This is a genomic window from Bradyrhizobium denitrificans (assembly GCF_013179005.1).
Taxonomy (GTDB): Bacteria; Pseudomonadota; Alphaproteobacteria; order Rhizobiales; family Xanthobacteraceae; genus Bradyrhizobium; species Bradyrhizobium denitrificans.
Genome location: NZ_JABFDP010000037.1, coordinates 1 through 87,146 on the forward strand (window position 1 = coordinate 1; position 87,146 = coordinate 87,146).

The 87,146-nt window shown below is 65.4% G+C and carries 85 protein-coding genes, 1 pseudogene and 1 riboswitch; of the genes and pseudogenes, 55 read left to right on the top strand and 31 right to left on the bottom strand.

Going from position 1 to position 87,146, the window contains the following annotated elements:
• Nucleotides 1-45 precede the first annotated feature (45 nt).
• Nucleotides 46-660 (top strand): annotated as a pseudogene (locus HL671_RS32320) (methyltransferase domain-containing protein); the annotation flags it as partial.
• 75 nt (nt 661-735) lie between these two features.
• Here HL671_RS32320 and HL671_RS32325 read toward each other — a convergent pair.
• Both HL671_RS32325 and HL671_RS32330 read right to left on the bottom strand, forming a co-directional pair.
• Nucleotides 736-1,113 (bottom strand): HAD family hydrolase, encoded by a 378-nt coding sequence (locus HL671_RS32325; protein WP_172242151.1) that lies wholly within the window; start codon nt 1,111-1,113, stop codon nt 736-738.
• Between the two features lie 158 nt (nt 1,114-1,271).
• Nucleotides 1,272-2,051 (bottom strand): class I SAM-dependent methyltransferase, encoded by a 780-nt coding sequence (locus HL671_RS32330; RefSeq protein ID WP_172242154.1) that lies wholly within the window; start codon nt 2,049-2,051, stop codon nt 1,272-1,274.
• A gap of 291 nt (nt 2,052-2,342) precedes the next feature.
• On the opposite strand from HL671_RS32330, the gene HL671_RS32335 reads away from it, so the two are divergent.
• Both HL671_RS32335 and HL671_RS32340 read left to right on the top strand, forming a co-directional pair.
• The gene (locus HL671_RS32335) at nt 2,343-2,765 is read left to right on the top strand and encodes a tyrosine-type recombinase/integrase (protein ID WP_210264186.1); all 423 of its coding nucleotides are present in this window, start codon (nt 2,343-2,345) and stop codon (nt 2,763-2,765) included.
• A 282-nt stretch (nt 2,766-3,047) separates the two neighbouring features.
• Nucleotides 3,048-3,437 (top strand): DUF1236 domain-containing protein, encoded by a 390-nt coding sequence (locus tag HL671_RS32340; protein ID WP_012043258.1) that lies wholly within the window; start codon nt 3,048-3,050, stop codon nt 3,435-3,437.
• Between the two features lie 71 nt (nt 3,438-3,508).
• Here HL671_RS32340 and HL671_RS32345 read toward each other — a convergent pair whose 3' ends face one another.
• The 3 genes from HL671_RS32345 to HL671_RS32355 are packed head-to-tail and all read right to left on the bottom strand — an operon-like array spanning nt 3,509 to nt 5,102.
• Complete coding sequence (locus HL671_RS32345) at nt 3,509-3,862, bottom strand: VanZ family protein (RefSeq protein WP_172242157.1); 354 nt, start codon at nt 3,860-3,862, stop codon at nt 3,509-3,511.
• Between the two features lie 53 nt (nt 3,863-3,915).
• The gene (locus HL671_RS32350) at nt 3,916-4,557 is read right to left on the bottom strand and encodes a thiamine pyrophosphate-dependent enzyme (protein ID WP_012043260.1); all 642 of its coding nucleotides are present in this window, start codon (nt 4,555-4,557) and stop codon (nt 3,916-3,918) included.
• Nucleotides 4,554-5,102 carry a thiamine pyrophosphate-binding protein gene (locus tag HL671_RS32355; protein WP_012043261.1) on the bottom strand — a complete coding sequence of 183 codons (549 nt, stop codon included), beginning with the start codon at nt 5,100-5,102 and terminating at the stop codon, nt 4,554-4,556. The genes HL671_RS32350 and HL671_RS32355 overlap by 4 nt, the downstream gene beginning before the upstream one ends.
• Before the next feature lie 148 nt (nt 5,103-5,250).
• Between HL671_RS32355 and HL671_RS32360 the strand changes: the two genes are divergently transcribed.
• Nucleotides 5,251-6,300, top strand: coding sequence for a hydroxyacid dehydrogenase (locus tag HL671_RS32360; RefSeq protein ID WP_012043262.1), 1,050 nt, complete (start codon nt 5,251-5,253; stop codon nt 6,298-6,300).
• 427 nt (nt 6,301-6,727) lie between these two features.
• A complete protein-coding gene (locus HL671_RS32365; protein ID WP_012043263.1) occupies nt 6,728-6,940 on the top strand; it encodes a hypothetical protein in 213 nt (70 codons plus the stop codon).
• 9 nt (nt 6,941-6,949) lie between these two features.
• On the opposite strand, the gene HL671_RS32370 is transcribed toward HL671_RS32365, so the two are convergent.
• Together HL671_RS32370 and HL671_RS32375 are read right to left on the bottom strand one after the other, a co-directional pair.
• On the bottom strand, nt 6,950-7,522 hold the full coding sequence (locus HL671_RS32370) for a GNAT family N-acetyltransferase (protein ID WP_172242160.1): 573 nt from the start codon (nt 7,520-7,522) through the stop codon (nt 6,950-6,952).
• 8 nt (nt 7,523-7,530) lie between these two features.
• Nucleotides 7,531-9,888, bottom strand: coding sequence for an Orn/Lys/Arg family decarboxylase (locus tag HL671_RS32375; protein WP_012043265.1), 2,358 nt, complete (start codon nt 9,886-9,888; stop codon nt 7,531-7,533).
• A gap of 207 nt (nt 9,889-10,095) precedes the next feature.
• Between HL671_RS32375 and cobT the strand changes: the two genes are divergently transcribed.
• From cobT to HL671_RS32390, 3 genes are read left to right on the top strand one after another with little or no spacing between them, the layout of a single operon-like run.
• Entirely contained in the window at nt 10,096-11,151 is a 1,056-nt protein-coding gene (cobT, locus tag HL671_RS32380; protein WP_172242163.1) for a nicotinate-nucleotide--dimethylbenzimidazole phosphoribosyltransferase, read from the top strand.
• Nucleotides 11,151-11,744, top strand: coding sequence for a histidine phosphatase family protein (locus tag HL671_RS32385; RefSeq protein ID WP_172242286.1), 594 nt, complete (start codon nt 11,151-11,153; stop codon nt 11,742-11,744). The genes cobT and HL671_RS32385 overlap by 1 nt, the downstream gene beginning before the upstream one ends.
• On the top strand, nt 11,741-12,460 hold the full coding sequence (locus HL671_RS32390; RefSeq protein ID WP_012043268.1) for an adenosylcobinamide-GDP ribazoletransferase: 720 nt from the start codon (nt 11,741-11,743) through the stop codon (nt 12,458-12,460). The genes HL671_RS32385 and HL671_RS32390 overlap by 4 nt, the downstream gene beginning before the upstream one ends.
• Here HL671_RS32390 and cobD read toward each other — a convergent pair.
• Nucleotides 12,457-13,488: a threonine-phosphate decarboxylase CobD gene (gene cobD / locus HL671_RS32395; RefSeq protein ID WP_172242166.1), complete on the bottom strand. Its 1,032-nt coding sequence runs from the start codon at nt 13,486-13,488 to the stop codon at nt 12,457-12,459. The genes HL671_RS32390 and cobD overlap by 4 nt on opposite strands.
• A 22-nt stretch (nt 13,489-13,510) precedes the next feature.
• On the opposite strand from cobD, the gene cbiB reads away from it, so the two are divergent.
• Nucleotides 13,511-14,482: an adenosylcobinamide-phosphate synthase CbiB gene (gene cbiB / locus HL671_RS32400; RefSeq protein ID WP_012043270.1), complete on the top strand. Its 972-nt coding sequence runs from the start codon at nt 13,511-13,513 to the stop codon at nt 14,480-14,482.
• On the opposite strand, the gene HL671_RS32405 is transcribed toward cbiB, so the two are convergent.
• The 3 genes from HL671_RS32405 to cobU are packed head-to-tail and all read right to left on the bottom strand — an operon-like array spanning nt 14,475 to nt 17,143.
• On the bottom strand, nt 14,475-15,953 hold the full coding sequence (locus HL671_RS32405; RefSeq protein ID WP_172242169.1) for a cobyric acid synthase: 1,479 nt from the start codon (nt 15,951-15,953) through the stop codon (nt 14,475-14,477). The two genes, cbiB and HL671_RS32405, sit on opposite strands and share 8 nt — an antisense overlap.
• A gap of 3 nt (nt 15,954-15,956) precedes the next feature.
• Entirely contained in the window at nt 15,957-16,565 is a 609-nt protein-coding gene (gene cobO, locus HL671_RS32410) for a cob(I)yrinic acid a,c-diamide adenosyltransferase (RefSeq protein ID WP_012043272.1), read from the bottom strand.
• A 41-nt stretch (nt 16,566-16,606) separates the two neighbouring features.
• A complete protein-coding gene (gene cobU, locus HL671_RS32415) occupies nt 16,607-17,143 on the bottom strand; it encodes a bifunctional adenosylcobinamide kinase/adenosylcobinamide-phosphate guanylyltransferase (RefSeq protein WP_172242172.1) in 537 nt (178 codons plus the stop codon).
• 35 nt (nt 17,144-17,178) lie between these two features.
• A riboswitch (cobalamin riboswitch) is annotated at nt 17,179-17,371 on the top strand.
• A gap of 118 nt (nt 17,372-17,489) precedes the next feature.
• Here cobU and HL671_RS32420 point away from each other — a divergent pair.
• The 8 genes from HL671_RS32420 to cobJ are packed head-to-tail and all read left to right on the top strand — an operon-like array spanning nt 17,490 to nt 26,423.
• Nucleotides 17,490-18,122, top strand: coding sequence for a HupE/UreJ family protein (locus tag HL671_RS32420; RefSeq protein ID WP_172242175.1), 633 nt, complete (start codon nt 17,490-17,492; stop codon nt 18,120-18,122).
• Between the two features lie 3 nt (nt 18,123-18,125).
• Nucleotides 18,126-18,521 carry a DUF1636 domain-containing protein gene (locus HL671_RS32425; protein WP_172242178.1) on the top strand — a complete coding sequence of 132 codons (396 nt, stop codon included), beginning with the start codon at nt 18,126-18,128 and terminating at the stop codon, nt 18,519-18,521.
• Between the two features lie 17 nt (nt 18,522-18,538).
• Entirely contained in the window at nt 18,539-19,576 is a 1,038-nt protein-coding gene (cobW, locus tag HL671_RS32430) for a cobalamin biosynthesis protein CobW (protein WP_012043276.1), read from the top strand.
• A 9-nt stretch (nt 19,577-19,585) separates the two neighbouring features.
• A complete protein-coding gene (gene cobN / locus HL671_RS32435) occupies nt 19,586-23,008 on the top strand; it encodes a cobaltochelatase subunit CobN (RefSeq protein ID WP_172242181.1) in 3,423 nt (1,140 codons plus the stop codon).
• Entirely contained in the window at nt 23,005-24,279 is a 1,275-nt protein-coding gene (gene cobG, locus HL671_RS32440) for a precorrin-3B synthase (RefSeq protein WP_172242184.1), read from the top strand. Before cobN ends, cobG begins: the two co-directional genes overlap by 4 nt.
• Nucleotides 24,272-24,904 carry a precorrin-8X methylmutase gene (locus tag HL671_RS32445; RefSeq protein WP_012043279.1) on the top strand — a complete coding sequence of 211 codons (633 nt, stop codon included), beginning with the start codon at nt 24,272-24,274 and terminating at the stop codon, nt 24,902-24,904. The genes cobG and HL671_RS32445 overlap by 8 nt, the downstream gene beginning before the upstream one ends.
• Entirely contained in the window at nt 24,901-25,659 is a 759-nt protein-coding gene (locus HL671_RS32450) for a precorrin-2 C(20)-methyltransferase (RefSeq protein WP_012043280.1), read from the top strand. The genes HL671_RS32445 and HL671_RS32450 overlap by 4 nt, the downstream gene beginning before the upstream one ends.
• Nucleotides 25,656-26,423, top strand: a complete 768-nt coding sequence (gene cobJ / locus HL671_RS32455) for a precorrin-3B C(17)-methyltransferase (protein ID WP_172242187.1) — start codon at nt 25,656-25,658, stop codon at nt 26,421-26,423. Before HL671_RS32450 ends, cobJ begins: the two co-directional genes overlap by 4 nt.
• On the opposite strand, the gene HL671_RS32460 is transcribed toward cobJ, so the two are convergent.
• On the bottom strand, nt 26,387-27,160 hold the full coding sequence (locus HL671_RS32460) for a cobalt-precorrin-6A reductase (RefSeq protein WP_172242190.1): 774 nt from the start codon (nt 27,158-27,160) through the stop codon (nt 26,387-26,389). The two genes, cobJ and HL671_RS32460, sit on opposite strands and share 37 nt — an antisense overlap.
• Nucleotides 27,161-27,177: 17 nt before the next feature.
• Between HL671_RS32460 and HL671_RS32465 the strand changes: the two genes are divergently transcribed.
• From HL671_RS32465 to cobM, 3 genes are read left to right on the top strand one after another with little or no spacing between them, the layout of a single operon-like run.
• On the top strand, nt 27,178-28,410 hold the full coding sequence (locus HL671_RS32465) for a bifunctional cobalt-precorrin-7 (C(5))-methyltransferase/cobalt-precorrin-6B (C(15))-methyltransferase (RefSeq protein ID WP_012043283.1): 1,233 nt from the start codon (nt 27,178-27,180) through the stop codon (nt 28,408-28,410).
• On the top strand, nt 28,407-28,811 hold the full coding sequence (locus tag HL671_RS32470) for a cobalamin biosynthesis protein (protein WP_172242193.1): 405 nt from the start codon (nt 28,407-28,409) through the stop codon (nt 28,809-28,811). Before HL671_RS32465 ends, HL671_RS32470 begins: the two co-directional genes overlap by 4 nt.
• Nucleotides 28,808-29,569, top strand: a complete 762-nt coding sequence (gene cobM / locus HL671_RS32475; protein WP_172242196.1) for a precorrin-4 C(11)-methyltransferase — start codon at nt 28,808-28,810, stop codon at nt 29,567-29,569. Before HL671_RS32470 ends, cobM begins: the two co-directional genes overlap by 4 nt.
• Here cobM and HL671_RS32480 read toward each other — a convergent pair.
• On the bottom strand, nt 29,539-30,669 hold the full coding sequence (locus HL671_RS32480) for a cobalt-precorrin-5B (C(1))-methyltransferase (protein ID WP_172242199.1): 1,131 nt from the start codon (nt 30,667-30,669) through the stop codon (nt 29,539-29,541). The genes cobM and HL671_RS32480 overlap by 31 nt on opposite strands.
• A 47-nt stretch (nt 30,670-30,716) precedes the next feature.
• On the opposite strand from HL671_RS32480, the gene HL671_RS32485 reads away from it, so the two are divergent.
• Nucleotides 30,717-32,057, top strand: coding sequence for a cobyrinate a,c-diamide synthase (locus HL671_RS32485; RefSeq protein ID WP_172242202.1), 1,341 nt, complete (start codon nt 30,717-30,719; stop codon nt 32,055-32,057).
• The gene (gene bluB, locus HL671_RS32490; RefSeq protein WP_172242205.1) at nt 32,054-32,707 is read left to right on the top strand and encodes a 5,6-dimethylbenzimidazole synthase; all 654 of its coding nucleotides are present in this window, start codon (nt 32,054-32,056) and stop codon (nt 32,705-32,707) included. Before HL671_RS32485 ends, bluB begins: the two co-directional genes overlap by 4 nt.
• A 63-nt stretch (nt 32,708-32,770) precedes the next feature.
• Here the strand turns inward: bluB and HL671_RS32495 are convergent, their stop codons facing one another.
• Nucleotides 32,771-33,496, bottom strand: a complete 726-nt coding sequence (locus tag HL671_RS32495; RefSeq protein WP_172242208.1) for a formyltransferase family protein — start codon at nt 33,494-33,496, stop codon at nt 32,771-32,773.
• Between the two features lie 18 nt (nt 33,497-33,514).
• Complete coding sequence (locus HL671_RS32500; protein WP_172242211.1) at nt 33,515-34,849, bottom strand: hypothetical protein; 1,335 nt, start codon at nt 34,847-34,849, stop codon at nt 33,515-33,517.
• 911 nt (nt 34,850-35,760) lie between these two features.
• Here HL671_RS32500 and HL671_RS32505 point away from each other — a divergent pair.
• The 5 genes from HL671_RS32505 to HL671_RS32525 all read left to right on the top strand — a co-directional run bounded on the left by HL671_RS32505 (nt 35,761) and on the right by HL671_RS32525 (nt 40,135).
• Entirely contained in the window at nt 35,761-36,462 is a 702-nt protein-coding gene (locus HL671_RS32505; protein WP_012043291.1) for an RNA polymerase sigma factor, read from the top strand.
• Nucleotides 36,463-36,599: 137 nt separating this feature from the next.
• Complete coding sequence (locus HL671_RS32510) at nt 36,600-37,424, top strand: flagellin (RefSeq protein WP_012043292.1); 825 nt, start codon at nt 36,600-36,602, stop codon at nt 37,422-37,424.
• A 61-nt stretch (nt 37,425-37,485) separates the two neighbouring features.
• Nucleotides 37,486-39,204 (top strand): flagellar filament capping protein FliD, encoded by a 1,719-nt coding sequence (gene fliD / locus HL671_RS32515; protein WP_012043293.1) that lies wholly within the window; start codon nt 37,486-37,488, stop codon nt 39,202-39,204.
• Nucleotides 39,204-39,629, top strand: coding sequence for a flagellar export chaperone FliS (locus HL671_RS32520; RefSeq protein ID WP_172242214.1), 426 nt, complete (start codon nt 39,204-39,206; stop codon nt 39,627-39,629). The genes fliD and HL671_RS32520 overlap by 1 nt, the downstream gene beginning before the upstream one ends.
• A 233-nt stretch (nt 39,630-39,862) precedes the next feature.
• Nucleotides 39,863-40,135: a hypothetical protein gene (locus HL671_RS32525; RefSeq protein ID WP_012043295.1), complete on the top strand. Its 273-nt coding sequence runs from the start codon at nt 39,863-39,865 to the stop codon at nt 40,133-40,135.
• Between the two features lie 257 nt (nt 40,136-40,392).
• Here the strand turns inward: HL671_RS32525 and HL671_RS32530 are convergent, their stop codons facing one another.
• A complete protein-coding gene (locus HL671_RS32530; RefSeq protein WP_168167851.1) occupies nt 40,393-40,632 on the bottom strand; it encodes a hypothetical protein in 240 nt (79 codons plus the stop codon).
• Here HL671_RS32530 and HL671_RS32535 point away from each other — a divergent pair.
• From HL671_RS32535 to cyoB, 8 genes are all read left to right on the top strand, one after another.
• Nucleotides 40,595-41,260: a flagellar hook assembly protein FlgD gene (locus tag HL671_RS32535; RefSeq protein WP_012043296.1), complete on the top strand. Its 666-nt coding sequence runs from the start codon at nt 40,595-40,597 to the stop codon at nt 41,258-41,260. The genes HL671_RS32530 and HL671_RS32535 overlap by 38 nt on opposite strands.
• Before the next feature lie 21 nt (nt 41,261-41,281).
• Nucleotides 41,282-42,520: a flagellar hook protein FlgE gene (gene flgE / locus HL671_RS32540; protein ID WP_012043297.1), complete on the top strand. Its 1,239-nt coding sequence runs from the start codon at nt 41,282-41,284 to the stop codon at nt 42,518-42,520.
• Nucleotides 42,521-42,522: 2 nt separating this feature from the next.
• Nucleotides 42,523-42,792 carry a hypothetical protein gene (locus HL671_RS32545; protein WP_012043298.1) on the top strand — a complete coding sequence of 90 codons (270 nt, stop codon included), beginning with the start codon at nt 42,523-42,525 and terminating at the stop codon, nt 42,790-42,792.
• A 15-nt stretch (nt 42,793-42,807) separates the two neighbouring features.
• Entirely contained in the window at nt 42,808-43,260 is a 453-nt protein-coding gene (locus tag HL671_RS32550; RefSeq protein WP_012043299.1) for a hypothetical protein, read from the top strand.
• Between the two features lie 24 nt (nt 43,261-43,284).
• Nucleotides 43,285-45,042: a flagellar hook-associated protein FlgK gene (gene flgK / locus HL671_RS32555; RefSeq protein WP_172242217.1), complete on the top strand. Its 1,758-nt coding sequence runs from the start codon at nt 43,285-43,287 to the stop codon at nt 45,040-45,042.
• A gap of 15 nt (nt 45,043-45,057) precedes the next feature.
• Complete coding sequence (locus HL671_RS32560) at nt 45,058-45,966, top strand: flagellin (protein ID WP_012043301.1); 909 nt, start codon at nt 45,058-45,060, stop codon at nt 45,964-45,966.
• Nucleotides 45,967-46,104: 138 nt separating this feature from the next.
• On the top strand, nt 46,105-47,871 hold the full coding sequence (locus HL671_RS32565; protein ID WP_172242220.1) for an SDR family oxidoreductase: 1,767 nt from the start codon (nt 46,105-46,107) through the stop codon (nt 47,869-47,871).
• Nucleotides 47,872-47,883: 12 nt separating this feature from the next.
• A complete protein-coding gene (cyoB, locus tag HL671_RS32570; protein ID WP_172242223.1) occupies nt 47,884-49,884 on the top strand; it encodes a cytochrome o ubiquinol oxidase subunit I in 2,001 nt (666 codons plus the stop codon).
• A gap of 64 nt (nt 49,885-49,948) precedes the next feature.
• Here the strand turns inward: cyoB and HL671_RS32575 are convergent, their stop codons facing one another.
• From HL671_RS32575 to HL671_RS32600, 6 genes are all read right to left on the bottom strand, one after another.
• On the bottom strand, nt 49,949-50,497 hold the full coding sequence (locus HL671_RS32575; protein WP_172242226.1) for a hypothetical protein: 549 nt from the start codon (nt 50,495-50,497) through the stop codon (nt 49,949-49,951).
• 123 nt (nt 50,498-50,620) lie between these two features.
• Complete coding sequence (locus tag HL671_RS32580; RefSeq protein ID WP_012043305.1) at nt 50,621-51,028, bottom strand: BA14K family protein; 408 nt, start codon at nt 51,026-51,028, stop codon at nt 50,621-50,623.
• A gap of 181 nt (nt 51,029-51,209) precedes the next feature.
• Nucleotides 51,210-51,992, bottom strand: a complete 783-nt coding sequence (locus tag HL671_RS32585; protein ID WP_172242229.1) for an alpha/beta fold hydrolase — start codon at nt 51,990-51,992, stop codon at nt 51,210-51,212.
• 3 nt (nt 51,993-51,995) lie between these two features.
• On the bottom strand, nt 51,996-53,291 hold the full coding sequence (locus tag HL671_RS32590) for an O-acetylhomoserine aminocarboxypropyltransferase (RefSeq protein WP_012043307.1): 1,296 nt from the start codon (nt 53,289-53,291) through the stop codon (nt 51,996-51,998).
• A gap of 268 nt (nt 53,292-53,559) precedes the next feature.
• Complete coding sequence (locus HL671_RS32595; RefSeq protein WP_012043308.1) at nt 53,560-54,174, bottom strand: nitroreductase family protein; 615 nt, start codon at nt 54,172-54,174, stop codon at nt 53,560-53,562.
• Nucleotides 54,175-54,256: 82 nt separating this feature from the next.
• Nucleotides 54,257-55,258, bottom strand: a complete 1,002-nt coding sequence (locus HL671_RS32600) for an aliphatic sulfonate ABC transporter substrate-binding protein (RefSeq protein ID WP_041750648.1) — start codon at nt 55,256-55,258, stop codon at nt 54,257-54,259.
• A 1,050-nt stretch (nt 55,259-56,308) separates the two neighbouring features.
• On the opposite strand from HL671_RS32600, the gene HL671_RS32605 reads away from it, so the two are divergent.
• The gene (locus HL671_RS32605) at nt 56,309-57,877 is read left to right on the top strand and encodes an RNA-directed DNA polymerase (protein WP_041750649.1); all 1,569 of its coding nucleotides are present in this window, start codon (nt 56,309-56,311) and stop codon (nt 57,875-57,877) included.
• A gap of 337 nt (nt 57,878-58,214) precedes the next feature.
• On the opposite strand, the gene HL671_RS32610 is transcribed toward HL671_RS32605, so the two are convergent.
• Nucleotides 58,215-59,078, bottom strand: a complete 864-nt coding sequence (locus HL671_RS32610) for a CPBP family intramembrane glutamic endopeptidase (RefSeq protein ID WP_172242232.1) — start codon at nt 59,076-59,078, stop codon at nt 58,215-58,217.
• A gap of 403 nt (nt 59,079-59,481) precedes the next feature.
• Complete coding sequence (locus tag HL671_RS32615) at nt 59,482-60,132, bottom strand: TetR/AcrR family transcriptional regulator (protein WP_012043312.1); 651 nt, start codon at nt 60,130-60,132, stop codon at nt 59,482-59,484.
• A gap of 89 nt (nt 60,133-60,221) precedes the next feature.
• Between HL671_RS32615 and HL671_RS32620 the strand changes: the two genes are divergently transcribed.
• Nucleotides 60,222-60,884, top strand: coding sequence for an O-methyltransferase (locus tag HL671_RS32620; protein ID WP_172242235.1), 663 nt, complete (start codon nt 60,222-60,224; stop codon nt 60,882-60,884).
• Here HL671_RS32620 and HL671_RS32625 read toward each other — a convergent pair.
• Genes HL671_RS32625 through HL671_RS32645 form a run of 5 tightly spaced genes read right to left on the bottom strand, consistent with a single transcriptional unit; the run spans nt 60,830 to nt 65,672 of the window.
• Nucleotides 60,830-61,813, bottom strand: coding sequence for a polysaccharide deacetylase family protein (locus tag HL671_RS32625; RefSeq protein ID WP_172242238.1), 984 nt, complete (start codon nt 61,811-61,813; stop codon nt 60,830-60,832). The two genes, HL671_RS32620 and HL671_RS32625, sit on opposite strands and share 55 nt — an antisense overlap.
• The gene (locus tag HL671_RS32630; RefSeq protein WP_172242241.1) at nt 61,810-62,625 is read right to left on the bottom strand and encodes an ABC transporter permease; all 816 of its coding nucleotides are present in this window, start codon (nt 62,623-62,625) and stop codon (nt 61,810-61,812) included. The genes HL671_RS32625 and HL671_RS32630 overlap by 4 nt, the downstream gene beginning before the upstream one ends.
• The gene (locus tag HL671_RS32635) at nt 62,615-63,466 is read right to left on the bottom strand and encodes an ABC transporter permease (protein WP_172242244.1); all 852 of its coding nucleotides are present in this window, start codon (nt 63,464-63,466) and stop codon (nt 62,615-62,617) included. Before HL671_RS32635 ends, HL671_RS32630 begins: the two co-directional genes overlap by 11 nt.
• 8 nt (nt 63,467-63,474) lie before the next feature.
• A complete protein-coding gene (locus tag HL671_RS32640) occupies nt 63,475-64,524 on the bottom strand; it encodes an ABC transporter substrate-binding protein (RefSeq protein WP_172242247.1) in 1,050 nt (349 codons plus the stop codon).
• Nucleotides 64,525-64,535: 11 nt separating this feature from the next.
• Nucleotides 64,536-65,672: an ABC transporter ATP-binding protein gene (locus HL671_RS32645; protein ID WP_172242250.1), complete on the bottom strand. Its 1,137-nt coding sequence runs from the start codon at nt 65,670-65,672 to the stop codon at nt 64,536-64,538.
• A gap of 208 nt (nt 65,673-65,880) precedes the next feature.
• Here HL671_RS32645 and HL671_RS32650 point away from each other — a divergent pair, with 208 nt between their 5' ends.
• The 6 genes from HL671_RS32650 to HL671_RS32675 all read left to right on the top strand — a co-directional run bounded on the left by HL671_RS32650 (nt 65,881) and on the right by HL671_RS32675 (nt 72,085).
• Nucleotides 65,881-66,687 (top strand): GntR family transcriptional regulator, encoded by an 807-nt coding sequence (locus HL671_RS32650; protein WP_172242253.1) that lies wholly within the window; start codon nt 65,881-65,883, stop codon nt 66,685-66,687.
• A 19-nt stretch (nt 66,688-66,706) separates the two neighbouring features.
• A complete protein-coding gene (locus tag HL671_RS32655; protein WP_246579586.1) occupies nt 66,707-67,369 on the top strand; it encodes an aspartate/glutamate racemase family protein in 663 nt (220 codons plus the stop codon).
• Between the two features lie 207 nt (nt 67,370-67,576).
• Nucleotides 67,577-69,079: a glutamine synthetase family protein gene (locus tag HL671_RS32660; RefSeq protein WP_172242256.1), complete on the top strand. Its 1,503-nt coding sequence runs from the start codon at nt 67,577-67,579 to the stop codon at nt 69,077-69,079.
• 58 nt (nt 69,080-69,137) lie between these two features.
• A complete protein-coding gene (locus tag HL671_RS32665; RefSeq protein WP_172242259.1) occupies nt 69,138-70,436 on the top strand; it encodes an aromatic ring-hydroxylating oxygenase subunit alpha in 1,299 nt (432 codons plus the stop codon).
• A 17-nt stretch (nt 70,437-70,453) separates the two neighbouring features.
• A complete protein-coding gene (locus HL671_RS32670; RefSeq protein WP_201767759.1) occupies nt 70,454-71,086 on the top strand; it encodes an aromatic-ring-hydroxylating dioxygenase subunit beta in 633 nt (210 codons plus the stop codon).
• An 87-nt stretch (nt 71,087-71,173) separates the two neighbouring features.
• Nucleotides 71,174-72,085, top strand: a complete 912-nt coding sequence (locus HL671_RS32675; protein WP_012043324.1) for a MurR/RpiR family transcriptional regulator — start codon at nt 71,174-71,176, stop codon at nt 72,083-72,085.
• A 251-nt stretch (nt 72,086-72,336) separates the two neighbouring features.
• Here HL671_RS32675 and HL671_RS32680 read toward each other — a convergent pair whose 3' ends face one another.
• Entirely contained in the window at nt 72,337-73,701 is a 1,365-nt protein-coding gene (locus tag HL671_RS32680; RefSeq protein ID WP_172242262.1) for an LLM class flavin-dependent oxidoreductase, read from the bottom strand.
• Nucleotides 73,702-73,891: 190 nt separating this feature from the next.
• Between HL671_RS32680 and HL671_RS32685 the strand changes: the two genes are divergently transcribed.
• Together HL671_RS32685 and HL671_RS32690 are read left to right on the top strand one after the other, a co-directional pair.
• Nucleotides 73,892-75,556, top strand: a complete 1,665-nt coding sequence (locus HL671_RS32685; RefSeq protein WP_172242265.1) for a tannase/feruloyl esterase family alpha/beta hydrolase — start codon at nt 73,892-73,894, stop codon at nt 75,554-75,556.
• Nucleotides 75,557-75,698: 142 nt separating this feature from the next.
• The gene (locus HL671_RS32690; protein ID WP_012043327.1) at nt 75,699-75,908 is read left to right on the top strand and encodes a hypothetical protein; all 210 of its coding nucleotides are present in this window, start codon (nt 75,699-75,701) and stop codon (nt 75,906-75,908) included.
• Nucleotides 75,909-76,201: 293 nt separating this feature from the next.
• On the opposite strand, the gene HL671_RS32695 is transcribed toward HL671_RS32690, so the two are convergent.
• Complete coding sequence (locus HL671_RS32695; RefSeq protein WP_172242268.1) at nt 76,202-76,627, bottom strand: NUDIX hydrolase; 426 nt, start codon at nt 76,625-76,627, stop codon at nt 76,202-76,204.
• Between the two features lie 267 nt (nt 76,628-76,894).
• On the opposite strand from HL671_RS32695, the gene HL671_RS32700 reads away from it, so the two are divergent.
• The 10 genes from HL671_RS32700 to HL671_RS32745 all read left to right on the top strand — a co-directional run bounded on the left by HL671_RS32700 (nt 76,895) and on the right by HL671_RS32745 (nt 86,728).
• The gene (locus HL671_RS32700; protein ID WP_172242271.1) at nt 76,895-77,122 is read left to right on the top strand and encodes a hypothetical protein; all 228 of its coding nucleotides are present in this window, start codon (nt 76,895-76,897) and stop codon (nt 77,120-77,122) included.
• A gap of 287 nt (nt 77,123-77,409) precedes the next feature.
• The gene (locus tag HL671_RS32705) at nt 77,410-78,570 is read left to right on the top strand and encodes a transporter substrate-binding domain-containing protein (protein ID WP_172242274.1); all 1,161 of its coding nucleotides are present in this window, start codon (nt 77,410-77,412) and stop codon (nt 78,568-78,570) included.
• Nucleotides 78,567-79,232, top strand: a complete 666-nt coding sequence (locus HL671_RS32710; RefSeq protein ID WP_012043331.1) for an ANTAR domain-containing response regulator — start codon at nt 78,567-78,569, stop codon at nt 79,230-79,232. The genes HL671_RS32705 and HL671_RS32710 overlap by 4 nt, the downstream gene beginning before the upstream one ends.
• 9 nt (nt 79,233-79,241) lie before the next feature.
• On the top strand, nt 79,242-80,480 hold the full coding sequence (locus tag HL671_RS32715; RefSeq protein WP_172242277.1) for an urea ABC transporter substrate-binding protein: 1,239 nt from the start codon (nt 79,242-79,244) through the stop codon (nt 80,478-80,480).
• A 94-nt stretch (nt 80,481-80,574) separates the two neighbouring features.
• Entirely contained in the window at nt 80,575-81,447 is an 873-nt protein-coding gene (locus HL671_RS32720; protein WP_012043333.1) for an ABC transporter permease subunit, read from the top strand.
• Nucleotides 81,448-81,458: 11 nt separating this feature from the next.
• Complete coding sequence (locus HL671_RS32725; RefSeq protein WP_012043334.1) at nt 81,459-82,523, top strand: branched-chain amino acid ABC transporter permease; 1,065 nt, start codon at nt 81,459-81,461, stop codon at nt 82,521-82,523.
• The gene (locus HL671_RS32730) at nt 82,523-83,239 is read left to right on the top strand and encodes an ABC transporter ATP-binding protein (RefSeq protein ID WP_172242280.1); all 717 of its coding nucleotides are present in this window, start codon (nt 82,523-82,525) and stop codon (nt 83,237-83,239) included. The genes HL671_RS32725 and HL671_RS32730 overlap by 1 nt, the downstream gene beginning before the upstream one ends.
• Complete coding sequence (locus HL671_RS32735) at nt 83,232-83,948, top strand: ABC transporter ATP-binding protein (protein ID WP_012043336.1); 717 nt, start codon at nt 83,232-83,234, stop codon at nt 83,946-83,948. Before HL671_RS32730 ends, HL671_RS32735 begins: the two co-directional genes overlap by 8 nt.
• A gap of 39 nt (nt 83,949-83,987) precedes the next feature.
• Nucleotides 83,988-84,977, top strand: a complete 990-nt coding sequence (locus HL671_RS32740) for an acetamidase/formamidase family protein (protein ID WP_012043337.1) — start codon at nt 83,988-83,990, stop codon at nt 84,975-84,977.
• Nucleotides 84,978-84,988: 11 nt separating this feature from the next.
• Entirely contained in the window at nt 84,989-86,728 is a 1,740-nt protein-coding gene (locus HL671_RS32745; RefSeq protein ID WP_172242283.1) for a nitrilase-related carbon-nitrogen hydrolase, read from the top strand.
• Nucleotides 86,729-87,146: the final 418 nt, after the last annotated feature.

Sequence of the window (87,146 nt, forward strand, 5' to 3'; positions counted from 1 at the left end):
TCGTCAGCTAACGGAATCCATTTATGAGTACAGAACCTAGCGAAATGGTTCTCTCACACCGTTGCGATGGACCCGGACGCAGAGATGCTGGCGATGGCGCAGAGGACGGCGGCGGATGAGCGGATTGGGACAATCACGTTCATGCCTGGTCGTGCTGAGAATATTCCGGATACGATCGGACCGCTACGTATGGCTGCATTCGGAGCCTCTTTTCATTGGACTGACCGCATCGCAGTCGCGCGGCATCTCGATAGGTTGGTCGAGCCCGATGGCGCTATCGTGATTCTGTCCCCGAGCAGCTTTTGGTCCAGTCGCATGTTCGAATGGAAAGCGGTTGTGCTCGATACATTGAAGACCTGGTTGGGCAATGAACGGCGGGCGGGTCCTGGAACCTATTCACCGATGCCAGTCCATCAAGAGTGTTTGGCACAAACACCCTTCTGTGCGTTCACGGAAGCAACCTTCGTTCGGTCTCATGTTTGGACATATGAGAGTATCGTTGGCTATCTGTTTTCAACGTCCTTCGCGTCGCGCGCCGTCCTCGGCGACAATGCAGCGGATTTCGAAGTTGACCTTCGCAGGAGGCTGTCAGGACTGTCTCCTGATGATTCATTTGCAGACGAGATCGAGTATTCCGTGATCTCAGCGCGCCGTGCGTGATTTTGCGTTTTTCCGCATCGGGTCACATGGAGAGACGTCGCGCGCTGCATCAAGCGAAAGAAGTCGAGCAGATCCTTACAGCTGCTGAGAAATCCTAATCCGAACGTCATTCAGACTTGGTAAAACTCCGACGCAAAGACTAGCGATCTCTGGGGTCGGATGTAGGAGATCAGGAATCATAATGGTGGCCATTCCCGCCGCTGCCGCCGCGCGAACTCCACTATGAGAATCCTCAAGTGCCAAGCAGTTGGATGGATCAACTCTGAGCAGAGCAGCCGCCTTCAGGAAGGTTTCAGGATCAGGCTTGCCTGCTTCAACATCGTTCCGCGTGACAAGCACATCGAAGTTGCAGCCCTCAAATTCCCTGCCGCACCAGTCCTGCCCACCATGCGCGGTTTCCTCCCTTGGAGGCTTTCGGACGCCAGCCGCCGAATGTGCCGCGCTGTCGATCATGCGGCCGGCATCCGAAACCCTTCACAAAAGCTGCCCCAAGCCGCTTCGAAGGCTCACTTCCGCTCGGTCTCCCAGAGGGGGGCAGTTCAGCGCCGCTTATGAGCCTCCGGAACGGCCGAAGGCGGAAATCAACGGGACGAACGGGCTTACGCGAAGGGCTAGTTGTCGCCATCAAAACGGTGAGCGATGTAGAGATGCGTTTCGTAATCGATATCCAGGCAGCCTCCTTGATCGTCGATCGCTTTTGCAATTTCATCGAGCAAGTCTTCACGCGTCTCTGCCGCGAGTAACCGAATGTCGGATCGCGTGCTCAGAAAATTCGTGTAGCTGGATGTCGTGTGCTGCCATTTCCACGGATAGCACTTGTGCTCAACAGGCCTGAACAACTGCGACCCGTCAAACCAGTCCTTAAACGGGCCATTCGGTAGATACCAGGCTTCGGGCGGCGGTTCCCACGAGCCCGTGTGACGTAGCCAAATTTCCTTAAACGGTTCCAGTAAATGTGAGGGGAGTCCTCCAGGCACGTGCCCGAAGACGGCAAGGGTTCCGTTAGTCGAAAGCAGTTGGGCGGCTTTTACGAACCGGACTTCGGGGAATACCCAATGCCACGCCTGTGCCGCGAAGATTAAAGCGAACACTGAATTGCCCGCTGGCCACGCCTCGAAAGTCGCCTCGGCCAGTTTCACGTTGGCAATACCCGCCAAAGTCTCGCGCGCACAGCGGATCATTTCCGATCCGGGATCAATGGCGATGATCTGCAAACCGCGCTTCGCAAAGCTTTTTGTTGCTTGACCCGTTCCACAGCCAATTTCAAGAACGGCATCGGTTGGCTTTAGGTTTGCAAACGAGATGACATCGTCAATCAGAGCCTCTGGGTAGTCGGGGCGCGAGGCCCTGTATACGTTCGCGACCTGATCGAATGTGAAACGCTGCTCCATTGTTTGCCTCGTTTTGTCGGTTAGGGAATATAATCTGAGCAGCGCCTGTTCGTCCAACAGCCCACTTCCGCTTAGGGCCAAAGGACTAAACCGCTCGCGCGGTAGGGCACGACAGCCGGCAGCACGGCTGAGAGGATAGCGCAACGAGGTGTCCTGTCGTGAGATGAGTTGACGCAACCTTCACCCATGACTGGAGCATCCCCATGACCGACGAGGCCATGAGCCCGTTGCGGCGGCGCATGATCGAAGACATGACGATCCGCAAATTCGCGCCAAGACCCAACATGACGAGTGCAGCGGGTCAAGGACTTCGCCTTCGTCAGACGGTCGCCGGATCTGGCGAGCTTCGAGGACGTGCGCCGCTATCAGCTTCATCTGGCATCGCGCGGCGCCGGCGTGCCGACCATCAACAAGACGGTCTCGACCTTGCGGTTCTTCTTCAAGGTCACGCTGTGGCGTCACGAGATCGTCGAGCACACCCACGTCATCCACGAGCCGCGCAAGCTGCCGGTGGTGCTGAGCGTGGAGGACGTGGCGCGGCTGCTCGATGCGGCACCCGGGCTCAAATACAAGGCGGCGCTCAGCGTGGCCTATGGCGCTGGCCTGCGAGCCAACGAGGTCGTCTCGCTCAAGATCTCACACCCCGCTGAACCGCTCAATCTGTCGAGCCGCCGTATACGTACGTACGGTTGTGTGGGAGGGGCGGAGTCGTGAGACTCCCCCTATCCCGATAGGCCTTCACCCGGCGTTCCCTGCGCCTTCTCGATGCCGAGCGGGCCGTCGATCGCAAGCTTCGGTCGCCGTCCGCCACGAGATCGCGCGCGTGTGTGCTGTTTGAAACGTGGATAGGACCTGCACGGGCTCCGCGTTTCCGTCACGCGCAGCCGGCAAGCCATTCGTTCCCCATTGCTGATGAACTTTAGGTCACGCGGAACCGGAACCGCGGGCGATCCTCCGTTGTTGAACGGCGTCTCGAACGCACTGGAGGAGAGAATGATGAGGACCCGTCTTGCCGTTTCGCTTGTTGCCGCGTCGCTGCTGGCGTCGGGCGCGGCCTATGCGCAATCCACCACCGTCGAAGGCGCCGCCAATGGTGCCGCCGCCGGTGGCGCCGTTGCCGGCCCGGTGGGCGCGATGGTCGGTGGCACGGTTGGGGCTGCCGTTGGCGCCGCCGTGGAGATCCCGAATGCCGTGATCACCTCGATCGATGCGGAGCGGGCCCCGTCGGTGGTGGTACGCGAGCGTGTCGTGGTCGGTGAGCCGCTGCCCGATACGGTCGAACTGCGCCCGGTGCCGCGCTACACCGAGTATCGCTATGCCGTCGTCAACGATCGTCGCGTGATCGTCGATCCGCGCACCCGCCGGGTGATCAAGATCATCGAATGATCTGACGCGATCCTTGAATGCGCTCCCTGTCAGACGGGCCTCGCTGCGGCAGCAGCGGGGCCTGTCGTGCGTCAGGTCGTCTGCGGGCGGAATTGGCGGGCGAGCCACTCCAGCAAAGCGGCGATGCCGAAGCCGACGCAGGCCGTCGTGGCGTCTACGACGAAATCCTCCAGACGGGCGTGGCGGCCGGGCGCCAGGAATTGGGCGAGCTCGAGGGCGCCGATCAGGATCACGGCGATGGCCGCCGTTCGCAGCCGATGGCTGCCATAAGCGAGCCCGAAGGCAAGGCCGACCAGGACGAAGGCGAGGGCGTGCTCGCCATCCTGTCCGATCGTGGAATGAGGCCGATAGCTCGGGGGACCCAGCGTTGCGAAGGCGACGGCTGCGGCCAGCAGCCAGGCGGAAACTCGGAGTACGATCTTCATGATTCCTGCTTAGCATGTTCCGGGCCAGCAGCCCGGCTCACACCCGCTTGAGGTTAATGACCATCTGGTAATACCGTGCCCTCGGGCGAGGTCCATCCGATCGGTTGCCGCACGCCAAGGCCCTGCATGAAGCGCTCGCGGATCTGCGCCGGATCGCGCCGGGTGGCGCCGACACCGGGCTTGTCATCGATCCGTGCCGCGATCAGCACCGGGCCGGTGGCCGCCAGGGCGAGATCAACCAGGCGTTCGAAATCCTCCTCGTCGGCGGCCCAATGGCAATTGGCCATGCCGCAGCCCGTCGCGATCGCCACAATATCGGCCTGCCGGGCCGGCGTCGGCTGGCTGCCGGTGATCTGGTAGATGCCATTGTCCATGACGATGATGGCCAAATTTTTGGGCGCCAGAGTCGCGATCGTGGCCAGGCAGCCCAGCTGCATCAGCAATGAGCCGTCGCCTTCGAGCGCAAACACCCGGCGTTGCGGCTGCGCCAGGGCGACGCCGAGTGCGATCGGGCAGGCCAGCCCCATGCTGCCGAGCATGTAGAAATTCTGCGGCCGCTGGCCGGCGGCCCAGAGGTCGAAATTGGTGTTGCCGATGCCGCCGATCACCGCTTCCTCCTGCGTCAGCCTGGCGACCAGCCGGCAGGTGAGATCGAAGCGATTCATGACCTTGATGTTGCGCGCGCGGTCGTTCATGCGAACAGCTTTCCGCCGGTGAGCAAAGGCGACAGGATCAGCGCGACGGCAGCCTGCGTCGCGACCGCCTGCTTGATGGAGCGGTCGACAATGAATTCGAGCTCGTCGAAGCGCGTCATGGTGTGATGCTCCATGGCCAGCGCATCGAGCACAGGGCGCATGGTCCGGCACACCAGCGACTGGCCGTAGTTGAACTCGCCGAGCGTGCCGCGCTCGGACACGACCATGATCAGCGGGATCTGGCAGGGCACGACCAGCGAGGCCAGCACGTTCGGCAGGGTCGCGAAGCCGGAGGTCTGCATCAGCAGCGCGCCGCGCCGCCCGCCCATCCAGGCGCCGGCGAGGATGCCGACCGCTTCCTCCTCGCGCGCGGTGGCAAAGGTCGTGAAGAACGGATCGTCATGCAGGCTCTGGATCAGCGGCGTCAGCACCCGGTCGGGAACGTAAGGGACGAGGTCGATGGCGTTGCGCTTGAAGCCCTGCAGGATGATCTCGTGCCAGCTCGGCGGCGATGCGGATCGCGCCGCATCGGGTGGGGCGGCCATGGTCGTGCCTCTCGGTGTCGTGCCTCTCGGTGGGATGCGCGCCGAGCTTGACGGCCGCGGACCGATTGTCAACATGCCGGCCCGGCCGGTCAGGCAACCGCCGCTCGCGTCCGAAAGCAAGAAGCAGGAACCAGGAGGTCGCTCGACCATGGCTGCGAATTCCAAGCGCGTCTTCTACGTCAAATATCTCGCGCACCCGATCTTCAGCGAGCGGCTCGCGGCCCGTCCGGATGTCCGGCTCGACCGGTTGGACAATGACACTCCGGACCCCGAAGCGGCGCCGATCATGGCGGCGGCTCACGCCTACCAGATCGGCGCGGCCCGTGACGAGCTTGCGCCGCGCTTCCATGTCGATGCCGACCTGCTGCGCCGCGCGCCCAATCTGCTGATCGTGTCCAGCAACGGCGCCGGCTACGATCCGGTGGACGTCGACGCCTGCACCCGGGCGGGCGTGCTGGTCGTGAACCAGTCGGGCGGCAATGCCCATTCAGTCGCCGAGCACACGCTCGGCATGATGCTGACCCTGTCGAAGCGGATCATTCAGTCCGACCGCCGGCTGCGCCGGGAGCGCGACGTCAATCGCAACGACCTGATCGGCAATGAGGTGCAGGGGCGGACGATCGGCATCGTCGGGCTCGGCAATGTCGGCCGCCGGGTCGCGGAGCTGTGCCGGGGTCTGCTGGGCATGACCGTGCTGGCCTACGATCCCTATCTCTCGCCGGAGGAGATCGCCGCCCGCGGCGCGGAGAAGGTCGAGCTCGCCGATCTGATGCGGCGCTCCGATTTCGTCTCGATCAACTGCCCGCTGACGCGGGACAGCCGCGGCATGATCGGCCACCGCGAATTCGCACTGATGCAGCCGCATGCCTATTTCATCACCACCGCCCGCGGCTTCATTCACGACGAGGACGCCTTGCTGGCGGCGCTCCGCGACCAGCGCATTGCCGGCGCAGGCCTCGACGTCTGGGCCAAGGAGCCGCCGCCGCCGGAGCATCCGCTGCTGCAATTCGACAACGTGCTGGCGAGCCCGCACACCGCCGGCGTCACACGGGAGGCGCGGCAGAACATGGGCCAGATCGCCGCCGAACAGCTGCTCGCCGCCCTCGATGGGCGGCGGCCGCCGCGCCTGATCAATCCCGAAGCCTGGCCGCGCTACAGCGACCGGTTCCGCGCGACGTTCGGAGTGACGCCGTCCTAGAAGCGGCAAGCAGGAGACGACGAGAAGATTTTATGCGTCTGAAGCTGCAATGCAGCAATGAACATTCTATCCGGGGCGGCCCTGACGATCTGCCCATTGCTATTTTCCCGGCGGTCTCGACAGGCGGGACCTCGCTGATCATTTTCTCAGAAGCGCCATGAGCTTAAGCCTGGAATTTGGCTCGGCGCCGAAGGGAAATCGGTCCGATGCGCCGCCTGAATTCATTGCTGAAGGCCACTCAAAGCCGCGTCCGGCGCGCCGTCTCGACCTTCGTCGCCATCGCCGCAGCCAGTCTTCCGTCGGCGGGGGCGTGAACGGGGTTCCGCTGTTCCATCAAATATTTGGCCCTGCGGCTTGAGATCCGTCCCCAGCCGCTGTTCAACCGCGCTAACATGGACTCAACCACTGCTGACCAGCGGGGAGAGCCATGTCGCATTACGTCGTTCATTTCATGAAGGATGTGCTCGGCGAGAACGGCCGCCAGAGCGAGATTTGCCAGTGTACGCTGGAAGTTGAGGCCGAAACCGAAGGCCAGGCCGCCGAGATCGCCAAGACGCGATTCTGCGAGCAGCAGGCGCTGCACGACTGGTCGTTGCACGCCGATCGCATCCAGGTGAAGGCTGCCGATTTTCCATCCTGACCCGCAGGGTCAGCGGCTCGCTCCCGCCGGCGCCTCGGTCGTGCCGGGGCCGAGCGAGCGCTGGACCATGACCGTATCGGACCATCGGCCGTAGCGGTAGGCGACCCCGGGCAGCAGGCCGACGCGGACAAAGCCGAACCGTTCGTGGATGCCGAGCGAGGCCGTGTTGTCGGCATCGATATAGCCGATCATCTGCCGATATCCCGCGGCGGCGGACGCGTCGATCAGCGCCTGCATCAACAGCCGGCCGACGCCGCGGCCGAGATGCTCATGATGGACATAGATCGAGTGCTTGACCGCGAAACGGTAAGCAGGCCGCTTCCTGAACTGCACGACATAGGCATAACCCACCACCTCGCCGCGGAACGTCGCGACCAGATGTGGCAGGCGGTGGTTGCGCAGGTTCTTGCGCCGCTGCTTGAGATCGTCAGGTTCGGGCGAGCCGGAATTGGCGGCGCTGTCCTCGACGCCCCGGCGAATGTGCCGCCGGTAGATCGCCAGCATGGCCTCGACATCCTCGTCGCGCGACGGCCGGACCAGCACCGGCGGTTCGGCGTCGAGCACGGTCGCGGGATTGTCCATCGTTCGAATTACTCTGCGCAAACATAGGTATGGAGCCGAATCCGGCCAGCTTCGTCGATCTCCTTGTACAATCCCTGAATCTCGACGTCGAAGCCCGGAAACGTGTTGAAGGCGCGTTCGAACATCTTGAGGTAATCGATCATCGGCCGGGCGCGGTCGGACAGCCGCTCGCCCGGGACGATGGTGGCAATGCCCGGGGGATACACCACGAAGGGCGTCGTCGCGATGCGTCCGTCGATCTGGGCGATTGGCAGATAATCGACCTCGTTGCGCATCAGCGCACGCGCCGCCTCGCGCGGCGACATCGCGATCTCCGGCAGATGCTGCGGCTGGAACTGCCTGGCTTGCAGCGCGCTCACCTCGGCCTCGCGGTAGAACCGGTGCATCTCGCCGCAGAGGTCGCGCAGCCGCACCTTGCCGTAGCGGCCGAAGCGGCGCCGGGTGAACTCGGGAATGGCGTCCTCCAGCAGCACGTTGTCGTCGTGCAGCCGCTTGAAGGCGACGAGCCCGCTGATCAGGGTGCCGGCCTTGCTGGCCTCGACGCCGGGGGTCAACAGGAAGAGCAGCGAGTTGAGGTCATTTTTCTCGGCCACGATGCGGTTCTCGCGCAGATATTGCGCGACGATCGGCGCCGGGATGCCGTGGTCGGCGTAGCCGCCGGTGGTGCGGTCGAAGCCCGGCGTGAGCAGCGTGAGCTTGTTCGGATCGGTCATGGCGAAGCCGGGCGCGAGATCCGGAAAGCCGTGCCATGCTTCGCCCGGCGCGAGCTGCCACAGCGCGGCGTCGGTCGCGAGTTGGTCGGTCGAGATCGCCTCCCAGGCCACGTCATGCCGCCCGCCCGGGCTGGCGGCGTCAGGGATCGACACCCGGTCGGGCACGAACGGCTCGAAGAACCAGCGCCGCGCCGGATCCTTCTCCTTTTCCTCGAATTCCCGGCGCATCGCCCTGATCTTCTTGCGCAATTCGATCCCGAGCCGGATCGTGTCGTCCCACAGGACTTCGCCGGAGCGGCCCTTCATCATCTGCGCGCCGACGTCGAGGGAGGCGAACAGCGGATAGAACGGCGACGTCGAGGCGTGCTGCATGAAGCTTTCGTTGAAGCGGCGATGCTCGACTCGGCGGCGCTGACCCTTGATGTGGCGATCCTTGATGTGGATCTGCGACGCCTGCGAGAAGCTCGCGAGCTGCTTGTGGGTCGATTGCGTGGCGATGATGCCGGGGGCGTCGGGCCCGAGCTCGGCAAGTCCCATGGCGAACCGGCCGGCATAGAGCGGGTGGAATTTCATGAAGCCCGCCCAGGCCTCGTCGAACATAATGTAGTCGCAGAGATGACCGATGCGCTGCAGGATCATCTCGGCGCTGTGGATCGTGCCGTCATAGGTGCACTGCTCGACAATGGCGACGCGGAACGGCCGTTCCTTGCGCCAGGCCTCGGGGTCCTTCACCAGCGGGTTGTTGCGGATCTGCTGCCGCAACTGCTCCTCGTCGAGCAGATCCCAGCGCATCGGCCCGATCAGCCCCCAGGCATTGCGGACGGTGGGAACATAGACCGGAACGCCGCCGGAGATCAGCAGCGCGCCATGATGGGCGGCCTTGTGATTGTTGCGGTCGAACAGCACGAGGTCGCCGTCGGTCACCAGCGCGCCCAGTACCACCTTGTTGGAGGTCGAGGTGCCGTTGAGGACGAAATAGGTCTTCTCGGCGCCGAAGATCTGCGCCGCTTCCTTCTGCGCGCGCAGCGCCGGACCCTCATGGGTCAGCAGGTCGCCGAGATCGAGCACGGAATTGTCGAGATCGTCGCGGAACACGGCTTCGCCGAGATGCTCGACGAAGATCCGGCCGATCGGGCTGCGGCTATAGAACACGCCGCCATTATGGCCGGGGCAGGTCCAGAGCTGGTTGCCTTCCTCGGCATAGTCGACCAGCGTGCCGAAGAACGGCGTCTTCAAGGTCTCGGCATATTGCTTCAGCCGGCTGATCAGGTTCTTGGCGATGAACGCCGGCGTTTCCTCGGACAGGAACACGTAGCCGTCGATGAAGTCGAGCACCTCGACCGGGAGGTCCTCGAACCGCTTGCGGCGAATCAAGAGGATGATCGGGAAGTCCAGGCCGCGCCGCCGCATCAGGTTGATCAGGGCCGCCGTCTTGCCCTCCAGCCCCTTCTTGCCCCAGTCCACCACCATGCAGCCGATCGCGGCATCGGTCTGCACCGCGATCTCGGCATCCTCCAGCTTGCGGGCGCGCACGACCTCGAAGCCCGAGCGCTGGATCTCCTCGATGATCTGGTTGAAGCGCAGGCCGGCGAGATCGTCGGTCTCGAACACGGGCGCGGCGAACAGGAAGGTGAAGCGGCGGAAGTATTCCATGAGAGTCTTTCGGCTGGGTGGGCAGCCACCTGTCGACGGCTTCGATGACAATGGGATGACAATCGGGCCGTCTCCGGGTGACGGTTCTGCCGATGGCCTCGCTTTGTTCGTATTCTGCACCTTGAGGCGCGATGGCGCCCTGGCGCTTGTCTTGACCCTGTCGCAGTGGCAATCGTCCAACGCTTGAGCGACCCGAAAGGACCCATCGTGCTCCCTGACTGGATCTCCCTCGATTGTGCCGCGCCGTCCGAGAGCCATCGGCAGGCGGCCATGGCGCGCCAGGCGCAGCTGACCAAGCCGCTCGGTGCGCTTGGCCGGCTGGAGGAGGTGGCTGTCGAGCTGGCGGCGCTGCAGGCGACGGACTACCCAGGTGCCGACCGGGCGCCCGTCGTGCTGTTCGCCGGCGATCACGGGATCGCGGCGCAGGGGGTCTCGGCCTATCCGCCGGAGGTCACAGTGCAGATGCTTCGCAACTTTGCCGGTGGAGGCGCGGCGATTGCGGTGCTCGCGCGTCATCTCAACTGCCCGCTCGAGGTGGTCGACGTTGGCACGCTGGCGAGCGATGCCGTTCCCGGCGTGGTGGCCGACAAGACGCGCCGCGGCACGCGCGACTTCAGTGTCGCGCAGGCGCTCACGCCGGAGGAGGTGGCCTTCGCCTGCGATGCCGGGCGCCGCGCGCTGGCGCGGCAGGCCGATCATCAGCCGCAGCTCGTCATCTTCGGCGAGATGGGGATCGGCAACACGACATCAGCCGCCGCGATCGCCGCCGCGCTATTGTCCTGCGCGCCGGTCGACATCGTCGGCAGCGGCACGGGTCTCGACGCCGATGGGCGCGCCAAGAAGGCCGCCGTCATTGTCGCAGCCCTGGCGCGGCATGGACTGACATCGGACGCGGCGGTGGCGGATATCCTGGCCGCCGTCGGCGGCTTCGAGATCATCGCAATGGCCGGCGCCATGATCGCTGCCGCGCAGCGGCGTTGGCCAGTGCTGGTCGATGGCTTCATCGTCTCGGTCGCGGCGCTCGCGGCGGTCAGGCTCAATCCGTCGTGCCGTACCTGGCTACTGTTCTCGCACCGCTCGGCCGAGCGCGGTCATGCGCTGGTGCTCGACGCGCTCGGCGCCCATCCTTTGATCGATCTCGACCTCAGGCTCGGGGAGGCCTCCGGCGCCGCCACCGCGCTGCCGATCATCCGGCTCGCCTGCGCGCTGCATAACGGCATGGCCACCTTCGCGGAGGCTGCCGTCTCGGGACGCGACGCGTGATGCGGATCGATCTGCTGCGGCACGGCTCGACCGGGCGCGACGGTTATCTCGACGGCCGCACCGACCCGCCGCTCACGGATGACGGCTGGGATCAGGTCGGGCGGCAGACCGAGAGCCGGATGTGGCGCCGCGTCGTGAGTTCGCCCTTGGCACGCGCGCGTGCGGCCGCCGAGGACTATGCGCGGCGAACCGGCTGTACGCTGGAGATCGATGGCGATTGGCGCGAGCTTCACTTCGGCCGCTGGGACGGACGGAGGCGCAGGGACATTGCCGCCGAGGCCCGCGGAGCCGACTTGCTGGCGGCGTTCTACGCCGATCCCGCAGTTGCGGCGCCCGAGGGCGAGAGCTGGGCCGACCTGCAGGCGCGGGTCGCGCGCGCCGTCGAGCGTGTTCTGACCCATTCAGGGGCGGCACCGGTTCTGGTGGTCAGCCATGGCGGTGCCATCCGTGCCGCGCTATCGCATTTGCTCGGCTGGCCCTTGCCTCAGCTGTGGAGCTTGCGGATTCAGCTTGGCACCCGCATCACGCTCGAAGCCGGGCGGGGGGCGGACGGCGCGCCCTGGGGCGAAATCGTCGAGATCATCCAGCCATGAGTTTGCGTGACTTCTGGATCGCATTGCAGTTCATGACGCGTCTGCCGACGCCGCGCGTCGTCGAGTCCCGGCCGGACGATCTCGCACGGGCATCGCCGTGGTTTCCGGCCGCAGGGCTGGTGATCGGCGCGTGCCTGGCCCTGATCGCCCGGATTTTCCAAAGCGCCGATCCATGGATCGTCGCGCTGGCCGTGGTCGTCGCCTGGATCTGGATCACAGGCGCGCTGCATCTCGACGGTCTCGGCGATGTCGCCGACGCGTTCGGCGCCGCGCATGGCAAGCCCGAGCGCTTCATCGCTGTGCTGGGCGATCCTCATGCCGGCAGCTTCGCGGTGGTGGCCATCAGCCTGCAGATCGCCGCCAAGCTGGTGCTGCTCGCCGAGCTGGCGACGGGGCCGACCGGCTGGGCGCTTCTGCTGATCCCGGCCTGGGCGCGCCTGGGCACGTTGGTCTGGAGCAAGATGCTGGTGTCGTTGAAGCCGGGGCTGGGTGCGAGCGTGTCGAACCGCGCCGGCTGGAATGTCATTGCTGGATGGAGCGTCGTCCTGGCGATCGGCGCGCTTGCCGGCGCCGTCCCGAGCTTGCTTGCCATCGCACTCATCCCGGCCGTCGCAGTCTATTGGCAATGGCGGCTCGGCGGCATCACCGGCGACTGTCACGGCGCCAGCATCGAGGTGACGGAGACGCTGCTGCTCGCCGCTTGCGTGCTGGGCTAGCCGGCGTCGCCGAGCGCCTGAGTCAGGCGCTGCCACGCGGCTTCATCACCGGGGAGCCCGAAGCGCAGCCAGTTCGGCTGCGCCGGGAAGCGTCTGACATGGATGCCGCGGCGGGCCAGCCGTTCGGCGATGTCAGTCGCGCCGGTCGAGGCGACCAGCCGGAACAACGGCGTGCCGCCGATGGCGACGCAACCGGCCTTGGACAGCAGCCCGTCGATGCGCGCGCAGTCCTTGACCAAGCGGGCGCGTGTCTGGTGCAGCCACGCTTCATCGGCCAGTGCGGCCATCCCGATGGCGAGCGCAGCTCCCGACACCGCCCACGGCCCGAGCTGCTCGCGCAGCTGCTGTGCGATGTCCTCGGCGCTGATCGCAAATCCCAGCCGCACGCCGGCAAGACCATAGACCTTGCCGAACGAGCGCAGCACGATCGTCGCCGGCGGCAGGTCCGTCGCAAGGCTCGCGTTGGCGGGATAGAGGTCGATGAAGGCTTCGTCGACGATCAGCAGGCCATCCCGGCGACGCAGGGTGGCGGCCAGGCTGACTAGCGTCTCGCGCGCCAGCAGCCGCCCGGTCGGATTATTGGGATTCACCACCACCGCCACATCGGCGTCGGCCAGTCTGCCGACATCGTCGGTCAGGCTGACGTGATGGCCACCGCCGCGCCAGCACCGCGCGTGCTCCTCATAGGTCGGCGCGAGCACGGTGACGGTCGAGCACGGGCGCAGCCGCGGCAGGATCTGCAGCAGCGCCTGTGTGCCGGGAGCGGCCACGATTTGCTCAGGCGCGTCCACGCCATAGCGCGCGGTGGCCGTCGCGCGGAGCGCGCGTTCCTCGGAGGCGGCCGGCAAGCGTTGCCACGAGGCGGGCGGGATCGGTGGCACCGGGTAGGGCACGGGATTGATGCCGGTGGACAGGTCGATCCAGGGGCGCGGCGCATCGGGGTAGCGACGGCTGATGGCATCGAGATCGCCGCCGTGAACGATCGCTTCCGGCGGGGTCTGCTGCGTGCTAGTCGCTCTGTCGTCCATGTCTGTCCTTCAGCGGAGAGCGATGTTCGTCTCACTCGCGCTCGCGGCGCTCCTCATCGAGGCTGTCGTCGGTTATCCCCAAATCCTGTTGCAGCGGATCGGTCATCCGGTGATGTGGATCGGCGCGCTGATAGCATGGGCTGACCGCCGCTGGAACGGGGCCGACGCACGCTTCGCGGTGCGCCGGGCGCGCGGCATCGCACTGGTCGCTCTGCTGGTCCTGGGGATGATGGCGATTGGCCTGGCCGCGACATCGGCCACGCAGGCCGTGTTCGGGGAGCCGGCGGCAACGATCATCCTGGCCGTATCGGCGAGCAGCCTGCTGGCCCAGCGCAGCCTCGATGCGCATGTCGCTGCGGTTGCTGAAGGATTGGAGAAAGAGGGGCTCGACGGCGGTCGCCGCACGGTGGCGATGATCGTCGGGCGTGATCCCGAGCGGCTGGATGAAGCCGGCGTGGCGCGCGCCGCGATCGAGAGCCTCGCCGAGAATTTTTCGGATGGAATCGTTGCGCCGCTGTTCTGGCTTGCGGTCGGCGGGCTCCCTTGCATCCTGATCTACAAGGCGATCAACACCGCCGACAGCATGATCGGTCATCTCTCCGAGCGTCACCGCGCCTTCGGCTGGGCGGCGGCGCGGCTCGACGATCTCATCAATTTGCCGGCGTCCCGGTTGTCGGCGGTGTGGCTTGCCGGTGCGGCGGCGGTCGTTCCCGGAGCGTCCTGGCGTGCCGCGCTGCAGATGGTCGGACGCGATGCCTCCAAGCATCATTCGCCCAATGCTGGCTGGCCAGAAGCCGCAATGGCCGGTGCGTTGGGGCTGCGGCTGGCGGGGCCGCGCGTCTATGACGGTGAAACGGTCGCGGATGCATGGATGGGCCAGGGCCGGTCGGCTTTGAATGCGGGCGATATCAGGCAGGCCCTCCGGCTTTATCGGACCGCGTGCCTGATCCAGGGCATCGTCGTCGCTGCGCTGGCCCTCGCCGCGATCATGTGATCGCACGCGGCACGCGCGCGAGATCCATAATGCGGTCGATATCGATGTAGCGTTCGAGATGTGCCGCGAGCGCATCCAGGGTCGCATCGACATCGGCGTCATAGGACAGGCCGCTTGCGGTGGTGCCGAGACCGCGCAGCCAATGCGCGCGCAGGTGGTCATCGGCGAACAGGCCATGCACATAGCAGCCGGCGATCTGGCCGCCAGCCGCAACGGCCCCATCGCGGCGGCCGTCGGAGAACACGAGGAAGGGGTGTTGTGCGGCGGGCCCGTCGGTGCGGCCGATATGCATCTCGTAGCCGCGGAAGGGCGCCTCATCTTGAGTCAATCTGCCCTCGACGTCGCGCAGCGCCTTGTCGCCTGTCAGTGTCGTTTCGATGTCGAGCAGCCCAAGTCCCGCGACCGCGCCCGGCGCGCCTTCATGTCCGTCGGGATCGCTGATCATTCGCCCCAGCATCTGATAGCCGCCGCAGATGCCGAGGACGCGGCCGCCGCGGCGCAGATGCGCCTGCAGATCGATGTCCCAGCCCGCCTCGCGCAAGGCGGCAAGGTCGGCGATCGTCGCCTTGGAGCCCGGCAGGATGACGACGGCTGCGTCTCCCGGAATCGGCGTGCCCGGCCTGAGGAATTGCAGGTCGACGCCGTCCTCCAGCCGCAACGGATCGAACTCGTCGAAATTGGAGATCCGGGGATAAGCGAGCACGGCGATCTTTGGCCGATCTCTGCTCCACACTCCGCCCCCAGGCAGTCCGAGCGCATCCTCCGCCGGCAGACGGCGCGCATCCGCGAAATGCGGAATGAGCCCGAGCGATGTCCATCGGGTTCTTGTCGCAATCTCGCTCATGCCCGAGGCAAACAAGGCGGGATCACCGCGGAACTTGTTGACCAGGAAGCCCGCGATGAGCGCTGCATCGTCGGGCGCGAGCACAGCCTGGGTGCCGACCAGGCTCGCAATGACGCCGCCGCGGTCGATGTCACCGATCAGCACCACGGGGATCTGTGTGGCCTGCGCGAAGCCCATATTGGCGATGTCGCCGGCTCGCAGGTTGATCTCCGACGCCGAGCCTGCGCCTTCCACCAACGCGATGTCTGTATCGGCGATCAGATGATGAAAGCTATCAAGCACGGCCTTCATCAATTGCGGCTTCATGGCCTGATAGGCGGACGCCTTGGCATTGCCGATCACGCGGCCCTGGACCACGACCTGCGAGCCGATCTCGCTCTGCGGCTTCAAGAGCACCGGGTTCATGTGCACCGTCATCGGCCGCCGCGCCGCGCGCGCCTGCAGCGCCTGGGCGCGGCCGATCTCGCCGCCATCGGCGGTGACCGCGGCGTTGTTCGACATGTTCTGCGGCTTGAACGGCGCCACCTTCAGCCCCCGCAAGGTCAGCGCCCGTGCGAGCCCGGCGACGATCAGCGACTTGCCGACGTCGGAGCCGGTGCCCTGGAACATGATGGCGCGTGCGGGCATGGACTAGTACTCGATGCCTTCCTGCGCCTTCACGCCGGCCGCGAAGTGATGCTTGACGAGGTTCATCTCGGTGACGAGATCGGCGGCCTCGATCAGCTCCGGCTTGGCGTTGCGGCCGGTGACGACGACGTGCAGATCGGGGCGGCGCCCGGCCAGCGTTGCGACCACGTCGCCGATCGGCAGATGGTCATAACGCAAGGCGATGTTGAGCTCGTCGAGGATCAGCAGCCGGATCGTGGGATCGGCCATCAGCTCCTTCGCCTTGCCCCAGGCGCGCTCGGCCGCGGCGACGTCGCGCGCGCGATCCTGCGTCTCCCAGGTGAAGCCTTCGCCGAGCGTGTGCCACGACACCTGATCGCCGAAACGCTCGATCGCCTTGCGCTCCCCGGTCTCCCACGCACCCTTGCCGAACTGCACGACGCCGATGCGAAAGCCGCGGCCCAGAGCGCGCAGCATCAGGCCCCAGGCCGCGGTCGACTTGCCCTTGCCTTTGCCGGTGTGGACGATCAGCAGGCCCTTTTCGACGGTCTTCGACGCCACCTCGGCATCCTGAACCGCCTTGCGATTCTCCATCTTGGCCTTGTGGCGGGCATCCTCGGCGCTCTCGGTCATCGGCAGATTCCTTTCATGTCCAAGTCCGGTCTGAGCCCTGTTCATTTCAAGATCAGCGGCAGTCCCGCCGCCATCAGAATCACCCGATCGGCCGCCGCTGCGACGTCCTGGTTCAGCCGCCCCTGCGCATCGCGGAATGCGCGCGCCAGCGCATTGTCCGGGACGATGCCGAGACCGACCTCATTGGACACGACGACGATCGGACCGGACGCTGCGGCGAGCGCGTCGACGAGATCGGCACAGCAAGCCGCGACCTCCATTTCGGCGAGCATCACATTGCTGAGCCAGAGCGTCAGGCAGTCGATCAGCAGCGGCATGCGCGAGCCGGCATGGGCGCGGACGAGAGCGGGGAGATCATGGGTGGTCTCACGCGTCTGCCATCCCGCCACGCGCCGCGCCTTGTGCTGCGCGATGCGCGCGGTCATCTCATCGTCGGATGCCTGTGCGGTCGCAACATAGATCCAGGGCGGCGGATTCGTGGTCACCAGCGCCTCAGCATGGCGGCTCTTGCCCGAGCGCGCGCCGCCGAGCACCAAGGTTAGGCGCGGCAGGGCGGGGGACGGCGGGGCAGGGTCCATGGGGACGATTCCGATTGACGGGCTTTGGCGCGACCCGTATCTAACAGGATGACGGTTCTCCGAAAGGAGAGATTTAGGGAACACGGTGCGGGTTCTGAACCCAAGGCCGTGGCTGCCCCCGCAACTGTAATCGGCGAGTGTGAGGCCAAGACACCACTGGGAAACCGGGAAGGTGGTTTCACGCAGCGACCCGAGAGCCAGGAGACCTGCCGTCGACATTGCTGTTGGCCGACCCGTCGCGCGGGGAGTCGCGATGCTGGTTTGATCCCGCCGGGATGGGCGGGATGCCGTCGGATGCAGCGCATCGTCCGGCCCTCTGGGGAGCCGGCAAGCGACGGAGATGGCCATGAAGTTCAACCGCACTGCGTCCTTCGCGCTCGCGAGCCTTGTCCTGCTCGCGGCCGAGCCCGCCTTTGCGCATCATATGATGGACGGCAAGCTGCCGCAGACCTTCGCGCAAGGTCTGCTGTCCGGTTTGGGTCATCCCGTCATCGGGCTCGATCATCTGGCGGCCATCGTGGGCGCCGGCATCGTTGCGGCGCTGCTCGGGCGCGGCTTTGCACCGGTGCTCGCCTTCACCACCGCAATGATCGCCGGCGTCGGTCTGCATCTGGCCAAGGCCAACATTCCCGCGGCCGAACTGCTGGTCGGTCTTTCCACCGCGGTGGTCGGTCTTCTGGTCGTGATGCGCGGCCAGTTCGGCGTGCTGCCCGTCGCGGCTCTGTTCGCTCTGACCGGCCTCGTGCACGGCTATGCGCTGGGTGAGTCGATCGTCGGCGCCGAAAACACCCCGCTCGGGGCCTATTTCGCCGGCCTGCTGGTGATCCAGACCCTGATCGCGGTGGGAGCATTCCTGGGCACGAAGGCGCTGTCCGCGAAGGCCGACACGCTTGCGCCAGTCGCGCTACGCATCGCGGGCGCTGCCATCGTTCTGGTGGGCGGTGTCGCGGCGGCGACGGCGGCCGGCGTGATCGGCTGATTGATGACCGCATCAGAGCTTGGGCAGACGACACTGTTCGTCTGCATCACTTGCCGTGCGCAGGGTGTGGACAGTGCGTCGGCTGACCAGCCGCGGGCTGGAGCGCGTCTGCTTGCCGCGATCGAGGCCGCGCCCGCAGAGCAGCGCGCCGGTGTTGCCGTGGTCGGCGTCGAGTGCCTGTCGAACTGCAACCGTGCCTGCACCGTCGCGGTGACGGCGCCGGGCAAGTGGACCTATGTGCTCGGCGCACTCGATCCCGACATTCATGCGCAGGATGTGCTGACATTCGCTCAGCTGCATCAGCGTCACGAGGCCGGTCTGCCGGCCTGGCGCGAGCGTCCGGAATACGTCCGCAAGAACACCGTTGCGCGGGTACCCGCGCTGTCGTTGCCGCGCTGAAGACGAGAGCTCTCGCCATGACAAAGTCCTACGCCAAGACGCCTTGCACCATCGTCACCGGTTTCCTTGGCGCGGGGAAGACCACGCTGGTGCGCAACCTGATCGAGACGGCGAATGGCCGAAGGCTCGCGATCATCGTCAACGAGTTCGGCGATGTCGGCATCGATGGCGACATCCTGAAAGGGTGCGGCGTGCCGGACTGTCCAGAGGATCGCATCGTCGAGCTGTCCAACGGATGCCTGTGCTGTACGGTCGCGGATGATTTCGTGCCGGCGCTCAAGAGCCTGCTGGACCAGAAGGAGCCGCCCGAGCATATTGTGATCGAGACCTCGGGCCTCGCACTGCCGAAGCCGCTGGTGCAGGCCTTCAACTGGCCGGAGATTGCGACGCGTGTGACCGTCGATGGCGTCGTCGCTGTCGTCGATGGCCCTGCTGTCGCCGCTGGCCGCTTCGCCGATGATCCGGAGGCCTTGGCCGCGCAGCGTGCCGCCGACGATTCGCTCGATCACGACAATCCGCTCGAGGAGGTCTATGAGGATCAGCTGCTCTGCGCCGACCTCGTTGTGATGAACAAGAGCGACCTCTTGAGCGAGCAGCAGCGCAAGGATGTTGCGGCTGAGATCGCCGCGAAGGTGCAACGCGCCGTCAAGGTCATTGCGACGGAGCACGGCAGGCTGTCCGCGTCCGTTCTGCTCGGCCTCGGCGCCGCGGCCGAGCAGGACCTCGCCGCGCGGCCCTCGCATCACGACAATGAGGCCGAGCACGATCACGACGATTTCGAGAGTTTCGTGCTCGATGTGCCCGCGCAGATTTCGCCGGACGCGCTCGTCGACCGCATTGCCGCTGCCGTCGATGCGCATGACGTGCTGCGCGTGAAGGGATTCGTGGAGGTGGCCGGCAAGCCGCTGCGCCTGCTGGTGCAGGCCGTCGGCAACCGCATCCAGCACCAGTTCGAGCGTCCGTGGCGGGCGGGGGAAACGCGGCAGGGCCGGCTGGTGGTGATCGGCGAGCGTGGCCTCGATGCGGCCGCGATCCAGAGCCTGATCGCGGGATAGGCGAGGGCGATGCATCTCCTGGCGACATCCGGCGCAGATCTCGACGACCTCGAACAGGCCGTGGATCTCGCACAGTCGCCGGCCGAGATCGTGGTGCTGTCGTTTTCGGACAGTGACCTGTCGGCGCTGGCGGGGGCGTGGACCGCATCGGCGGCCGAGTTGCCCAGCCTGCGGCTCGCCAGCCTGAAGCGGCTGAAGCATCCCATGTCGGTGGATCTCTACATCGACAGCGTCATCCTCGGGGCGCGCGCCGTCGTCGTGCGTTGCCTCGGTGGGCTCGACTACTGGCGCTATGGGATGGAGCGCATCGCGGCGGTTTGCCGGAGCCGCAAGATCCTGCTGGCGGCGCTGCCGGGAGATGACCGCGCCGATGACCGGCTCGATGAGTTCTCGACCTTGCCGAAAGAGTCGACAGCGCGGCTGTATGGTTATCTGCACGAGGGCGGCATCGGCAATGCGCGCGAGGCGCTGCACTATCTGGCCATGCTGCTCGGCCGCGACGCGACGTTTGCCGAGCCGGTCGCGATCGGTTCGATCGTCGGCTTCGTGCCGGATCGTGGCGCCGTCGCCATCGACGATCTCTGTTCTGGCGATGACAAGCGGCCAGCCGCGCTGATCGTGTTCTATCGCGCCAGCTTGCTTGCCGCCGACACGGCGGGAATTGCGGAACTGATGCGGACGATCGAGCGCGAGGGGCTCGCCGCAGCGGCTGTGGCGGTCACCAGCCTCAAGGATCCGAGCATCGCGGATGCGATGGGGCGATTGATCGCGACGCGGCGTCCCGCGATCATCCTGAATGCGACCGCATTCTCTGCGTTGCGCGATGACGGCTCGACCGTGCTGGACGCAGCCGACGCGCCGGTGCTGCAGATCATCCAGGCGCAGAGCACCGAAGAGGCTTGGGCCGCCTCGTCGCGCGGCCTTTCGCCGACCGATCTTGCCATGAATGTGGTGCTGCCGGAGCTGGACGGCCGCTTGCTGGCGCGTCCGATCGCCTTCAAGGGCGAGGCCGCAGCGGATGAGCGTCTGCAATTCGGCACTATCAGCTACGTTCCGCAGGCGGATCGTGCGTCCTATGTCGCCCGGCTCGCTGCGCGATGGGCGCGGCTGCGCGCGGCGCCGGCAGGCGAGCGCCGTATGGCGCTGATGCTGTCGGACTACCCGGCGCGCGGCGGGCGTCGTGGCTATGCGGTCGGTCTCGACACCAGCGCGAGCGCTGCGGCCATTGCGCAGCTCCTCGCCCAGGCAGGATACGATCTTGGCGGTGCTCCACCGACCGCCGCGCAGATCGAAGCGTTGCTGCGCGACGAGGCGGATGACCTCGTCGTGCCGTTCGCGGTCTATCAAAGCGCTTTGAAGCTGTTGCCGGAAGGGCTGCAGGACGCGCTGCATGAGTGCTGGGGCGAGGCCGCGGCCGACCCGGCATTTTGCGATGGTGCCTTTCGCTTTCCGGTGCTGCGCGCCGGAAAGCTTACAATTTTGCTGCAGCCGGATCGCGGCAGTCGTGCGGACCGCAAATCCGGCTATCACGACACGACCGTGCCGCCGCGGCATGGCTACGTCGCGCTCTATGCGCATCTGCGCGAGGTCGAGACGATCGATGCCCTGGTTCATCTCGGCGCGCATGGAACGCTGGAATGGCTGCCGGGCAAGGCGCTGGCGCTGTCGAACACATGCTGGCCGGAGGCCGTGCTCGGCCCGCTTCCCGTCATCTATCCGTTCATCGTCAACAATCCCGGCGAGGCGATGCAGGCCAAGCGCCGGCTTGCGGCGCTGACGCTCGGACATCTCACGCCGCCGCTGGCGCAGGCCGGTCTGCACGGACCGTTGCTGGAGCTGGAGGGGCTGGTCGAAGAATATGCCGAAGCCGATGGGCTCGATCGGCGCCGCCTCAGACTGCTGGAAGACGAGATCATCGCGCGGGCCTGGCAGAGCGGTCTCGCCGCCGATTGCGGGCTCGACCGCACCATGAACGGCCGCGAGGCGGTGGCGCAGCTCGACGCCCAGCTCTGCGATATCAAGGAGCTGGCGGTGCGCGACCGCCTCCATGTGTTCGGCCAGGCTCCGGACGCGCCGGCGGCCGGCCTGCTCATCGACGCGATCGCGGCAGCCGCTGGCCAGGCGGGCGGCGCCGTCGATCGCGCCGACGTCGAAACCCGAATTCACGCGAGCGTCGTCGCCGAGCGCGAGGCGCTGCTGGCCGCGCTCGATGGCCGCCGCGTGGCGGCCGGGCCCGCTGGCGCGCCGAGCCGCGGCCGTCTCGACGTGCTGCCCACCGGGCGCAATCTGACTGCGATCGACCCGCGGGCCATTCCGACCCGGACCGCGGCCGTGGTCGGCGTGCGCGCGGCCGACGAGGTGATCCGGCGTTATCTTCAGGACCACGGCGATTATCCGCGGTCGCTGATGCTCGATCTCTGGGCTTCCGCATCGCTGCGAACCGGCGGTGACGATCTCGCCCAGGCGCTGGCCTATCTCGGCGTGCGCCCGCGCTGGGATCTGAATTCGAACCGCGTCACCGGCATCGATGTGCTGCCTTTGGCGATGCTCGATCGGCCGCGCATCGACGCGACGCTGCGCATCTCGGGATTGTTTCGCGACCTGTTCGAAGCGCAGATCGCGCTGTTCGATCTCGCCGTGCAGAAGGTCGCCGTGCTCGACGAGGACGATGCCGACAATCCCTTGGCCGCGGCGCGGCGGCGCGGCGAGAGCCTCGCGCGCGTGTTCGGTGGCGCGCCCGGCAGCTACGGCGCCGTCGCCGCCGACCTCGCGCTCGGGATGACATGGGAAACCCGATCGCAGCTCGGCGACGCCTATCTGGACGGCAGCGGCTATAGTTTCGGCGGAGGGCATGACGGCGTGTCGGCCGCCGCGACGTTTCGTGACCGGGTTCGCAGCATCGATGCGCTGGTGCATCCGCAGGACGATCGTGAGCGCGATCTGCTGGACGGCGAGGAGGTCGCCGACTTCGCCGGCGGCTTCGCCGCTGCGGCCGCATCGCTCGGCGCGACACCCGCGCTGCTGCATCTCGACACCAGCCGGCCCGACCAGCCGAAGGCACGCACGTTTGACGAGGAGATCGCCCGTGTGGTGCGCGGCCGACTCACCAATCCGCGTTGGATCTCGGGCATGCTCGCCCACGGCTATCGCGGCGTCGCCGAGATCGCGCAAGGAATCGACGCGCTCTACGCTTTCGCGGCCACGTCGGACAGCGTTCCCGAGCATCTGTTTGATCTGGCGCATGGGGCGTTGCTGCGCGACGAGGCAGTGTTGGACGGCATGATCGCGCGCAATCCGGCGGCCGTGGCCGCCATTCTGTCGCGGTTCGAGGATGCGCTGCGCCGACGCCTCTGGGTGCCGCGTCGCAATGCTGTTGCTGACGAGCTTGCGCTGGCCCATACGCGCCTCGTGCCAACGGAGAGAGTGTCGTGACCGCCGCGGTCGATATCAAAGGCTGGTGTCCCGGGGCGCGGCGGCCGATGCCGAGCGGTGACGGGCTCATCGTTCGCGTTCGGCCGCATGGCGGCGCCTTGCCGGTCGCCGCGCTGCGTGACTTGGCTGAGGCGGCTGAGCGCTTCGGCAATGGCCAGATCGATCTGACGCGGCGCGCCAATCTGCAGATCCGCGGCGTTTCCCCAGCGACCTTGGCGCCGTTGTGGGAGGTCTTGGAGAGGCTCCGGGTGCTCGACGACAGCGCGGAGCTGGAGGCGATCCGAAACATCGTGATCAATCCGCTGGCGGGATTGGACCCCGCGGAAATGATCGACATGCGTCCCGTTGCGGCCGAGCTGGAGGCCTTGCTGGCGTCCGATCAGGCGCTTGAGGCGTTGCCGGCCAAGTTCGGTTTCGTGCTCGACGGCGGCGGCCGGCTGCCGCTGACGGATCTTGCCGCCGATGTTCGGCTCGCGGCCTGTGATCGCGACGGTCGCGGCCGCGTCGCGCTCGGCATGGCGGCCATGGATGGCGTCGCATGGCTTGGCACCACCGACGCCGCTGATGCCCCGGCCAAGGCTGTGCAGCTCGCGCGGCTCGTGCTGCAGCACAGCCCGACGCGCCGCTCCGCGACGCTGCCGTCGACGATGCAAACTGCTCTGAGCGCCGCGCTGGGGCTGACGGTTTCTGATGCCATCGCGACGAGGGCGATCGCGCCATCGGAGCGCTGCGGTCTGATCGCTTTGACGGACCAGACCTGCGCCGTCGGCCTCGGCGCGCCGTTCGGTCGCCTCGACAGCGAGACGCTGATGCGGCTCGCGGCTGTGCTCGCGGCCGATGATGTCTGCGAGATCCGCCTGTCACCTTGGCGCAGATTGTATGTCGCAGTACGCCGCGAAACGGCCGCGCAGTGCGTGTCCGATGCGGCGCGGCTTGGCCTGATCGTCGATGATTCGGATCCGTTGATGCGCATCGATGCCTGTTCGGGCGTCGGCGGCTGTCCGTCGACCGGGCTGGCGACGCGGCAACACGCGCGCATGCTCGTGGCCGCGATGGCGCGCACAGGGTTCAAAGGTTCGTTGCACGTCTCCGGCTGCGCCAAGGGGTGCGCGCGCTCGGCGCCGGCAGAGCTGGTGCTGGCCGGTGACGGCGATCATTATCGCATCATCCGCCACGGCACCGTGAAGAGCGCGTCCTGCGGCATGTTCGATCCGGCGCGCGATGGGACAGCGGCCGGGCTGTTCCGAGCAAGCGAGAACGCCGATGTCTGACCTGCGCGACTACATCAAGGATGGGGCGGAGATCTATCGGCGCTCGTTCGCGACGATCCGCCGCGAAGCTGACCTGACGCGCTTTCAGGGCCTGGAAGAGAAGATCGCCGTGCGCATCATCCACGCCTGCGGCATGGTCGAGATCACGTCCGACATCGAGATCTCCGAACGCTTCGCGGCCGAGGCACGCGCCGCGCTTGATCGCGGCGCGCCGATCCTGTGCGATGCAAAGATGGTGGCGCAGGGCATCACGCGCGCCAGACTGCCTGCCAACAACGAGATCATCTGCACGCTCGATGATCCCAAGGTTCCAGCTTTGGCCGCGCAGCTCGGCACGACGCGCTCGGCCGCGGCGCTCGAATTGTGGCGTCCGCATCTCGGCGGCGCGCTGGTCGCGATCGGCAACGCGCCGACGTCGCTGTTTCATCTGCTCGATATGCTGGACCAGGGCGCGCCGCGGCCGGCAGCGGTGATCGGAACAGCGGTCGGCTTCGTCGGCGCGCGCGAATCGAAGGAGGCGCTCGCGGCCGATGGCCGCGTGCCGTATCTGATCGTGAAAGGACGCAAGGGCGGCAGCGCGATGGCCGTTGCGGCGGTGAATGCCATCGCGAGCGATGCCGAATGAGCCTGCTCGACACCATCGCGGGCGTGGCCGATGCCGGCACGTTGTACGGCATCGGCGTTGGTCCCGGCGACGTGCGTTACCTCACGCTGCGCGCGGCCGGCCTGGTCCGGTCGGTCGATGTGGTGGCGTTCTTCGCTAAGCGCGGGATGGAGGGCCATGCCCGCCGGATCGTCGCGCCGCTGATGGATGCCGGCCGTCGTGAGTTGCGGCTGGAATATCCCGTCACCGAAGAGGTGCCTGTCGCCGATCCGTCCTATCAGGCGCAGATCGGCGGTTTCTATCACCGCGCGGCGGAGAGTATCGCGGCGCATCTTGCCGCTGGACGGTCGGTCGGGTTGCTGTCGGAAGGCGATCCGTTCTTCTACGGTTCGTTCATGCATATGTGGCGCCGGCTCGAGCGTGATCATCCGGTCGAGGTCGTGCCCGGCGTGACCGGCATGTCCGGATGCTGGACCAAGGCCAACGTTCCGATCACCTGGGGTGATGACATCCTCTCGGTGTTGCCAGGTACGTTGGACGAGGACGTCCTACATGATCGGCTGGCGCGTTGTGAGGCGGCCGTGATCATGAAGGTCGGGCGCAATCTGACGAAAGTGAAGCGAGCCATCATCCGCGCCGGCTTGATCGACCGCGCCCTCTATATAGAGCGTGGCACGATGGAGGCACAGCGCGTCGCGCCGTTGGCTGAGATCGAACTGGCGCGCGGCCCGTATTTCTCGATGATCCTGATCCCGGGACAGGGGCGTCGGCTGTGACGGGCACGCTCACCATCGTGGGGGTCGGTCCGGGGCGGCCGGAGCTGATCACGCCGGCGGCGTCGCGAGTGATCGCTGCTGCGACCGACTTGATCGGCTACGGACCTTATCTCGACAGGGTCGCCACCAGCTCTCCGGGCCAGGTCCGCCACGCCAGCGACAACCGGGTCGAGCTCGATCGCGCGCGGCACGCGCTCACCCTCGCCAGCGAAGGCCGGCAGGTTGCCGTGGTGTCGGGAGGCGATCCCGGCGTGTTCGCCATGGCCGCCGCCGTGTTTGAGGCGGTCGAGACCGGGCCCATGGCCTGGCGCGAGCTGGACATCCGCGTCGAGCCCGGCGTCACCGCGATGCTCGCAGCGGCCGCTGAGGTCGGCGCGCCGCTTGGCGGCGATTTCTGCGCGATCTCGCTCTCCGACAATCTCAAGAGCTGGACCACGATCAGGCGTCGCCTCGAAGCCGCGGCCACGGCCGATTTCGTGATCGCGCTCTACAATCCGCTGTCGAAAGCGCGACCGCACCAGCTCGGCCAGGCGTTCGAGTTGTTGCGGCAGCTCAAGCCGCCATCGACTGTCGTCGTGATGGTGCGTGCCGCCGGCAGCGGCGATGTCAGACGGATCATCACGACGCTGGCGGAGGTCAATCCTGACGACGCCGATATGCGTACGCTGGTGATGATCGGGGCGACGGCCACGCGCCTGATCGCGCGCGAGGGCAGGGCGCCTTGGGTCTATACTTTGCGCCGTGAGGTGGAGGGTGGCGCATGAGCAAGTTGCGTCTCCAGCCAGAGCAGTGCCTGCCGCGCATCGTCGAGCGCGATGCCATGCGGCTTGTCGGGGCGCGCGATCATCACCACGGGAATGCCGAGCCGCCGCGCGGCCGCGATCTTCGGATAGGTCGCAGCGCCGCCGGAGTTCTTGGAAACGATGAAGGCGACGCGCTGCTGGATCAGGAAGTCGTGCTCCTTCGCGTCGTCGAACGGCCCGCGATCATAGACGAAGCGAATATCCGGCGGCAGGACGATGTCGCCGGGCGGGTCGATCGTGCGAGCGATGTAATGATGCTGCGGAGCCGCGGCAAACGCCGCGAGCTCCAGCCGGCCGAGGCTGAGGAAGATTCGCGCCGCCGTCGCGCCGAGCGCCGCGGCTGCAGCCTCCGCGCTGTCGACCTCGATCCAGCGATCTCCGTCCTGGCGCTGCCATGCGGCGCGCCGGATCGAGACGAGCGGCAGCGACAAGGCACGGCAGGCCGCGACGGCATGGCGCGAGATCTGATCCGCATAAGGATGCGTCGCGTCGATCACTGCGGCGATCGCACGATCGCGCAGCCATGCTTCCAATCCGGCAACGCCGCCGAAGCCGCCGATGCGCGTCGGCAGCGGCTGCGGCTTGGGCGAGGCGGTGCGGCCGGCGAGCGAGAGCGTCGCCGCGAAGCGGGCGTCGCCGTCCAGCAGACGCGCCAGCTCCGAAGCTTCGGTCGTGCCGCCGAGAATGAGAATGCGCATGCAGGACAGGGTCCATCATGAATCCGCAGCCAACTTGCAACGCGGCGCGCTGGCTGTCCATCGTCGGCATCGGTGAGGACGGCGTTGAGGGGCTTTCGCAGCCTGCCCGCCGTCTCATTGCGCAGGCCGCGTTGGTGGTCGGCGGCGCGCGCCATCTGGAGCTCGCGGCGTCGCTGATTTCAGGCGAGCGGCTGGCCTGGCCAAGTCCGCTGCATCTGGCGTTCGAGCGGATCGAGGCCCGCAGGGGAGAGCCGGTGGTCGTGCTCGCCAGCGGCGATCCATTCACCTACGGCGTCGGCAAGCAGCTGATGCAGCGCTTCGGCGCGGCGGACATGCTGTGCGTGCCGCAGCCATCCGCCTTCAGTCTGGCGGCGGCGCGGCTCGGCTGGCCGCTGCAGGATGTCGCTCTGGTCACCCTGCATGGCCGCCCGCTCGAAGGGATCATCCGCCATCTCGTGCCGGGGGCGCGCATTCTCGCGCTGGCTTGGGATGGATCGACGGCGGGCAAGCTCGCGGCTCTGCTGACGTCACGGCGCATGGGGCGCTCGCGCCTGACCGTGCTCGAGGCGATGGGCGGACCGCAGGAGCGGGTGCGCAGCGCGGCGGCCAATGTCTTCGATCTGTCGGACATCCACCCGCTGACGACGATTGCTCTGGAGGTGATCGGCGAGCCGGACGCCCCGGTGATTCCGCTCACGTCGGGTCTCGCCGATGATCTGTTCGAGCATGACGGCCAGCTCACCAAGCGCGACGTGCGGGCCGTCACGCTGTCGGCGCTGGCGCCGCATCCAGGCGAACTGCTCTGGGACGTCGGCCTGGGCTCAGGTTCGGTCGCGATCGAATGGCTGCTGCGCCACGGCGCGCTGCGCGCGATCGGGATCGAGGCCCGGCAGGACCGGGCCGACCGAGCCATGCGCAACGCGCTTGCCCTCGGCGCGCCCGATCTCAAGGTCGTGCTCGGCCGCGCTCCAGCGGTGCTGGCCGATCTCGAACCTCCGGATGCGGTGTTCATTGGCGGCGGGATTTCGGAACCAGGCGTGTTCGAGGCGGCCTGGTCGCGACTGAAGCCGGGCGGGCGGCTCGTGGCGAATGTCATTTCGCTCGAGGGCGAAGCGCGTGTCACCGAGCTGTTCGGCCGGCATGGCGGCGAGCTGATCAGGATCGCCGTGTCGCGCATCGAGCCGGTCGGCCGGATGCATGGCTGGCGGCAGGCGATGCCGGTCACGCAATGGCGGGTGATGAAGCCATGATTGCGCTTGGGATCGGCTGCCGCCGCGACGCCAGCGCTGATGCGATCGAGGCCGTGGTGGCTCGAGCCTTGAGGGCCGCGAGCCTGGTGTCGAGCGATATCGCCGTGATCGCAACGGCAGCCGACAAGCGAGACGAGGCGGGCATTGTCGAAGCCGCCAAGCGCCTGCGGCGTCCCTTGGTCGGGGTCGCGGCTGCCGAGCTTGCGGCGGTCGCCGATCGCGCTGTCACCTATAGCGACCTCGTGCACCGGTTGAAGGGAGTGCCATCCATCGCCGAGACGGCGGCGCTCGTTGCCGCGGGCCGCCATGCGCGACTGATCCTGCCGCGCATGGCCAATGCGTCGGCGACCTGTGCCTTGGCTGAAGGGGACGGCGCCTTCCCTGCGGAGAACGGCGGATGACGGTGCACTTCATCGGCGCCGGCCCTGGCGCGGCGGATCTGATCACTTTGCGCGGGCGCGACCTGATCGCGCGCTGCCCGGTGTGTCTCTATGCCGGTTCGCTGGTCCCCCAGGCCCTGCTCGAACACTGCCCGCCGGGCGCACGCATCGTCGATACGGCACCAATGTCGCTCGACGAGATCATCAATGAGATCGCACAGGCCACGGCCGCCGGCCATGACGTCGCGCGGCTGCATTCCGGCGACCTCGCGATCTTGAGCGCGCTGGGCGAGCAATTGCGGCGCCTCGACGCGCTGCAGATCCCTTACACCGTGACGCCGGGCGTGCCGTCGTTCTCCGCGGCGGCGGCGGCGCTGGGACGTGAGCTGACCCTGCCGGGGCTTGTCCAGTCGGTCGTGCTGACACGCACGTCGGGGCGCGCCTCAGCCATGCCCGATACGGAACGACTGTCGCTGTTCGCGCAGTCGCGCGCCACGCTCGCCATTCATTTGTCGATCCATGTGATCGACAAGGTCGCCGATGAGCTGCGCCCGCATTATGGCGATGATTGCCCGGTCGCCGTGGTCTATCGCGCGAGCTGGCCGGATCAGCGCATCATGCGCGGCACGCTTGCGACCATCGCAGCTCAGGTCGCGGCCGATGCGGTCGAGCGCACGGCGCTGATCCTGGTTGGCCACGCACTTGGCGCAGAGGATTTTCGCGACAGCGCACTGTACGATGCTGATTATCAGCGGCGGTTTCGCGGGAGGGGAGAGTGATCTGCCCCCAGACATCGCCCGACCAGCCGGCCGTCGCGGTCGAACACGGCGACATCGAGCGCGACCGCGTCATTGGCGAGCGCGCGATACGCGGTCTGCCAAGCGGCCCGCGCGACCACGTCGCCAGCCGGGAAGCCGGACCTGTCGGACTCTTGCAGCACCTGCAGCGCGGTGTTGGCGGTTCGCGCCGTCTCGACCAGCGCCGGTGGCGCGCCCGCATCGTGCAGCGCGGTTGCAAGCCAGCCGAGATCGACCTCGCCGGCGCGCGAATGCAGGTCGAGCAGGCCTTGGCCCAGCTTGGTCATCTTGGCAAAGCCGCCGGCGACGGTGACGCGGCCGACGGGATGGCGGCGCAGATACTTCAGCATGCCGCCGGCGAAGTCGCCCATGTCGATCAGCGCCGTGTCCGGCAGGCCATAGAGCTGCTGCACCGCCTTCTCGGAGGTGCTCCCGGTGGCGCCGGCGATGTGCGGCAGGCCGGCGGCGCGCGCGACATCGATGCCGCGATAGATCGAGTGAATCCAGGCGGCGCAGCTGAAGGGCACGACGATGCCCGTGGTGCCCAGGATCGACAGGCCGCCGACGATGCCGAGCCGCGGGTTCAAGGTCTTCTTCGCGAGGTCCTCGCCGCCGGGAATCGCGATCTCGACGGTGACGTCGCGCGTGCCGCCAAGGGCTGTGGCAGCCTCGTCGATCGCGGCGATGATCATCTCACGCGGCACGGGATTGATCGCAGGCTCCCCCGGCGGCAGCGGCAGTCCGGGCCGCGTCACGGTGCCGACGCCCGAGCCGGCGCGGAACGCGATGCCGGAGCCGGCGTCGCGCCGTTGCACCGTGGCCTTGATCAACGCCCCATGCGTCACGTCGGGATCATCACCGGCATCCTTGACGACGCCAGCCGTCGCACGCCCCCCCTCGGCCTCGTGGATCGCGACTGCGAAGCTCGCGCGACGTCCGCCCGGCAGGGCGATGTCGACGATCGCAGGACAGCTGCCGGTCATCAGCAGCTCATAGGCTGCGCGCGCAGCCGCGGTCGCGCAGCTGCCGGTGGTCCAGCCACGCTTCAGCGGTCGGTTCAGCGGATCCGCAGTTTCCGTCATGCCGGATCGCATAGCATATTTTGCTGCGACAAGCCGGTACTCCGACCATGACCGCGGCGGCTCCCAAGGGGATCATCATCGCCGCGCCGCGCTCGGGGGCCGGCAAGACGACCGTCACGCTCGGGCTGCTGCGCGCTCTTGCCGAACGTGGCACGGCCGTGCAGCCGTTCAAATGCGGCCCCGACTACATCGATCTTGCGTTCCACAGCATCGCGGCGCGCCGGACGAGCTACAACCTCGACGGCTGGGCGATGTCGGCGCCGCAGCTGCGAGGGCTTGTGTCTGCCGTCGCCGCCGGTGCCGAGATCGCCATCGTCGAGGGTGTCATGGGCCTGTTCGATGGGGCGCCGCAGCCCGGCCGCGCGGGCAGGGGCTCGGCCGCGGATCTGGCCGCGCTGCTGGGCTGGCCGGTGGTGCTCGTGCTCGATGTCAGCGGGCAGACCGAGACGGCTGCCGCTGTCGCGCTCGGCTGTGCGCGGTTTCGGGACGATGTCCAGATCACCGGCGTGATCCTCAATCGGGTGGCGAGCGAACGGCATCGCGCGCTCATCGCGCCGGCGTTTGCGCAGCTCGGAATCAGCGTGCTCGGCGCGGTCATGCGCGATGCGCAATTGACATTGCCGGAGCGGCATCTCGGCCTCGTCCAGGTCCAGGAGCTCACCACGATCGAGCCTCATCTCGACCGGCTTGCGGCATGTCTGGCCAAGTCGGTCGACCTCGATGCCGTGCGCGCGCTCGCGCAACCCGCACGCCTCCCGATCGATGCCGCACAGACATCAGGCCTGGGTATCAGGCCGCCGGGGCAGCGCATTGCCTTGGCGTCCGACGCCGCCTTCTCGTTCAACTATCCGCATCTGTTGCGGCACTGGCGCGCCGAGGGCGCGGAGATCGTGCCGTTCTCGCCGATGAACGACGAGGCTCCGGACCCCACAGCCGATGCGGTCTGGCTGCCGGGCGGCTATCCCGAACTGCACGCCGGCCGATTGGCGTCGGCGGCGACGTTCCGCGACGGACTGCGCGATCTGGCCGCGCGCGCGGTGCCGATCCATGGCGAATGCGGGGGCTATATGATGCTGGGGGCCGGGCTGGAAGATGCCGAGGGCGCGCGGCACGCCATGGCCGGATTGCTGTCGCTGGAGACCTCGTTCGCCAGGCGGCGCCTGCACCTCGGCTATCGCCGTGCAACCTTGCTGGCGGATTGCAGCCTCGGCCGGACCGGAGCCGAAGTCCACGGTCACGAGTTCCACTACGCGACGATTCTGAGCGGAACCGACGATCCGCTGATCGATTGCCGTGATGCGTCGGGCCAGGTGACGGCAGAACGCGGTGCCCGGCGCGGCTCGGTGACCGGCTCGTTCCTGCACGTCCTGAGTGGAGCGGCGCCATGAGTCCTGCAAAGCATCCCCCGCATTTCGATGCGTCCTTCAAGGCTCTGTTCGCCGATCTCGTGCGCTGGCGCCGCGATGTGCGCCGCTTTCGGACCGATCCGGTGCCCCCGGATTTGATCGAGCGGCTGCTGACCCTGGCCGCTCACGCGCCTTCCGTGGGGTTCTGTCAGCCCTGGCGGTTTGTCCTGGTTGAAACTGCAGAGCGGCGTGCGGCGATTGCCGATAACTTCAGACAGAGTAATCAGGCCGCGCTGGCAGGGTATGATGGCGAGCGACGCGCGCTCTATGCCCGCCTGAAGCTGGAAGGGCTCACGCTCGCTCCCGTGCATCTCGCTGTCTGTGCCGATGAGGGGACCGCGACGGGTCACCGTCTCGGCCGCGCCACGATGCCGGAGACCTTGCGCTACTCGGTGGTGGCGGCGGTCCAGACCTTCTGGCTTGCGGCCCGGGCCGAAGGGCTCGGTGTCGGCTGGGTGTCGATCCTCGACCCCGCCGCGGTCTGTCGGGAACTCGACCTGCCGTCCGACTGGACGCTGGTCGCCTATCTCTGCATCGGCTGGCCGCAAGAGGAACATGACGATCCCGAGTTGGAGCGTCACGGCTGGGAGACTCGGCTGGACCAGACAGCGATCCAGCCGCTCAGACGGTAGAGCTTGAGCCGGAAGAGCGGAAACCGCGTTCCGAAACGATCAAGCTCAAACCAATAAACAGGATCACGAAGCCATCGCCAGCGCCGGCGCCTCCACCGTGGCCGGCTCGGCGGCCTGGGCGGTGGTGCCTGCCAGTTGGAAGCGCATGCCGTGCAGGGTGATCGTGAGGGGGATGCCGCGGAAATCGTCGTGGAAGGCGCGGACGCGGCGCATCATCTCGGCAGGATCGATATCGGCCGCCATATCGCACATCCGCGCATACATCTGCCTGGTGCTCTTGATGCCGCTCCAGGCGATCGGGAGAACCGGCAGCGGCCCGGCGTGGCAGGCGAGATCGCGCGACATGCGCCAGAACAGATAGGCTGTCCGCACGAACGTCATCTGCTCCAGGCCGCGGACATCGACGCCGTTCGGGATGTCGAAGGTCTCGGTTCCGATGATCGCGCCGCAATCGACGCGGGGCTCCATCACATGGGCGGTGGCGCCGAAGCTCTCGGCGCCGTCATACATCGCAAAATGGGCTGGCGCCCAGCCGGCGTAGTTCGGCGGCCCCGGATGAAAATTGTAGGCGCCGTGACCGACAGCCGCCAGAATCTCGGACGGCACGATCACGCCGGTGGTGAACGCGATCAGGCGAGATCTGCCGAGCACGTCCTGTTCGATGGCTTCGAGTTCCGGCAAGCTGACCGCGCCGCGGAACGCCAGTGCGGGATTATGCGCCCTGAGCAGTTCGGAGAGCGCGAGCTGCTGGTCGCGGCTGCCGGTCAGCAGAATGATGGTATCGAACATGATCTGTCCTCGTTGCAGTCAGCGGCGATAGGTCTCGACATTGTCCGGCCTGCGGCCTGCCTCGGCGGCGGCGATGGTGCGGAACAGGTTCTCCGGCAAGTGCTGCCCGGGAACGACCTCGAAGACCATGTTGTCGGCGAGGAAAGCGGCTTCGCGGGCGATGCGGGCCTCCGGCTGCCACGAACACAGCGAGAGTTCGAGCCGTCCGAAGCCGCCGCAATCCGCGACGAAGGCGCGGGTCACCGCATCGATGCTGTCGGCCGTCTCGCGGGCGCTGCGGCTGTCGACCTCGCGCAGAATGACGGTGACCGCTTTGTCGGAGTTGGCACCGGAGCGGAGGACGAGCAGGGCGTCTGACGCACCGACACGGCCGGCGCGCCTGGCGGGGCGGACCATCGTCGCAAAATCCGGATCAGGACCGAGATCGCCGCTCGTCGGTTTCAGGTTGTGAACGACGACAGCGCTTCGAGCCGCCAATTGACCCGCAACAGCGTGATAGGACCGCGGCAGCCACACGGTATCCAGCGCAATCTGCGAGGTGACGGCACTCCAGGCCTGATCAATGAGATAACCGTCCCAGACATCGGGAAACGTGCGAGCCAGCTCAGACCACGTCCTCAGCATCGTCTCGGCCGCCTTCGAGCGGCCGAAATACAGCGTCCGCGCCGACATCTCCCAGCCGTTCCATTTGTGGACGGCAAAATCGCAGCCCGTCAGCTCAGGCAGATCCGGGACGGCCTGCAACATCACGTCGGGCTCGACGAACAGGAGCGGCTGCTTGTGCCGCTGCCACATGCGCGTGACGAAGTCCGCCCTGTCGGCGGCTGTTAGGCGATCGCCGCTGCCGCTATCGATGGCTTCAATCTCGAAGGCGAGGCCGAGCCGCTCGAGCGAGCGTCTGAGATGATAGATATGCAAGTCGCCGATGGTCCTGGCGTGACAGGACACGACTCGCAGCGCATCGGGTCTGTGCGCGCCTACCGGCGCCGGCCAGCCGAGCCCGCCCCACCACAATTCGTGTGGACCATCCGCCGATGCGCCAACGGTGCCGAACTCGGTCAGCTTCGATTTGAGGAAGTCGAATGCAGGATTTTCCCCGAGTGGGATTACGACTGCGTCATGGGACGTCAAGCTGCTGACCAGCAGTTCGGCTCCGGCACCCGTCGGAGGGTCGAGCACGAGAATGGTGCGGCCGCCGCACGCCTCAGACAAACGATCCCACCGGACCGGCGGACCGAATGTGCGTGACACCCAACGCAGACGGCGAGCCTGGTGTTCGCCGAGCCAGACTCCGTCGGCGCGCAAGGTCTGCGTCGGGTCGTCATGAATGGCGCTCGATGCTGGTCGCGTCATGCAGGTCCTCCTGGACAGTTGAACGGACCAAGGCCGCAGATCAGGCGCAGCGATCGCGCAAGTGGTCGTGCCGTTTGTGATGTGGGTGTGATGGAAGCGGGGACACGGAAAACGTGTTGTTCATTTCGTAATGTTGCCGGATGTCACCATTGATTGATCATCCACGCGCGCTGAGTGCCACGGAATGAAACGCGGTCCATTGAACTCATCGCCCGGAGCGGAACAGTTAGTTAAAAATGGAGAGTCAGTGCGGGCGGCCGAGCCTGATTGTTTGCTTCGTCGGCGCCCGTCCGAGCGATCGCGAGAGGCGATCGAAACATCCGGAAACAGACCTGCCCGCTATTGAAACTGATAGAAACAGACACGCGCGCATTCAGTGCGTTCGACACGTCATGTCGACCGCCCTGCATTCCTTGATGTCGGCTACTACAACGTTTGAGTTAGTCGGATCAGGCGCATGAATTCGTAAAAAGTCGTCGTGCGAGTCAAAAAACGCGCCAGCGGCAACTGACAGAGTCAAAAAATACGGTAGCTTCGCTGAAGATGATTCGGAAAAAATTGCCGGGCGCCGGATACGCTCGGTGACGATTTCCGGCTCTCGCGCCACTGCCATGTTGATGTACCGCGGTGCGCTCCTACGAACGCTGTGTGTTTGCGTTGTGCCTGCATCTTCAGCTGAATTCGTCCTCGGAATGAATCCCTGCCATGCCGACCTGCGGCTTCTCTTCATCCATGATCGTGCCTCGCCTGATCCGCGGAGGGCAGAATTTGCCCGGCGCTAGGCAAAATACTCCAGCTAAGCGTTTGAAAAACAACAAAAATAATCCGCCTGCTTGTTTCGGTCTGGGCGTTCAAGGATCGGAAGCCGTGTGCGAGACGCGGTTTTGGCATTGCGGGTTGGAGATTGGGAAATGAACTACGCGCTGGACGTCTGTGCCCCGACTGATGGCGTGCCCCTGAACGCGCCGGCGTCGCCGGATGTCGCCGAGGTGCCGTGGAGCGAGTCGGCCAGCACCGTTCCGGATTGCTCGCCCGGTCAGGTCGCGGTGTTCGACGAGGACAAGGAACTGCTCGATCGTCTCGCCACGGGAGACGAGACGGCGTTCCGCCTGCTGGTCGAGCGTCATATCGACCGCGCCTATGCCATTGCCTTGCGGATCGTCGGCAACGCCGCCGATGCCGAGGATGTGGTGCAGGACACGATGCTCAAGGTCTGGACCCATCGCGGACGTTGGCAGCATGGGCGTGCCAAGTTCTCGACCTGGCTCTATCGCGTGGTCAGCAACCGCTGCATCGACCTACGGCGCAAGCCGCGGACCGAGAATGTCGATGTCGTTCCGGAGGTCGCGGACGGCAAGCCCGACGCGGCGAGCGTGATCGAACGAGCCGAGATGAGCGATCTGCTGGAGGCTGCGATGCGTCGGCTTCCGGAGCAGCAGCGCGTCGCGGTGATCCTGTCGTATCACGAGAACATGAGCAATGGTGAGATCGCCGAGGTGATGGACACCACGGTGTCTGCGGTGGAGTCGCTGCTGAAGCGGGGTCGCCAGCAATTGCGTGACATGCTGCGGCGGCACGAGCGCGACATCTGCGGCGCTTTCACCGATTGCTAACCATAGAGTCCTGGCCAGAAAGAATTCCCGCCTGAAACACGCAGGCGCTTCCGTTTGATCGATCAGACGGGGCTGATCCGCACCGTCAGTCCTTCCACGATCCGGCCCGTTCTGCCGATCACTCAGGAGTCTTCACCGTGCCCGCCATTTCAACCAACATCGCCGCCAATTCGGCCGTCCGCTATCTGAACATCAACTCCAATCAGGAGACGAGCTCGCTCTCCAAGCTGTCGAGCGGATCGCGTATCACCTCGGCCTCCGACGACGCGGCCGGTCTCGCCATCTCGACGCGCATTTCCTCGGACATCACCACGCTGCAGCAGGCGGCCACCAACGCCGCGCAGGCTACCTCGATCCTGCAGACCGCCGACGGCGGCGCCTCCAACATCAGCGACATTCTGGCCCGCATGAAGTCGCTGGCCTCGGAGTCGGCCTCGGGCACGACGGTCGGCACCAGCCGCACCTACATCCAGTCGGAATTCTCGCAGCTGATCAGCGAAATCTCGTCGATCGCGACGGGAACGCGCTATAGCGGCCAGAGCCTGCTCGACGGCACCAGCACCTTCTCAGCCGGCGTCTCGGTGCTGGTCGGTTCGTCCGCCACCGACACCATCGACATCAAGCTGTCGGATCTCACGGCGAGCACGCTTGGCGTCTCCTCGCTCGACGTCAGCACCCAGAGCGGTGCGACTGCGGCGCTCACGACGCTCGACACTGCGATCGACACCGTGTCGAAGGCCCGCGCGGATATCGGTGCGCAGGAGTCGCGCTTCAACTTCTCGGCCGATTCAATTTCGACGCAGACGCAGAACCTGCAATCCGCCAACTCCGCGATCAAGGACGTGGACATCGCCTCGGAGCAGGCGAAGCTGTCCTCGGCTCAGGTGAAGACCCAGGCTGCGGTGTCGGCCGAAGCCGCGGCAAACCAGATCCCGCAGTACCTCCTGAAGCTGCTCGGCTAAGTCATGTTCTGCCGGGCCGGCGCGACGCCGGCCCGGCCTCTCCCTCGGAGGATGTCGACGAATGACGGTGAGCAGCGCGACCTCAAGCACGAGCAGCACGACGTCGTCGTCTTCCTCCTCGTCGACGACGAGTTCGAGCAGTTCGCTCACAACGTCGGGAACGAGCACCACGAGCACGATCGACTGGACTGCTCTGATCCAATCCGCCGTCGACGCCAAGCTCACCCAGGCGACGCAGATCTCGACCAAGATCACGTCGAACGAGGCGAAGATCACGGCCTATCAGACGCTGCAGACCGCGTTGAAGACGTTGTCTTCAGGCTTGTCGTCGCTGGCTACCTCGATGGTGAACTCGCTCGCGACCAACGTCTTCGCGACCCGGGCGGCCACGATCAGTGCGACGGGGGACGTCAGCGCGTCGTCGGCCCTCTCGATGTCGGTAAACAATGGTGCGGCGACCGGCAGCCACACCCTGACTATCAGCCAGATCGCCACCGCGCACAAGGTTGCCGGAACGACCCAATCCAGCCAGACCACGGCGCTCGGCTATTCCGGAACGTTCTCGCTTGGCCTGTCGGGCGGCACCACCGCCGACATCACGGTCACGAGCGACATGTCGCTGCAGGACGTCGTCGACGCGGTCAATGCCCAGACCTCAACGACGAATGTCGAGGCGTCCATCGTTCAGGTCTCGAGCGGGTCATACGAGCTGGTGCTGACCGGCACGGAGGATGCCGCCGACATTACTTATTCCAGCTCGTCCGGCGATGACATCCTCAACAAGCTCGGGGTGACTGACAGCTCCGGCGCTTTCGCCACCGTGCTGCAGACCGCGCAGGCGGCGGAGTTCACGCTCGACGGAATCAGCCTGACCCGCAACACTAACGACATCACCGACGTTCTCAGCGGCGTCACCTTCGATCTTCTGCAGGCGACACCGTCCGGAACGACACTCAACATCAGCATCGGCACAGATACCAGCCAGATTTCGTCGGCGCTGCAAACATTCGTCACCAACTATAATGCTTTCCGTGATGCGGTGATCGCGCAGCAGACGACGAATTCGGATGGCACCGCGGCCTCGAGCGCGGTGCTGTTCGGCGACGGCACCATGCGCGACATCATGAACACGCTCCAGGATGTGCTGGGAACCTCGGTCGGCGGTCTGACGATGGCGGATCTCGGCCTGTCCTTCAACGAGAAGAATGAGCTTGAGCTCGACACGGGCACCTTGTCGACGATCCTCAGCACCAATCTGAGCGGTGTCACCACATTGCTGTCGGCCCAGACCAAGACGTCGTCCAGCCAGCTCAGCGTCGTGAATACCGGAACGTCGCCGCAATCCTTCACGCTGGATCTCACGGTGGATTCGTCGGGCAATCTCACGGCGGCCTCGGTCGGCGGCGACAGCTCCCTGTTCACCGTCAGCGGCAACACGATCGTCGGCAATTCCGGGACGGCCTATGCGGGCATGGCCTTCACCTATACCGGCTCGACCTCGCAGTCGATCACGGTGACCTCCACCCAGGGGCTGGCGACGCAGATCTACCAATTTGCCAAGACAGCCTCGTCGACCACCGGATCGCTGCAGACGCTGATCGACAATCTCACGTCGCGCGACGAGACGCTGCAGGCGAAGGTCGATGACATCAAGAGCGCGGCTGCGACGTATCAGACCCAGCTCACGGCGCAATACGCCAAGTACCAGGCGGCCATCGAGAGCGCCAACAACACGCTGACCTATCTGAAAGCCCTTCTCAACGCGAGTTCGAGTAACTGATGACCCAGAATCCGATGGCACATTTGGCCACTCAGGCCTATCGCGGCGCGGCCGTCACGGTTCCCCCGGTGCGCGCGGTCATCATGCTTCTCAACGGGACGGTGACGTACCTCCAGAAGTGTCTTCAGGCCCAGGAGGCACGGCGTTTCGAGGAGGGGCATGCACATCTGACCCGCGCCACCGCGATCCTGCGCGGGCTGAGCCTGCATCTGGACCCGACCCGCGGCGGCGCCGTCGCAGAACGCCTGTTCGAGACCTACAATGCGCTGATTGTGGCCGCCCTGCGCGCCTACGGCCGGCCGGGGATGCGCGAGAACTTCCTGCGCATCATGGCGGGGGTGACGGAGCTACGCGAGTCCTGGGAGGCGGTCGACATGAGGGCGCGGACAGGATCGCGGGCGGGTGATTCGCCGAAACGAGGGTGAGCTGAGGCGAATCAGCTGCGCTGCACCGCGGGACACATTGCGAAACCGAGGGAAACAGGAGCTGTCCGGCTCGGATTGGCGGTATCGAAAGCAGCATGTGCTGCATAGGACCCCCGGGAAATACGGAAATCCAGCTGCATCGCGCAGCTGCATTGTCGCGGTCCGGCAATATCAATTTCGTCCAGCTACAGAATGGTTTATGACGATCCCAGACACGCTGGATCGGGCGGACGATGGACGTCAGGGAATTCGAGGATCTGATCGACCGCCTGGGAGAGGACATCTCCCAATGGCCTGATGTGCAGCGCCGCGCCGCGGCCGATCTGCTTGCTGCATCGCCTGATGCTGCCCGGCTGCTGTCGGAAGCGCGCCTGATCCGCCAAGCCCTGTCGTCAGCCCCGGTCCGCGCGCCCTCTGGTCTCGCTGATCGTATCGTTGCAACTGCCGGCCGCTTGGCGGCGGAAGAGGCGACCGCGTCGCCTGCGGATGTCCATCAGCCGGGTTGAGCCGCGCCGGCCCGCAAGCTCGGATCGAGCGCTGAGTGGCCGGCCGGCGTTTGCGCCCCGGTGCAATCGTCCCACATCATAGATCCAGCTTTCCATCGGATCATGCGGAAGACGTGCGCCGCTGCCGGCGCAGGCGTTCGCCGTCGCGGTTGTTCGGCGGTGCCTGAGACCTGTCTGCGAACATGATCGCATGCTGTGTCCGCTGTCGAACACGAGCAGCGACCCGACCGTCCCTCTCGCCGGCCGATCAGGTCCTGTCAGCCGCGCCGCTGCGCCCGGCGTTTTTTGCCGCCCTTGCACAACTGAGCGGCGGCAAATTCTGCCGTGAGATCAAATAATTCCCTCTCATTTTGCGCGCCTGAATTTGGCGCGACGGCCGTTTGATCAGCAGACGCCCCGACGACGTTCGGGCGTGAGCTGTGTCCCACCGCGCCGATCGGTGAGAGCCGGAGTTCTATCATGACCGTTTCTGCGGCGAGTTCGTCTGCAACGACCACCTCATCGACCTCATCAACGAGCGACTCGTCTCGGACGACGTTGAGCTCCAGCGACTTCCTTCAGCTGCTCGTGAGCGAGCTGCAGAACCAGGATCCGCTGAATGCAACGAGCGTGACCGACTTCGTCAACCAGATGACGTCTTATGCCAACTACACGTCACAGCAGTCGCTCAACACCAGCATGAACTCCCTCGCCAGCTCGTTCTCGAGCCTGGTGACGCTGAACTCCGTCAACTACATCGGTCACACCGTCGAGGCAAAAACGGACACCGCCGTTCTCTCCAACGGCTCCGCCACCTTCGGCTACTCGCTGTCCTCGGCCGCATCGAACGTCTCGATCTCGATCAAGGACTCCTCAGGAAACACGGTGTGGACCGGGACGGGGACCGGAAACAAAGGGGCGAACTCGATCACCTGGGATGGCACCGATTCTCAAGGCAACCAGCTGAGCGACGGCGGCCAATACACGATCTCCGTCACCGCAACCGACTCCGCGGGCAATTCGGTCCTCAACTACACGACGATCACCGGCACGGTGACCGGCATCGATACCTCGACCAGCACGCCGTCGCTCACCGTCGGTGGCGTTCCGGTCAGTGCGAGCAACATCATCGGCGTCACCTCCTGACGTGTCATTCGGAGTAAAATCATGAGTCTCTCTGGAGCCCTGTCCTCGGCCATCTCGGCGCTGAACGCGCAGAGCTCGTCGCTAGCCATGATCAGCGACAACATCTCCAACGCCGACACGACCGGCTACAAGACGACGTCTGGCCTGTTCGAGCAGCTTGTGACCGCCTCGAGCAACTCGAAGGCCTATTCCTCCGGCGGCGTGTCTGTCTCCAGCCGAACAAACATCACTCAGCAGGGACTCCTGGCTACCACCACGAACGCGACCGACGTCGCAATTCAGGGCTCCGGCTTCTTCGTCGCAACTGACTCCACCTCGGCCGGCGGCGAGACCTTCTATACACGCAATGGCGCCTTCACCACCGACAATGCCGGCTATCTCGAGAACAACGGCTATTATCTCGAAGGCTGGCGGACCGATGCGAGCGGCAATGTCGTCGGCAGCGGCCTGGAGCCGGTCAACACCAAGGTGGCGTTGACCAATGGCGGAGCGACCACCAAGACCTCGCTCGCAGCCAACCTGCCGGCCGATGCAGCCAGCGGCGACACGTTCAGCAGCTCGATGACCGTGTACGACTCGCTGGGGCAATCGCATACGCTCAACGTCACCTGGACCAAGGGGACAACGGCGAATGAATGGACCGCCAGCTTCGCGCCAGCCACTGCATCCGACGGCACGGTCACCAGCGGCACCTATACGATCAATTTCAATTCCGACGGTTCGCTCAGCACCGTCTCCTCGACCAATCTCGGCATCACCTGGAACAACGGCGCTGCGGCGAGCTCGATCGCGCTCAGCTTCGGGACCACCGGGGGCGGTACCGACGGTCTGACCCAGCTGGCGTCCGGAAGCACAACACCCAGCGTGTCCAACTTCAGCGCCAATTCCGACGGCATATCCTTCGGTACGCTGAGCAGCATTTCGGTCGGCAAGAACGGCCTCGTCGAGGCGACCTATTCCAACGGCCAAACCGTTCCGATCTACAAGATCGCGGTGGCGACTTTCGCTGATCCGAACGGTCTCGTTGCGCATTCGAACGGCATGTACACCGCTACTGCGACGTCGGGAAATGCGACCTTGCAGGCGTCGGGCGAGAACGGGGCGGGAACCATCTATGGCAGCGAGCTTGAATCCAGCACGACGGACACCACCGGTCAGTTCAGCAACATGATCTCGGCTCAGCAGGCCTATTCGGCTGCCTCGCAGGTGATTTCGGCCGTCAACAAGATGTACGACACCCTGATCTCGTCGATGAGGTGAGCATGGCCGACGTGAAGAGGGAGCGGCTCGGCGAGGGCGAGGCGCTGTTGAAGAAGCTGCGGCGGCTGAAGCTGCGCGCGGCTGCTGCTGGCAAGGATGACCGCGCGCAGCTTCTGGCGCTGATGGACGATATCGAGGCGATCCGACGCAAGCTGTTGCGCGAATGCGCGCAGCTCGAGGAAGAGTTTCGGATCGCCGCGGTCCGCGTCACCGCCCTGAACACCTACGCGCGCGTCGCCCAGGCGGGCCGACGTCCGCCGCGTGAGCATTGAGATTGGAGCGACAGCATGAGACAGAAGGTTGAGGTTCCTCAAACGGCCGCAAGCGAGGACGAGGTCCGGGCCTTGATTGCGCTGATCGACGAATTGATCGCGGTCGTTGCGGAGGAGAATGTCGAGCTCGCCAAGGGGCTGCCCGCGTCGCGATCGAAGCAGCTCGACGACAAGAACAGGCTGGCCGGCATCTTCGAGCAACGGGTGGCCGAGTGCGCCGCGCGGACCGCTGCGCTCGACGTAAAGGACCGCGTGCTGCGCGAGCAGCTCCTGGAGCATATTCTCAACCTGCGCTTTGCGATGGATGAGAACCTCGTTCGGCTGCGCGCGGCCATCGAGGCGAGCAACAGGCGCATCGAGGCCGTGATGCAGGCGATCCGCGAGCAGATCGCGAACGTGTCGCCCTATGGCGCGAGTGGACGGCGCACGGTGCGGGCGACGTCCTGCGGAACCAACGTCAGAGCTTGAAGCAATTCGAGGGGAGTGGGGACGATGTCGCTCGATATAGCCCGTCTTGTCGCCTTCAGCGGCATCTCCGCCACGGAGCTGCAGATCAGTGTGGCGTCGTCGAATATCTCGAATGCCGACACCAAAGGCTACACGGAAAAGTTGGCGAATCAGGTCGCGACCGTTACAGGCGGCGTCGGAACCGGCGTTTCGATTACCGGCATATCGAGCAACGTCGACAAGCTGCTGCTGAAATCGCTGATCGGCGCCAATTCGGAGCTCGGTGCCGCCGACACGACCAACAGCTATCTGGAGCAGCTGCAGCAGCTGTTCGGCAGCGCGTCGACATCTGGGACCTCGACGACCGGAACGTCGCTGGCGAACGCGCTGGCATCGCTGGAATCGGCGTTGTCGTCGCTGGCAAGTTCGCCGAGCAGCGTGTCGCTGCAATCGGCCGCGGTCAGTGCGCTCGATGACTTTGCGAGTCAGCTGCGCAGCACGTCGAGCGGCGTGCAGAGTCTGCGTGCGAATTCCGACAAGGACATCGCCTCCTCGGTCAAAAGCGTGAACGATGATCTGCAGCAGATTGCGGATCTGAATGTCCAGATCCGCAAGATGGCGGCGGCCGGGCAGTCGACGGCAGATCTCGAGGACCAGCGCAACTCCGCGCTGCAGGACCTGTCGTCCTATATGAACGTCAGCTACTATACCGCCTCGAACGGCGACCTTCAGGTCTATACGTCGTCGGGGCGTGCTCTCGTCGACAGCTCGGCGCACACGCTGAGCTATACCGCGTCCGCGAATGTCTCGGCGTCGTCGAGCTATTCGTCTGGCGGCTTCAGCGGCATCATGGTCGACGGCGTGGATGTCACGTCGCAGATCACGTCCGGCAAGATCGGCGCATTGATCACGTTGCGCGACCAAACCCTGCCGGCGACGCAGACGCAGCTTGATCAGCTTGCCACGGAGCTGAAATCGGCGCTGAACGCGATCACCAACGGCGCGTCGGCGGTTCCGCCGCCGACCAGCCTGACCGGCTCTGCCAGCGTGAGCAGTACAACCGCGCTGGCGGCGTCCGGAACGGTGCGGATCGCGGTAGCCGATCAGAGCGGCAATCTCGTCTCGTACAAGGACCTCGATCTGTCGTCCTACGCCACGGTCGGCGATCTGGTGACGGCACTCAACGGCATTTCCGGTGTGTCCGCCTCGCTCGATTCGAGCGGATACCTGTCGATCAGCGCGACATCGTCGTCCAACGGCATCGCGATCAACGACATGACGAGTTCGGTCGGCGGGGGCGGTTTTTCCGAGTATTTCGGGATGAATGACCTCGTCACCGGCACAGGCGCCGCCAATTTCGCCGTCGACAGCAGTATTCTCAGCGGTGCCGCCGGACTGCCGACTGGAACCCTCGACAATTCGGCCACATTGACCACCGGCAGCCAGGTGCTGACGTCCGGCTCGGCCACGATCATCAACCAGCTCTATGACAAGCTGACCGGCTCGACGAGCTTCTCGTCTGCGGGAGGCCTGAGCGCGACCACCGGCTCGTTCGCCGATTATGCCGCAGCGATCGTCGCCAATGTGGCAAGCAAGGCAACCCAGGCGTCGAGTAACTATACTGCCAAATCGACCGCCCAAGCCAGCTATGCGAGCTCGCTGTCGTCGCAGTCGGGCGTGAATATCGACGAGGAGACCGCGCGCGTGAGTTCGCTGCAAAACAAATACGCGGCGGCGTCGCAGCTGATCTCCGTGGTCAACAGCATGTTCTCGTCGCTGCTCACTGCCGTGCAATCGACTTGATCCGGAGCGTGTAACATGACGATGCGGGTCGCGACCTTCGCAAACTCCGACCAGATGATTTCGAGCGCGCTGCGCACGCAGGCCACCATGGCCGATATGCAGGTGCAAGAGGCCTCCGGGCTCAAGACGGAGTACCTGGCCGGGTATGGCGCCGATACGCAGCATGTGGTGAATCTGCAGGTGTCGGTCACGCGCGCGCAGTCCTATATCGATGCGGCGACCTTGGCCGATAGCAAAGTGCAGGTGATGTATTCCGCCGTCGGGCAGGTGTCCGATATTGTCAGCCAGCTGCGGTCGGCCCTGAGCGCCGCCAGCTCCGGCAGCAGCACCGGAACCACGTCGGCGATCAGCTCGGCGCAGCAATTGCTGCAGCAGATGGCCGGCATTCTGAACACCCAATATGACGGACAATATCTGTTCGGTGGCGCACGGACGTCGACAGCCGCTGTCGATACCTCGACGTTCGCCTCCGGAGCGGGATCGCTGGCGACACCGGATACCAGCTATTATAAAGGTGACGACGAGCTTGCGTCTGCTCGGGTGTCCGGAGGCGCGGCCGTGACCTATGGCGTCACGGCCGACAATTCGGCCTTCGAGGAGGTGATGCGGGTGCTCAAATTCGTCGCCAACAGCTCGACCCTGTCGTCCACGGATATCAGCTCGGCGCTGACGCTGGCGGACCAGGCCGTCGACGACGTCGCAACCGTGCAGGCCAAGCTGTCCGATGCCGCCTCTCGGATCGAGAGCGCGAAATCGGAGCAGACCGATTTCAAGAGCTATGCCGAGAGCCTCGCGACGGACCTGACCAGCGTCGATGTGGCTGCGGTGACGGCGCAGCTGTCCACCTATCAGGCCCAGCTCACGGCGTCCTATACCGCCATCTCTAAGATCCAGAGCCTGAACCTGGCAAGCTACCTGCGTTGATCCGGGGAGGTCATGGCGATCCCTGACTGTCCCTTACTCGACCCAGGCAGCACATATATCTGGAACCTGAGCGCCGCCGATTGAAACCATGACGGCTCCCGGAGGTTTGTTGACGGGCAACCCGTCGGTGGACCTCGCATGGACCAAGCAACTCAGCCTCGAAGCGCCGGCCATGGCTTGCGGTCGGTCGCAGACAATGTGTGGATCGTCGATGCCGGCCGCATCAGCGCCGCTGGTGTGCCGCTGCCAATTCGAATGGTGGTGATACGGCTGTCGAGCGGTGACCTGCTGCTGCATTCGCCAACACGATTTTCCCACGCCTTGCGGGAGGAGCTGGAGCGGCTCGGTCCAATCAAATATCTGCTCGCCCCGAACGTCGCGCATTGGATGTTTCTTCGGGACTGGCAGGCGGCCCTGCCGAATGCCCAAGTTTACGCCGCGCCGGGCCTTGCGCGGCGCGCGCAGGTCCGCCGCAGCGGGCTGCGGATCGATCGCGAACTGACCGATGTGACGCCGGATGCCTGGTCGCAGGATCTGCAGATCGTGCTGATTTCTGCGCCGCTGTTCTCGGAGGTCGAGCTGTTCCACCGGCCCAGCCGTACGCTCATCCTGACCGATCTCGTGCAGAATCTGGCCCCGGAAGGTCTCGGGGCGGTGCGGCGCACCGTGGCGCGTCTGCTCGGAATCACGGCGCCGGACGGCAAGGCTCCGGCCTATCTGAGGTTGGTGTTGCGGCTCGGCGGCCGCGCCGTCCGGCTTGCAGCGGCCCGGCTGATCACGCTGGCGCCCGAGCGCGTCATCTTTGCCCATGGCCGCTGGTTCGATACTGGCGGCACGCAGCGATTGCGGGCCTCGCTTGGCTGGCTTCTGGATTCTGCCCCCGAAGCGCGCAGGCTGATGCGAGATCTGCGCGGAACCCGCGTCGTGGTCACCGGCGCGTCCAGCGGCATTGGCCGTGCCACGGCGCTCGCTTTGTCACGCGAGGGTGCAAGTGTCGTGCTGGCTGCGCGGCGCGAGAATGTCTTGAAGGATGTGGCGCTCGAATGCGAGACGCTCGGGGGCCGGGCCATCGCCGTTGCCACCGACGTCACCGACGCCGATGCGGTCAAACGATTGGCCGAACAGGCTGTGCGGACGTTCGGCGGCGTCGATGTCTGGATCAATAATGCAGGGACCGGCGTGTTCGGTCCTTATCAAGATGCCGATATGGCGCTGCATCGCAAGACCGTCGAGGTGAATCTGCTCGGCACGATGAACGGCGCCTATGCGGTGCTGCCCATCTTCCTGCGGCAGCGGCGGGGAACCCTGATCAACAACATTTCGTTGGGCGGCTGGGCGCCGACACCGTTCGCCGCGGCCTATACGGCAAGCAAGTTCGGCCTGCGTGGCTTCTCGGCCAGCCTGCGCCAGGAACTCACCGCTCACAAGGATGTTCACGTCTGCAGTGTATTTCCTGCCATGGTGGACACGCCCGGTTTTGTCCACGGCGCCAATGTGTCCGGCCGCACCTTGGATCCGGGGCCGCTGCTGTATCGCCCCGAGGACGTCGCTGAGACGTTCGTGCAATTGGTTCGGACGCCGCGCGACGAGGTCGCTGTCGGCTGGCCGGCACGGCTCGGCCAGATTTCCTATGCGCTGGCCCGCCGCCCGACCGAGCAACTGATGAGCACAGCGTTCCGCTTTCTGTTGTCGCGAGCCAACAGCGCGCCGCGCAGCACCGGCGCGGTGCTTGCACCGATCGCGGCCGGCACTGCGGTGAGCGGCGGCTGGCTCGGCCGCAAGAAGCTGCCGCCGGCCGGTCAACTCAGCAGGATCGGACTGGCTGTCGGCATCGGCGGGATCGCATTGATGCTGCTCGCACGTCGTCGTCCATCGTCCGCGCCGCGCGCCCGCGCGCACCGTTGATCTGGAGGCTGCATGCTCGGCAAGCTCGATTGGTCGGCGATACCGTTGGGCCAGCCCATTCCACTCGTCGCCGCCGGTCTGGTGCTGGTTGCTATTCTGGGCGTCCTCATCTGGGTGTTTGCCAAGGGGTATTTCCCCTATCTCTGGCGTGAATGGATCACCAGCGTCGACCATAAGCGGATCGGGGTGATGTACATCCTGCTCGCTTTCGTCATGCTGCTGCGCGGCGGCACTGACGCCATCATGATGCGCACGCAGCAGGCCGTCGCTTTCCATTCCAACGGTTACCTGCCGCCGGAGCATTACAACCAGATCTTTTCCGCGCATGGCACGATCATGATTTTCTTCGTGGCGATGCCGTTCGTGGTCGGGCTGATGAATCTCGTCGTGCCGCTGCAACTCGGTGTCCGCGACGTTGCCTTTCCGACCCTGAACTCCGTGGGATTCTGGCTTACCGCGACCGGTGCGTTGCTGGTCAACGTCTCGCTCGTGGTCGGCGAGTTCGCCCGCACCGGCTGGCTGCCGTTCCCGCCGCTGTCGGAGCTCACCTATTCGCCTGGCGTCGGTGTCGATTATTATATCTGGGCGCTCGAGATCTCCGGGGTAGGGACGCTCGTCAGCGGTATCAACCTCGTCACGACCGTGCTCAAGCTGCGTACTCGGGGCATGAGCTATCTGCGCATGCCGATGTTCTGCTGGACCACGCTGGCCGCCAATCTGCTGATCGTTGCGGCGTTTCCGATCCTGACGGCGACGCTGACGATGTTGATGCTCGATCGCTATTTCGGCTTCCACTTCTTCACCAACGAGGCCGGCGGCAACATGATGATGTTCATGAACCTGATCTGGGCCTGGGGCCATCCCGAGGTCTACATTCTGGTGCTGCCGGCCTTCGGCATCTACTCGGAAGTGGTTGCGACGTTCTCCAGCAAATCGCTGTTCGGCTATCGATCGATGGTGCTGGCGACGATGGCGATCTGCGTCGTCTCCTTCATGGTCTGGCTGCATCATTTCTTCACGATGGGCGCGGGGCCGGACGTCAACGCGATCTTCGGCGTTGCCAGCATGATCATCGCGGTGCCCACGGGGGTGAAGATCTACAATTGGCTGTTCACGATGTATGGCGGCCGGGTGCGGTTCACGACGCCGATGCTGTGGTCGATCGGCTTCATGATCACGTTCATGATCGGTGGATTGACCGGGGTGCTCGTCGCGGTGCCGCCGGCGGATTTCCTGTTGCACAACAGTCTTTTCTTAGTGGCCCACTTCCACAACGTGATCATCGGCGGAGTCCTGTTCGGCGTCTTTGCCGGCGTCACCTACTGGTTTCCGAAGGCGTTCGGCTTCCGTCTGTATGAAAGCTGGGGCAAGGCGGCTTTCTGGTTCACCCTGATCGGCTTCTACATGACCTTCATGCCGCTCTACGTCGTGGGGCTGCTCGGCATGACCCGGCGCATGCAGCACTACGATGTCGCCGAATGGCGGCCCTGGCTGGCCGCGGCGACCTTCGGCACGGCGTTGCTCGCGATCGGTGTCGTTCTTCAAATCCTCCAACTCGTGTTCAGCATCCGCGACCGGGAACATCTGCGCGACACCACCGGCGACCCCTGGGACGGCCGCTCGCTGGAATGGGCGACATCGTCGCCGCCGCCGGTGTTCAATTTCGCGGTGCTGCCGAATGTCACCGGGCAGGACGCGTATTGGCGGATCAAGGAAAACGCCAAAAACCAGCAGCTCCAGACCAGAGAAAGGGACTATGAGGACATTGAGCTGCCGAGAAATTCTCCCACCGGCCTTGTCTGCGCCTTCTTCGCCACGATCATGGGCTTTGCGTTGATCTGGCACATCTGGTGGATGGTGGCGCTCGGTGCAACAGGGGCCGTCGCGACATTCGTCGCGTTCGCCTGGCGCGATCACGAAGAGTATGTGATTCCAGCAGCAGAGGTCGCCCGGATTGACCGCGGCATCATTGAAGCGCGGCAGGGATTATCGTCCGCGGCGCACGGCACGTGAAGTGAATGGCAGCGGTGCGGCGGACCGACCGCTCGCGCCGCTGCCACGACTTCACGCGATCATGTCACCAATGATGATGGGTGCGGATCACGCCATGACCGTGGCCGAAGTGACGGCCGCCATGCCAGCCATGGTGATGACCCCAGCCCGGACCGCGATAGTAACCGTAGCTGTGCCGCCACGGCCGCGGCCCATAGGAATAGCCATAGCTGCGATAGAGCGGGCGGGGCGCGTAGCTGTAGCCATAGCCGCCGTAATACGGACGATAGGCGTGCACCGGGTAGTAGCCGCCATAGCCGTAATACGGGGAGCTTGCGTAGCGGTAGCCGCCGTAACCGTATGACGGGTAGGGCGCATAGCCGCCATAATAGTTCGGTGCCGCAATCGCCGATCCGATCACGGCACCAGCCAGCAGGCCGGCTCCGATCGCCGCACCGCCGCCCCAGCCACCATGGTGCCAGCCCCGATAGCCGACCTGGACGGCGTGCGAGGTTTCAGCCGGTTTCGCGGCCGCTGACACCGCGGTGAGCGGCGCTGCGGAGACCGATTGCAGCGTGGACAAAGAGATCGCGCCGGCGGCAGCCATGGTCGCGGCGGCCTTGAAGGTCATCATTCTGATTTCTCCCGAGGTGTTGGGTCTTGCTCAAACCGAACGACAGAAGCCTGGTTTCAGTTCTCAAGGCGGACCGATTGTCGCGCCACATGTGTCGATGAACGCGGCGACGTTTGAGTTCCTCTACCGGCAGACATGACGGCGCCCGTCTTTGCCAAGATAGGTGCCCGAGGCCGGATCATAGGATCGATAACGCTGCGCGCAGGAGACCTGGGACTCGCTGGCCTGCGCACGGCTGTTGGCAATGGCGCCACCGATGATCGCGCCGGCCGCGAGGCCGCCAAGCACGGCCGCGCCGGAGCCGTGGTGATGATGCCGGTAGCCGTATTGGTAGCCGTGACGGCGACCGAGGCCGGGATGCCAATCGTGCCCGCCGCGCCAATGGCGGTATTGCACCTGCTGCAGGCCGTCGACGGCCCGGGCGGGTGCGGCCGGATTGTTCGGCAGCAAAGGTGCCGCCGCCAATGGCGTCACGGCAGACAGTGTGATGGTGCCGATGGCGGCGATCGTCAAAAGTTTGCGCAGCTGCATCTGCGTGCTCCTTTCTGACCTTCAGATATTGGGAGCAACGTTCCGCCACAACTGCCCGTTCCGCGTCATGCTGCCGCCGTATCGGTGGCACAAGGTCGCATCGCGGTCACAACGCCGCAGCGGCCCTGCGGGAGGCCGCTGCGGATCCACCTACACCAACGGCTCGACCACACGCGCTCCACTAATCGATCAACGCATCGAGCAGCGCATCCGGGCATTCCGCCATCATCGTATGTCCCGCACCGGGCAACACGATCGTGCGCGATTGTGCAATCGCCGCTGCCAGCGCCTTGCCGGCCTTGACCGGCGTCATCATGTCCTTCTCGCCGAGGATGAGGCGGGTCGGCACCTTGATCTTGGCTGCCGACGTCAGAGCGTCCTGATAGGTGTTGCAGGCGGCGAGATCGTTGAACAGGACCCCGGGCGCGCAGCGCTCCAGGGTCGCTTGCGCGCTGCCATGCATCCACAGCCCGGGCGCCCGGCTGCCGCCGAGTTCGGCCGCAAAGCCGAGGCCCCAGATCGAGACCATGTCGATGGCGGCGTGATCATTGGCCTCCGCGGCCTTCAGGAGATCAGGTCCGACCGTCATGGTGGCCGCGGTGCCGATCAGGCTGAGCGCCGAGACGCGCTCCGGGTGACGTGCCGCCGCATCCAGCGCGATCAGCGAGCCCATCGAATGGCCGATCAGATGCGCGGGCCTGGCATTCACCGCCTGCATCAGCGCATCGATCCAGTCGGCCATCGCGGCAATGGTCGGCAGCGCCGGCCCGGCGGAGCGGCCATGGCCGGGCAGATCGGGCACCAGCACCGCAAATCCGTGATGGGCGAACCAGCGGCTATGCAGCGCCCAGACCGAATGATCGAAGCCTGCGCCATGCACGAAGACCACGGCAGGCAAAGCGGGCTCGAAAGCGCGGCCGCCGGTGGCAATGAAGACGTCGCGGTCGTTGATCGACAGCTGCATCGCTCACACCTTCTGCGAGGCGCGCAGCGCCTGTCCGAGATCGTCGATGATGTCTGACACCGCCTCGATGCCGACCGACAGCCGGATCAGCTCCTCGCCGATTCCGGCGGCAGCGAGCTGGGCCGCATCCATCTGCTGATGCGTGGTCGAGGCGGGATGGATTACCAAGGTCTTGGCGTCGCCGACATTGGCGAGATGGCTGATCAGCTTCAGGCTTTCGATGAATTTGCGCCCGGCAGGCCGTCCGCCCTTGATGCCGAACGAGATGATCGAGCCGGCGCCGCGCGGCAACAGCTGCTTCGCCAGCGCATGATCCGGGTGGGTCTCCAGCGACGGGTGCAGCACCCAGTCGACTGCCTTGTTGGCCGTCAGCGCGGCCAGCACCGCGCTGGTGTTCGCGACATGACGCTCCATGCGCAGATGCAAGGTCTCGACGCCCTGCAGCAGATGGAAGGCGTTGGTCGGCGACAGGCAGGCGCCGAAATCGCGCAGGCCCTCGGTGCGGGCGCGCATGATGAAGGCGGCCGGGCCGAACTGCTCGTCGAAGACGATGCCATGGTAGCCGGCATAGGGTTCGGTGAGCTGCGGAAACTTGCCGGACGCACGCCAGTCGAACCGGCCGCCATCGATGATGGCGCCGCCGATGGCGATGCCGTGGCCGCCGAGCCATTTGGTCGCCGAGTGCATCACGATATCGGCGCCTTGCGCGATCGGCTGGCTGAGATAGGGCGTCGCGAAGGTATTGTCGATCAGGAGCGGAATGCCCGCTTCGTGCGCGATGGCCGAGATCCTGGGAATGTCCAGCACCTCGAGGCCGGGATTGCCGAGCGTCTCGCCGATGACGAGCTTGGTCTTCGGCTGGATCGCGGCGCGGAAGCCGTCGAGGTCACGCGGCTTGACGAAGCTCGTGGTGATGCCGAAGCGCGGCAGAGTGTGGGCAAGCAGATTGATGGTGCCGCCATAGAGCGAGGACGAGGCGACGATGTGGTCGCCGGCATTGAGCAGCGTGGCGATGGCGAGATGGAGCGCGGCCTGGCCGCTCGCGGTGCAGATCGCGCCGACGCCGCCTTCGAGCGCGGCCAGCCGCTCTTCGAGCACGGCTGTGGTCGGGTTGGAGATGCGGGTATAGATGTGGCCGGCGCGTTCGAGATTGAACAGCGCGGCGGCGTGCTCGGTATCGTCGAACACGTAGGACGTGGTCTGATAGATCGGCACCGCGCGGGCGCCGGTCGCGGGATCCGGCTGCTGGCCCGCATGCAGGCTCAGGGTCTCGAAGGCAGGCGGTTTCGGCGGCGGCATGCGGGGCAACTCTCTTCAGGCGGGTCGCATGTTGTGCCACAGATTGCGGCGGTCGTCAGCGTCGGGAGCTGGGGTAGCGCCGGGGGCCTCCTGGTTCGAGATGCGGCGCGCCCACACCCGTTTCAACAGGATCGTAGATGGGGTAACGGGCCGACCACCCGAGCGGCACGCTCACTCCTGCGCTATTTGGGAGCGCGTTCGCGTGCCGCCCGGGTGGTCGGCCCGTTACCCCGTCTAGGAGGAGCCAGCCGAAACCGGCTGATCGGCTTCAGCCGAAGCTCTTCGGGAATAGGCCTGACGCGGCGATCTCGGCGATCGAAAGCCGCGGGCTTGGCTTCTCACGCTCCTTCAGCATCGCCGGTAGCTTCTCGCCGTCGCCCTTGCGGCCCACGGCGATCGCGATCTCCACCGCGAAATCATCGGGCACGCCGAGCGCCGCCTGCGCGGCAGCGACATCGAAGCCGCTCATGCCGTGGGTGGCCCAGCCGGACAGGGCGGCCTGGTTGGCGAAATTGGCCCAGGCGGCGCCGGCGTCGAAGGAATGTGTGCGGGCCGGCACCGGCTCGGTCTTGCCGGCCGGGATGAAGGTCTTCTTCGACAGCACGTAGACGATGGCAGCGGCATGCTGCGCCCAGCCGCGGTTGAACTCGATCAGCGGCGCCAGGAAGGTGTCGAACTGTGCCGAGCCGCGCAGCGCGTAGAGGAAGCGCCAGGGCTGCGAATTATACGAGGAGGGCGCCCAGCGCGCCGCTTCGATGAAGGTGAGAAGCGCCGACTCGGGCAGCGCCTCGTCGGTGAAGCCGCGCGGCGACCAGCGGTCGACGAACAGGCGGTGGGCCGGGTGCTCGGTGGTGCGGTCGGTCGGCGGGAGGTGGTCGGTCAAGGTGGGCTCCTTCATTCAGGCTCGTCATCGGGCCTCGTGCTCGGCTTCGCTGCAGAGCACAAACCTCGGTTCCCTCTCTGGCTCACGGCGCCTTCGGAGTCCAGATCGCTAACGCAGATGTGTCCACCTTCGCGGGCAGCACGCGCTCGGCCAGAAATGCGTCGGCGATCTTCTGCTGCTCGGAGAGGCCGGCTGCGGTGACTGTGCCGACCTGGTAGGAGCGGTGGCTGTTGGCCTCCTCGACGGTGGCCGCATCGATGCCCCACAGCGTGGCGAGCTGGTTCGCCGCTGCGGCCGGATTGGCCTTGACCCATTTGCCGGTCTCGACCAGCTTGCCATAGATGATGTTGAGGACGTCGCCGCGCTTGGCGGCATAATCGGCCGAGGCGAGGTAATAGCGCTTGTAGCTGGCGAGCCCGTCGCTGCCGTCGGTGAGCACGCGCGCGCCGGATTGGCGGATGGTGCTGGTCAGGAACGGATCCCACGCCACCCAGGCATCGACATTGTTGCTGACGAAGGCGGTGCGGCCGTCGGCGGGCGGCAGATAGGCCGGGGTGATGTCCTTGAAGGTCAGCCCCGCTTTGGCGAGCGCTGAGAGCAGCAGATAATGGCTGCCGGCGCCCTTGGTCACCGCGATCTTCCTGCCCTTGAGTTCGGCCAGCGACTTGATCGGCGAGGCGGTCGACACCAGGATCGCCTGCGCGGAGGGGGAGGCGGCCTCCTCGGCGACGTAAGCGATCTTGGCGCCTGCGGCCTGCGCGAACACCGGCACGGTGTCGGCGACATCAGCGCCGACATCGATGCTGCCGATGTTGATCGCCTCGAGCAGCGGCAGGCCGCTGGAGAATTCGTGCCAGGACACCTTGATGTCGAGCGGCGCCAGCGCCTTTTCCAGCTCGCCATTGGTCTTGAGCAGGGCGATCAAGGTGGAGGATTTCTGATAGCCGATGCGCAGCGTCTCTGCGGCTTCAGCGCGCGATGCGGCGAGGGCGCCGAGCAGGGCGACGGCCATCATCATCACGCTGCGGCGGGCCAGCCTCAGGGGGCGCGATCCGCGCGCCGGGCCGGTGAAAGAGGATGTCATGCGAAATCTCCTGAAAGCCGATGCCTGCAATCTGGCCGGATCATTCGCAGGATCGGTTTCCCTGCGCAATTTTGCAGATCGGTCGGGATGGAGAGGAAAGTTCTTCATTCGGGTCTGTCGCGAGAAAATCTGTCTTCCTGCCGAGGGAAATCCGATGAGGCAGCCGTCCGCAGGCTCGCGGCGCACCAGGCGTCCAAGATGTGTCTGCCGTTCGTCCCTCTCTGAGGAGAGGGCACAGGGAAGGCCGGGCATCGACTGACGCCCATGGCCCGCGTGCAAAAAGCAAAGCACGCGGCGGTTACCACAGGATCAGCCGGCATCCGGCCTTCCCTGCGCAATGGGCTTACGGCTTATACGCGATCTCCCCGGTGCGCCGGGCTGTCTGGCCACCGTTGCGCATGATGCTTGCGCATCAGCGCGTGATACTAGCGTCGGAGTATCAGGACCACGCGACTTCGCCGTCCGGCTCTCCTCGTTCGTCCGCATGCGTGACGCACGCTGCGACGAGAACCGGCCATCGCATCCCACCCAACGTTTCGTGACGTTCGCGAAAGCGCCCCTCGATCGGGCGGGATGGGGAAATAAGATCATGAATTCTGAAAAAAAGAAACAAGAATATTGTCCACGGCGGGACTGGACAGGGCAAATCAGCTTGAGATCGCGGGGGAATTTCGCTTTTTTGAGCACGCGCGAAGAAAGCCGGCCGAAACGAAGCACGGCGGCTCATGAGCGGATTTCACCTGAGGCTTCCGTCTTGCGCGGCGGAGCAGGTCGGCGCCATTGGGGGGCGGAAGCTACGAAGCAATCCGATTCGGGAAGACAGACTGTCGCTGAGGCAGACCTCTGCAAATGAGCCCGTGGCGTCCGCATTCAGCCCAAAACGGACGTCGGCTACGGGTCAAGAGAGGCTGTGGCCCGTCGCGTTCTGAGGCCCGCTTCCTATGCAACCCGGATCAAGATACGCTTCTCTGGTCCGGCTCGGAGATTAAAGAGTCGGCGGCGGGAGTTCTTAGCCGGGATAGGGAGCGCAACGGTCGCGTGCAATGCAAAATGGCATTTCCGGTTGAGAAGTTGGACCTCGAGCTCGCCCTCAAGCGAGTGAAATCTGATCTAAATACTGCACGCTCTTTTATCGAGTCTCCTTTGGAGATCGAGTTGGTTGATGCCGATCAGGCCACTTGGCTGAGTCAGCTTAGCGAAAAAATTGCCGCCGGATATCGTCCCCACTCTGCTGTGATCGCGGACATTCCTAAAGGAAATGGCGCAGTTCGTCCTGCAGCCCTCCTCAATCTTGAGGATCGCGTGGTGTATGCAGCTGCAGTTGGCGCCTTGCTTTCGGCTATCAACCTCGGATTAGGTTGGTCTCAAGGTAAGGTCGACTTTTCATATCGGCTTTCCGAGAGCGTCCGGCGGGTTGAGTGGTTCACAAATCGCTTCAATGGCTGGTCTGCATTTCGCAAAGTCAGCGTCGAGCGGATTGATAATGGCGCGGCTCACGTCGTTCTTACCGACATTACGGGATTCTACGAAAACATAGATTTGACGGTTCTGTTTTCGGACTTGAGAACGCTCGGCGCTGATAGCGACGTAATCCAATTGCTTCAGCTCTGCCTGAATCGATGGGCTGTCGTGCCCAATCGCGGAGTTCCACAAGGACTTTCCGCCTCGGATGTGCTGGCCAAGGTTTACCTAAACCCAATTGACCAAGCCATGGCAGACATGCAAGTCGACTTTATTCGTTACGTGGACGACATACGAATTTTTTGTTCAGACGTACCAGCTTGCAAAAAAGCACTGATGTCTCTGATCCGATCTCTCCGCCGACGGGGTCTAAATTTGCAGTCGGCAAAGACGGAAATCGTTTCAGCAGCTGAAGCCAAAGCTATCATCGAGGGTATCGCTCCGATAATAACTGACGTACAAAAGCAGTATAGGGACTTTCTCATTAAAACAATGGAGTCGATTAATCCCTACATGACGATAGAGGACCTTGATGACAAGGTGAGTCCGGATGATGCGCCAGTGGAGGTCGTGCGAGAGGTTTTCCGTCAGAAGTTTATAGATGCGCCTGGAAAATTCAACAAAACCCTATTTCACTTTCTTATAAATCGCCTTCGAGCACAATCCGACGACTACGCATTGGCATATTGCCTTGAACACTTGGCAACCCAACCACAAGAGACCCAATCCCTCTTGGACTACATTGGCGCGGTTGGAACATTTCCAAGAGATTTTACTCCAATTGAGAGTTTTCTCCAGTCGCCTGATTGCATGTATGACTATCAAGTCTATCAGATTTTTCGATGGCTGCACTCGTTAGGCTCTCCACCGAGTGTTGGGTTGATTACTGTCGCCCGACTCATAACCTTCGACAATGCGCGAGCGTTCTATCTGAGGGCAGTATGCCGCTTGATCTTACAGACCCACGGATCGATGGCTGATCTGGAGCGTTTGGAGGCCGGTTACGGCGAAGTCCACAACGAATTGGAGCGAGCGCAAGTCCTCGTGAGCATTAAACGACTAGAGGTCGGACGGAGAAACGCGTTCTACGGTCGGGTAAGTGGAGATGGGCAGCTTTGCGAGCGAGCAATTAGAATGGTCAAGGAGCAAAGGCTTTAGATCTACGTTGAGGCGACGCCGATCGTTGGCTGAATATCCGGAAAGGATCGAGGCCACCATGACCGCGCAGGTTGATGTTCCAGCCGATCTAGCCCAATACCGGAAATTTCCGTTTGTTCGGACGCTACAAGCTACACCTCAATCAGAATGCTCTATCACGTCCGCTCCTCGCCCTTAACAGACACCTTCCAGGCTCTGATGAGAGTCCGGTGTCGGCTCGTCGCCGATTCGCGACGCTGCATCACGTCAGCGGAGATCTGGATGCGCTGGTCATCGAGTCGACGTCGCGTCCCGGCGGCCGTGGGTCCCGCTGCCCGTCATGAAACGCGCCCCTCTCTCAGCGCTGCCACATCGGTGGCATCAGGTGACCCCGGCGGATGGCGATGAGCAGAAGGATCACGCCGGCCGTGGTGCAGACCACCAGCGCGACCACCGAATGCTCCATCCCGAACGAGCCCCCGGTCAGCAGCTCCGGTCCTTCGATGGTGGCCTTCAGCAGGCAGGGATCGCTGACGGCGCCCGAGACGACGCCGGAAAAGACCGCCGATTGGAAGTAGTTCCAGGCCATGTGGAAGCCCATGCAGATCCACAGGCGGCGGGTGACGAGATAGGCCGCGGACAGCAACAGCCCGGCCTCGATGCAGATGTAGATGGCCCCGCCCAGCGTCGCTCCTGGGTTCAGCAGATGAACAAGTCCGAACGCGAGGGATGAGACCAGGATCCCGACCCAGCTTCCGAACATGTCCTCGACCGATCGCATCAGGACGCCGCGGAAAACCAACTCTTCGAAGACTCCCGACTTGATCGCCAACGCCAGGTTGGGAAGCAGGAACAGCAAGGGGTTGAATCCCTGGACCTTGTAGATGCCGAGCAGCATCAGGACCACGGCGCTCACGGTATAAAGGACCGCGCCACACAGCGCGCCGATGGCCCATTCACGGCCAAGCCCCGGCGTCGAAAGCTCGGTCACCTCGCGGCGTTCGACGAGTTTTCCATAGGCCACGTACACGCCGATCGCCGCCAGGCCCAGGATGATCTGGATGGCCGCGTTCAACAAGGGTGAATCGTGGAATTGCTCGAGGCGAGCCTGGGCCCACCCCATGAAGTAGAACAAGACAGATCCCAGGACGATGAGGCGCGTCAGCGGAAATTGCAGAATGCGCAGCCAGAGTGGCTGACCAACAAGGCTGACATCCGTCATGTGAAAACCTTCCCTCCCCAGATCCGCGCCGCAGCGACAACTGCGACCATATCGTCCGTCCTCGCGAGCGCATGTTGGCCCTGCCGCACCGGCGAATCCTCCGGTCAGATCGGACCTCCTGTTTCGGACCTGATGACCTCTCGGTATTGATCTTACCGGTCCACACGGACGGCACCCGCAAAGAAGCAAGCCCCATCCGACCTATCATTGGATATGAGGAGCAAGTCGATGCCGCAATCGACTTTGCAACATCCGAGCTGCTTTCGGGTGCGGCGTGTTTGCGGAAGCCTGGGTCACGCATATGCTGCTTATCGGGCACTGACCCCGTTGGATGCGCGGGACCAGCCCGTGCATGACGGAGGATCCTGTGAGGGCGTTGATCGGAGATGCGCCGGCTGCAGGACTACCCGGCCTTGCGCCTGCGAGGCTTGTTTGCCGTGGAAAGATACGCGCAGAACATGTCCGACATCGCGTCGGCATAGGCCGATATCTCGGCGCGGTTGCGCGGTGTCTCCGAGAAATGCTTGCCGACCTGGCTCAGCGTCGCCTTGATCAGGTCGGCTGCACGCGCGCGGTCGGCTTCTCCTGCGTCGGGCAGGACCTCGCGCATGAAAGCCAGCAGCGCGCGGCGGCCGCTGGCCGTGGCCTGACGCGCTTCGGGCGCGTCGCGATAGAGCGGAGCGGCATCGTCGAGCGCGCCGCGGATCGCGGCCTCGTCGCACTCCGATTGCAGGAAGGCATGAACCAGCGCCCGTAACCTCACCAGGGGCGGGCGGCTCGTATCCTCCAGGATCCCGTGCAGGAGGCGGGTCGTCTGCTGCCACTCGTCGCTCTGCAGCCGGAACAGGATGGCGGCCTTGTTGGGGAAGTACTGATACAGCGAGCCGACGCTGACGCCGGCCTTCTCGGCGACGCGGGCGGTGGTGAAACGCTGTGCGCCTTCGGTCGTCAAAACCTGAACAGCGGCCTCCAGGATGGCTGCGACGAGATCGGTCGAGCGTGCCTGTTGTGGCTGTTTTCGCGCGGAAATCGAGGCTTTTCGACGAGGAGCCATGCGGCGTTCCGGAATGCGATTAGCGAACGCGAGTGATTATTCGTATTTTGACCAGGACGCAATGAGCCACCAACGCCCTGGAGATGACCATGATCACGCTGACCACCCAACCTTTCGCACCGCTGCTCGATCGACTGCTCGCCGAAGCCGCGCTGGCGCGGCCGGAGACGAGCCCGATCTTCGCCGGCATGGCCGAACGCGGCGAAGCGCTGATGCGCAGCAAGTCCGGCCATGTCGAGCTCTATACGCAGCTGAAGGATTTCCCGCTGCCGGTCTCGCGCGAGACCGGCGTGCTGCTCTACATGCTGGCGCGCAGCTTCGAGGCGCGCAGGATCGTGGAGTTCGGAACCTCGTTCGGGATCTCGACGCTGTTCCTTGCCGCGGCGCTGCGCGACAATGGCGGCGGCCGGCTGATCACCACCGAGTTCGAGCCGTCGAAGATCGCCCGCGCCAAGCATCATCTCGCCGAGGGGGGCCTGCTCGATCTCGTCGAGATCCGCGAGGGCGATGCGCTGCAGACGCTCGGCGCCGATCTGCCCGAGGCGATCGATCTCGTCCTGCTCGACGGCGCCAAGCCGCTCTATCGCGATGTTCTCGATTTGCTCGAGAGCAAGCTCAGCCCCGGCGCGTTCATCGTGGCCGACAATGCGGATCATTGTCCAGACTATCTCGCTTATGTCCGCGCGCCGGGGAACGGCTACCTCTCGGTTCCGTTCGACGACGAGGTCGAACTGTCGATGAGCATCAGGTGATCCGCGCGCGCCGGGCTCTGGCCCATCGGCGGGGCGACGATCGCACGGAAATGCGCGGCGATATCGGCGCGCCGCGCCACCCAGACCTGATCACCCAGCCGCGCCAGCATCGCCAGGATGGCCCCGACCGCCGCAAACCGCGCCGGCCGGCCGGAGATCCGCAGATGAAAGCCGATCGTCAGCATCGACGCCGCGCCACGATCGGACTCGGCGAGCAGCGTGCGCAGCGCGGCCGCGACGTAGTCGGAAAAATCCTCGGGCTGCACGAAGCCGTTCGGATGGAAGAACTTCATGTCGTTGGTGTCGAAGCCATAGGGCAGCACCAGCAGCGGCCGGTTCGCGGCTGAGGTCCAGTAGGGCAGGTCGTCGTCGAGCGCGTTGGAGTCGTAGGTGAAGCCGAGCTCGCCGAGCAGGTCGCGTGTCCAGGGGCTCTGGCTGCCGCGGGTCATGAAGCCGACCGGCGTCACGCCGGTCGCGCGCGCAATGATGTCGCGGGTGCGGACGATGTCGCGGCGCTCGGTGGTGGCGTCGGCATAGAGCGCGTGCGGCAGCCAGCGCCAGCCATGCACGGCCGGCTCATGCCCGGCCTCGACGGCGATGCGCGCGAGATCCGGCACGCGCTCGACGGCACGGCCGCACATCATCAGCGTCGCCGGCCTGCGCTGCGCGGCAAAGGCGTCGAGGAAGCGCCACAGGCCGACCCGCATGCCATAGTCGAACACCTGCTCCTGCACGAGATCGCGCATGCCGGAGGGCAGGGTCGGCTGCACCTCGCCATAACGCTCGGTGTCGGCGTCGCCCTGCTCGACGGCGAGCTCGGCGCCTTCCTCGAAATTGATCACCAGCGACACCGCCACGCGGGCGCCGTTCGGCCAGATGATGTCGGGGCGCTGGCGGCCATAGCCGCGCAGGTCACGGATGATGGTCATGAAGAGCTCTTTCCGAAGCTGCGGCTGAGTCCGCCCAGCGTCTCCGCGCAGACAAGTCCGATGAGGGTGAGCACCACGATCACGCCGGAGACGGCGGCGACGCGGACGTCGAGGCTGCCTTCGAGGATGGCCCACAGCTTGATCGGCAGGACCTCCGTGCGGGCATCCGCCAGGAACAGCGACACCGGCACATTGTCGAAGGAAGACAGGAAGGCGACCAGGCCGCCCGCGACGATGCCGCGGCGGATCAGCGGCAAGGTGATGCGGCGAAAGGTGTACCAGCGGCTGGCGCCGAGGCTCAGCGAGCAGGTGACGAGCACGGGATCGAGCTGCTGCACGGCGGCGCCGACCATGCGGATCACGAACGGCACGCAGACGATGGTGTGGCCGAGCACCAAGGTGGCAAAGGACAGCCTGATGCCGATCACGTTGAACACCAGCAGCAGCGAGAGGCTGAAGGCCATCGCGGGCAGCACCATCGGCGACATGAACAGCGCATCGAGCAGGCGCGCGCTCCGCGATCGGTTGCGGGCCAGCGCCAGCGCCGCGGCGCTGCCGAGCAAGGCCGAGAACAATGTCGTCCACAGCGCCACTTGCAGGCTGGTCAGGGCCGGCGTGAGCAGCTCGGGCGAGCGGAACAGCTCGACATACCAACGCGCCGACCAGCTTGGCGGCGGGAATTTCAGCGTCATGCCAGATGTGAGGGAGATGATCAGGACGACAAGCGTCGGCGCCAGCAACAGCAGCACCGATGCCGCGGCGATCGCGCCGACGACGCCGCCATAGATCCGGTCGGAGAGGTCACGCTGCATCGAGGCCTCGCGTCAGTCTGCGCGACAGCGCGCCGATCGCGGCGACGATGCCGATGACCGCGGCGGTGAAGATCAGGGACAGCGCGGCGGCGAACGGCCAGTCCTGCACGCCCATCGACTGCTGATAGATGTAGCTCGGCATCAGGATGATGCGGCCGCCGCCGATCAGCGTCTGGGTGATGAAGGCCGTTGCGGCTGCGGCGAATACCAGAAGGAGCCCCGCGATCGCGCCGGGCAGGGTCAGCGGCAGGATGACGGTGACGAACACGCGGACGCGGCCGGCGCCGAGACCTTCGGCAGCCCGCGCCAGATTGCCGTCGAGCCGCAGCAGGCTGTTGATCAGGGGCAGCGCCATCAGCGGCAGCTGGATCTGCGTCAGCGCCAGCACCAGCCCGCCCCAGCTGTAGAGCAGGCGGGCCGGACTGTCCCACAGGCCGAGCGACAGCATCGCCGAATTGACGATGCCGTCGCGGCCGAGGATGACGATCCAGGCGAAGGTGCGCACCACGGTGCTGGTGAGCAGCGGCAGCAGGATCAGGAAAATGAGGCCCGTGCGGATCAACGGGCCGCTCGCGACATAGACCAGCGCCAGCGGGTAGGCGAGCACGAGCGCGCACAGCGCGACCTCGAGGCCAAGCATCACGGTGTCCGCCAGCACGCGCAGGCTGAACGGGTCACCGAGAAAGCGCAGATATTGCGCCGGCGACAGCTCGGCAAAAGCGGGCGTGCGGAACAGGCTGATCGCGACCAGCGCGACCAGCGGCAGGACGAAGGCAGCGAGAAACACCAGCGCCAGCGGCAGCGCCGGCGCGAGCTTTCCTGTGGGACGCGGTGTCGACATGCCGAATGCTAGATCTTGACGTCCTTGTTGAAGCGCGTGATCCATTCGCCGCGCATGTGCTGGAACTTCGTCCAGTCGAGCAGCACGTTGCTGGCGATGAGGTCGTCGACGCTCTTGGCCACCGTCAGATTGGCGCCGGTCAGCGCCACGTTCTTGTTGGTCGGCATCATCACCCAGGGCGCCGCCTCGATGCCCTTCTGGGCCTCGGCCGACATCACCGTGTCGAGATAGTCGAGCACGAGCTTCGGATCCTGGTTGTTCTTCACGATCTGCGCGCTGGAGCGGATGATGACCGCGCCCGATTTCGGCTTGGCGAAGGCGATATCGACGCCCTTCGCGGCGAGCAGCGCGACATTGTTCCAGAAATTGAAGGCGATATCGATCTCGCCCTGCTGGAACAGGGTGGCGAGCGCGCCGGGCGAAGCGGCGATGGCGCCGACATTGGGCAACAGCTTCTTGATCGCCTCGAAGGCCGGCTCCAGATTGGTCTCCGAGCCGCCGTTCAGCTTGGCGATCTCGACCATGAAGGCGGTGCCGAGGCTCGAGCCCATGCCGGTGATGCCGACGCGGCCTTTATATTCCGGCTTCCACAGATCCTCCCACGAGGTCGGCGGCGTGGTGATCTTCTTCGGATTATAGGCGATGCCGATCAGCTGCACGGTGATGACCGGCGCGTAGCCGTCGGGATGGCGGAACGGCTGCGGGATCTGCGCGAAGCTCTTGGACGCTTCCGTCGGGAATTTTTCGATCACGCCGCTGGCGATGGCCGGGATCAGCGGACCCTCGTCGAACAGCACGACGTCGAAGGGCGGGGCGTTGCGTGATGCCTGGATCTTGCCGATCTGGTCGACGCCGAGCAGCGGCGTGAAGGTGACGTCGGCGCCGCTCGCCTTCTGGAAGGCCGGCCCCATCACCGCGCGGAACGCCTCGTCGAAGCTGCCGGGGTAGGTGGTGGCGACGATCGAGGTGGCGGCGCGGGCGCGTGAGGACGTCATGACATGGGGCGCGGCGAGGGCCGCGGCGGCGGTGGCGAGCAGGCGTCGGCGGGACAGGATCATCGTGAAACTCCTCATGCTCTTGCGATGGATGGCGAGGCCGTCGTGGCCTCGAAGACGTGGACCTTGCTGATGTCCTGAATCACGAGCCATGCGGCGTCGCCCGGCCGGCCCGACCAGGCGGCGCGGGACTGGCTGACCTTGATGGCTTCGCCCGAGGCGGTGACGCAGTCGATCACGCTGAAAGCCCCGAGCGGCATCACCACGCGGATCGTCACGGCGATCGAGCGCGGCTGCGCGTCCGACACCAGGGCCAGGTTCTCGGGCCGGATCGAGACCATGACGTCGCGGTGCGCAGGCGGCGGTGCGGTGCCGGCCAGAGCGAGTGCGCAGCCGGCATCGAGCGCGATCGTGCCGGGTTGCGGCGATGTCCGTCCCTTCAGGAAATTGGCGTGGCCGATGAAGCCGTTGACGAACAGGCTCGCAGGCGCATCGTAGAGCGCATCGGGCGTGTCGATCTGCTCGATCCGTCCCTTGTTGAGCACGACGATGCGGTCAGCCATCGACAGCGCCTCCTCCTGATCATGGGTGACCATGATCGACGTGACGCCGCAGCTCTTGAGCAGGCTCTTGATTTCGATCTGCATGTCGAGCCGCAGGTTCTTGTCGAGCGCGGAAAACGGCTCGTCGAGCAGCACCAGCACGGGATCGATGGCGAGCGCGCGCGCCAGGGCGACGCGCTGCTGCTGGCCGCCGGAGAGCTGGCGCGGGAAGCGATCGCCGAACGACGTCATCTGCACCCGCGCCAGCATCTCGGCGACGCGCTGCTTGACCATGGCGCCGGGCGACTTTCGCGCGCGCAGGCCGTAGGCGACGTTCTCGGCGACGGTGAGGTGGGGGAATAGCGCGTAGTTCTGGAACACCATGCCGATGCGGCGGCGATTGGCGGGCGTGCGGTCGATGCGCACGCCGTCGAAGCTGACGGCGCCACGGCTCGGCTGCAGGAAGCCGGCGATGATCTGCAGCAGCGTGGTCTTGCCGCAGCCGGAGGGGCCGAGCAGGGCGATCAACTCGCCGCGCGCCACCGCCAGATCGATGCTTTCGAGCGCGACCGTGGCGCCGAAGCTGTGGCCGACGCCCTGCAGCATCAACGCGCAGCCGCGCGCCTCCGTCCGGGTCTCCGCTACTCTCGTCGTCGCGCTGCTCAACATGCATGGCTCTCCGTCGCGCCAGAGGTCAGCAAGCGCCGTGCCAGTATTGTTGCTGACGCAAGCAATTGTAAAGACGTTGAAAAAAATTTGGCGCCTAAAATTGGCGCCAATTTTTGTTCGATATTGGCGACGAAATGGGCGGTGTCTGGTGAAAGAAGCGGCAATGTGGCTGCTTTCAATCTTGCGGGCTTCGGCTAAAAGGGACGACATGATCAAGACTCGCGGCAAAGCCGATCGCGTTGCGCAGAAGACCCCGGCCCGGAGCAAGGTCCGGCGCCGGCCGGCGCCGCGGCCGGAGTCCGAGCCGGTCGATCCGCGGCGGATGGATGACGATCCGGTCGTGCAGGGCATTCTCACGGCGATCAGCCAGAAGCGGCTGAAGCCGGGGACCAAGCTCGGCGAGGACCGGCTGGCGCGCGCGCTTGGCACCACGCGCATCCACATCCGCCAGGCGCTGGCGCATCTCGCCTCGCGCAAGATCGTCGTGCAGTTTCCGAACCGCGGCGCCTTCGTCTACCGGCCGACCTGGGAGGAGGCGCGCGAGATGTTCGCCGCCCGCCGCGTCATCGAGGCGGCGACGGTGGCAGCCGCCATCGACCGGCTCGACAAGCCCGGCAAGGCGCTGCTGAAGGCGCATATGGCGCGCGAGGCGGCCGATGACCGCAGCGATCGTTGGGCCTCACTGTCGCTGACGGCGGAATTCCACATCCTGATCGCGCAGCTCGCCGGCAACCATGTGCTGCTCGACATGGCGCGCGAGCTGATCCTGCGCACCTCCCTGGCGATCGCGACGTTCGAGCAGCCCGGCGCGCCCGACTGCTCGCCGGATTCGCACCCCGACATCGGCGAGCTGGTGTTGGCGCGTGACAAGGCCGCGGCGGTCGCCGCCATGACGCATCATCTCGATGACATCGAGCGCCGCATCCAGCCGCGGCAGGCTGACGGCGAGGTCGATGAGCTGACGGAGATCTTCAAGGATCTCGGCGTCAGGCCGGCCGCGCGCCATGACAGCTGAGCACGGCGGCACGCACTCGATGACTTCGCCCCTGCCGCGCATACTGCTGATCAATCCGAACAGTTCGGCCGCGACCACGGCGATGATGGTGGCGATCGCCGCCGCATGTTGTCACGGGCGGGCCGAGATCGTCGGCGCGACCGCGATGCGGGCGCCTGCCATGATCGTCGACGGCGCGGCGCTGGCCGCATCCGCCGACGAAGTGGTCGAGATCGCACGGGCGCAGGGTGATGGCTGCGACGGCATCATTGTCGCCGCGTTCGGTGATCCCGGCGCCGCCGAGATCCGCAGCTTCTGGCCGCGACCGGTGGTCGGGATCGGCGAAGCCTCGATGCGCGAGGCGGCGCGCGATGGGCGGCGCTTCGGGATTGCCACGGTGACGCCGGCACTGGTCGCGAGCATCGCGGCGCTGGCCGGGCAGCTTGGGCTGGCGGCGCAGTTTACGGGGACGCGGCTGACCACGGGCGATCCGGCGGTCCTCGCGGCCGACCCCGAACAACTGGAGCCTGCGCTCGCGGCGGCGGCGCGCGCCTGCATCACGGAGGATGGCGCCGCGGCCGTGATCATCGGCGGCGGGCCGCTGGCGCAGGCCGCCGACCGGCTGCAGCCGCAATTCGAGGTGCCGATCATCAAGCCGATCGCGGCGGCGGTGACGCAGCTGCTGCAGCGGCTCGGCGCCTGATCTGCGCCTGATCCGAAGGCGTTCATCCCACTCATGAGGCCATAAGGCGCAGCGAGCTGATCGCCGGGGCGCTGGCTCGCGCGCGAGCAGGATGCGGCTCATTATTTCGGCATGGGTAATAAATTTTACGCTTTCAAGTTTTGACGTAATGAAACAGATTTTCTGCGCCGGTGACCATCAAGCGAATGCCCGCGACGCGGCGCGTTCATGCGAGGAGGAGCCAACGTGAGTAGCGGTTTCATCGAGGCGCATGGCCTCTGGAGCGATGAGCAGAAGGCGGCCGCAGGCGAGGCACTCGCTGCGGTCAAGGAGACGGGGGTGCGCTGCATCCGCGTCTCGGTCGCCGATCCCCAAGGCAAGCTGCGCAGCAAGACGCTGATGCCTGGTCCATTCCATGCTGCGCTGAAGAACGGCATCGAGTTCACCAACGCGCAATACGGCTTCGATTCCGCCGAGGGCATCGCCTACAATCCGTTCGTCGATGGTGGCGGCTTCGGCATGGCCGAGATGGCCGGCTTTGCCAACGTCATCCTGGTGCCCGATCCTACCACGTTCCGCGTGCTGCCCTGGTCGCCCGGCACCGGCTGGGTGCTCGGCGATCTCTATTTCCGCGACGGCCGTCCGGTGCCGTTCGATGCGCGCCACAAATTGAAGGCCGCGCTCGCCGAGCTCGCGCGGGAGAAATACACCTTCATCACGGGCCTCGAGATCGAGTTCTATGTCACCAAGGTGATCGATCCCAAGCTCGCGCCGGAGGACATGGGCACGCTCGGCCTGCCGCCAACACCGCCGGTGGTGGAAGCCGCGGCGCGCGGCTTCTCCTACCAGGTCGAGGACAATCTCGACCGCATGGACGACTTCATCTGCACGCTCGCCGATCATTGCGTGGCGCTGAACCTGCCGCTGCGCACGATGGAGAACGAGATGGGGCCGGGCCAGCTCGAATTCACCTTCGACGTTCAGACCGGGCTGAAGACCGCCGACACGATGTCGCTGTTCCGATCGATGGTGAAGCAGGTCGCGACCCGCATGGGCCTGCATGCCACCTTCATGACGCGGCCCGGCCTGCCGAACTACGTGGCCAGCGGCTGGCACCTGCATCAGAGCCTCGCGACCGCCGACGGCCGCAACGCCTTCGCCTCCGAGCCCGGCTCGGGCGAGCTGCTGTCCGAGGTTGGCCGCCGCTTTGTTGGCGGCCTGCTCGAACATGCCGCCGCCGCCTCGGTGTTCACGACGCCGACCGTCAACGGCTATCGCCGCCGCAAGCCGAACTCGCTGGCGCCGGACCGCGCCACCTGGGGCTACGACAATCGCGCCGCGATGATCCGGGTGCAGGGCATGCCCGGCGAGCCGTCGGCGCATATCGAGAACCGCATCGGCGAGCCCGGCGCCAACCCGTATCTCTACATCGCCTCGCAGGCGCTGGCCGGCCTCGACGGCCTGCGCCGCAAGCTCGATCCCGGTCCGCTGGAGACCAGCCCCTATACCGCGACGCATCGTCCGCTGCTGCCGACCAACCTCATGGAGGCGCTCGAAGCACTCAAGGGCAGCAGCTATTTCCGCGCCCAGCTCAGCGACGTCTTCGTCGACTGGCTGCTCGGCATGAAGCAGAGCGAGGTGAACCGCTTCCTTGCCGCCGAGCCGGACTGGCGGGCGACGCCGGACGACGTCACCGCCTGGGAGCATCGCGAATATTTCACGCGCTACTGACCGTGGCGCAGGACGCAAGCGCCAACCGCCTGCGTCCTGCCGGCTTCGAGGAGATTGCATGAGCCATCCACCTGAATTGCCGCTCGACGCGCTGGTGCAGGAGCATCGCGTCCACCGCTCGCTCTACACCGACGAGGCGATCTTCGCCGACGAGATGAACCGCGTGTTCGGCGGCACCTGGACCTTTCTCGCCCATGAGAGCGAGCTGCCGGCGCCGCACAGCTTCGTCCGTCGCAAGCTCGGCCTGCGGCCGGTGATCGTCAGCCGCGACCGCGACGGCGCGCTGCACGTGCTGCTCAACCGCTGCACCCATCGTGGCGCCACCGTGTGCCGCCAGGACGAGGGCACGGCGCGGCGCTTCACCTGTCCCTATCACAACTGGTCGTTCGACAGCGCCGGCGCGCTGGTCGGCGTGCCGATCGAGGAAGGCTACGGCCCCGGCTTCGACAAGGCGGCGCTCGGCCTCGGCAAGGCGCGGGTCGCGAGCTATCGCGGCTTCATCTTTGCGACGTTGAACGCGGAGATGCCGGACCTCGTCACGCATCTCGGCCCGGCCGCGCAGCTGATCGACGAATGGCTCGACCGCTGGCCCGGCGCGACCTTGAAATTGCAGCGTGGCACGCATCGCATGATCTGCCTCGGAAATTGGAAGCTGGTCTACGACAATTCCGCCGACGGCTATCATCCGGGCTTCTCACACATGTCGCTGCTGCGCATGCGCAAGGACCGCTACGGCGCCGGCGTCGACATGCAGTGGACGATCGGCAATGTCGATCACGGCCTGCAAACAGTGGCCGATGTCGGCAACGGCCACACCTTCATCGACCAGCGCGCCGAGATCAAACGCTATTGGGAGCAGGCCGCGCCGATGCCCGGCGAGACCCGTTACGAGCAGGCGATCCGCGCCAAGCTCGGCGCCAAGGCGGATGCCGCGCTCGACGTCGTGATGGGCTCGGGCATGAACCTCAACATCTTCCCAAACCTTTTGATCATCGGCAACCAGATCCAGGTGATCGAGCCGCAGAGGGTCGATCTGACGCATCTGACCTGGTACGCGACGGCGCTCGAGGCGCCGGATCTGCCCGACGAGGTCAATGCGCTGCGGATGCGGCTGCAGGAGGATTTTCCGAGCTTTGGCGAGCCCGACGATCTCGCCAATTTCGAGGAGTGCCAGGCCGGCCTGTCGATCCCCGAAATGGAATGGGTGCTGACCAACCGCCATCTCGGCACCGGCAAGGAATATATCGGCCCGAAGGGCATGCTGACGGGACCGGTGACCGACGATCTGCCGCTGCGCGCATTCTGGCGCGAGTGGAAGCGCCTGATGACGTCAACGACACGATTGGCCGCCGCATGACCCCGCTCGATCCCGGAATGAATATCGCCTTGGATGATGGTTTCACGCTCAAGGACATTCTGCGCGACAGCCTGGAATCGACCTATGTTGACGATGCCTATTATGCTCGGCTGCGCGGCGATCTCGACGAATGGCAGGCGATCGGCACGCCGCTCACCGAGGCCGAGCGGCAGCGCTACGAGGCGCTGATCCTGCATGAGCACTGGCTGCTCGACCGCCGCGCCTTTGAACGCTGGTATCAGCTCTACACCCGGCAATGCCTGTACTGGGTGCCCGCGGCTGGCGACATGCCCGACGCCGTCAGGGGCGATCCGCAGCGCCAGGTGACGATCGCCTTCGACGACCGTCGGCGGATGGGCGATCGCATCGTCTGGCTGCGCACCGGCGTGGCGTCGTCGCAGCTGCCGCCATCCTACACCAGCCATCTGAGTGCCGGCTTCGTGCGCATCGCCACGGCCGCGGACGGCGAGGTCAAGATCCGCTCGCAATTCATCGTCCACGAGATGCGCGCCGGTCATGTCGTGCAGACCCTGACCGGCTGGATGGGACACGTGCTGCGCGAGGAGGACGGCCGGCTCAAGATCGACCGCAAGCTGGTGGCGCTGCTCGATGCCGCCAGAAGCCAGCACAACATGACGTTCCTGCTCTGAGGCAGCTCGCTTTTGCGACAACGCGATTCATGCTAGCTGCGTGGTGATGATCATCGCCATGCCCCTCCGATCGCAGGACCGTTCGTCGTGAGTGCGCCGCTCCCGAACGAGGGCACCGTGGCCGAGCGGATTCGCGTCGTGCGCAACCATCTGGCGCCGGCCGAGCTCGCGGTCGCCAAGGTCATCCTGGAGAACTACCCGACCGGTGGTCTGGTGCCGATCGTGCAGCTCGCGACCGCCGCCGAGGTCAGCGCGCCGACGGTGCTGCGGCTGGTGTCGAAGCTCGGCTTCGACGGCTATGGCGCGTTTCACGAGACGCTGCGCGCCGAGATCCACCAGCGTATCTTCTCGCCGGTCGATGCCTATCCGGATTCCAAGCGCCAGCCTGCCGCCGAGACGCCGGCCGCGCGGGCGCAGGCGGCCTATGTCGACTGCATCCGCTCGACCTTCTCGCATCTCGACGTGAAGGAGCTGAAGGCCGCGGTATCAGCGCTCGCCGATGTCGCGCGGCCGGTCGTGGTGATGGGCGGCCGCATCAGCGCGATCCTGGCGACGCAGCTGGCGACCTATCTCTCGATGCTGCGCAAGGACGTCACCCACATCGCTTCCGACGGCACCGAGCGCATCTCGGCGCTCGTCGACCTCAAGCCCAGGACGGTCGTGGTGCTGTTCGATTTCCGGCACTACCAGCAGAGCACGCTCGATTGGGGCCTGGAGGCGGCCAAGCGCCGCGCGCATCTGATCCTGGTCACCGACCAGTTCCTGTCGCCGCTGGCCTCGCACGCGACGACGCTGCTGACCAGCAGCACCAAGGGGCTGGAGCCGTTCGATTCGATGGCGGGCGGGTTCGTGCTCACCGAGCTCCTGATCTCCGAGGTCGCGCGCGCGCTCGGCTCGCCCGCGCGCAAGCGGCTCGGCGAATTCCTCGCCCTGCAGCAGGCCGATGAGCAGGGCTCGCCGGGCATGACGCCGATCCAGAAGGGCCTGCGCGAGAAGTAGGACCGGCTGAGCAGGCGGGGGCGGCCTCCGCGCGCAAGAGCGACGTGAGGCCCGATCAGTTTCTATGTCATGGCCGGGCTTGACCCGCCTGCGCGGCCGAAGCCGCTTCGGCGCGGCGAAGGCCCGGCCAGCCACGTCGGCGTGGGTGGCACGGCGTGGGTGCCCGGGACGAGCCCGGGCATGACCAGTAACCTCATTGTCAGATCAATTGCGGCGGGAGCCCGCGATCATGATCTCGGTAGCCCTGCAAATCACGGCCGATAGCTGGCCGCGGGATGCGGCGCGGCGAGGCGGGCGCGGCCGGCGCCGAACATCTTTTCGCGCAACGTGCCCGGCTGGTATTCCTTCTTGTAGCGGCCGCGCCGGGTCAGCTCGGGCACCAGCATGTCGGCGACATCGGCAAAGCTCTCCGGCGACAGCGCAAAGGCGAGGTTCAGGCCGTCGACACCGGTCTGCTCGACCCATTGCTCGATGGCGTCGGCGACCTTCGCGGGCCCACCGACGAAGACCGGGCCGATGCCGCCGATGCCGATATGCTCGGCCACCTCGCGCACGGTCCAGACCCGGTCCGGGTCGGCGCGGGTGACGTTGTCCATCGCGCTGCGGCCGGCGTCGTTGAGGACGTGACGGACCTGCTGGTCGAGCTCGTAGGTCGAGAAGTCGACGCCGGTCCAGCCCGACATCAGGGTCAGCGAGGCCTCATGGTCGATATAGCGGCGATAATCGGCAAACTTCGCTTCGGCCTCCGCGTCGGTCTCGCCGAGCACGACCGTGGCGATGCTGAAGATCACCATGTCGCTGCCGGCGCGGCCGGCCTCGACCGCCGCCTGGCGGATCGCGGCGACGCGCGGCGCGATGATCTTGGCCGAGGGGCCGGACATGAACACGCATTCGGCATGGCGGCCGGCGAATACGCGGCCGCGCGGCGAGGTGCCGGCCTGGTACAGCACCGGCGTCCGCTGCGGCGACGGCTCGCAGAGATGGATGGCGTCGAGCTGGTAGGTCTCGCCCTGATGGATGACACGATGGACTTTTGCGGGATCGGTGAAGATTCCGCTGGCGCGGTCGCGCTTGACGGCGTCATCCTCCCAGCTGCCTTCCCACAGTCTGTAGACCACCTCCATGTACTCGTCGGCAATGTCGTAGCGGTCGTCATGCGCGGTCTGGCGCTCCTTGCCCATGCCGCGCGCGGCGCTGTCGAGATAGCCGGTGACGATGTTCCAGCCGATGCGGCCCTGCGTCAGGTGGTCGAGCGTCGACATGCGGCGCGCGAACGGGTAGGGCGGCTCATAGGACAAGGTGCAGGTGACGCCGAAGCCGAGATGCTCGGTCACCGCGGCCATCGCCGAGACCAGCATCATCGGATCGTTGACCGGCACCTGGATGGCATGGCGCAGCGCGGCGTCCGGCGAGCCGCCATAGACATCGTAGACGCCGAGCACGTCGGCGAGAAACAGCCCGTCGAAGCGGCCGCGCTCCAGGGTCCTGGCAAGGTCGATCCAATACGGCAGGCGGTTATAGTCAGAGGAGCGGTCACGCGGATGCCGCCACAGGCCGGGCGACTGGTGCCCGACGCAGTTCATCGCAAACGCATTCAACCGGATGTCCGCAGCCATGATGGTCCCTCGATCGTATCGTGAAGACAGATGGCACGCTTGGGCTGGCGTTTTCAATCGCGCGCATGCGCAGGGCCGCTTGCGAGCCGCGCGCAGGCTTGGCTATGGTCCAGATGCGATCAAGCGTGCCGCGACGCAATGACGGCACGCGACGGGCCATCGGCCCCGGACAGTCGGGAGGACGAGATTGATGCAGATCCGGATGATGGCGCTGGCTGCGGTCGCGTTGGGGTCGTCGGCCGTGGCATCGGCCCACGCCGATGATTTCAAGGCGAGCTGCGCCGCGCTGGGGCAGGGCTTCTCGGGCAGTGGCCGTGTTGTCACGGCGGAGTTCGTCGCCGCCGGTGGTGTGCAGCTGGCGCCGCCGGCGCCCGCGGGCGTCACCAGTCCCGCGCCGGATCACTGCCTGATCCGCGGCAAGATCAATGAGCGCACCGGCATCGACGGCAAGCCCTACGCGATCGGTTACGAACTGCGATTGCCCGCGACGTGGAATGGCAAGTTCGTCTTCCAGGGCGGTGGCGGCGTCGACGGCGTGTTGCGGCCCGCACTCGGCCTGGTCACCGGTGCGACACCGCCGAACGGGCTGTCCAACGGCTATGCCGTCGCTTCCACCGATTCCGGGCATTTGGAGGAGCCGGGGCCGCTCGGGCCGTATCTGTTTGGGCTCGATCCGCAGGCGCGGCGCGACAAGGGCTACAGCTCGATTCCGCCGGTGGCCGAAGCCGCCAAGGCCGCGACCGAGAAGCTTTACGGCACCGCGCCGCGCCGCTCCTATTTCGCGGGATGTTCCAATGGCGGCCGCCAGGCGATGGCGGTGACGCAGCGCTTTCCGAGACTGTTCGACGGCGTGATCGCCGGGGCCCCGGCCTATCGCGTGCCGCTCGCCGGCATCGACGTGATCGCGCAGGAGCAGGCGCTGCTGGCGATCGCGCCGCCCGGCCCTGACGGCAAGGCCGATGTCGGCAGCGCGCTGACCGACGACGATCTGAAGCTGGTGGCCGACGGCGTGATCGCGGCGTGCGACGGTGCCGACGGCGCCAAGGATGGCATGGTGCAGGACGTCATGGCGTGCCGCTTCGATCCGGCCGTGCTGGCCTGCAAGGAGGGCGAGAGCGCGCAATGCCTGTCTGCGCCGAAGCTGAAGGCCATCAAGTTGATGTTCGACGGCAGCCGCAATGCGATGGGCGGGTTGATCTATGCACGCTGGCCCTATGATCCCGGCCTCGCCGCGCCGGGCTGGCGCGCCTGGAAGCTCGGCACGCCCAAGTCCAGCCCGCCGAATGCGCGCAATCTGACGCTGATCGCCGGCGGCGTGCCCTATGATTTCATGAGCCCGCCGGAGACGCCGGAGGATCTCGTCGCCTGGGTGCGCAATTTCGATATCGACCGCGATACGCGGAAGGTGATGAAGGGCGCCGGCGGCTTCGACGCCGGCATGGAATATGAGGCGGCGATTTCGACCGATCTCGACGCCTTCAAATCCAGGGGCGGCAAGATGCTGTTCTATCATGGCACAGCCGATCCGATCTTCTCGGCGTTCGACACGGTCGACTATGTCGGCCAGCTCAAGACAAGATATGCCGATGCCGACGGCTTCGCGCGGCTGTTCCTGGTTCCCGGCATGAACCATTGCGGCGGCGGAACTGCGACCGATCAGTTCGACCTGCTGGCCGCGCTCGACCAATGGGTGGAGGGCACCGCCGCAGCGCCGGAGGCGATCCGCGCCACCGCGCGGCGTGCGCCGGACGTGCCGTGGCCGGGCCGCACGCGCGATCTCTGCGCGTTTCCGAAGGTGCTGGCCTACAAAGGGAGCGGCAGCCTGGAAGATGCGGCCAATTTCGAATGCCGCTGACCGGATCGTGCACGCCGCCTGGGTCGCGTGCACGATCGCTTGATGGGCCGTTGACCCGGCGTGCCGGAGTCCCGATCTACCGGCCAGCGCCGGTCTCCCTCCGCAGCGTTGCGGCGTCCCATCAGCCCTCACATCGTTCCTCATGGTTGCCGTCAAGACGCGAGCCTTCACCATTTTGTGCGAGTTCGAGCATGCTCAGACGGAGCTGATCGGGAAGTGCGTGGCATTGAGCGACGGCAAGGCAGGAACCGTGGAGCGCGTCTATCTCGACGAGCTGCATGGTCTGCGCATCACCATCAGCGGCCATGACGGCCGCTGGCCGGTGTCGACCATCAAGTTTGCCGAGCGCTGAGCGCGGGCAGCGGCCTGGCGTTTTGGAACCTTCAAACGATCAAGAGGATTGGTTGTCTGTCGCGTGCTCCAATGCCGCGCGAGCCAACTCTTCTTTCCGAAGATCGCCAATCCCACGATGTCGGAGGAGACGAAACAGCCCGATAGATTCGGTCGCGAAACGCCGTGATCGACGAGATCGCGCTGATCTCGTTGCCGGACAGCGACAATGATGGCCGGTACGACCTTCCGGGGATCAAGTCGCGCAGCGACTATCTGCAATGGCTCGGCGTTGACGCGGTTGGTTCACGCCGATCAACGCCGCTTGCGCTGCTGCTTCAGCCGCGAGAAGCCCTGGATCAGCCGCCGCAGCTCGGGATGGTGGACGCGGCGCGCGGCTGCCGAGGCCGGCAGCCAGACCAGCTTGCGCTGGCCGCGCTTGGGAAAGCGCCCGTGCTGCTTCGTCACCTTCAGCGGATAGAGCTTGACCTCGCACGCGATCTTGCGCTTGCCCTTGCGCTTATTGTGCCTGAAGCGACCGAGCGCCTGGCGGCCGATCTTGCCGCGCAGCCCGGCCTCTTCATAGGCCTCGATCGCCGCCACCCGATGCGCACGCTTGCGCAGCATCGGCGATCCCTTCGGCACCGACCAGCGCCGCTTCCGGCGCGTGGTGATCAGCAGGATGCTGAGTTCTGCAGCCTCGATACGAAAGGGCAGGGCGGCGAATTGCTTATGCTTCATGAGACCCCCTTTCACTGCGGCTCGAACCGGGCGGCTGGCGATTGGTTCCTTCGCCACCGGCGCGCGCGGCTGGTCCGCATCATTTGATACGAATCGACCGTTCCCCCGGCGCTAATGTGGGGCTGCAGAGCCCGCCGGAGGCCAGGCCCGCTGCATCGCATCGGTTCAAAGCACGTCGTGGATTTCGGATTCACTTATGTAGCTGCAGGTCCCGGTCGATGATCTAGGGTTGTATCTGCGTCAGGATCGAAGCCGGGTCATCATAGCATGGACGTCGAGACTCAGAAAAAACGAAGACGGCGCGTCAAGCAGACGATGTCGCTGGGTGAGCGCCTGTTGCAGACGGCGCGGGAGGCGCGTGACCAGGCCAAGCGCCTTCCGCCGGGAATCGAGCAGGCCCGCCAGCTGAGACGGGCGCGCGAAGCGGAAGCGATTGCCGAGCTCGATCGCTTCCTGACCGCTCCGGCGCGCAGCAATCCGCCGCGGTCGCGCTGAACCCGCCGCGCGCAGCGTGATGGGGACAGCGTCGCGAGGTAAGAGTGTCGCACCTGCATAGATTTGCTGCATGCGAGCCTGAATTGGTGCAGGCATCGCTGCAATAACGCGCTTGACAGGATATGCGTTCTAAGGGACCGTACTGTCCACGCGTTGGGCACAGCGGCCCGTAGACGCAACACGATCAAACCATTTCCAACGCCGCGCTGTTTGAAGCGTGTTTGGTTGGTGGCGAGGGCGCCCTCGGCTTCACGGCCGGCGGGCGTTTTTTTGTTTTGGGATGCGGGATGACACGGACGACGTATCGCATCGGGGTGATGTTCTCGACGACGGGATCGTACAGCGTCGTCGCGCGCTCGATGCTGAACGGGGCGCAGCTCGCGCTCGCCGAGATCAACGCCGGCGACGGCCCGATCGCGCTCGAGCCCGTGGTGGTCAATCCGGCCGGTGATCTCGCGCAGTATCGCGCGCTGGCGCGCGACCTCCTCGGCTCCGGCATCCGCCAGGTGGTCGGCTGCTACACCTCCTCGAGTCGTAAGGAGGTCATTCCCTGCTTCGAGAAGTTCGACGGGCTGCTCTGGTACCCGTCGCACTACGAAGGCTTCGAGAGCTCCGACAACGTCATCTATACCGGCGCGGCGCCGAACCAGCACGTGCTGCCGCTGGTCGACTATCTGGCCTCACGCGTCGGCAAGCGCGCGTTCTGCGTCGGCTCCAATTACATCTGGGCCTGGGAGAACAACCGCATCTTCCGCGAGGCGCTCAGCGCCCGCGGCGGCAGCGTGCTGGCCGAGCGCTATCTCTCGGTCGGCGACACCGAGTTCGACCAGGTGATCGCGGCCATTCTCGAGCAGCGTCCGGATTTCGTCTTCAACAACCTGATCGGCACCAGCGCCTATGCGTTCTTCCGGGCGTTCCGCGCAGCCTGTCGCGCCGCCGGAATCGACCAGGCGAACGACATCCCGGTCGCGAGCTGCACGCTGTCGGAGCCGGAGCTGCAGGAGATCGGGACCGAGGCGGTCGACGGCCACCTGTCCTCCAGCGTGTACTTCTCCTCGCTGAACTCGCCGGAGAATGCGGCCTTCCTGCGGGCCTATTCGCGCGCCTGTCCCGATGGTCCGGTGGTCTCGGCCGATGCCGAGGCGTCCTATATCGCGGTCAAGCTGCTGGCCGCGACGCTCGCCCAGGCGGGCACCGACGAGTCGCGCTTCGTGCGCTGTGCCGTCGCCAATCAGCGTCTGCCAGCCCCGCAGGGCGAGGTGCGGATCGATCCGCAGACCTATCATGCCTGGCTGACGCCGCGGATCGGCCGTTCGTCTCGCGACGGTCAGTTCGAGCTGCTGCTGGAAGCGCGGCAGCCGATCGCGCCCGATCCCTATCTCGTGCAGTCGTCGCCGCGCTTCGCGACATCCATGCGTCCTCCGCTGCTCCGAATGGTGAAGTCATGACCTTCCGACTGCTGCAGAACTTCAAGGGTGGCCGCGCGCTGGTGATCACCCGGCGGGCAGGGTGGGAGACCACGCTGGAGACGACCCTCGCCAAGCTCGGCGTCGCCTGCGACTATCCCGAGATCGTCGACGGCCGCGCCCAGCTCGACGTCGGCGTCTTGCAGCCGGAGCGCGACATCCTGTTCATCGATGGCGACCTCGAAGGCGCCGTCGCCATCGAGGTCAACCCGGCGTCGAAACTGCCGCCCGTTCCGGTGATCGGGCTGGTCGGCGTGGAGGCGCCGAGCCGGCTCAAGGCGCTGGTCAATCTCGGCGCCACCTCGTTCCTGCGCAAGCCCGTGCATGGCGGCGCCGTCTACACCGCGCTGTTCCTCGGCATCAACCAGTTCCTGCTGCGCACCGACATGTATGAGAAGCTGCAGGACCTCGAGAGCCGCCGGCGCGGCCGAAGGGCCGTGATCCGTGCCGTCGTGACCCTGATGCAGGAGACAGGTCTCAACGACGACGACGCCTATTCCGCGCTTCGCCGCGACAGCATGCGGGCGCGGCAAAGTCTGGAGCTCTATTGCGAGGAGTTCCTGAAGAGACGGGCGAGGCCGCCCGATACGCCGGAACGCCCGAGCAGCATCACGCTGCAAGGCGTCAACAAACAAGCGATGTAGGAGCATCACATGACCAGATCTGGATTGCGGGGGCTGCGCGCCGCGGCCCTCACGGGGACGCTTGTCTTCGCGTCAGGCGCTTATGCTGCGGAAAACCCGATCAAGCTCGGCGTGCTGGAGGACCAGTCCGGCGACTTCGCCGCCGCCACCATCGGCAAGGTGCACGCCATCCAGCTGGCGGCCGAGGAGATCAACAAGTCGGGCGGCATCATGGGCCGTCCCCTGGAGCTCGTGACCTACGACACCCAGTCGGACAACACGCGCTACCAGGAGTTCATGCGCCGCGTGCTGCAGCGGGACAAGGTCGATGTCGTGTTCGCCGGCTTCTCCTCGGCCTCGCGCGAGGCCTACCGGCCGATCGTCGACCAGTTCAACGGCTTCGCCTTCTACAACAACCAGTATGAGGGCGGCGTCTGCGACGGCCACATGGTGGTGACCGGCGCCGTTCCCGAGCAGCAGTTCTCGACGCTCATTCCCTACATGATGCAGACCTACGGCAAGAAGGTCTACACGCTCGCCGCCGACTATAATTTCGGCCAGATCTCGGCCGAGTGGGTGCGCAAGATCGTCAAGGAGAATGGCGGCGAGATGGCCGGCGAGGAGTTCATCCCGCTCGGCGTGTCGCAGTTCTCGCAAAGCATCCAGAACATCCAGAAAGCCAAGCCCGACTTCGTCGTGACCCTGCTGGTCGGCACCGCGCAGGCCTCCTATTACGAGCAGGCGGCCTCCGCCAACGTCAACCTGCCGATGGCCTCGTCGGTCAATGTCGGCCAGGGCTATGAGCACAAGCGCTTCAAGCCGCCGAGCCTCAAGGACATGTACGTCACCACCAACTACATCGAGGAGATCGATACGCCGAAGAGCAAGGAGTTCTACGCCAAGTTCAAGGCCAAGTTCCCCAGCGAGCCCTATGTGAACCAGGAGGCCGAGAACTCCTACCTCGCGGTCTATCTCTACAAGCAGATGGTGGAGCGGGCGAAGTCGACCAATCGCGACGAGATCCGCAAGGTGATCGCGATGGGCGACGTCTGCATGGACGCGCCGGAAGGCAAGGTCTGCATCGACCCGAAGAGCCAGCACATGTCGCACACCATCTACCTCGCCAAGGTCGGCGCCGACCATTCGATCTCGTTCCCGAAGATCTGGGAGGACATCAAGCCGTATTGGCTGGGCGAGGCCGGCTGTGACCTGACCAAGAAGGATCCGATGGCGCAATACACGCCGTCGAATCCGCCGCCGAAGCCCTGACCGGCGGCCGCGGCCGCTCCGGCGTCCCCTCACGCCGGAGCGGCTCGCTCCCGATCGTCACGCACATCTTTCCGCTCCCACATTGATCGAAGACATGGACATCGCAACCCTGGTTTTCTCTGCGCTCTACCAGTTCGGCGACGCATTCGCGTTCCTGGTGCTGTCGGCCTGCGGGCTCGCGGTCATCTTCGGCATGATGGGCGTGATCAATCTCGCCCATGGCGAGTTCATCATGTGCGGCGCCTATGTCACGGCGGCGACCGTGCATGCCGGCCTGCCGCTGCCGCTCGGCATTCTCTGCGGCACCTTGGCCTCGGCCTGCGTTGGCGTGCTGGTCGAGCTGCTGGTCATCCGCCATCTCTATGAGCGTCCGCTCGATACCATCGTCGCCACCTGGGGCCTCAGTCTGATCGCGACGCAGGGCACCCTGATCATGGTCGGGTCGACCATGGCCGGCGTCGGCACGCCGTTCGGCAGTTTCCAGGTCGGCGCCTATTCCTATTCGATCTACCGCATCGTGCTGTTCGTCGCGGCGCTGGCCGTGCTCGGCGCGCTCTATGCGCTGTTCAACTGGACGCGGTTCGGCGTGCTCGCGCGCGCCACCATCCAGGTGCCGCATATGGCGGCGGCGCTCGGCGTCGATACCCGGCTGATCTACAGCCTCACTTTTGCCTGCGGGGCAGGGCTCGCCGGCCTCGCCGGCGGGCTCTACGCGCCGACCATGACCCTGGTGCCGACCATGGGCGCGACCTTCATCATGGAGGCCTTCGTCACCGTGGTGATCGGCGGCGCCGACGTCTTCCTCGGCACCGCGCCGGCCGGCGGCATTCTTGCGATCGTGAAATCCGGCATGACCTCCTGGCAGGGCCAGCTGTTCGGCCAGATCGGTCTCCTGATCGCCGTCATCATCGTCGTCCGGGTGCTGCCGAAGGGCATCTCCGGCTTCGTGCTGCGCGAGCGGACCTGAGGAGCGGCGCGATGACCGGATTTCTCGGATTGTTTCGTCGTCTCGAAGGCCCGCAGACGCTCGGCCGCGGTCCCGCTTTCTGGGCGCTGTTCGCGCTCGTGCTCGCCGGCGCGCTGGCCTATCCACTGTTCAGCGACGGCTACACGGTCGGCAACACCGTCTACTTCTTCGTCTGGGTGTTCATCGCGCTCAGCCTCAGCCTGATCTGGGGCTATGGCGGTTCGCTGTCATTCGGCCAGACCGCGTTCTTCGGCATCGCCGGTTATGGCTACGGCATCCTCACCATCAATTTCGGCGCGTCCTACGGCTTCACCTGGATCGCGCTGCTGCTCGCTATCGGCATGGCCGCATTGGTGGCGGCGCTGCTCGGCTATTTCATGTTCTTCGGCCGCATCGGCGGCGTGTTCCTCGGCATCGTCACGCTCGCCGTGACCCTGATGCTCGAGCGCTTCATGGCCCAGACCGCCGGCCCGGAATGGCGCATCGGCGCCGCCCGGCTGAACGGCTTCAACGGCATGAGCGCGATGCCGCCACTGACGATTCCGTGGTTCGGCGGGCCGATCGTGCTGTTCGCCGATGTCGGGCTGTATTACGTCGTGCTCGCCATGCTCGTGCTGGTCTATCTGGCGCTGCGCATCCTGATGAATTCGTCGTTCGGCAATGTCATCGTCGCGATCCGGGAAAATCCCGAGCGGGCCGAGATGCTGGGCTATGACATCCGCAAATATCAGCTGATCACCTTCGTCATCGGCGCGGCGCTCGCCGGCCTCTCCGGCGTGCTCTACACGGTGTGGGGCCAGTACATCACGCCTTCCAGCATGGGCATGACGGCGGCCTCACTGCCGCTGATCTGGGTCGCCGTGGGCGGCCGCAGCGATCTGACGGCCACCATCATCGGTACCTTGGTGGTGCTCTCCGGCTTTCAGGCGCTGACCATCTATGGCAGCCAATATGCGCTCGTTTTCATGGGTGTGCTCCTGGTGCTGACGGTGCTGATCGCGCCCAACGGCCTCGTGCTCGGCCTTATCACCTGGGTCACGAAGCGGGTCGCGCGGCGCAAGCAGGAGACCGCGTGATGGCGTTGCTGCAATTGCGCGACCTCAACAAGCATTTCGGCGGCCTGCACGTGACCAATTCGGTCAACCTCGTGCTGGAGCAGGGCGAGATCCACTGCCTGATCGGGCCGAACGGCGCCGGCAAGAGCACGCTGTTCCGGCTGATCCTCGGCGAGCACCATCCCGGCAGCGGCCAGATCTGGTTCGCCGACGAGGATATCACCGCGCTGAAATCCTTCGCCCGAATCCGCCGCGGCCTCTCGGTCAAGTTCCAGGTGCCCGGCGTGTTCAAGAGCCTGTCGGTACGGCAGAACCTCGAGATCGCGCTGCAGAGCCGGCTGCATGGGGCTGCGCTCGACAAGGAGATCGAAGGCCTGCTCGCCTTTCTCAATCTCGAAGCCGAGCAGGCGCAGCTCGCCGGCAATCTCAGCCACGGCCAGAAGCAGTGGCTGGAGATCGGCATGGCGATTTCGTTGAAGCCGCGGCTGCTGCTGCTCGACGAGCCAACCGCCGGCATGTCGCCGGAGGAGACTCATTTGACCGGCGAGATGGTGCGGCGGCTGAACGCCGCCGGCATGACGGTGCTCGCGATCGAGCACGACATGGCCTTCGTGCGCCAGGTCGCGCAGCGCGTCACCGTGCTGCATCTCGGCCAGGTGTTCGCGCAGGGCTCGATCGACGAGATCGTGGCCGACGAGCGCGTCGCGGCGATCTATCTGGGGCAGGCGCATGCGTAAGGAAGTCATCCTCACCACTTTGGGTCTGCGCGCCGGCTATGGCGGCAAGCCGGTGCTGCAGGGCCTCGAGATCGAGGTCCGCGAAAGCGAGATCGTCGCCGTGATCGGCCGCAATGGCGTCGGCAAATCGACCCTGATGAAGAGCCTGATCGGGCTGGTGCCGGCCATGAGCGGCTCGATCGTCTATCGCGGCGAGGCCGTCGAGCAATTGCCGGCGCACAAGCGCGCGCGGCTCGGCATGGGCTATGTGCCGCAGGGCCGCGACGTGTTTCCGCGGCTGACGGTCGGCGAGAACATGGCGGTCGGAGCGGCGATCAAGGGCGGCGGCATTCCGGAGGAGGGGCGCCGGCGTGTGGTGGACGCGTTCCCGATCCTGCAGGAGCGCTGGAGCCAGCGCGCCGGCACGATGTCCGGCGGCCAGCAGCAGCAGCTCGCGATCGGTCGTGTCCTGATCGCCGATCCGCATCTGATCCTGCTCGACGAGCCCTCCGAGGGCATCCAGCCGAACATCGTCCAGGACATCGCCCGCAACATGGTCGAGCTCAACCGCAAGACCGGCGTCACCATCATCCTGGTCGAGCAGAACCTCGACATGATCCGCGCCATGGCGCAGCGCGCTTACGTCATGGACAAGGGCCGCATCACCGCAAGCCTCGCGCGCGAGGCACTCGACGACGCCGCCGAGATGCGCCGCCACCTCGCGGTCTGAGGCAAAGAAACGCTGATAACGAGCACAAGGAGAACGAGCATGGCCTGGCAGTCGGAGTCGATCATGGCCCGCAAGGGCGTCGCCAAGGGTGTGCGCGGCGCGCACCATTTCATCACCGAGAAGGATCAGGGCAAGTATCACTATGTCTACGGTCCCTATGTCGATCCGGTGCTGACCGTCGATCCCGGTGCCGTCGTGTCCGCCGAGACCCATGACGCGTTCGAGGGCGCGATCAAGCATGAGAGCGACAGCCCGTCGAAGATCCTGAACTTCCCGTTCCTCAATCCGCAGAACGGCCCGATCTACGTCAACGGCGCCGAGAAGGGCGATACGCTCGCGGTCTATATCGAGAGCATCGTGCCGCGCGGGCCGCAGCCGCGGGGCACCACCGTGGTGATGCCGGATTTCGGCGGGCTGGTCTCGACCGGCAACACCGCGCTGCTCAATCCGGCGTTGCCGGAGCGGGTGAAAAAGCTCGAAATCACGGCCGAGAACGGCACCAGATGGAACGACAAGATCACGCTGCCCTATGAGCCGTTCATCGGCACCATCGGCACCTCGCCGGAGATCGAGGCGATCTCCTCGCTGGTCCCGGACTACTATGGCGGCAACATGGACCTGCCGGATGTCGGCACCGGCGCGGTCATCTATCTGCCGGTCAATACCAAGGGCGCGCTGCTGTATCTCGGCGATTGTCACGCCGCGCAGGGCGACGGCGAATTGTGCGGCGTCGCGATCGAGCATCCGACCGTGACGACCGTGCAGGTCGACCTGATCAAGGGCTGGCACATCGCTTGGCCGAGATTGGAGACCAAGGACTTCATCATGACCATCGGCTCGGCGCGGCCGATGGAGGATGCAGCGCGCATCGCCTATCGCGAGCTGTGCCGCTGGATGGCCGCCGATTACGGCTTTGAGGAGATCGACGCCTACATGTTGCTGACCCAGGCCGGGCGCGTCCGGCTCGGCAACATGGTCGATCCGAAATACACGCTTGGCGCCTCCATCAAGAAATCGTTCCTGGTCTGAGGTCACAAGCGATGTCGTTGCAATACAAGGTCGCTACCGTCCAGTTCGAGCCGACATTGGCCGAGAAGGAGCGCAATATCGAGAGCCTGCTCGCGTTGTGCGAGCAGGCCGCATCGTCCGGCGCCAAGCTGATCGTGACGCCGGAAATGGGCACGACCGGCTATTGCTGGTACGACCGCGCCGAGGTGGCGCCGTTCGTCGAGAAGGTGCCGGGCGCGACCACGCACCGCTTCGAGGCGCTCGCCAAGCGGCACGGCTGCTATGTCGTGATCGGTATGCCCGAGGTCGATGACGACGACATCTACTACAACAGCGCGGTGCTGATCGGCCCCGATGGTGTGATCGGCCGGCACCGTAAGACCCATCCCTACATCTCCGAGCCGAAATGGGCGGCGGCTGGCGACCTGCACAACCAGGTGTTCGAGACGCCGATCGGCCGCATCGCGCTCCTGATCTGCATGGACATCCATTTCGTCGAGACCGCGCGGCTGATGGCGCTCGGCGGCGCCGACATCATCTGCCACGTCTCGAACTGGCTGGCCGAGCGAACGCCGGCGCCATACTGGATCAGCCGGGCCTTCGAGAATTCCTGCTATGTGGTCGAGAGTAATCGCTGGGGGCTGGAACGCACCGTGCAGTTCTCCGGCGGCAGCTGCGTCATCGCGCCCGATGGTACGCTGGCTGCGGTGATCGACAAGGGCGACGGCGTTGCCTTCGCCGAGGTCGATCTCGCTGCGGCCAGGGCGCGGCGCGTGCTCGGCGAGCCGGTGTTCGCGCAGCGCCGGCCGGAACTGTATCCGGAGTTGCTCACCAACACCTACAGCTGGAACCCGCGCGATTTCTTCGGGCTGTACGGCCATCAGCCGTGGCCGGCAGGCAAACGCTCGCGCATCAGCGTCGCGCAATTCGCGCCGACGTCGGATGGCGCCGCCAATCTGGCGCGGATTGCGGATCTCGCGGCCGCCGCCAAGGCCGATGCTGCCGAACTGGTGGTGTTTCCGGAGCTTGCGGCAACAGGGCTGACCGATCCGGCCGCCGCGGCGGAGCCGATCCCGGGCCGCATCACGGCCCAGCTCGCCGAGATCGCAGCAAGGCAGGGGATCACACTGGTCTGCGGACTTGCGGAACGAGACGGGAACACCATCTATAACTCAGCCGTCCTGGTGACGCCCGACGGTAAAATCGCAACCTATCGCAAGACGCATCTCACGACCGCCGAGCGCAGCTGGGCCAGTGCGGGAGATTCATGGGCCGTCGTCGATACGCCGATAGGGCGGATCGGTGTGCTGATCGGCCACGACGCTGCCTTTCCGGAGGCGGGCCGGGTGCTGGCGTTGCGCGGTTGTGACCTGATCGTCTGTCCTGCAGCGGTGAAGGGCACCTTCAGTGCGGCGCATGCGGGAACGGAGGTCGCGCAGCCTGCGCCGATCCCGACCGGCGCCGATCCGCATCATTGGCATCACTTCCGCGTTCGCGGTGGCGAGAACAACGCCTACTTCGCATTCGCGAATGTGTGCGACGCCGCGAATGATTATCCCGGGCTGAGCGGCGTGTTCGGTCCGGATACGTTCGCGTTTCCGCGTCGTGAGGCGATCATCGAGGGCGAGGAGGGGATTGCGACGGCGGAGATCGACACCAGCAATCTCGACAGCGTCTATCCGACCAACGTCGTTCGGCGGAAGGATCTCGTCTGCATGCGCATGCCGCAGTCCTATCGTGCGCTGGTGCAACCAAGCGCGAGCAATTTCTGACGCTGCGCGCACGTTCCGTCTCAAAATGGAACGAGAACGGCGTGTGAGGGGGCGGAGAGCGGGGTGCGACCACGCTGTCCACATTTCTTCACAGCCGTCGCAAAAAGTTCTTGCACGGGATGCGGCATCGCACTATCTCACCACCACGCCAGCCGGACATCACTGATGACTGAGGCCCCCGACTTTCGGGACCAACGTTGTTTTCTCTGATGTTTCTTCTTCCGACTGGCTCCTGAGTTTTTCTTCAGAAAAGCTCTTGACGGTCTCTCAAAATCAGCTATGTGAAGCGCCCCGGCAACGGAGACTTCGACGGCGAAAGAGACCAGAGAAGTTGCACTAATTAGTTCTCTGCGATGTAGTTCGCGAACTAACAAGTGCGGGCTGTTTGACAAGTGAAGATGAAGAAAGAGAAACGTGG

Coding starts and splice junctions, on each gene's coding strand:
- HL671_RS32735 (WP_012043336.1), top strand. CDS start 83,232: ATGCGTAAGGAAGTCATCCTCACCACTTTGGGTCTGCGCGCCGGCTAT.
- HL671_RS32355 (WP_012043261.1), bottom strand. CDS start 5,102: ATGGCCGCCCCACCCGATGCGGCGCGATCCGCATCGCCGCCGAGCTGG.
- HL671_RS32730 (WP_172242280.1), top strand. CDS start 82,523: ATGGCGTTGCTGCAATTGCGCGACCTCAACAAGCATTTCGGCGGCCTG.
- HL671_RS32485 (WP_172242202.1), top strand. CDS start 30,717: ATGACCGCGGCGGCTCCCAAGGGGATCATCATCGCCGCGCCGCGCTCG.
- HL671_RS32695 (WP_172242268.1), bottom strand. CDS start 76,627: ATGAAGCATAAGCAATTCGCCGCCCTGCCCTTTCGTATCGAGGCTGCA.
- HL671_RS32635 (WP_172242244.1), bottom strand. CDS start 63,466: ATGTCGACACCGCGTCCCACAGGAAAGCTCGCGCCGGCGCTGCCGCTG.
- HL671_RS32745 (WP_172242283.1), top strand. CDS start 84,989: ATGTCGTTGCAATACAAGGTCGCTACCGTCCAGTTCGAGCCGACATTG.
- HL671_RS32425 (WP_172242178.1), top strand. CDS start 18,126: ATGACCGCATCAGAGCTTGGGCAGACGACACTGTTCGTCTGCATCACT.
- HL671_RS32665 (WP_172242259.1), top strand. CDS start 69,138: ATGAGCCATCCACCTGAATTGCCGCTCGACGCGCTGGTGCAGGAGCAT.
- HL671_RS32360 (WP_012043262.1), top strand. CDS start 5,251: ATGGCTGCGAATTCCAAGCGCGTCTTCTACGTCAAATATCTCGCGCAC.
- HL671_RS32725 (WP_012043334.1), top strand. CDS start 81,459: ATGACCGGATTTCTCGGATTGTTTCGTCGTCTCGAAGGCCCGCAGACG.
- HL671_RS32685 (WP_172242265.1), top strand. CDS start 73,892: ATGCAGATCCGGATGATGGCGCTGGCTGCGGTCGCGTTGGGGTCGTCG.
- HL671_RS32575 (WP_172242226.1), bottom strand. CDS start 50,497: ATGATGACCTTCAAGGCCGCCGCGACCATGGCTGCCGCCGGCGCGATC.
- fliD (WP_012043293.1), top strand. CDS start 37,486: ATGACGGTGAGCAGCGCGACCTCAAGCACGAGCAGCACGACGTCGTCG.
- flgK (WP_172242217.1), top strand. CDS start 43,285: ATGTCGCTCGATATAGCCCGTCTTGTCGCCTTCAGCGGCATCTCCGCC.
- HL671_RS32375 (WP_012043265.1), bottom strand. CDS start 9,888: ATGGAATACTTCCGCCGCTTCACCTTCCTGTTCGCCGCGCCCGTGTTC.
- HL671_RS32390 (WP_012043268.1), top strand. CDS start 11,741: ATGAGTTTGCGTGACTTCTGGATCGCATTGCAGTTCATGACGCGTCTG.
- HL671_RS32625 (WP_172242238.1), bottom strand. CDS start 61,813: ATGACCATCATCCGTGACCTGCGCGGCTATGGCCGCCAGCGCCCCGAC.
- HL671_RS32535 (WP_012043296.1), top strand. CDS start 40,595: ATGACCGTTTCTGCGGCGAGTTCGTCTGCAACGACCACCTCATCGACC.
- HL671_RS32330 (WP_172242154.1), bottom strand. CDS start 2,051: ATGGAGCAGCGTTTCACATTCGATCAGGTCGCGAACGTATACAGGGCC.
- HL671_RS32710 (WP_012043331.1), top strand. CDS start 78,567: ATGACCTTCCGACTGCTGCAGAACTTCAAGGGTGGCCGCGCGCTGGTG.
- HL671_RS32365 (WP_012043263.1), top strand. CDS start 6,728: ATGTCGCATTACGTCGTTCATTTCATGAAGGATGTGCTCGGCGAGAAC.
- HL671_RS32385 (WP_172242286.1), top strand. CDS start 11,151: ATGCGGATCGATCTGCTGCGGCACGGCTCGACCGGGCGCGACGGTTAT.
- HL671_RS32460 (WP_172242190.1), bottom strand. CDS start 27,160: ATGCGCATTCTCATTCTCGGCGGCACGACCGAAGCTTCGGAGCTGGCG.
- HL671_RS32700 (WP_172242271.1), top strand. CDS start 76,895: ATGGACGTCGAGACTCAGAAAAAACGAAGACGGCGCGTCAAGCAGACG.
- HL671_RS32690 (WP_012043327.1), top strand. CDS start 75,699: ATGGTTGCCGTCAAGACGCGAGCCTTCACCATTTTGTGCGAGTTCGAG.
- HL671_RS32550 (WP_012043299.1), top strand. CDS start 42,808: ATGAGACAGAAGGTTGAGGTTCCTCAAACGGCCGCAAGCGAGGACGAG.
- HL671_RS32500 (WP_172242211.1), bottom strand. CDS start 34,849: ATGACGCGACCAGCATCGAGCGCCATTCATGACGACCCGACGCAGACC.
- cobO (WP_012043272.1), bottom strand. CDS start 16,565: ATGACCGAGAGCGCCGAGGATGCCCGCCACAAGGCCAAGATGGAGAAT.
- HL671_RS32405 (WP_172242169.1), bottom strand. CDS start 15,953: ATGCCCGCACGCGCCATCATGTTCCAGGGCACCGGCTCCGACGTCGGC.
- HL671_RS32580 (WP_012043305.1), bottom strand. CDS start 51,028: ATGCAGCTGCGCAAACTTTTGACGATCGCCGCCATCGGCACCATCACA.
- cobW (WP_012043276.1), top strand. CDS start 18,539: ATGACAAAGTCCTACGCCAAGACGCCTTGCACCATCGTCACCGGTTTC.
- HL671_RS32655 (WP_246579586.1), top strand. CDS start 66,707: ATGACTTCGCCCCTGCCGCGCATACTGCTGATCAATCCGAACAGTTCG.
- HL671_RS32705 (WP_172242274.1), top strand. CDS start 77,410: ATGACACGGACGACGTATCGCATCGGGGTGATGTTCTCGACGACGGGA.
- HL671_RS32545 (WP_012043298.1), top strand. CDS start 42,523: ATGGCCGACGTGAAGAGGGAGCGGCTCGGCGAGGGCGAGGCGCTGTTG.
- HL671_RS32340 (WP_012043258.1), top strand. CDS start 3,048: ATGAGGACCCGTCTTGCCGTTTCGCTTGTTGCCGCGTCGCTGCTGGCG.
- HL671_RS32740 (WP_012043337.1), top strand. CDS start 83,988: ATGGCCTGGCAGTCGGAGTCGATCATGGCCCGCAAGGGCGTCGCCAAG.
- cobU (WP_172242172.1), bottom strand. CDS start 17,143: ATGGACCCTGCCCCGCCGTCCCCCGCCCTGCCGCGCCTAACCTTGGTG.
- HL671_RS32620 (WP_172242235.1), top strand. CDS start 60,222: ATGATCACGCTGACCACCCAACCTTTCGCACCGCTGCTCGATCGACTG.
- HL671_RS32585 (WP_172242229.1), bottom strand. CDS start 51,992: ATGCAGCTGTCGATCAACGACCGCGACGTCTTCATTGCCACCGGCGGC.
- flgE (WP_012043297.1), top strand. CDS start 41,282: ATGAGTCTCTCTGGAGCCCTGTCCTCGGCCATCTCGGCGCTGAACGCG.
- HL671_RS32610 (WP_172242232.1), bottom strand. CDS start 59,078: ATGACGGATGTCAGCCTTGTTGGTCAGCCACTCTGGCTGCGCATTCTG.
- HL671_RS32715 (WP_172242277.1), top strand. CDS start 79,242: ATGACCAGATCTGGATTGCGGGGGCTGCGCGCCGCGGCCCTCACGGGG.
- HL671_RS32445 (WP_012043279.1), top strand. CDS start 24,272: ATGTCTGACCTGCGCGACTACATCAAGGATGGGGCGGAGATCTATCGG.
- HL671_RS32520 (WP_172242214.1), top strand. CDS start 39,204: ATGACCCAGAATCCGATGGCACATTTGGCCACTCAGGCCTATCGCGGC.
- HL671_RS32370 (WP_172242160.1), bottom strand. CDS start 7,522: ATGGACAATCCCGCGACCGTGCTCGACGCCGAACCGCCGGTGCTGGTC.
- HL671_RS32350 (WP_012043260.1), bottom strand. CDS start 4,557: ATGAACGACCGCGCGCGCAACATCAAGGTCATGAATCGCTTCGATCTC.
- HL671_RS32345 (WP_172242157.1), bottom strand. CDS start 3,862: ATGAAGATCGTACTCCGAGTTTCCGCCTGGCTGCTGGCCGCAGCCGTC.
- HL671_RS32645 (WP_172242250.1), bottom strand. CDS start 65,672: ATGTTGAGCAGCGCGACGACGAGAGTAGCGGAGACCCGGACGGAGGCG.
- cbiB (WP_012043270.1), top strand. CDS start 13,511: ATGTTCGTCTCACTCGCGCTCGCGGCGCTCCTCATCGAGGCTGTCGTC.
- HL671_RS32560 (WP_012043301.1), top strand. CDS start 45,058: ATGACGATGCGGGTCGCGACCTTCGCAAACTCCGACCAGATGATTTCG.
- HL671_RS32600 (WP_041750648.1), bottom strand. CDS start 55,258: ATGACATCCTCTTTCACCGGCCCGGCGCGCGGATCGCGCCCCCTGAGG.
- HL671_RS32640 (WP_172242247.1), bottom strand. CDS start 64,524: ATGATCCTGTCCCGCCGACGCCTGCTCGCCACCGCCGCCGCGGCCCTC.
- HL671_RS32495 (WP_172242208.1), bottom strand. CDS start 33,496: ATGTTCGATACCATCATTCTGCTGACCGGCAGCCGCGACCAGCAGCTC.
- HL671_RS32450 (WP_012043280.1), top strand. CDS start 24,901: ATGAGCCTGCTCGACACCATCGCGGGCGTGGCCGATGCCGGCACGTTG.
- HL671_RS32565 (WP_172242220.1), top strand. CDS start 46,105: ATGGACCAAGCAACTCAGCCTCGAAGCGCCGGCCATGGCTTGCGGTCG.
- HL671_RS32525 (WP_012043295.1), top strand. CDS start 39,863: ATGGACGTCAGGGAATTCGAGGATCTGATCGACCGCCTGGGAGAGGAC.
- HL671_RS32470 (WP_172242193.1), top strand. CDS start 28,407: ATGATTGCGCTTGGGATCGGCTGCCGCCGCGACGCCAGCGCTGATGCG.
- bluB (WP_172242205.1), top strand. CDS start 32,054: ATGAGTCCTGCAAAGCATCCCCCGCATTTCGATGCGTCCTTCAAGGCT.
- HL671_RS32680 (WP_172242262.1), bottom strand. CDS start 73,701: ATGGCTGCGGACATCCGGTTGAATGCGTTTGCGATGAACTGCGTCGGG.
- HL671_RS32720 (WP_012043333.1), top strand. CDS start 80,575: ATGGACATCGCAACCCTGGTTTTCTCTGCGCTCTACCAGTTCGGCGAC.
- HL671_RS32660 (WP_172242256.1), top strand. CDS start 67,577: ATGCGAGGAGGAGCCAACGTGAGTAGCGGTTTCATCGAGGCGCATGGC.
- cobM (WP_172242196.1), top strand. CDS start 28,808: ATGACGGTGCACTTCATCGGCGCCGGCCCTGGCGCGGCGGATCTGATC.
- HL671_RS32420 (WP_172242175.1), top strand. CDS start 17,490: ATGAAGTTCAACCGCACTGCGTCCTTCGCGCTCGCGAGCCTTGTCCTG.
- HL671_RS32605 (WP_041750649.1), top strand. CDS start 56,309: ATGGCATTTCCGGTTGAGAAGTTGGACCTCGAGCTCGCCCTCAAGCGA.
- HL671_RS32615 (WP_012043312.1), bottom strand. CDS start 60,132: ATGGCTCCTCGTCGAAAAGCCTCGATTTCCGCGCGAAAACAGCCACAA.
- HL671_RS32590 (WP_012043307.1), bottom strand. CDS start 53,291: ATGCCGCCGCCGAAACCGCCTGCCTTCGAGACCCTGAGCCTGCATGCG.
- HL671_RS32630 (WP_172242241.1), bottom strand. CDS start 62,625: ATGCAGCGTGACCTCTCCGACCGGATCTATGGCGGCGTCGTCGGCGCG.
- HL671_RS32325 (WP_172242151.1), bottom strand. CDS start 1,113: ATGATCGACAGCGCGGCACATTCGGCGGCTGGCGTCCGAAAGCCTCCA.
- HL671_RS32505 (WP_012043291.1), top strand. CDS start 35,761: ATGAACTACGCGCTGGACGTCTGTGCCCCGACTGATGGCGTGCCCCTG.
- HL671_RS32670 (WP_201767759.1), top strand. CDS start 70,454: ATGAATATCGCCTTGGATGATGGTTTCACGCTCAAGGACATTCTGCGC.
- HL671_RS32480 (WP_172242199.1), bottom strand. CDS start 30,669: ATGACGGAAACTGCGGATCCGCTGAACCGACCGCTGAAGCGTGGCTGG.
- HL671_RS32465 (WP_012043283.1), top strand. CDS start 27,178: ATGAATCCGCAGCCAACTTGCAACGCGGCGCGCTGGCTGTCCATCGTC.
- cyoB (WP_172242223.1), top strand. CDS start 47,884: ATGCTCGGCAAGCTCGATTGGTCGGCGATACCGTTGGGCCAGCCCATT.
- cobD (WP_172242166.1), bottom strand. CDS start 13,488: ATGGACGACAGAGCGACTAGCACGCAGCAGACCCCGCCGGAAGCGATC.
- cobN (WP_172242181.1), top strand. CDS start 19,586: ATGCATCTCCTGGCGACATCCGGCGCAGATCTCGACGACCTCGAACAG.
- HL671_RS32650 (WP_172242253.1), top strand. CDS start 65,881: ATGATCAAGACTCGCGGCAAAGCCGATCGCGTTGCGCAGAAGACCCCG.